At 63.0% G+C, this 89765-nt stretch carries 86 protein-coding genes, 1 other RNA gene and 1 pseudogene (1 of these 88 only partly in view); 48 read left to right on the top strand and 40 right to left on the bottom strand.

The genetic code is table 11. The annotated features are described in order from the left end of the window. Nucleotides 1-198, bottom strand: a pseudogene (locus tag DQ397_RS18275) (aldehyde dehydrogenase); the annotation flags it as partial. Nucleotides 199-465: 267 nt separating this feature from the next. On the opposite strand from DQ397_RS18275, the gene DQ397_RS18270 reads away from it, so the two are divergent. The 4 genes from DQ397_RS18270 to DQ397_RS18255 all read left to right on the top strand — a co-directional run bounded on the left by DQ397_RS18270 (nucleotide 466) and on the right by DQ397_RS18255 (nucleotide 4762). Next, complete coding sequence (locus DQ397_RS18270) at nucleotides 466-2436, top strand: sigma-54-dependent Fis family transcriptional regulator (protein ID WP_043211140.1); 1971 nt, start codon at nucleotides 466-468, stop codon at nucleotides 2434-2436. A 66-nt stretch (nucleotides 2437-2502) separates the two neighbouring features. After that, nucleotides 2503-3852, top strand: coding sequence for a UDP-N-acetylmuramate:L-alanyl-gamma-D-glutamyl-meso-diaminopimelate ligase (mpl, locus tag DQ397_RS18265; protein WP_043211142.1), 1350 nt, complete (start codon nucleotides 2503-2505; stop codon nucleotides 3850-3852). Next, nucleotides 3849-4478 carry a flavin prenyltransferase UbiX gene (gene ubiX / locus DQ397_RS18260; RefSeq protein WP_043211143.1) on the top strand — a complete coding sequence of 210 codons (630 nt, stop codon included), beginning with the start codon at nucleotides 3849-3851 and terminating at the stop codon, nucleotides 4476-4478. The genes mpl and ubiX overlap by 4 nt, the downstream gene beginning before the upstream one ends. Beyond that, a complete protein-coding gene (locus DQ397_RS18255; protein ID WP_043211146.1) occupies nucleotides 4475-4762 on the top strand; it encodes a YceK/YidQ family lipoprotein in 288 nt (95 codons plus the stop codon). The genes ubiX and DQ397_RS18255 overlap by 4 nt, the downstream gene beginning before the upstream one ends. 74 nt (nucleotides 4763-4836) lie before the next feature. Here DQ397_RS18255 and DQ397_RS18250 read toward each other — a convergent pair whose 3' ends face one another. From DQ397_RS18250 to DQ397_RS18240, 3 genes are all read right to left on the bottom strand, one after another. Continuing rightward, nucleotides 4837-5481, bottom strand: a complete 645-nt coding sequence (locus DQ397_RS18250; RefSeq protein ID WP_043211149.1) for an oxidoreductase — start codon at nucleotides 5479-5481, stop codon at nucleotides 4837-4839. A 28-nt stretch (nucleotides 5482-5509) separates the two neighbouring features. Beyond that, complete coding sequence (locus DQ397_RS18245; protein ID WP_043211151.1) at nucleotides 5510-7243, bottom strand: C13 family peptidase; 1734 nt, start codon at nucleotides 7241-7243, stop codon at nucleotides 5510-5512. Nucleotides 7244-7436: 193 nt separating this feature from the next. Beyond that, nucleotides 7437-7892, bottom strand: coding sequence for a MaoC family dehydratase (locus DQ397_RS18240; RefSeq protein WP_043211153.1), 456 nt, complete (start codon nucleotides 7890-7892; stop codon nucleotides 7437-7439). A gap of 160 nt (nucleotides 7893-8052) precedes the next feature. Here DQ397_RS18240 and DQ397_RS18235 point away from each other — a divergent pair, with 160 nt between their 5' ends. Genes DQ397_RS18235 through DQ397_RS18225 form a run of 3 tightly spaced genes read left to right on the top strand, consistent with a single transcriptional unit; the run spans nucleotide 8053 to nucleotide 9728 of the window. Then, nucleotides 8053-8415 carry a CidA/LrgA family protein gene (locus DQ397_RS18235; protein ID WP_043211155.1) on the top strand — a complete coding sequence of 121 codons (363 nt, stop codon included), beginning with the start codon at nucleotides 8053-8055 and terminating at the stop codon, nucleotides 8413-8415. Further along, nucleotides 8412-9128 (top strand): LrgB family protein, encoded by a 717-nt coding sequence (locus DQ397_RS18230; RefSeq protein ID WP_043211158.1) that lies wholly within the window; start codon nucleotides 8412-8414, stop codon nucleotides 9126-9128. Before DQ397_RS18235 ends, DQ397_RS18230 begins: the two co-directional genes overlap by 4 nt. A 9-nt stretch (nucleotides 9129-9137) precedes the next feature. Further along, nucleotides 9138-9728 (top strand): LON peptidase substrate-binding domain-containing protein, encoded by a 591-nt coding sequence (locus tag DQ397_RS18225; protein WP_043211231.1) that lies wholly within the window; start codon nucleotides 9138-9140, stop codon nucleotides 9726-9728. 144 nt (nucleotides 9729-9872) lie between these two features. Here DQ397_RS18225 and DQ397_RS18220 read toward each other — a convergent pair whose 3' ends face one another. Further along, entirely contained in the window at nucleotides 9873-11189 is a 1317-nt protein-coding gene (locus tag DQ397_RS18220; RefSeq protein ID WP_043211160.1) for a bifunctional DedA family/phosphatase PAP2 family protein, read from the bottom strand. 4 nt (nucleotides 11190-11193) lie between these two features. Next, entirely contained in the window at nucleotides 11194-11886 is a 693-nt protein-coding gene (locus DQ397_RS18215; protein ID WP_043211162.1) for a DNA-3-methyladenine glycosylase, read from the bottom strand. Between the two features lie 295 nt (nucleotides 11887-12181). Here DQ397_RS18215 and DQ397_RS18210 point away from each other — a divergent pair, with 295 nt between their 5' ends. The 13 genes from DQ397_RS18210 to DQ397_RS18150 all read left to right on the top strand — a co-directional run bounded on the left by DQ397_RS18210 (nucleotide 12182) and on the right by DQ397_RS18150 (nucleotide 24579). Continuing rightward, nucleotides 12182-13453 carry a glutamate-5-semialdehyde dehydrogenase gene (locus DQ397_RS18210; RefSeq protein ID WP_043211164.1) on the top strand — a complete coding sequence of 424 codons (1272 nt, stop codon included), beginning with the start codon at nucleotides 12182-12184 and terminating at the stop codon, nucleotides 13451-13453. Between the two features lies 1 nt (nucleotide 13454). Next, nucleotides 13455-14114, top strand: a complete 660-nt coding sequence (gene nadD, locus DQ397_RS18205) for a nicotinate-nucleotide adenylyltransferase (protein WP_043211166.1) — start codon at nucleotides 13455-13457, stop codon at nucleotides 14112-14114. A 43-nt stretch (nucleotides 14115-14157) separates the two neighbouring features. Then, entirely contained in the window at nucleotides 14158-14577 is a 420-nt protein-coding gene (gene rsfS / locus DQ397_RS18200; RefSeq protein WP_043211169.1) for a ribosome silencing factor, read from the top strand. A gap of 9 nt (nucleotides 14578-14586) precedes the next feature. Next, the gene (gene rlmH, locus DQ397_RS18195) at nucleotides 14587-15054 is read left to right on the top strand and encodes a 23S rRNA (pseudouridine(1915)-N(3))-methyltransferase RlmH (RefSeq protein ID WP_043211172.1); all 468 of its coding nucleotides are present in this window, start codon (nucleotides 14587-14589) and stop codon (nucleotides 15052-15054) included. Nucleotides 15055-15071: 17 nt separating this feature from the next. Beyond that, nucleotides 15072-16961, top strand: a complete 1890-nt coding sequence (gene mrdA, locus DQ397_RS18190) for a penicillin-binding protein 2 (RefSeq protein WP_043211174.1) — start codon at nucleotides 15072-15074, stop codon at nucleotides 16959-16961. 38 nt (nucleotides 16962-16999) lie between these two features. Further along, nucleotides 17000-18103 carry a rod shape-determining protein RodA gene (rodA, locus tag DQ397_RS18185; protein ID WP_052352461.1) on the top strand — a complete coding sequence of 368 codons (1104 nt, stop codon included), beginning with the start codon at nucleotides 17000-17002 and terminating at the stop codon, nucleotides 18101-18103. Between the two features lie 17 nt (nucleotides 18104-18120). Beyond that, complete coding sequence (mltB, locus tag DQ397_RS18180) at nucleotides 18121-19131, top strand: lytic murein transglycosylase B (protein ID WP_043211232.1); 1011 nt, start codon at nucleotides 18121-18123, stop codon at nucleotides 19129-19131. Then, entirely contained in the window at nucleotides 19131-20129 is a 999-nt protein-coding gene (locus DQ397_RS18175) for a septal ring lytic transglycosylase RlpA family protein (RefSeq protein WP_043211179.1), read from the top strand. Before mltB ends, DQ397_RS18175 begins: the two co-directional genes overlap by 1 nt. Nucleotides 20130-20367: 238 nt before the next feature. Continuing rightward, nucleotides 20368-21528, top strand: a complete 1161-nt coding sequence (locus DQ397_RS18170) for a D-alanyl-D-alanine carboxypeptidase family protein (protein WP_043211181.1) — start codon at nucleotides 20368-20370, stop codon at nucleotides 21526-21528. Nucleotides 21529-21601: 73 nt separating this feature from the next. Next, nucleotides 21602-21877 carry a DUF493 domain-containing protein gene (locus DQ397_RS18165; protein WP_043211184.1) on the top strand — a complete coding sequence of 92 codons (276 nt, stop codon included), beginning with the start codon at nucleotides 21602-21604 and terminating at the stop codon, nucleotides 21875-21877. Beyond that, a complete protein-coding gene (gene lipB / locus DQ397_RS18160; RefSeq protein ID WP_043211186.1) occupies nucleotides 21877-22524 on the top strand; it encodes a lipoyl(octanoyl) transferase LipB in 648 nt (215 codons plus the stop codon). The genes DQ397_RS18165 and lipB overlap by 1 nt, the downstream gene beginning before the upstream one ends. Nucleotides 22525-22526: 2 nt before the next feature. Then, the gene (gene lipA, locus DQ397_RS18155) at nucleotides 22527-23546 is read left to right on the top strand and encodes a lipoyl synthase (RefSeq protein WP_043211188.1); all 1020 of its coding nucleotides are present in this window, start codon (nucleotides 22527-22529) and stop codon (nucleotides 23544-23546) included. A 94-nt stretch (nucleotides 23547-23640) separates the two neighbouring features. Then, on the top strand, nucleotides 23641-24579 hold the full coding sequence (locus DQ397_RS18150) for an LD-carboxypeptidase (protein ID WP_043211190.1): 939 nt from the start codon (nucleotides 23641-23643) through the stop codon (nucleotides 24577-24579). Between the two features lie 84 nt (nucleotides 24580-24663). Here DQ397_RS18150 and DQ397_RS18145 read toward each other — a convergent pair whose 3' ends face one another. The 5 genes from DQ397_RS18145 to leuS all read right to left on the bottom strand — a co-directional run bounded on the left by DQ397_RS18145 (nucleotide 24664) and on the right by leuS (nucleotide 30715). Beyond that, a complete protein-coding gene (locus tag DQ397_RS18145; RefSeq protein WP_043211191.1) occupies nucleotides 24664-25980 on the bottom strand; it encodes a lytic murein transglycosylase in 1317 nt (438 codons plus the stop codon). Nucleotides 25981-26040: 60 nt separating this feature from the next. Then, nucleotides 26041-26205: an alternative ribosome rescue factor ArfA gene (arfA, locus tag DQ397_RS18140; protein ID WP_043211193.1), complete on the bottom strand. Its 165-nt coding sequence runs from the start codon at nucleotides 26203-26205 to the stop codon at nucleotides 26041-26043. Between the two features lie 156 nt (nucleotides 26206-26361). After that, a complete protein-coding gene (gene holA / locus DQ397_RS18135) occupies nucleotides 26362-27399 on the bottom strand; it encodes a DNA polymerase III subunit delta (RefSeq protein ID WP_043211196.1) in 1038 nt (345 codons plus the stop codon). A 42-nt stretch (nucleotides 27400-27441) separates the two neighbouring features. After that, complete coding sequence (gene lptE, locus DQ397_RS18130) at nucleotides 27442-28047, bottom strand: LPS assembly lipoprotein LptE (RefSeq protein WP_043211198.1); 606 nt, start codon at nucleotides 28045-28047, stop codon at nucleotides 27442-27444. Nucleotides 28048-28108: 61 nt separating this feature from the next. After that, on the bottom strand, nucleotides 28109-30715 hold the full coding sequence (leuS, locus tag DQ397_RS18125) for a leucine--tRNA ligase (RefSeq protein WP_043211200.1): 2607 nt from the start codon (nucleotides 30713-30715) through the stop codon (nucleotides 28109-28111). Between the two features lie 231 nt (nucleotides 30716-30946). On the opposite strand from leuS, the gene DQ397_RS18120 reads away from it, so the two are divergent. Beyond that, nucleotides 30947-31258, top strand: a complete 312-nt coding sequence (locus tag DQ397_RS18120) for a hypothetical protein (RefSeq protein WP_043211202.1) — start codon at nucleotides 30947-30949, stop codon at nucleotides 31256-31258. A 132-nt stretch (nucleotides 31259-31390) separates the two neighbouring features. Beyond that, complete coding sequence (locus DQ397_RS18115; RefSeq protein ID WP_043211204.1) at nucleotides 31391-32152, top strand: YdcF family protein; 762 nt, start codon at nucleotides 31391-31393, stop codon at nucleotides 32150-32152. Nucleotides 32153-32184: 32 nt separating this feature from the next. Here DQ397_RS18115 and lnt read toward each other — a convergent pair whose 3' ends face one another. The 5 genes from lnt to miaB form a co-directional block, all read right to left on the bottom strand. Continuing rightward, entirely contained in the window at nucleotides 32185-33702 is a 1518-nt protein-coding gene (gene lnt, locus DQ397_RS18110; protein ID WP_043211206.1) for an apolipoprotein N-acyltransferase, read from the bottom strand. A gap of 8 nt (nucleotides 33703-33710) precedes the next feature. Continuing rightward, complete coding sequence (locus DQ397_RS18105; RefSeq protein WP_043211207.1) at nucleotides 33711-34550, bottom strand: HlyC/CorC family transporter; 840 nt, start codon at nucleotides 34548-34550, stop codon at nucleotides 33711-33713. Between the two features lie 21 nt (nucleotides 34551-34571). Next, entirely contained in the window at nucleotides 34572-35045 is a 474-nt protein-coding gene (ybeY, locus tag DQ397_RS18100) for an rRNA maturation RNase YbeY (RefSeq protein ID WP_043211208.1), read from the bottom strand. After that, a complete protein-coding gene (locus tag DQ397_RS18095; RefSeq protein WP_043211210.1) occupies nucleotides 35038-36036 on the bottom strand; it encodes a PhoH family protein in 999 nt (332 codons plus the stop codon). The genes ybeY and DQ397_RS18095 overlap by 8 nt, the downstream gene beginning before the upstream one ends. Before the next feature lie 189 nt (nucleotides 36037-36225). Further along, nucleotides 36226-37554: a tRNA (N6-isopentenyl adenosine(37)-C2)-methylthiotransferase MiaB gene (gene miaB / locus DQ397_RS18090; RefSeq protein WP_043211212.1), complete on the bottom strand. Its 1329-nt coding sequence runs from the start codon at nucleotides 37552-37554 to the stop codon at nucleotides 36226-36228. Nucleotides 37555-37679: 125 nt separating this feature from the next. Here miaB and DQ397_RS18085 point away from each other — a divergent pair, with 125 nt between their 5' ends. Then, nucleotides 37680-38006, top strand: coding sequence for a DUF1820 family protein (locus DQ397_RS18085; RefSeq protein WP_043211213.1), 327 nt, complete (start codon nucleotides 37680-37682; stop codon nucleotides 38004-38006). A 9-nt stretch (nucleotides 38007-38015) separates the two neighbouring features. Here DQ397_RS18085 and DQ397_RS18080 read toward each other — a convergent pair whose 3' ends face one another. From DQ397_RS18080 to DQ397_RS18065, 4 genes are all read right to left on the bottom strand, one after another. Beyond that, the gene (locus DQ397_RS18080) at nucleotides 38016-38567 is read right to left on the bottom strand and encodes a tetratricopeptide repeat protein (RefSeq protein ID WP_043211215.1); all 552 of its coding nucleotides are present in this window, start codon (nucleotides 38565-38567) and stop codon (nucleotides 38016-38018) included. Between the two features lie 234 nt (nucleotides 38568-38801). After that, nucleotides 38802-40085: a glutamate-1-semialdehyde 2,1-aminomutase gene (gene hemL / locus DQ397_RS18075; RefSeq protein ID WP_043211216.1), complete on the bottom strand. Its 1284-nt coding sequence runs from the start codon at nucleotides 40083-40085 to the stop codon at nucleotides 38802-38804. 15 nt (nucleotides 40086-40100) lie between these two features. Continuing rightward, nucleotides 40101-40724, bottom strand: coding sequence for a thiamine phosphate synthase (gene thiE / locus DQ397_RS18070; protein WP_043211218.1), 624 nt, complete (start codon nucleotides 40722-40724; stop codon nucleotides 40101-40103). Nucleotides 40725-40741: 17 nt separating this feature from the next. Beyond that, complete coding sequence (locus DQ397_RS18065; protein ID WP_043211219.1) at nucleotides 40742-41542, bottom strand: hydroxymethylpyrimidine/phosphomethylpyrimidine kinase; 801 nt, start codon at nucleotides 41540-41542, stop codon at nucleotides 40742-40744. A 265-nt stretch (nucleotides 41543-41807) separates the two neighbouring features. On the opposite strand from DQ397_RS18065, the gene DQ397_RS18060 reads away from it, so the two are divergent. The 4 genes from DQ397_RS18060 (at nucleotide 41808) to DQ397_RS18045 (ending at nucleotide 47814) form a co-directional block, all read left to right on the top strand. Beyond that, a complete protein-coding gene (locus DQ397_RS18060; RefSeq protein WP_043211220.1) occupies nucleotides 41808-43799 on the top strand; it encodes a hybrid sensor histidine kinase/response regulator in 1992 nt (663 codons plus the stop codon). 94 nt (nucleotides 43800-43893) lie between these two features. Further along, on the top strand, nucleotides 43894-45546 hold the full coding sequence (locus DQ397_RS18055; protein ID WP_043211221.1) for an acyl-CoA dehydrogenase family protein: 1653 nt from the start codon (nucleotides 43894-43896) through the stop codon (nucleotides 45544-45546). A 138-nt stretch (nucleotides 45547-45684) separates the two neighbouring features. Next, entirely contained in the window at nucleotides 45685-47172 is a 1488-nt protein-coding gene (gene amn / locus DQ397_RS18050) for an AMP nucleosidase (protein WP_167358127.1), read from the top strand. A 6-nt stretch (nucleotides 47173-47178) separates the two neighbouring features. Beyond that, entirely contained in the window at nucleotides 47179-47814 is a 636-nt protein-coding gene (locus DQ397_RS18045) for a pseudouridine synthase (RefSeq protein ID WP_043211222.1), read from the top strand. Nucleotides 47815-47867: 53 nt separating this feature from the next. Here the strand turns inward: DQ397_RS18045 and DQ397_RS18040 are convergent, their stop codons facing one another. Further along, nucleotides 47868-48071 carry a DUF2788 domain-containing protein gene (locus DQ397_RS18040; protein ID WP_023378567.1) on the bottom strand — a complete coding sequence of 68 codons (204 nt, stop codon included), beginning with the start codon at nucleotides 48069-48071 and terminating at the stop codon, nucleotides 47868-47870. Between the two features lie 54 nt (nucleotides 48072-48125). Beyond that, nucleotides 48126-48602 (bottom strand): Lrp/AsnC family transcriptional regulator, encoded by a 477-nt coding sequence (locus DQ397_RS18035; protein WP_003249795.1) that lies wholly within the window; start codon nucleotides 48600-48602, stop codon nucleotides 48126-48128. A gap of 395 nt (nucleotides 48603-48997) precedes the next feature. Here DQ397_RS18035 and DQ397_RS18030 point away from each other — a divergent pair, with 395 nt between their 5' ends. Continuing rightward, on the top strand, nucleotides 48998-49819 hold the full coding sequence (locus tag DQ397_RS18030) for a DUF6515 family protein (RefSeq protein ID WP_043211223.1): 822 nt from the start codon (nucleotides 48998-49000) through the stop codon (nucleotides 49817-49819). Nucleotides 49820-49842: 23 nt separating this feature from the next. Here the strand turns inward: DQ397_RS18030 and DQ397_RS18025 are convergent, their stop codons facing one another. Both DQ397_RS18025 and DQ397_RS18020 read right to left on the bottom strand, forming a co-directional pair. Further along, complete coding sequence (locus tag DQ397_RS18025) at nucleotides 49843-50712, bottom strand: cation diffusion facilitator family transporter (RefSeq protein WP_043211224.1); 870 nt, start codon at nucleotides 50710-50712, stop codon at nucleotides 49843-49845. 21 nt (nucleotides 50713-50733) lie between these two features. Next, nucleotides 50734-51153 (bottom strand): hypothetical protein, encoded by a 420-nt coding sequence (locus DQ397_RS18020; protein WP_043211235.1) that lies wholly within the window; start codon nucleotides 51151-51153, stop codon nucleotides 50734-50736. Between the two features lie 118 nt (nucleotides 51154-51271). Here DQ397_RS18020 and hrpB point away from each other — a divergent pair, with 118 nt between their 5' ends. After that, a complete protein-coding gene (hrpB, locus tag DQ397_RS18015; protein ID WP_043211225.1) occupies nucleotides 51272-53800 on the top strand; it encodes an ATP-dependent helicase HrpB in 2529 nt (842 codons plus the stop codon). Nucleotides 53801-53839: 39 nt separating this feature from the next. On the opposite strand, the gene DQ397_RS18010 is transcribed toward hrpB, so the two are convergent. The 4 genes from DQ397_RS18010 to DQ397_RS17995 all read right to left on the bottom strand — a co-directional run bounded on the left by DQ397_RS18010 (nucleotide 53840) and on the right by DQ397_RS17995 (nucleotide 56927). Next, the gene (locus tag DQ397_RS18010) at nucleotides 53840-54373 is read right to left on the bottom strand and encodes a hypothetical protein (RefSeq protein WP_052352459.1); all 534 of its coding nucleotides are present in this window, start codon (nucleotides 54371-54373) and stop codon (nucleotides 53840-53842) included. A 134-nt stretch (nucleotides 54374-54507) separates the two neighbouring features. After that, nucleotides 54508-55590: an endonuclease/exonuclease/phosphatase family protein gene (locus DQ397_RS18005; RefSeq protein ID WP_043211226.1), complete on the bottom strand. Its 1083-nt coding sequence runs from the start codon at nucleotides 55588-55590 to the stop codon at nucleotides 54508-54510. Nucleotides 55591-55651: 61 nt separating this feature from the next. Beyond that, a complete protein-coding gene (locus tag DQ397_RS18000) occupies nucleotides 55652-56146 on the bottom strand; it encodes a hypothetical protein (protein WP_052352460.1) in 495 nt (164 codons plus the stop codon). Between the two features lie 124 nt (nucleotides 56147-56270). Then, complete coding sequence (locus DQ397_RS17995) at nucleotides 56271-56927, bottom strand: YciC family protein (protein ID WP_043211227.1); 657 nt, start codon at nucleotides 56925-56927, stop codon at nucleotides 56271-56273. Between the two features lie 156 nt (nucleotides 56928-57083). Here DQ397_RS17995 and DQ397_RS17990 point away from each other — a divergent pair, with 156 nt between their 5' ends. Beyond that, nucleotides 57084-57812, top strand: a complete 729-nt coding sequence (locus tag DQ397_RS17990; protein WP_043211228.1) for a DUF2076 domain-containing protein — start codon at nucleotides 57084-57086, stop codon at nucleotides 57810-57812. 108 nt (nucleotides 57813-57920) lie between these two features. After that, entirely contained in the window at nucleotides 57921-58403 is a 483-nt protein-coding gene (locus DQ397_RS17985) for an NYN domain-containing protein (RefSeq protein ID WP_177343708.1), read from the top strand. A gap of 20 nt (nucleotides 58404-58423) precedes the next feature. Here DQ397_RS17985 and DQ397_RS17980 read toward each other — a convergent pair whose 3' ends face one another. After that, on the bottom strand, nucleotides 58424-58882 hold the full coding sequence (locus tag DQ397_RS17980) for an Lrp/AsnC family transcriptional regulator (protein ID WP_043211229.1): 459 nt from the start codon (nucleotides 58880-58882) through the stop codon (nucleotides 58424-58426). A 155-nt stretch (nucleotides 58883-59037) separates the two neighbouring features. Here DQ397_RS17980 and yedA point away from each other — a divergent pair, with 155 nt between their 5' ends. Both yedA and DQ397_RS17970 read left to right on the top strand, forming a co-directional pair. Continuing rightward, nucleotides 59038-59958, top strand: coding sequence for a drug/metabolite exporter YedA (gene yedA / locus DQ397_RS17975; protein ID WP_043211230.1), 921 nt, complete (start codon nucleotides 59038-59040; stop codon nucleotides 59956-59958). 93 nt (nucleotides 59959-60051) lie between these two features. Next, the gene (locus DQ397_RS17970; protein WP_102082023.1) at nucleotides 60052-61383 is read left to right on the top strand and encodes a DEAD/DEAH box helicase; all 1332 of its coding nucleotides are present in this window, start codon (nucleotides 60052-60054) and stop codon (nucleotides 61381-61383) included. A gap of 35 nt (nucleotides 61384-61418) precedes the next feature. Here DQ397_RS17970 and DQ397_RS17965 read toward each other — a convergent pair whose 3' ends face one another. The 3 genes from DQ397_RS17965 to DQ397_RS17955 all read right to left on the bottom strand — a co-directional run bounded on the left by DQ397_RS17965 (nucleotide 61419) and on the right by DQ397_RS17955 (nucleotide 64561). Further along, nucleotides 61419-62660 (bottom strand): TIGR03862 family flavoprotein, encoded by a 1242-nt coding sequence (locus DQ397_RS17965; protein ID WP_043210168.1) that lies wholly within the window; start codon nucleotides 62658-62660, stop codon nucleotides 61419-61421. 149 nt (nucleotides 62661-62809) lie between these two features. Next, nucleotides 62810-63724 (bottom strand): histone deacetylase, encoded by a 915-nt coding sequence (locus DQ397_RS17960; protein ID WP_043210167.1) that lies wholly within the window; start codon nucleotides 63722-63724, stop codon nucleotides 62810-62812. Nucleotides 63725-63871: 147 nt separating this feature from the next. After that, the gene (locus DQ397_RS17955; RefSeq protein WP_043210156.1) at nucleotides 63872-64561 is read right to left on the bottom strand and encodes a histidine phosphatase family protein; all 690 of its coding nucleotides are present in this window, start codon (nucleotides 64559-64561) and stop codon (nucleotides 63872-63874) included. A gap of 168 nt (nucleotides 64562-64729) precedes the next feature. On the opposite strand from DQ397_RS17955, the gene DQ397_RS17950 reads away from it, so the two are divergent. The 5 genes from DQ397_RS17950 to gabP all read left to right on the top strand — a co-directional run bounded on the left by DQ397_RS17950 (nucleotide 64730) and on the right by gabP (nucleotide 69715). Continuing rightward, on the top strand, nucleotides 64730-65299 hold the full coding sequence (locus tag DQ397_RS17950; protein ID WP_043210154.1) for a GNAT family N-acetyltransferase: 570 nt from the start codon (nucleotides 64730-64732) through the stop codon (nucleotides 65297-65299). Between the two features lie 95 nt (nucleotides 65300-65394). Continuing rightward, nucleotides 65395-66264 (top strand): acyl-CoA thioesterase II, encoded by an 870-nt coding sequence (gene tesB, locus DQ397_RS17945; RefSeq protein WP_043210152.1) that lies wholly within the window; start codon nucleotides 65395-65397, stop codon nucleotides 66262-66264. Continuing rightward, a complete protein-coding gene (locus tag DQ397_RS17940) occupies nucleotides 66261-66851 on the top strand; it encodes an HAD family hydrolase (protein WP_043210149.1) in 591 nt (196 codons plus the stop codon). Before tesB ends, DQ397_RS17940 begins: the two co-directional genes overlap by 4 nt. Before the next feature lie 65 nt (nucleotides 66852-66916). Next, nucleotides 66917-67927: an NAD(P)-dependent alcohol dehydrogenase gene (locus tag DQ397_RS17935; protein WP_043210147.1), complete on the top strand. Its 1011-nt coding sequence runs from the start codon at nucleotides 66917-66919 to the stop codon at nucleotides 67925-67927. Between the two features lie 393 nt (nucleotides 67928-68320). Beyond that, nucleotides 68321-69715 (top strand): GABA permease, encoded by a 1395-nt coding sequence (gabP, locus tag DQ397_RS17930; RefSeq protein WP_043210144.1) that lies wholly within the window; start codon nucleotides 68321-68323, stop codon nucleotides 69713-69715. Nucleotides 69716-69912: 197 nt separating this feature from the next. On the opposite strand, the gene ssrA is transcribed toward gabP, so the two are convergent. The 5 genes from ssrA to DQ397_RS17905 form a co-directional block, all read right to left on the bottom strand. Beyond that, nucleotides 69913-70304, bottom strand: a transfer-messenger RNA (tmRNA) gene (gene ssrA, locus DQ397_RS17925). Nucleotides 70305-70393: 89 nt separating this feature from the next. Then, nucleotides 70394-70687, bottom strand: a complete 294-nt coding sequence (locus DQ397_RS17920; RefSeq protein ID WP_043210142.1) for a hypothetical protein — start codon at nucleotides 70685-70687, stop codon at nucleotides 70394-70396. A 180-nt stretch (nucleotides 70688-70867) separates the two neighbouring features. Then, nucleotides 70868-73678 (bottom strand): FAD-binding and (Fe-S)-binding domain-containing protein, encoded by a 2811-nt coding sequence (locus DQ397_RS17915; protein ID WP_043210140.1) that lies wholly within the window; start codon nucleotides 73676-73678, stop codon nucleotides 70868-70870. Between the two features lie 72 nt (nucleotides 73679-73750). After that, a complete protein-coding gene (lldD, locus tag DQ397_RS17910; protein WP_043210138.1) occupies nucleotides 73751-74896 on the bottom strand; it encodes an FMN-dependent L-lactate dehydrogenase LldD in 1146 nt (381 codons plus the stop codon). Nucleotides 74897-74959: 63 nt separating this feature from the next. Beyond that, nucleotides 74960-76630, bottom strand: coding sequence for a lactate permease LctP family transporter (locus tag DQ397_RS17905; RefSeq protein ID WP_043210136.1), 1671 nt, complete (start codon nucleotides 76628-76630; stop codon nucleotides 74960-74962). A gap of 254 nt (nucleotides 76631-76884) precedes the next feature. Between DQ397_RS17905 and DQ397_RS17900 the strand changes: the two genes are divergently transcribed. Then, nucleotides 76885-77652: an FCD domain-containing protein gene (locus DQ397_RS17900; protein WP_043210135.1), complete on the top strand. Its 768-nt coding sequence runs from the start codon at nucleotides 76885-76887 to the stop codon at nucleotides 77650-77652. Between the two features lie 114 nt (nucleotides 77653-77766). On the opposite strand, the gene smpB is transcribed toward DQ397_RS17900, so the two are convergent. Further along, entirely contained in the window at nucleotides 77767-78249 is a 483-nt protein-coding gene (gene smpB, locus DQ397_RS17895; RefSeq protein WP_043210132.1) for an SsrA-binding protein SmpB, read from the bottom strand. A gap of 163 nt (nucleotides 78250-78412) precedes the next feature. Here smpB and DQ397_RS17890 point away from each other — a divergent pair, with 163 nt between their 5' ends. Both DQ397_RS17890 and DQ397_RS17885 read left to right on the top strand, forming a co-directional pair. After that, nucleotides 78413-78847: a type II toxin-antitoxin system RatA family toxin gene (locus DQ397_RS17890; protein ID WP_043210130.1), complete on the top strand. Its 435-nt coding sequence runs from the start codon at nucleotides 78413-78415 to the stop codon at nucleotides 78845-78847. Continuing rightward, nucleotides 78840-79148, top strand: coding sequence for an RnfH family protein (locus tag DQ397_RS17885; RefSeq protein WP_043210129.1), 309 nt, complete (start codon nucleotides 78840-78842; stop codon nucleotides 79146-79148). Before DQ397_RS17890 ends, DQ397_RS17885 begins: the two co-directional genes overlap by 8 nt. A 90-nt stretch (nucleotides 79149-79238) precedes the next feature. Here DQ397_RS17885 and DQ397_RS17880 read toward each other — a convergent pair whose 3' ends face one another. Then, a complete protein-coding gene (locus DQ397_RS17880) occupies nucleotides 79239-79769 on the bottom strand; it encodes an outer membrane protein assembly factor BamE (protein ID WP_043210127.1) in 531 nt (176 codons plus the stop codon). Nucleotides 79770-79866: 97 nt separating this feature from the next. On the opposite strand from DQ397_RS17880, the gene fur reads away from it, so the two are divergent. Then, nucleotides 79867-80271 (top strand): ferric iron uptake transcriptional regulator, encoded by a 405-nt coding sequence (fur, locus tag DQ397_RS17875; RefSeq protein WP_043210124.1) that lies wholly within the window; start codon nucleotides 79867-79869, stop codon nucleotides 80269-80271. 131 nt (nucleotides 80272-80402) lie between these two features. On the opposite strand, the gene recN is transcribed toward fur, so the two are convergent. Continuing rightward, nucleotides 80403-82076, bottom strand: a complete 1674-nt coding sequence (gene recN, locus DQ397_RS17870; RefSeq protein ID WP_043210122.1) for a DNA repair protein RecN — start codon at nucleotides 82074-82076, stop codon at nucleotides 80403-80405. Nucleotides 82077-82270: 194 nt separating this feature from the next. Here recN and grpE point away from each other — a divergent pair, with 194 nt between their 5' ends. The 6 genes from grpE to carB form a co-directional block, all read left to right on the top strand. Continuing rightward, a complete protein-coding gene (grpE, locus tag DQ397_RS17865) occupies nucleotides 82271-82825 on the top strand; it encodes a nucleotide exchange factor GrpE (RefSeq protein WP_043210121.1) in 555 nt (184 codons plus the stop codon). A 101-nt stretch (nucleotides 82826-82926) separates the two neighbouring features. Further along, entirely contained in the window at nucleotides 82927-84852 is a 1926-nt protein-coding gene (dnaK, locus tag DQ397_RS17860) for a molecular chaperone DnaK (protein WP_043210119.1), read from the top strand. 207 nt (nucleotides 84853-85059) lie between these two features. Continuing rightward, complete coding sequence (dnaJ, locus tag DQ397_RS17855) at nucleotides 85060-86184, top strand: molecular chaperone DnaJ (protein ID WP_043210117.1); 1125 nt, start codon at nucleotides 85060-85062, stop codon at nucleotides 86182-86184. Nucleotides 86185-86197: 13 nt separating this feature from the next. Beyond that, the gene (gene dapB / locus DQ397_RS17850; protein ID WP_043210115.1) at nucleotides 86198-87004 is read left to right on the top strand and encodes a 4-hydroxy-tetrahydrodipicolinate reductase; all 807 of its coding nucleotides are present in this window, start codon (nucleotides 86198-86200) and stop codon (nucleotides 87002-87004) included. Between the two features lie 320 nt (nucleotides 87005-87324). Beyond that, complete coding sequence (gene carA, locus DQ397_RS17845; RefSeq protein WP_043210113.1) at nucleotides 87325-88461, top strand: glutamine-hydrolyzing carbamoyl-phosphate synthase small subunit; 1137 nt, start codon at nucleotides 87325-87327, stop codon at nucleotides 88459-88461. A gap of 106 nt (nucleotides 88462-88567) precedes the next feature. Then, nucleotides 88568-89765 carry the 5' portion of a carbamoyl-phosphate synthase large subunit gene (gene carB, locus DQ397_RS17840; RefSeq protein WP_043210112.1) on the top strand. The gene runs 2024 nt beyond the window's last position, so only the first 1198 of its 3222 coding nucleotides appear in the window; the start codon lies at nucleotides 88568-88570; its stop codon lies off the right edge, out of view.

The raw sequence follows: 89765 nt of genomic DNA, 5'->3' as shown, positions 1-89765 counted from the left end.
GTGGGCGGCATCCAGGGCTTTGTCGATGTCTTCGGCAGTGGAGCGTGGGAATTCGGCGATCGGCTGGCCGTTCACCGGGGAGGTGTTGGTGAAGTATTCACCCTTGACCGGAGGAACGAACTCACCGCCGATGTAGTTGCCGTAGCGGCTCTTGAAGGAAATTTTCGCGCCTTCGGTACCCGGATGTGCGTAACGCATGGTGTGTCTCCTGGCTATTGTGTTTGTTGCGGAGTTGAAAAGCGTAGAGCAAAGGTCGGGCCAGTGCCGTGCGCCCCTTGTAGATCAAGGGCTTTGCCTGATGCGGTGAGAAAGTGGGGGGCGCGGCTGTGGCAACAGTGGCACGCCTGTCGTGACATTTTGTACCGCTCCCGGTACAGCATATGACTCAGTGGTCAGCGTGTCGTTGCAATGCGCTGACAGGTGGAGGATGCTGGCGCAACGCTCTATCTGCGGAGAAGAACAACAATGCAGAGCAACTCGTTCAGCCGCCATGCCCACCAGGTGCTCACGGTCGCCAGTGGCCAGGCCAGTGGGCCAGGCAGCGACCCTTCGATCGCGCGCTCCTGGCTGCGTTGCCTGGAGGACTATCATCTCGACCCGGCCCAGGCCCAGGCGCCTGTGGTGCTGGAGCATGGTCGCCTGCTGGAAAGCCGCGAACGCCTGCAGCAGGTGCTGCAGATCGCCGACACTGAGATGAACAGCCTGCACCAGCAGCTTTCCGGCGCTGGCCATGCCGTGCTGCTGACCGATGCTCGCGGCGTGATCCTCAACTGCGTGACCGCCCCCACCGAGCGGCGCATCTTCGAGCGTGCCGGGCTGTGGCTGGGCGCCGACTGGAGCGAGGCTCGCGAAGGCACCAATGGCATCGGCACCTGCCTGGTCGAGCGCCAGGCCTTGACCATTCATCAAGGCGAGCACTTCCGCGGCCGGCATACCGGCCTGACCTGCTCGGCGAGCCCGGTGTTCGATCCACACGGAGAACTGCTGGCGGTACTCGATGTGTCTTCGGCCCGCCCGGAGGTCTCGCGACAGAGCCAGTTCCACACCATGGCGCTGGTCAACCTGTCGGCAAAAATGATCGAGAGCTGCTACTTCCTGCGTCATTTCGAGCATCAGTGGCTGCTACGCTTCCACCTGCAGGCCGAGTCGGTCGGGCTGTTCAGTGAAGGGCTGGTGGCATTCGACGGTGACGGCCGGATCTGCGCGGTCAACCAGAGCGCGCTGAACCTGCTGGGCACCATCCGCGGCGGTATGCTCGGCAAGCCGGTGGGAATGTTCTTCGCCTGTAGTCATGACGAACTGTTCAGTCGTGCCACACCCCAAGGCAGTACGGCCTGGCCGCTGCATACCCGCGATGGCCGCCAAGTGTTCGCCACCCTGCGTGGCCAGGCGCGGGCATCCGCCTGGTCGGTGCCGGCGAGCCTGCCCGAGATCCGGCGTGACATCCCTACGGGTATTTGCGTGGTCGACCCTGCACTGGAGCAGGACTTGCGCCGTGCCGTGCGAGTGTTCGAACGTGACGTGCCGCTGCTGCTGTGCGGCGAGACCGGCTGCGGCAAGGAGGCGTTCGCCCAGGCCGTGCACCAGGCCAGTCAGCGTCGCGACAAGCCATTCGTGGCCATCAATTGCGCGTCGATCCCCGAGAGCCTGATCGAGAGTGAGCTGTTCGGCTATCGCGGTGGCAGTTTCACCGGGGCACGTAAGGAGGGCATGCGCGGCAAGCTGCTGCAGGCCGATGGTGGCACCTTGCTGCTCGACGAGATCGGCGACATGCCGCTGGCCCTGCAGACTCGCCTGCTGCGGGTGCTGGAGGAGCGCCAGGTGGTGCCGATTGGGGGGGAGCCCCAGGCGGTGGATGTACGGATCATCAGCGCCACCCACCGTGACCTGTTGGAACGGGTGAGCGAGGGCAGCTTCCGCGAGGACTTGTATTACCGGCTCAACGGCCTGGAAGTGGCGCTGCCGGCGTTGCGCGAGCGTAGCGACAAGGCGCAGTTGCTCGACTTCCTGTTGCGCCAGGAGGCCTCTGGCGAGGCCATCGACCTCGCACCGTCCGCTCGCCAGGCGTTGCTGAAGTTTGCTTGGCCGGGCAACGTGCGGCAGATGCGTAATGTGCTGCGCACGCTGGTCGCTCTGTGTGAAGACAATCGCATCGAGTTTTCCGACTTGCCAGCCATCGTGAAAGCGGGCGCCGACTCGATGGGAGCGGGTTTGGCCCACGAACGTGTCAAGGATGTCGACCCTGCTGGCGCCACTGCGGGGCAGGCCCGATCCCACAGAGATCCCGCCACGCTCGAGCATGCCGAGCGGGACGCGCTGCTGACCGTGCTAGAGGCAAAACACTGGCACGTGACACATGTCGCCGAGCATCTGGGCATCAGTCGCAACACCTTGTATCGAAAACTGCGCAAACACGGCATCGCCAGGGCGGGTTGAGCGAAACAGCGAGTGCGATTTCCCTCGCCCTGGGCTAACCTGCCCCGAAGTTTTGCGAGGTCGACCATGCACATTCACATTCTCGGTATTTGCGGCACTTTCATGGGTTCGCTGGCGGTGCTGGCCAAGGAGCTGGGCCATCGGGTCACCGGCTCCGACGCCAACGTCTACCCTCCCATGAGCACTCAGTTGGAGGCCCAGGGCATCCAGTTGACCCAAGGGTACGATCCGGCCCAGCTGGAGCCAGCGCCTGACCTGGTGGTGATCGGCAACGCCATGTCCCGGGGCAACCCGGCCGTGGAGTACGTGCTGAACAAGGGGCTGCCCTATGTCTCCGGCCCTCAGTGGTTGGCCGATCACGTGCTGCAGGGCCGTTGGGTGCTGGCAGTGGCCGGGACCCACGGCAAGACCACCACCAGCAGCATGCTGGCCTGGGTGCTGGAACATGCAGGCATGAGCCCGGGCTTCTTGATCGGCGGCGTGCCGCAGAACTTCTCGGTATCGGCACGCCTGGGCGGCACGCCGTTCTTCGTCGTCGAAGCCGACGAGTACGACAGCGCCTTCTTCGACAAGCGTTCGAAGTTCGTCCATTACCACCCCCGTACGGCGATCCTCAATAATCTTGAGTTCGATCATGCGGATATCTTCCCAGATCTGGCGTCCATAGAGCGGCAGTTCCACCATTTGGTGCGAACCATCCCTAGCGAAGGCCTGGTCATCCACCCGACCACAGAACAGGCCTTGGAGCGCGTCATCGGCATGGGTTGCTGGACGCCGGTGCAAACCACAGGCGAGGGCGGCCAATGGCAGGCGCGCCTGCTGAGCGCCGATGGCTCGCACTTCGAGGTGTTGTTCGAAGGCGTGGTCCAAGGAGCAGTCCAGTGGGAGTTGACCGGCCAGCACAACGTCGCCAACGCCCTGGCCACCTTGGCAGCAGCTCGCCATGTGGGGGTGGCGCCGGACATGGCCATTGAAGGCCTGAGCGCCTTCAAGAGCGTCAAGCGGCGGATGGAAAAGGTCGCCGAGGTTCAAGGCGTGACCATCTATGACGACTTCGCCCATCACCCGACCGCCATCGCCACCACCCTCGACGGGCTGCGCAAGCGCGTCGGCGAGGCGCCGGTGATCGCGGTGATCGAGCCGCGTTCCAACTCCATGAAATTGGGTGCCCACCGTGACGGCCTGCCGGACAGCGTCGAGCACGCCGACCAAGTGATCTGGTACGCCCCCCCCAACCTGGGCTGGGACCTGGCGGCCACCGCAGCGCAGTGCAAGGTACCCTCGGTAGTGGCCGACAGCCTCGAGGCGATCATTGAGCGGGTCAAAGGCCAGGCGCGCCCAGGCACCCACGTGGTCATCATGAGCAACGGCGGCTTTGGCGGGCTGCACGGCAAACTGGCCGAGGCCCTCAAGTGAGCGGTCCGGAGCGCATCACCCTGGCCATGACCGGCGCCTCCGGCGCGCAATATGGCCTACGCCTGCTCGATTGCCTGGTGCGCGAGGACCGGGAGGTGCACTTTCTGATCTCCAAGGCCGCGCAATTGGTGATGTCCACTGAGACCGACGTGGTACTGCCGGCCAAACCTCAAGCGATGCAGACCTTCCTCACCGAGTACACAGGCGCTGCCGACGGGCAGATCCGCGTGTACGGCAAGGAAGACTGGATGGCGCCGGTGGCCTCCGGCTCCGGCGCGCCGGCGGCGATGGTGGTGGTGCCGTGCTCCACCGGAACGTTGTCGGCCATCGCCACGGGAGCCTGCAACAACCTGATCGAGCGTGCCGCGGACGTCACCCTCAAGGAGCGCCGCCAGTTGATCCTCGTGCCCCGCGAGGCGCCGTTCTCGACCATCCATCTGGAGAACATGCTCAAGCTGTCGCAGATGGGCGCGGTGATCTTGCCGGCGGCCCCAGGCTTCTATCACCAGCCCCAGACCATCGACGATCTTGTCGACTTCGTCGTGGCGCGCATCCTCAATCTGCTGAACATCCCCCAGGACATGCTGCCGCGCTGGGGTGAGCATCATTTCGGGGCTGACGATTGAGCCGACTGCTGGTGGGAATGCTGGCGGTGGTGCTGCTCAGCGGCTGCGCGACCGTGCGCACCTTGGATGCCAACAAACCCGGGGCACCGGTCGTGTATGCAGGAACGCGGCTGGACCTGTATGTGATGAACGGCGGCTGCTGCCCCGAGGATCGCTTTGGCGCCCAGGCGCCGGCTTACCCGGGGCTGGACCTGCCGGGTAGCGCATTGCTGGACACATTGTTATTGCCACTGTCGTTGCTGACCGCGGCAGGGGTGGGGTTCAACGCCACGGGCGGTCTGTGAGGGCGTTTATCGGGTGAACCTGCTCCCAACGGGCCTTGCGCAGGTCAGGTGGGAGCGGGTTTGCCAGCGCTAGGCTATTTCTTGCCCAGCTTGCGCAACTCGTCGGACTCGACGATCCGAATTCCGTCCTCTTCCTCCAAAGCCAGGCGCCACAGTGCTCGGGCCAGGGTGCAGGCTTCAATGCCCCGGTACTTGCCAGGGATCAGGCGGGCGAAGGGGGCGGCAATGCGTTCGCTTGCCCGGGGTTCGACACGGTCTCCCAGCAGCAGCGAAGGTCGGACGATGGTCAATTGTGGCCAGTCCTGGGCCTTGAGTGCTTCTTCCATCTCGCCCTTGACCCGGTTGTAGAAGATCGACGATTTGGGGTCGGCGCCCAGGGCGCTGACCACCAGCAGGTGACGGGCGCCCATTTCCCGGGCTCGTTTGCTGAAGGCGACGACCATGTCCAGGTCTACGGCGCGGAAGGCGGTTTCCGAGCCTGCCTGCTTGAGCGTGGTGCCCAGGCAGCAGAAAGCGATATCGACGCGACCGGCCAGTTGCGGGAGAAACACGGCCGGATCACCCACGGGGTTTTCCAAGTGTGGATGTTCGGCCAGCGGGCGGCGGGTCGGCGCCAGCACCCGGCTGATGGTGGGCTCGTTGAGCAGGCGGTCGAGCAGGTGTTCACCCGTAAGACCCGTGGCTCCGGCAAGCAGGACATGCTGAGGCGTCAAGTACATGATGTCTCTCCCTTTGTTACTACCAAGCTTAGTGGGCCTCAGGTGTTTTTGCCTGGTCCCCACGCACTGGTTGGGCTTCATTGCGCAAGGCTTCCTCGGCCTGTTGCCGGCGCAGGCTCTGCCAGTGTGCAAGCACTGCAGGCGGCGCCCAGAGCTGCGGCTCGGAGGCTTCGAAACCTTCCCTTCTTTCACGTTCGGCAACACTGGCGCGCGCCAGTTCGAAGGCCTGCTTGAGATCGTCGGTCTGATTCAGCGCTTCGGCGAACAGGGCGTCGCCGAAATAGGTGAAATCAGCCTCTTCCGAACAGCCGAAGGACACCCGGTCGGGGCGCGCCGCAGTCATGATCAGCGTGCGGTCGTCCTTGAGCGGGGCGATATAGCCACCTGAATAGCAGGCCGAGATCACAATGACCTTGTCGCGCTCCTTGAGCGGAGCCAAGGCGCTGGCTAATTCGTCGGCGGACAGGTCCGCCAGTTGCAGGCGGGGCTGGTCGAATACCAGTTGGTGGTCAGGGCTGCCATGGCTGGTGAGGTAGATGAAAATCAGGTCTTCAGGGCCGCTGCGCTCGGCCAGGGTGCGCGCGGCACGGGTAAGGTTCTCGCGAGTGGCCATGGGACGGTCGGCCATATGGTCGCGGTGGTTGACCAAGGTGATCTGGCCATGGGCGCCGAAGCGGATCTTGAGCATATTGCTCACGTAGTCGGCCTCACGCAGAAACACGCTCTGCTGGCCGTCGCCAGCCACAACCAGGCTATACAGCTGGATCGGCGGTTGGGAAGGCGGCACGCTGGCCAGCGACCGCTCGAGCAGTTGGCCTTGGTTGAGCAGGGCCAGATCCAGCGGGTCGGGGAGCAGTTTGTTCTTCTCGTCGCGTACCCGTACGCCCTTGACCCAATACCCGCCTTCGACCTTGCCGTTGGCCTGGATCAGCCGGCCATGGCCCTGGTAGGTGTCGTTCTCGAAACTGCCCACATACTGGCTACCGTCGGCGAGTTGCAGGTGGCCTTTGCCGCTGAACTGCCAGTCGCGAAAGCCGCCCTTGTAGCGGCTGCCATCGCTGCCGAGCATCTCGCCCTGGCCGTCGAGGGTGCCGTCTTTGAAGTCACCGATCCATACATCGCCCTCGGCGTTCTCGTAACGTCCGCGGCCTTCGAGGCGGTTGTCCTTGAACTCGCCGATGTATTGCTCGCCTTCGACGCTGTCGTAGGTGCCGGCTCCCTGGAGCAAGCCGTCGACGAAGTGGCCACTGAACTGATTGCCGCTGGCATCGCTGCGGACGCCGGCGCCGTTGGGTTTGCCTTTGGCGAACAAGCCCTGGTAGCGGCTGCCGTCGGCCAGCTCCAGTTCGCCGGCGCCTTCGTACTGGTCGTTGGCGAACTGGCCGCGGTAGGTCTGGTCGTTTTGCTTGAGGGTGCCTTCGCCGTCGCGCCGGCCATGCTTGAAGGTGCCCGCGTAGTGGCTACCGGGTGTGGTCAGATCGCCCAAGCCATGGAACAGGCCTTCGGCGAACTGACCTCGGTAGATCTCGCCATTACTGCCGTGCCACTCGCCCTGGCCATGCCATTGGCCGTTGAGGAAAGTGCCGGCGTACCAACTCCCATTGGGGTAGTCGATGCGCCCTTCGCCCTGCAGCAGGCCGTCGACCACCTGCCCTCGGTAGCGGCCCCCATCGGGCAGGCGAGCATCCGGTGGCGACAAGGGTTCGCCTTCGCCACATGCGGCGAGCAGCAGGATCAAGGTGAAGGGCAGCAGTGCGCGCATGGCGGATTCCGGGCAAACGATGCGTCGAGTATGCCGCAGAATGCGCCGGCGAAGGTACTGGGCGCCGCACGCCTATGGCCTGTGCGGCCCCTTCGCGGGTAAAGCCGCTCCCACAGGTTTTGCGGTGCTTTTGATGGAAGCGCCGCGCCTGTGGGAGCGGTTCACTCGTGAAGGGCTGGCGGGTGGTCCCGAGTCAGACGAAGCACAACGAGAGTGGCTCGGCAATATAGGCCGGTTTTTCCTCGCCTTCGATTTCCAGGGTGGCGGTGATCTTGAGCAGCCATTGCCCGGGCTTTTTCTCGGTGGCGTCGGCCAGCTCGACTCTCAGGCGCACCCGGCTGTCCACCTTTACCGGCTGGATGAATCGCACGCTGTCCAGCCCGTAGTTGAGCGCCATCTTCAGACCTTCGGGCAGGACGAGAATGTCCTCCATCAACTTGGGAATCAGCGAGAGGGTCAAGAAACCGTGGGCGATGGTGCCGCCGAATGGCGTCTTGGCGGCCTTGTTCGGGTCGACATGGATGAACTGGAAGTCCCCCGTGGCCTCGGCAAACAGGTTGATGCGCTGCTGATCGATCTTCAACCACTCGGAACGTCCCAGTTCCTTGCCGACATACTGCGATAACGCGCTAACAGGTACATAGGGCATCGCGACTCTCCAGGTTGTCTTGCTGCTCGATTTGGTACGGCAGTGCAAGATCATCACGGCCGTCCGTTACAGTCAAGTTGTCATCTTTTCGCCGCAAATCGGCTTACTAGGGCTGCCGGGCGCATGCTTATAATGGCCGCACTGCCTGGAGGAGATCCTTATGCTGTTGCGTGGTTTGACCTGGCTGGTGTTGTTTCAATTGCTGGGGACGGCGATCAATCATCTGTTCGTACCCATCTTGCCGGGACCGATCATTGGCCTGCTGCTGTTGCTGGTATCGCTGATGGTGCGAGGGGAAGTGGGCAAGCCTTTGAGTGAGGCGTCCGGTAGCCTGCTGCGCTACCTTCCGTTGCTGCTGGTGCCGCCGGCGGTGGGTGTGATGGTCTATGCCAAGGACATCGCCGCGGACTTCTGGGCCATCGCCGGCGCCTTGGTGATTTCCTGCCTGGTGACCCTAGTGTTCGTCGGTGTGCTGATGCAAAAGCTCATTAACCGCCAAAGCAAGCACAAGGAGCAGCCATGATGTTCGACTGGCAAGGCGCGCTCGACGCGGTCATCCACCATCCTCTGTTCGGTATTGGCATCACCCTGGGGGCCTACCAGGTGGTGTTGGCAGCCTACGAGAAAACCCGCTGGATCTTCCTGCAACCGGTATTGATGTCGATGGTGCTGGTCATCGGCGTACTGCTGGCGTGTGGCATCGATTACACCGAGTATCGCAAGAGTACCGAGATCCTCTACATCCTCCTGGGCCCGGCCACCGTGGCCTTGGCTGTGCCGCTCTACCTGAACCTGCGGCGGATCCGCCAGCTGTTCTGGCCGACATTTACTACGCTGGTAATCGGAGGCCTGTTCGCCACCGTGGCGTGCCTGGCGCTGGGGTGGTGGTTTGGGGCCGAGCACATGATCCTGATGACCATGGCGCCAAAGTCGGTGACATCACCCATTGCCATGCTGGTGGCCGAGCAGATTGGTGGCGTTGCGGCTCTGGCAGCGGTGTTCGTGCTGATCACCGGGGTGATCGGGGCAATCTTCGGCCCGGCTTTGCTGACCCGCTTTGGCGTGCTCAGCCCCGAGGCGCGCGGCATGTCTCTGGGCATCACCGCTCATGCGGTAGGCACCTCGGTTGCCTTGCAGGAAAGTGACGAATGCGGCGCCTTCGCCGCGCTGGCGATGAGCCTGATGGGCGTGGCCACGGCGGTGTTCCTGCCGTTGGCGGTCAGCCTGCTGGTGTGAGGAATGAAGATGACGCTACCGCTGTTTCCCCTCGATACCGTGCTGTTTCCCGGCTGCCTGCTCGATCTGCAGATTTTCGAGGCGCGCTACCTGGACATGATCAGCCGTTGCATGAAGCAGGGCGGTGGGTTCGGCGTGGTGTGCATCCTCGAGGGCGAGCAGGTCGGCAAGGCGCCGCCGGTGGTGGCCTCGGTCGGCTGCGAGGCGCTGATCCGCGACTTCGTGCAGCAGGAAAACGGCTTGCTGGGCATCCGTGTGGAAGGCGTGCGGCGTTTCCGCCTGGAGCAGACCGAGGTGCAGAAAGATCAGTTGATGGTTGGCGATGTGCACTGGCTGCCGGAGCTTGCGGACAGCGCGTTGTCCGAGCGGGATGACGATCTGCTGGCGCTGCTGCAAGCGCTGGGTGAACACCCGATGGTGGCGGCGCTGGATATGCCGCGGGCCGTGGATGGATGCCAGTCCCTGGCCAACCAGCTGGGCTACCTGTTGCCGTTCATGGAAGAAGACAAGCTCGACCTGTTGGCCATCGACTCGCCGCAGTTGCGGCTCGAGGCCATCCAGAACCTGCTGGACCGCATCCAGGGCGAGCTGTTTGCTTGAATTGCCCGGTGCAGCGCAGTAGATGCAACGGTCCGTTGCATTGCTTGTCTGGGCCCTTTCGCGGGTAAACCCGCTCCCGCAGAAATAACGCACAAGCGGGTTTACCTGTGAATGCGGCGGCGAGTACACCGAACCGGTCGCGTCTCAATATTGGTAGCGCAACAGCGCCTGGGGCAGGGCGTGCAGGGCGAAGAACGCCAACAGGGCAACGCAGGCCGGTAGTACCAGCCACCACACGCGCAGCGGCAAGGCCTGAAGGGGTTGGCGATGCTGCACCAGGGTCAGGCTCAGCGCGCAGACGCAACACGCCAACAGCGCTCCGGCAAGGATATCGGTCGGCCAATGGGCCCCCAGGTATACCCGCGACAAGGCGATCGCCAGTGCCGGCAGGCAGCCCAGCATCACCCAGGTCAGGCGCATGCGCGGTGGCTGGCCGCGTCCGGCCAGCACTGCCAGCACCAGGAAGAACGCAAACGACGCCGAGCTGTGGCCGCTGGGCATGCTGTAGCTGGTCAGTGGGTCGGTCAGTACTTCGGGGCGTGCGCGAGCGAATAGCCATTTCAACGTGCCGTTGGCGATCGCCGTACCCATCAGCGCGCCACCGGCGAACAGGGCATGACGCCACTGCCGTGCCAGCAACAGAAGCCCGGTGAGCAAGCCACCCAGGAACAGCTGTGTACGAAAATCTCCCAAGCGGGTGATCAGCACCACGGCGCCATCGACTGCCTGGCTACGGTGCTCCTGCACCAGGGTCATGATTCCTTGGTCGAATTCGTGCAGAAATGGCCAGCCCGAGAAGATGCCTGCCAGGGCGAGGAGGCTCAGGCCGGCGATCAGGCGTGTGCCGTAGCGCTGGTCACGCAGGCTGCTGTTGAGGCTAAAGCCGATCAGCACCGCCAACGTGCCGGCGATGACGCCTGCATCCAGCCAGAACCCTTCCGGCAGAGGTAGACGCATAGCCGCCCCGGTGGCCCAGCCCGGCAACAGGTAAGCCACCGACCAGCCGGCGCCGGCCAGCAGGCTGACGGCGATGAAGCGCGGCAGCGGCATGTCGAACATGCCTGCGACCATGGGCAGCATCGGTCGCAGCGGGCCGATGAAGCGTCCTACCAGCAAGCTGGCGATTCCATAACGCTGGAAGTAGGCCTCGGCGCTGCCGATCCATTCCGGATGATGGCGCAATAGCGGCAGGCGGCGGATGTTCTGATGGAACCGCTTGCCCAGTGAGTACGACACCGCGTCCCCCAGCAGCCCGCCGAGAAAGCCCAGCAGCAATGTCTCGCCGAGGCTGAAGGCGCCGCTGCCGGCCAGCACGGCCACGGCGAATAGCAGAACGGTCCCCGGCACGATGATGCCGGCGATGGCCAGGCATTCCACGCAGGCCACCAGGAAAATCGCCAGGCCAAGCCACTGGGGGTTGGCGCTGAGCCAGCCGGTCAGGCTGTCGAGCCATTGGCCCATGGGGTCAGCTTCCTTGTTTCAGGATGGAAAAATCACGCCCTTCGACTTGGCCCCGGCGCAGCGGGTTCCGTGTACAAAAGCGCGCGTATTCGGCATCGACGAAGCGGTAGGGGAGATGTTCGTCGCGGCCATTGGGGATGCCCAGGCGAGTGGTCTGGATCACCTGCGCTACCACTGCACCGCAGTCCTCGACATACAGGCGCTCAGGGTCGAAACGCTTGGCGTCCCAGTCCGGCACTTTCAGGCCCAGGGCTCGACATAGCAGGGTCTGCCCCGCGCACAGGCGCTCGGCCGGACGCAGGTTGCCGCTGGCATCGGGATTGTTCAGTTGCATCTGCGCCAGGCTGTTGGCATCTGAAATCGCGTCCACCCAGGGGTAGGCGGATTTTATCAGCACGGCATTGCCCGGGCCGTGGGCGCTGAAGTTCAGCGAGTCGCCGCCGCGGGCGTAGTACATGTAGATGTGCCCACCATCGAGGAACAGCGCCTTGCGCTTTTCGGTGTAGCCGAGCGAGGCGTGGCTGCCTTTGTCGGTGAGGTAATAGGCCTCGGTCTCGATGATGCGTGCCGCGAGCCAGAGATTGCCCTGGCGGTGGCGGATCACCTTGCCCAAAAGGTCCCGGGCCAAGGTCTGGGCGTCTCGGTCGAAGAAGCTGTCGGGCAGGGCGCGGGCCGGGCAGGGGGCTGTGTCTGGCATGCGGTCGGCTCGTGGTGGTCGGGGCGCAGATGATAGCAATTAATGGCTTAATCGAGGCTGAACCGAGGGGTAGCAGTGCCCCTTTCGCGGATAAAGCCGTTTTCGCATGCGCTGTGTTGTTTTCTGGGGGCAGCAGGTTGCCCCATGATCGGTTTGGCAAAATTTCGATATGGGTAGTTACATCTTTCCTACAGATCCTGTCGCTCATTTTCGACCATCCGCCACCCGCCGCTGGGCGTACCCGAGCGTGCCAGTTATAATCAGCCGATTTCCCCTTCGCCAAGACACCGAGCCCATGACTGAGTCCGTTCTTGACTACATGACCCGCCTGGGTCGCGCCGCCCGTGAGGCCTCGCGCGTGATCGGCCGTGCCAGCACCGCGCAGAAGAACCGCGCCCTGCAGGCCGCCGCAGACGCCCTGGATGCCGCCCGTGCCGAGCTGACAGCAGCCAATGAACAGGACCTGGCCAATGGCCGCGCCAATGGCCTGGAGCCGGCATTGCTGGATCGCCTGGCCCTGACCCCGGCGCGCATCGACGGCATGATCACCGGCCTGCGCCAGGTGGCCAGCCTGCCGGATCCGGTCGGTGCCATCCGAGACATGAGCTACCGCCCGTCGGGCATCCAGGTCGGCAAGATGCGCGTGCCGCTGGGCGTTATTGGGATCATCTACGAGTCGCGCCCGAACGTGACGATCGACGCCGCCAGCCTGTGCCTGAAGTCCGGCAACGCCACCATCTTGCGTGGCGGCTCCGAAGCCATTCATTCCAACCGCGCAATCGCCGCCTGCATCCAGCGGGGCCTGGCCGAGGCCGGCTTGCCGGCGGCCGTGGTCCAAGTGGTCGAGACTACCGACCGCGCGGCCGTGGGCGCGCTGATCAGCATGCCTGAGTTCGTCGATGTGATCGTGCCGCGTGGCGGTCGTGGCCTGATCGAACGCATCAGTCGCGATGCCCGGGTACCGGTGATCAAGCACCTGGACGGCATCTGCCACGTCTATATCGACCAACATGCTGACCTGGACAAGGCCTGGCGCGTCGCGTTCAACGCCAAGACCTATCGCTACGGCATCTGCGGCGCCATGGAAACCCTGCTGGTGGATGCCACTGTCGCCGAGGCGTTCCTCCCGGAGATGGCCCGCCGCTTCCAGGAGAAGGGCGTCGAACTGCGCGGCTGCGAACGCACCCGAGCGATCATCGCCGCCAATCCGGCCAGCGAAGACGACTGGCACACCGAATACCTCGACGCGATCTTGTCGATCCGTGTCGTCGAAGGCCTGGACGCGGCGATCGAGCACATCAACCACTATGGCTCGCACCACACCGATTCGATCATCACCGAGCATCAGGGCCAGGCCCGGCGTTTCATGGCCGAGGTCGACTCGGCCTCGGTGATGCTCAACGCCCCGACCTGCTTCGCCGATGGTTTCGAGTATGGCCTGGGCGCGGAGATCGGCATCTCCACCGACAAGCTGCATGCCCGCGGACCGGTCGGCCTGGAAGGGCTGACCTGCGAGAAGTACGTGGTGATCGGTGACGGCCAGCTGCGCGGTCAGGAGTCCTGCTGAGTTGAGCAAGGCCCAGGCAGTCCGGCGCATCGGCATTCTCGGCGGCACTTTCGACCCCGTGCACATCGGTCACCTGCGCAGCGCGCTGGAAGTGGCCGAGTTCATGGCGTTGGATGAGCTGCGCCTGCTGCCCAACGCCCGGCCACCGCACCGCGACACCCCGCAGGTGGCACCCCAGGACCGCCTGGCCATGGTGCGTTGCGCCGTGGCCGGGGTCGAGCGGCTGAGTGTGGATGCGCGGGAGCTTTCGCGGGACAAACCGTCTTACACCATCGATACATTGGAGTCGATCCGCGCCGAACTCGGCGCTGACGACCAGCTGTTCCTGGTGCTGGGTTGGGACGCATTCTGCGGACTGCCCAGCTGGCATCGCTGGGAAGAGTTGCTGCAACACTGTCACATCCTGGTGCTGCAACGCCCGGATGCCGATGTCGAACCCCCTGACGAGCTGCGCAACCTGCTGGCTGCGCGCTCGGAGAGCGATCCCACCGCCATGTCCGGCCCGGCGGGGCACATTTCGTTCGTCTGGCAGACGCCGCTCGCGGTGTCCGCCACGCAGATCCGACAGCTGCTGGCCAGCGGCAAGTCGGTACGGTTCCTGGTGCCGGACGCAGTACTGGCCTATATCGAGGCGCACGACCTTTACCGTGCGTCGCACTGACGGCGCCACCAGGCGCCTCATTCATGAATTGAACGAGTTTCTTATGAGCAAGCAGAAAATCAACGGCGAAGAGCTGGTCAACCTGGCCAAATCGGCTTTGGAAGACGTCAAAGCCCAGGACATCCAGGTCATCGACGTGCGTGAAAAGCACAGCCTGACCGACTACATGATCATCGCCACCGGTACTTCCAACCGGCAGATCAACGCGATGGCCGAAAAGGTCCGCGAAATCGTCAAGCTCCAGGGTGTGCAACCGCTGGGCGAAGAAGGCAAGGGCGACAGCGACTGGGTCCTGTTGGACCTCAACGACGTCATCGTGCACATGATGACTGCCGCTGCGCGTCAGTTCTACGACCTCGAGCGCCTGTGGCTGGGTGCCGAGCAGAGCCGCTCCGCCGATGGCAAGCACCACAGCCCGGAAAACGCTCACAGCTATTCCGAAAACCTCAAGGACCGGGGCTGAGGAAACGCTGTGCGCCTGCGCCTGATCGCGGTCGGCTCGCGCATGCCCCGCTGGGTCGAGGAAGGCTGGCATGAATATGCCAAGCGCCTGCCCCCGGAGCTGTCGCTGGAGCTGGTGGAGATTCCGCTGAATACCCGTGGCAAGAATGCCGACGTCGCCCGCCTGATTCGCCAGGAGGGGGAGGCCATGCTGGCCAAGGTTCAGCCCGGGGAACGCATCGTCACCCTCGAGGTCCATGGCAAGCCCTGGAGTACCGAGCAACTGGCGGGCGAGCTGGATCGTTGGCGCCTGGATGCGCGTACGGTCAATCTCATGGTGGGAGGCCCGGAAGGCCTGGCGCCGGAGGTCTGCGCACGCGCCGAACAGCGTTGGTCGCTGTCGCCACTGACCCTGCCGCACCCGTTGGTAAGGATACTGATCGGCGAGCAGATCTATCGCGCCTGGACCGTACTGTCCGGGCACCCCTACCACAAATGAGCCTGTAAGCCCGTCCGATGTCGCAGCCGATTCGTCTGAAGGACCATGAGAAAGACGCCCGCCTGGTGCGCAGCCGCGTCGTGGTCGGCGCGGTGGCGGTCGTGCTGCTGGTGTGCGTCCTGATCGCCCGGCTCTACTACCTGCAGGTCATCCAGTACGACTACCACTCCACGCTTTCGGAAAACAACCGGGTGCACGTGCAGCCGATCCCGCCGACCCGCGGGCTGATTTTCGACCGCAACGGGGTGATCGTCGCTGACAACCGTCCCAGCTTCAGTCTCACCATGACCCGTGAGCGCTCAGGTGACTGGCGCCAGGTGCTCGACACCATCGTCGAGGTGCTGGAGCTGACGCCCGATGACCGGGCCCTGTTCGAAAAGCGCATGAAGCAGGGGCGCAGGCCATTCGAGCCGGTGCCTATCCTGTTCGAGCTCAACGAAGAGCAGATCGCCCGCATTGCGGTGAACCAGTTCCGTCTGCCGGGTGTGGACGTGGCGGCGCAGCTGGTGCGCCATTACCCACAGGGCGCGCATTTCGCCCATTCGGTGGGCTATGTCGGGCGCATCAACGAGAAGGAGCTCAAGAGCCTCGACCCGGTCAACTACAGCGGCACCCACCATATCGGCAAGACCGGCATCGAGCGTTTCTACGAGGCCGAGCTGCACGGCCAGGTGGGCTACGAGGAGGTCGAGACCAACGCCCGAGGCCGGGTTCTGCGGGTGCTCAAGCGCACCGACCCGGAGCCTGGCAAGGACATCGTACTGAGCCTTGACATCAAGCTGCAGGAGGCTGCCGAGGCTGCCTTGGGCGGACGTCGCGGCGCGCTGGTGGCCTTGGATCCGCGCACCGGCGAGGTGCTGGCGATGGTCAGCCAGCCGAGTTTCGATCCCAACTTGTTCGTCACCGGCATCAGCTTCAAGGCCTATGCCGAGCTGCGTGACTCGATCGATCGGCCGCTGTTCAACCGTGTCTTGCGCGGGCTCTATCCGCCCGGCTCGACCATCAAGCCGGCAGTGGCCATCGCCGGGCTGGACAGCGGTGTGGTGACCGCGAGCAGCCGGGTGTTCGACCCCGGCTACTACCAATTGCCCAACTACGACCACAAGTACCGCAACTGGAACCGGACCGGTGACGGCTGGGTCGATCTGGACACCGCAATCATGCGCTCCAACGACACTTACTTCTACGATCTTGCCCACAAGATGGGTATCGATCGCCTGTCCAGCTACATGAACAAGTTCGGCATCGGCCAGAAGGTTTCCCTCGACATGTTCGAGGAGTCTCCCGGGCTGATGCCATCGCGCGAATGGAAGCGCGCCACCCGTCGCCAGGCCTGGTTCCCTGGCGAGACTCTGATCCTCGGTATCGGCCAGGGCTACATGCAGGCTACGCCCTTGCAGCTGGCCCAGGCCACCGCATTGATCGCTAACAAGGGCAAGTGGAACCGTCCCCACCTGGCCAAGACCATCGAAGGCAAGCCGCCGGTGGACGAGAACCCGATGGAGGACATTGTCCTGCGTGACAAGTCCGACTGGGCCAAGGTCACCCATGGCATGGAGCAGGTGATGCATGGCGCCCGGGGTACCGCCCGCAAGGCCGCGCTCGGCTCCCAGTACCGCATCGCCGGCAAGAGCGGCACCGCTCAGGTGGTGGCGATCAAGCAAGGCGAGAAATACGACCGCAACAAACTCCAGGAGCGCCACCGTGACCACGCCTTGTTCGTTGCCTTTGCCCCTGCCGAAGATCCGAAGATCGTGGTCTCGGTGATGGTCGAGAACGGCGAATCCGGCTCCGGCGTCGCAGCGCCTGTCGTGCGCCAGGTGATGGACGCCTGGCTGCTCGACGAGAACGGCCGGCTCAAACCTGAATTCGCGCCTGCCACCGTTGTCCAGGAATCGGCCCAGTGAAGAACAATTTCGATCGCATGCTCTCCAGCGAGGACGTGATGCGTCGGCGTGCGAGCTTTCTGCAGCGCATCCATGTCGATGGCCCTTTGCTGGTCATCCTGCTGACCCTGGCGGCCGGCAGCCTGTTCGTCCTTTATTCGGCCAGTGGCAAGAACTGGGACTTGCTGCTCAAGCAGGCCACCTCGTTCGGCATCGGCCTGGTGTCGATGTTCGTCATCGCCCAGCTCGAGCCGCGCTTCATGGCGCGCTGGGTGCCCTTGGCCTATGTGGTCGGGGTGCTGCTGCTGGTAGTAGTGGACGTCATGGGGCACAACGCCATGGGGGCCACGCGCTGGATCAACATCCCGGGGGTGATCCGCTTCCAGCCCTCGGAATTCATGAAGATCATCATGCCGGCGACCATTGCCTGGTACCTGTCCAAGCGCACTTTGCCGCCGCACCTCAAGCATGTGGCGATCAGCCTGGTGCTGATCGGCGTGCCGTTCATTCTCATCGTGCGCCAGCCGGACCTCGGGACTGCGCTGCTGATCCTGGCCTCGGGCGCCTTCGTGCTGTTCATGGGGGGGCTTCGCTGGCGCTGGATCATCAGCGTGATCGCTGCAGCGGTGCCGGTGGCGGTGGCGATGTGGTTCTTCGTCATGCACGACTACCAGAAGCAGCGAGTCCTGACTTTCCTCGACCCCGAGAGCGATCCATTGGGCACGGGCTGGAACATCATCCAGTCCAAGGCGGCGATCGGCTCGGGCGGTGTGTTCGGCAAAGGCTGGCTGCTGGGCACCCAGTCGCACCTGGATTTCCTCCCGGAAAGCCACACCGACTTCATCATCGCCGTGCTCGGCGAGGAGTTCGGCCTGGTCGGCATCTGCCTGTTGCTGTTGATTTACCTGTTGCTGATCGGTCGTGGGCTGGTGATCACCGCCCAGGCCCAGACATTGTTCGGCAAGTTGCTCGCAGGCAGCTTGACCATGACGTTCTTTGTATATGTATTCGTCAATATCGGTATGGTCAGTGGCCTTCTGCCCGTGGTTGGCGTGCCGCTGCCCTTCATTAGCTATGGCGGAACTTCGTTGGTGACGCTGCTGTCAGCGTTTGGCGTTCTGATGTCGATCCATACGCACCGCAAATGGATTGCACAGGTTTGAATAAGGTGAAGAATTTCATGCAAGTAGTGCGTGGCTGGGCTGCCCGTTGTGCGCCGTGGATTGGCGCGATGGGTTTGTTCGGCGCAGTCCAGCAGGCCAATGCCGGTGATTATGATGGCTCGCCCCAGGTGGCAGAGTTCGTCGGCGAAATGACCCGCGACTACGGCTTCGCCGGTGAGCAATTGATGGGCGTGTTCCGTGAGGTGCAGCGCAAGCAGTCGATTCTCGATGCGATCTCGCGTCCGGCCGAGCGGGTCAAGCCGTGGAAGGAGTATCGCCCGATGTTCATCACCGACGCGCGCATTGCCCGTGGCGTGGACTTCTGGCGCCAGCACGAGGAGGCGTTGGCCCGCGCCGAGCAAGAATACGGTGTGCCGGCTCAGGTGATCGTCGCGATCATTGGCGTCGAAACCTTTTTCGGTCGCAATACCGGCAACTACCGGGTGATCGATGCCTTGTCGACCTTGGGCTTCGATTACCCGCCCCGGTCTGAGTTCTTCCGCAAGGAACTGCGAGAGTTCTTCCTGCTGGCCCGTGAAGAGCAACTCGACCCGCTGACCCTGAAGGGTTCCTACGCCGGGGCCATGGGCCTGCCGCAGTTCATGCCCAGCAGCTTCCGCAGCTATGCCGTGGATTTCGACGGCGACGGCCACATCAATATCTGGAACAACCCCACCGATGCCATCGGCAGCGTCGCCAGTTACTTCAAGCGTCACGGTTGGGTGGCCGGTAAGCCGGTGGTCAGTCGCGCCCTGGTACTCGGCGAGCGCGCCGACGAGGGGCTGACCACGGGTATCGAGCCGGTCAAGACCGTCGGGGAGTTGCGAGCGCTGGGTTGGTCGAGTCATGATGCGCTGCGCGATGATCTGCCTGTGACCGCCTTCCGCCTGGAGGGCGACAATGGCCCTGAATACTGGATGGGCCTGAAGAATTTCTACGCGATCACGCGTTACAACCGCAGCGTGATGTACGCCATGGCGGTGCATCAGCTTTCGGAACAGCTGGTTCAAGCACGGGGCGTCAAGTAATGCGCGCAAAGATCTCTGCCAACACTCTCAAACTGCTGACCTGCATGACTGTCGCCGTGCTGCTGGTCAGCTGTTCGTCCAACCGACCGACTCAGCAGAGCGGCAATGTCGTTCGCTCCAAGCCAGGGTTGGACATCAATCGTGCCCACAAGGATGGTGCGCCCTGGTGGGACGTGGACGTCAACAAGATTCCCGATGCCACGCCGACCGTACATACCGGTCCTTACAAAGCCAACCCCTACACCGTGCTGGGCAAGACCTACTACCCGATGCAGGACTCGCGCAACTACCGCGCCGAGGGGACGGCGTCGTGGTATGGCACCAAGTTCCATGGCCAGAACACCGCCAATGGCGAGCTCTACGACCTCTATGGCATGAGCGCGGCGCACAAGACCTTGCCGCTGCCTGCCTACGTGCGGGTGACCAACCTGGCCAACGGTCGCAGCGTGATCCTGCGCGTCAACGACCGTGGCCCGTTCTATTCCGACCGTATCATCGACCTTTCCTACGCCGCGGCGAAGAAGCTCGGCTACGCCGAGATCGGCACGGCGCACGTGCGCGTCGAAGGCATCGACCCGCAGCAGTGGTGGGCCCAGCGGGGCCAGCAGCCACCGATGGTGCTCAAGGAGCCCCAGGTCGCCCAGACCCAGGCGATTCCGGCCAACACCGGCCGGGTCGAGCAATGGACTCCGCCGCCGCAGCAACACGCGGCACCCGTCGTGCCGGTCCAGGTGGGCGGCAACAATGTGCCTGCCGGCAACGGTGGCAGCTTCCTGCAGGTGGGCGCCTTCGCCAACCCCGATGCCGCCGAGTTGCTGCGCGCCAAGCTGAGCACCATGGTCAGTGCGCCGGTGTTCATCAGCTCCATCGTGCGCAACCAGCAGACTCTGCACCGTGTGCGCCTTGGACCAATCAACAGCCAGGGCGAGATCCAGCAGGCCCAGGACAGCATTCGCCTGGCCAACCTGGGGCAGGCCAAGCTGGTCACTGCCGACTGAGCTATCCGAGCGGCTAGCGACCAGCGGCAAGCGCCAAGCTGAGAGGGGCTTGCCACTCAAGCTGTCGGTTTTGTCATGAATTGCCGGGCGCTCCCATGTACAATGTTGGCTTTTGCCCGCCGCGACACAAAGCCGCATTTCGCGGGCCAGGCCCATGGCCGCAAAACCAGCCTGACTGGCGCTGGGCACATGACGTGTCCCAGGGAACATCAGACCATTAGCGATTTTCGAGAGACGGATGAACATCACCAACCTTGCCAAACGACTTTGCCTGCCCGTTCTGCTGATGATCATGCCTGCTGCCTTCGCAGCAGAGCAGATGATGCCAGCGCCACCGCAACTGGCCGCCAAGTCCTATGTACTGATGGATGCGTCCAGCGGCAACGTGCTGGTCGAGAACAACGGTGACGAACGCCTGCCGCCGGCCAGCCTGACCAAGCTGATGACCGCCTACATCGCCACCCTGGATATCCGTCGTGGCCAGATCGGCGAGAACGACCCGGTCACCGTCAGCGAGAATGCCTGGCGCACCGGCGGCTCGCGCATGTTCATCAAGGTCGGCAGCCAGGTCAGCGTCAGCGACCTGCTGCACGGCATCATCATCCAGTCGGGCAACGACGCCTCCGTCGCCCTGGCCGAGCACATCGCCGGCAGCGAAGATGCCTTCGCCGACATGATGAACAAGACCGCCGCCGACCTGGGCATGAGCAACAGCCACTTCATGAACCCCACCGGCCTGCCGAACCCGGAGCACTATTCCTCGGCCCACGACATGGCCCTGCTGGCGCGCGCGATCATCGACGAAGATCCGGCCCACTATGCGATCTACTCGCAGAAGGAGTTCTACTGGAACAACATCAAGCAGCCGAACCGCAACCTGTTGCTGTGGCGTGACAAAACCGTCGACGGCCTGAAGACCGGCCACACCGACGAAGCCGGCTACTGCATGGTGGCTTCGGCCGTCCGCGACGGCCAGCGTCTGATCGCCGTGGTGTTCGGCACCAACAGCGAACAGTCCCGCGCCGCCGAGACCCAGAAGCTGCTGACCTACGGCTTCCGCTTCTTCGAAACCCAGACCTTCTACCAGAAGGGCACCGAGCTGACCCAGTCCCCGGTCTGGAAAGGCGCCACCAGCCAGGTGAAGGCCGGCCTCGCCAACGACCTGACCCTGACTATGCCTAAAGGCCAATTGAAGCGCCTGCAGGCTTCGATGACCATGAACCCGCAACTGACCGCCCCGATCGCCAAAGGTGACGTGATCGGTAAAGTTGAAGTCAAACTGGACGAGAAAGTGGTTCACAGCGCCGACCTCATCGCCCTCGACGGCGTCGAGGAAGGTGGTTTCTTCCGCCGTATGTGGGATAGCATCCGTCTGTTCTTCTACGGGTTGTTCAACTGATACGTGACCTGCACGCCCCTGCGTATCCTGCAGGGGCGTTGTTGTTGCCACGGCTTACGAGGCCGTTTCCGCCATGAGCGAACCTGACGTCAAGTCGCACAAGATCGAATTCCCCTGCGACGATTACCCGATCAAGGTAATCGGCGATACCGTGGTCGGTTTCAAGGACACCGTGATCGAGATCCTGAGCAAGTATGCCAAGGTCGATCTGTCCACCCTGGCCGAGCGCCAGAGCAAGGAAGGCAAGTACACCACGGTGCAGTTGCACATCGTTGCCGAAAGCGAGAACCAGTTGCACGATATCAACAGCGCCCTGCGCGCGACCGGCATCGTTAAAATGGTGCTCTGATGTCTTCCTGCCTCGGTTTTCGCGATCTTGGCCTGCAGCCCTATGAACCGGTGCTGGAGGCCATGCGGCGCTTTACCGAGCAGCGCAGCCCGGACAGCCAGGACGAAATCTGGCTGGTCGAGCACCCCTCGGTCTTTACCCAGGGCCAGGCTGGCAAGGCCGAGCACCTGTTGGTCCCCGGCGACATCCCGGTGGTGCAGACCGACCGTGGCGGCCAGGTGACCTATCATGGCCCCGGCCAACTGGTGGCCTACCTGTTGCTGGATGTTCGTCGCCTGGGGTTTGGTGTACGCGAGCTGGTCACCCGGATCGAGCACAGCCTGATCGACCTGCTGGCCAGTTATGACGTCCAGGCCGTGGCCAAGCCCGATGCGCCTGGCGTCTATGTCGACGGGGCGAAGATCGCCTCCCTCGGCCTTCGAATCCTCAATGGCCGTTCGTTCCACGGCCTTGCCCTGAACGTGGACATGGACCTTGCGCCATTCCGCCGAATCAACCCCTGTGGGTATGCGGGGCTGGCGATGACCCAGTTGCGTGACCTGGCAGGTCCGATCGAACTCTCCGAGGTCAGGACAAGGCTGCGCGGACAGCTGGTCAAGCACCTCGACTATGCTGAGCAGACGACCCTCACGGGCGGAATCGACTGAATATGACAACAACTGTGCAAGAAGCCGTGCCGAACCCGGTACCCACCCAGGACGCCGCCGCGCGTCCCGCGCCAAAGAAAGTCGAAGCAGGCGTGAAGCTGCGCGGTGCTGAAAAGGTCGCGCGTATCCCGGTCAAGATCATCCCTACCGAAGAGCTGCCGAAGAAGCCGGACTGGATTCGCGTGCGCATTCCGGTTTCCCCGGAGGTCGACCGCATCAAGCAACTGCTGCGCAAGCACAAGCTGCACAGCGTGTGCGAAGAAGCCTCCTGCCCGAACCTGGGCGAGTGCTTCTCCGGCGGCACCGCGACCTTCATGATCATGGGTGACATCTGCACCCGTCGCTGCCCATTCTGTGACGTCGGCCACGGCCGGCCGAAGCCGTTGGACCTCGACGAGCCTAAGAACCTGGCCGTGGCCATCGCCGACCTGCGCCTGAAGTACGTGGTCATCACCTCGGTGGACCGCGATGACCTGCGTGACGGCGGTGCCCAGCACTTCGCCGACTGCATCCGCGAAATCCGCGCCCTGTCGCCTGGCATCCAGCTGGAGACCCTGGTGCCGGACTACCGTGGGCGCATGGACGTTGCCCTGGAAATCACCGCCCAGGAGCCGCCGGATGTGTTCAACCACAACCTTGAGACCGTACCGCGCCTGTACAAGGCTGCGCGTCCGGGTTCGGACTACGACTGGTCGTTGGACCTGCTGCAGAAGTTCAAGCAGATGGTCCCGCATGTACCGACCAAGTCTGGCCTGATGCTCGGCCTTGGCGAGACCGACGAAGAAGTCATCGAAGTAATGCACCGCATGCGTGAGCATGACATCGACATGCTGACCCTGGGCCAGTACCTGCAGCCTTCGCGCAGCCACTTGCCGGTGCAACGTTTCGTGCACCCGGATACCTTCGCCTGGTTCGCCGAGGAAGGGTACAAGATGGGCTTCAAGAACGTTGCCTCCGGCCCGCTGGTGCGCTCTTCCTACCATGCCGACCAACAGGCCCACGAAGCCAAGATCAAGCTCTGAGCCTGGTTGATTGATCGATGCCGATGCACGCCGGAAGGCGGCATCGGCATTTTTGTTTCCGAGAGCTGCCCCTGTACGTGCAAGGAGTTGTTCGATGAACTGCGTTGAAATCCTGGATGCATCTCTGCCTGCAGCGCTGCCCGGCAATGCCTGTTTTGCCATCGTCGCCCCGGCCGGCCCGGCCCGGCTGGACGGGCGCAAGGCAAGCCAGTGGTTTGCCGACCGAGGCTACCAGTGCCGCCTGTTTCCGGGCGTCGGTCAGGCCGAAGGCTATTTGGCCGGATCAGACCAGCAGCGTCTGGATGACTTGCATGGGGCGTTTGCCGATCCTGCAATCGACGCCATCCTGTGCATGCGCGGTGGCTATGGCAGCATGCGGCTGTTGGATCGGCTCGATTTCGACCTGATCCGCCAACACCCCAAGCCGCTGGTCGGCTATAGCGATATCACTGCCCTGCACACGGCGCTCCAGCGCCACGCTGGGCTCATCACTTTCCATGGCGGCATGCTCAATGCCGATCTGCTCGGCGCGAAGCAGGAGCCGACCGTCAGTTCGTTGTTCGATCAACTGCACGGCAAGGTCCACCAGGGCGATGTACTGGCCCATCCCGATGCCTATCCACTGACCTGCGTGGCCCCTGGCATGGCCAGCGGGCGTTTGCTGGGCGGCAATCTATCGGTGCTGTGTGCGACCTTGGGGACGGTGGGCGAGATCGACAGCCAGGGCTGTATCCTGTTCATCGAGGATGTCAACGAGCCGCTGTACCGCGTAGACCGGCTACTCACCCAATTGCGTCTTGCCGGCAAACTGGACGGGATTCGCGGTGTGCTGGTGGGCGATTTTGCCGGAATCACCGTGCCGGCGATGACGCCGCTGCTGAAGGATATCTTCGGGCCGTTGGGTATCCCGGTATTGGCGGGGTGGCGCAGTGGGCATTGTGATCCCAACCTGTGTCTGCCGCTGGGGGCCAGGGTAAGGCTGGACAGTCAGGCCATGCGGCTGTCATTGGAGCAGTCGTTGTTTGAGCGCTAAGGCCTGGGCGCTGGCCTTGAGGCTTGCATAAGCCTGTGGGAGCGGGTCTACCCGCGCTCCCACAGGGCTGCGCTCGTTGCCAGGTTAGCGACGACGCAGGCTGTCGAGCAGCTTGTGGGTCGGGTACCCATCTGCCGGCCAACCCAGCGCCTGCTGGGCATTGCGGATGGCCTTGCGGGTATTGGCGCCGATGATGCCGTCGGCATTGCCGGCCTCGTGGCCGCTGGCGTTGAGCAGATCCTGTAGTTCGATGCGCTCGCTACGGCTCAGCGGCAGATCGTCCTTGGGCCAGCTACCGGCGATGAAGCCCCAGCCATAGAAGCGATCACCCAGCAGACTGACCGCCAGGGCGTAGGACGAGGAATTGTTGTACTTCAGGATCGCCCGGAAGTTGTCCAGCACCAGGAACGCCGGGCCACGAGCCCCTGCCGGCAGCAGCAGGGCGGCGGACAGCTGGCTGCTGCCTGCAGGCAGCTGGGTGCCGGCTGGCAGTTTCACGCCCAGTTGCAGCCATTCACTGACGCTCTTGCGCTGCACGCCATCGGCCAGCCAATAGTCGAAGCCTGCGGGCACTTGGACTTCGAAGCCCCACGGCTGCCCACGTTTCCAGCCCGAGCTTTGCAGGTAGTGGGCGGTGGATGCCAGGGCATCGGCTGTGCTGTTCCAGATATCGCGACGGCCATCGCCGTCGAAGTCCACCGCGTGGGTGTTATAGGTGGTCGGAATGAACTGGGTCTGGCCCATGGCGCCGGCCCAGGAGCCGCGCATGGCCTCGGGCTGGATGTCGCCGTTCTGCAGGATCTGCAGGGCGGCGATCAGTTGGTCCTGGGCGAAGGTCGGACGACGGCCTTCGTAGGCCAGGGTGGCCAGGGAGCGGATCACTGATTTGTTGCCCTGGAACTGGCCGAAGTTGCTTTCCATGCCCCAGACCGATACCAGCACCTGGCGGTCGACGCCATAGCGCTGCTCGATGCGCGACAACAACTCGGCATGTTGCTCGAGCAGCTTCTTGCCGTTGCGCACACGCAGCGGCGACAGGGCGCCGTCGAGGTATTCCCACACCGGGCGGGCGAATTCGGGTTGGCTGCGGTCGGCCTTGATCACGTCCATGTCGGGTGTGACGCCTAGGAAGGCGCGATCGAAGGTGTTGGCACTGATGCCGGCTTGCAAGGCCTGCTGGCGGAAGCCTGCCTGCCATTGGGCGAAGGTTTGCAGGGGCTGGATGTCGTTGCTGGTGTCAGGCGTGGTGCCCGGCAGGGACACGTTCGGCGCAGGCTGCGCGGGGGCCAGCGGCAAGGCGTCGGCGGCGGTGGGCTTTTCCGCACAGGCGACGAGCAGGATGAAGCTGGAGGCTGCGATCAGCTGGCGAGACGGCCAGCGCAGGGACAGACGAAAGGGCATGCACAGATCCAGAATTGCGGTTCAGGTGCCGACCATATCATGACTGGGGGTTTCCTGCCTTCATGCGGCCAAAAAGCAAGAAGCCTCCCAATCTCTCGATTGGAAGGCTTCGCGGCGGTAGCTGCCTTTGCCCTTGTTCGGTCGTTCCTGGCGGCAGCGGAACAGTGGCTGGGCGATGATGGACTTGGCCTTGTTCGGCCCGTGCTTCTTCGGCTTCTTGCTCATGGCGATACCCCGGTTGGGTGGATGTTGGGGCGCACTGTAAGACCAGGGTAGGGCAGGAGCCAATTGATTGTATTTATGGGCAGATAGGGGCTGTCTTGCAGACTTTTTCAGCCCATTGCTGGCTTCGCCAGCCCCTACAGGAATAGTGCAGATAGCTTACTCGCCAGGCAAAGCCAGGCGTTGCCCGGCCATCAGCAGCGCCAGTCGCGCCAGCCCCGTCCAGGGGGAACCTTCGGCCTGACCCTTGATCTGGGCGTCGATGCGCTGAGCATCCTGCAGCAACTGCGCCCAACGCTGCGCGGACAGGCGCTGGAGAGCTTTGCTGACCAGTGGTCGGCGTTTATCCCACACAGGTGGTCGTGCCTGGCTGAAGGCCTTGTCCAGCGGCACGCCTTGGCTGAATTGCTGGGCAAGCCCAGCCAGCAGGCGCAACTCGCGCGCCAGGGCCCAAAGGATGACTGGTGGCTCGACCCCTTCGCCGCGCAAGCCTTCCAGCATGCGCAGGGCGTGGGCCGCCTCGCCGTTGAGGATGGCATCGACCAGCCCGAACACGTCGAAGCGAGCGCTGTCGGCTACGGCAGCCTGCACGGTTTCCACCGTGATCTGGTTGCCTTCGGCTAACAACTTGAGTTTTTCGATCTCTTGGGCGGCTGCCAGTAGGTTGCCTTCGACCCGCGCGGCGATCAGGTCGACCGCGTCACGTTGGGCGGACAGTCCGGCCTGGGACAGGCGCTGATTGATCCACTGTGGCAGTTGCTGCGCGTCGACTGGCCAGATCTGGATGAATTGGCAGTGCTGGCCTTCGATCAGCGCCTTGCCCCATTTGGTCTTCTGCGCGCTGCCGTCGAGTTTGGGCAGGCTGACCAGCAGTAATGTGTCTTCGGCCGGGTTGGCGCAGTACTCCATTAACGCGGCAGCGCCCTTGTCGCCGGGCTTGCCCGATGGCAGGCGCAGCTCCAGCAGGCGCCTTTGGGCGAACAAGGAAAGGCTGGCGCCGGCCTGGAGCAGGGTGCCCCAGTCGAAATTGGCGTCGGCACTGAACACCTGGCGTTCGTCGAAGCCCTGCTGGCGAGCCGCGGTACGGATGGCGTCGGCGGCTTCCTGACAAAGCAGCGGATCGTCGCCGCTGACCACGTAGACCGGGGCCAGGGCACCTTGCAGGTGTTTGTTGAGTTGGGCGGGGGAGAGCTTCATGGTGGATGCGGGGGCACCCGAAGGTGCCCCGTTCGGCCTCGGTCAGTTGGCCGGAACTTCCATTGGGGATTGCTGCGGCGTTTCGTCCTGCTGGCGGCGGGCCGCCTCCTGGGCCTGGGCTTCGGCCTTGGCGCGTTCTTCTGCTTCGCGCTGCAGCTCGTCCAGGTGGCCCGGGGTCAGCATTTGCAGGCGAACGAGCATGGCCTGGACCAGATCGCGGCGCATTTCTTCGCGGGCTTGGGTGGCTTCCTGGTCGGAGCCTGTGATGTTGTCGCCGTCATGCACGTAGATCTTGCGCACTTCGATCTTGTCGCTCAGCAGCGGGATGTCGTTCAGGCCCAGCATGCTGTAATTGAGCACGGTGGTGAGTTCGTATTCGACCGACCGGTTGCCGCCGCTATAGGTGGCGGCGCGCTGGGTTTGCTGCTCGTCGGTCAGCACCAGGCGGTAGGGGGCGCCTGAGTGGACATTGACGCCGTTGCGCTTGAGGGATTCGCGCAGCTCGGTCACGGTCTCGCCATAAGCATTGCGCGCGCGCAGGTCCATTTCCTTGATGCTCAGCTCGGTGGTGCCGGTGCCGCGCAGCTGGAAACCGCAGGCGCTGAGCACGACGGCCAGGCCCATTACCAGCAGATTGCGTTTGATCATGTTGTAGCTCCCTTGTGGGCCAATTCCGCCCGCCCGCAACATGCGCGGGCGGGCGTTGCCATCAGTTGGCGACGATGTTGACCAGCTTGCCCGGCACCACGATGACCTTGCGGATGGTCAGGCCATCGATGAAGCGCAGGACGTTCTCGTTGCTGCGGGCGGCGGCTTCGATCTCTTCACGGCTGGCGCTGGCGGGCATTTCGACCTGGCCACGCAGCTTGCCGTTAACCTGGACCACCAGAGTGATGCTGTCCTGGACCAAGGCGCTTTCGTCTACGCTTGGCCAAGTGGCATCGATCACGGCCTGGTCGTGACCCAGGTGCTTCCACAGCTCATGGCTGATGTGCGGCGTGATCGGGGCCAGCAGCAAGGTCACGGCTTCCAAGCCTTCGTGCAGCAGGGCGCGGTCCTGCTCGGTGGCTTGCGGGGCTTTTTCCAGCACGTTCATCACGGTCATCACCTGGGCGATGGCGGTGTTGAATTTGTGGAACTGGCCCACGTCGGTGCTGGCCTGCTTGATGGCGGCATGGATGGCGCGGCGGATGGTTTTCTGCGCATCGTCCAGTACGGCGACGTCCAGCTTGCCCGGCAGGCCCTGGCTCACGTGGGCCTGGGCCAGGCGCCATACGCGGCGCAGGAAGCGGCTGGCACCCTCGACGCCGGAGTCGGACCACTCCAGGCTCATGTCGGGCGGCGAGGCGAACATCATGAACAGACGGCAGGTGTCGGCGCCGTAGGCGTCGATCATGGCCTGTGGATCCACGCCGTTGTTCTTGGACTTGGACATCTTCTCGGTACCGCCGATTTCCACCGGCAGGCCATCGGTCTTCAGGCGGGCACCGATGATCTTGGCCTTGGCGTCACGCTCGACCTCGACGTCCGCCGGGTTGAACCAATCCTTGCCGCCGTTGCTGGCGGTACGGTAGTAGGTCTCGGCGACCACCATGCCCTGGGTCAGCAGGTTCTTGAACGGCTCGTTGGAAGTGACCAGGCCTTCGTCGCGCATCAGCTTGTGGAAGAAGCGCGCATACAGCAGGTGAAGGATGGCGTGCTCGATACCGCCAATGTACTGATCGACCGGCAGCCAGTGGTTGGCCGCTTTCGGGTCGACCATGCCGCCTTCGTAGTTTGGCGAGGCGTAGCGGGCGAAGTACCAGGACGACTCGACGAAAGTGTCCATGGTGTCGGTTTCGCGCTTGGCCGCGGCGCCGCATTTCGGGCAGCTGCATTCGTAGAATTCAGGCATGCGCGCCAGTGGCGAGCCAGCGCCGTCCGGCACCACGTTTTCGGGCAGGGTGACCGGCAATTGGTCTTCCGGTACCGGCACATCGCCGCAGGTCGGGCAGTGGATGATCGGGATCGGGCAGCCCCAGTAGCGCTGGCGGCTGATGCCCCAGTCGCGCAGGCGGAACTGGGTACGCGATTTGCCCAGCTGCTTGCGGATCAGGGCGGCTTCGATGGCGTCGAAGGCGCCTTCGAAATCCAGGCCGTCGAACTCGCCGGAGTTGATCAGCTGGCCGTGCTCGCCGTAGGCGGCCAGCCACTCGCTGCCCACGTCGTCGCCGGCGCTGGTGCGGACCACAGCCTTGAGCGGCAGGTTGTACTTGTGGGCGAACTCGAAGTCACGCTCATCGTGGGCCGGAACAGCCATCACGGCGCCATCGCCATAGTGCATCAGCACGTAGTTGGCGACCCAGACCGGGAGCTTCTCGCCGGTCAGCGGGTGCTGGACGAACAGGGAAGTGGGCATGCCCTTCTTCTCCTGAGTGGCCATGTCGGCCTCGGCGACGCTACCGCTCTTGCATTCATCGATGAACGCCTGCAGTGCCGGGTTGCCCTGGGCGGCCTGGGTGGCCAACGGGTGCTCGGCGGCGACTGCGACGTAGGTCGCGCCCATCAGGGTGTCCGGACGGGTGGTGAAGACCTTGAGGGTGCCTTCGTGGCCGACGCTCGCCTGGTCGTAGGGGAACTGCACCTCCATGCCGCGGGATTTGCCGATCCAGTTGCGCTGCATGGTCTTGACCTGCTCAGGCCAGCCCGGCAGCTCGTCGAGGCTTTCAAGCAGCTCGTCGGCGTAGTCGGTGATGCGGAAGTAGTACATCGGGATTTCGCGCTTCTCGATCAGCGCGCCCGAACGCCAGCCGCGGCCGTCGATGACTTGCTCGTTGGCCAGTACGGTCTGGTCGACCGGGTCCCAGTTGACGGTGCCGTTCTTACGGTAGATGACGCCTTTTTCGAACAGGCGGGTGAACAGCCACTGTTCCCAGCGGTAGTAGTCCGGCTTGCAGGTGGTGACTTCACGCGACCAGTCGATCGCCAGGCCCAGGCTCTTGAGCTGGGACTTCATGTAGTCGATGTTTTCGTACGTCCACTTGGCCGGGGCGACGTTGTTCTTCATCGCGGCGTTTTCGGCCGGCATGCCGAACGCATCCCAACCCATTGGCTGCAGGACGTTCTTGCCCTGCATGCGCTGGTAACGGGCGATCACGTCACCAATGGTGTAGTTGCGCACGTGGCCCATGTGTAGCTTGCCGCTCGGGTACGGGAACATCGACAGGCAATAGTAGGTGTCCTTGCCTGGCTGTTCGGTGACAGCGAACGATTGTTGCTCGTCCCAGAAGGTCTGGGCGGCGGCTTCTATATCACGGGGCGTGTATTGTTCGTGCATGGCTACTTTGTGCTGAGAGAGATAAGGACCCTGTTTCCAGGCAGCGCAACCTCGCTGCGTCCGGCACTGCGGTGTCGTTGGAGTGAACGCCGTAGCATACATGAGCGCCGCGCATCGTGGGAAACCTTGAATGCGGCTCCGGGGCCGTTGGTCGCGGCACCGGGCTGCTTTTCAGAGTGACGCTAAGCTCATCTTTGGGGGAGATATTCTTATCTTCAATGAGGTGAACGGATGGGAGAGTCACAGCTACCCGCAATCAAACCGGAGCTATACGAACGCTTGATCGACCGCCTGGGCTTGGCACTCGAAGTGGCCAGGACCTCCGTACGATTACGCGACGAGATGCCAGCTGAACTGGAACTGCGTGGCCTGAGCCACGCCGAGTTCGAAGTGATCAAGGCCTACCTGGAAACCCTCCCGGAAGGTCGTTTCGCCAGCGCCGGTGCTTACCAGCAACCGGAGCCGACGTCGGCGAAGATCGTCTGGCTCAAGGACAAGAAACGCCCCGCCACCACGGCGAGATCCCGGACGCTGTCCCGCTAGCCGTTCTGGATTCCAGGCGCAGACCGTCGTGCGCCGGTACTCAACTTAAACTGCTCATGATCGGCGCCGGACGCGCACTTGTTGCCCGGCGCCGATCCTCTTAGGCTGCACTCCTTTCCAGGAGGACCGTGCATGCCGCTTCGCTATTTCATCAAACAATGGTTGCTGCCTCCCGGCGTGCTGTTTTTGCTCTTGCTGGCAGCTTGGTGGCTGCGCACGCGACGCCCGCGCCTGGCGGCCTTGTGCTTTGCCCTTGGCCTGGGTGGTTTGTGGCTGATGAGCTTGCCGCTGGTGGTGGAACGGGCGGCCCGGCAGTTGGAGACCGAGGCGCCATTGCCGATGGCGCAATGGGCGACCCTGGCAGGGCGAGCCGACGCGATCGTGGTGCTGGGCGCCGGGCGTGAGCGTGGCGACCCGGCCTGGGGAGCAGAGGACCAGCCGACCGGCACCGCTCTTGAGCGCATGCGCTATGCCGCGCAGCTGGCCAAGGCCTCGGGGCTGCCGGTATTGACCACCGGTGGGCTTCACTACGGCACGCCGCCGAGCGAGGCCCAGTTGATGGCCGATCGCATGAAGGCGGACTTCGGCGTTGACGTGCGCTGGAAGGAAGAGGCCAGCCGCACTACTTGGGAGAACGCCCAGTTCAGCGCGCGGCTGGTGCAACCCCAAGGCGTGCGCCGCGTGGTGCTGGTGACCCAAGCCTGGCACATGCAGCGCTCGCGCTGGAGTTTCGAGCAGGCGGGGTTCGAGGTGGTGCCGGCACCGGTCGGATTCCTGGGCAAGGACCATGCGCAGCCGTTCGCCGGCTTGCTGCCCGATAGCCGGGCGGTGTGGCGCAGCGGACAGTTGCTCAACGAGGCGGTGGGGTTGGTGGGGTATCGGTTGTTTTACTGACCACCGCGGGGCCGCAATGCGGCCCCTGGGGGTCACACGGTCTTGGCGATCCGGCTCGCCAGGAGCGCCCATCCCAGCAGTAGCGCACAGAGAATCGCCAGCGGCCAGGAGCGCCATTGCAGGTAGGGCGTCAGTTGCTGCATTGGCACCACATCCCCGTAGAGGACGGCTTGCTGGAACTGCGGGATCTGCGCAGTGATCTTGCCGAAGGGGTCGATCAACGCGGTGACGCCATTGTTGGTGGCGCGGATCATCCAGCGCCCGGCCTCCAGGGCACGCATCTGGGCCATCTGCAAGTGTTGCAGGGGGCCGATGGAGGTGCCGAACCAGGTGTCGTTGCTGATGGTCAGCAGCAAGTCGCTGCGTGCGGCCAGGCCCGCTGCGAACTCGGGATAGACCACCTCGTAGCAGATGAACGGCGCAACCTGATAGCCCTTGGCCTGCAGCAAGGGCTGGTCCGCTGGGCCGCGGGCGAAGTCCGACATCGGCAGGTTGAAGAACTCGATCAGCCCACGGAGCATGTCCTGCAGCGGTACGTATTCGCCAAAGGGCACCAGCTTCTGCTTGAGGTAGGTGCCGTCGCCCTCTCCGGTCACGGTGATGCCGTTGTAGTAGCGGCGCTGGTGGTGCACCACTTCACGCACCGGCACCCCGGTGATCAGCGCCGAATGCCGATCGGCGGCAAAACGCCCCATTACGTCGATGTAGCCTTGGGCTTGGTCCTTGAGTACGGGGACGGCGGTTTCCGGCCAGACCAGCAAGTCCACTGGCTTGGAGCTGAAGCTCATGTCGCGGTAAAGCGCCAGTTGCGCATCGATGTGCGCCGGGTCCCATTTCAGGTCCTGCTCGACATTGCCCTGCAACGCTGCGACCTTCAGTGGATCACCGGAGGGTTGTGTCCAGGCATGCCCCTTGAGCGCCATGCCGATCACCCAGGGCGCCAACAGCACTATCACGCCCACGGCCAGAAACGAGGGACGCTCACGCAGGCGGTGCAGGTTGCACAGCAGCGCAGCGCTCAGTGCCAGGACAAAGGAAATCAGCCACACGCCACCCAGCGGTGCCAGACCGGCCAGGGGGCCATCGAGCTGGCTGTAGCCTGCGTACAACCACGGGAAACCGGTCAGGAACCAGCCGCGGAAGGCTTCCTGCAGCAGCCACAGAGCGGCGAAGCACAGGGCATCGGCCAGGGGAGCCTCATTGCGACGCAGCCAGCGCGCCCATAGCCAGGTGGGCAGGGCGAAGAACCAGGCCAGGGCGGCGAAGAACGCCACCAGCAGCGCGATCGCCAGCGCCGGGGAGGCGCCGCCGTAGGTGTTCATGCTGACGTAGATCCACCAGGTGCCGGCACCGTACAGGCCGAAACCGAACCACCAGCCACGCCACATCGCCTGGCGCGGGCTGAGCTCGCGCAGGCCAAGGTAGAGCAGGGCGATGGACAGCAGCGCCAGAGGCCAGATGTCGAACGGCGCCAGGGCCAGGAGGGTCGATGCGCCGGCCGCCAGGGCCAGCAGGTTACCGGGCCAGCCGGGGCGGGTGATCCAACGCATGTTTGTCCTTAACGGGTGATCGGAGTCAGGCGCAGCAAGTGTATCCGCCGGCTGTCGGCGTTGAGAATACGGAACTTGTAGGCCCCGATCTCGGTGGTCTCGTTGCGCTTGGGCAGGTGGCCGAAGGCACTCATCACCAGGCCGCCCACAGTATCGAACTCGTCGTCGGAGAACTCCGAGTCGAAGAACTCGTTGAAGTTCTCGATCGGGGTCAAGGCCTTGATCAGGAAGTCGCCACTGGGCAGTGGCTTGATGTAGCTGTCTTCCTCGACATCGTGCTCGTCCTCGATGTCGCCGACGATCTGCTCGAGCACGTCCTCGATGGTCACCAGGCCCGCCACGCCGCCATATTCATCGATGACGATGGCCATGTGGTTGTGGTTGGCGCGGAATTCGCGCAGCAGCACGTTCAGGCGCTTGGACTCCGGCACGAAGGTGGCCGGGCGCAGCAGGTCCTTGATGTTGAAGCTGTCGCCGTTCTCCTTGAGGATCAGCGGCAGCAGGTCCTTGGCCAGGAGGATCCCGAGCACATCGTCATGGCCTTCACCGATCACCGGGTAGCGCGAGTGCGCGGCATCGATCACCGCTGGCAGGAATTCGCGTGGAGACTGGCTGGCCTTGATGCTGATCATCTGCGAGCGCGGCACCATGATGTCACGCACCTGCAGGTCGGCGACCTGGATGGCGCCTTCGACGATGGTCAGCGCTTCGCTGTCGAGCAGCTTGTTCTGATGGGCTTCGCGCAGCAGCTCGAGAAGCTCCTGGCGGTTTTTCGGCTCATGGGCAAAAGCCTGGGTCAGTTTACCCAGCCAGGACTTCTGCCCATTGCTCGATCGGTCTTCGCTCATGGCGGTTACTCGTGATCCTTTTCAGTTGTCAGGTTGTGTGATTTCGTCGTCGGCGTAAGGGTCCGGGTGACCCAATTCCGCCAGCAAGGTTCGTTCCAGGGCTTCCATCTCCTCGGCTTCGTCGTCCTCGATATGATCGTAGCCAAGCAGGTGCAGGCAGCCATGGATGACCAGGTGCGCCCAGTGGGCTTCGAGCGACTTGCCTTGCTCGGTGGCTTCCCGCTCGACCACTGGCACGCAAATGACCAAGTCGCCCAGCAGGGGGATGTCGAGCAGGTCATCGGGAACGTCGGCGGGGAAGGACAGCACGTTGGTGGCGTAGTCCTTGTGCCGGTAGGTGTGGTTCAGCTCACGGCCTTCGGGTTCATCGACCAGGCGAATGGTCATTTCCGAGTCGGCGGTGCGCTGGCGCAGCGCCAGTTCGCACCAGCGACGGAAGGCAGCGTCATCCGGGGCGGCAGCATCCGTGGCCCGTTGCAGGTCGAGTTCAAGCATCTTTGCCGGGGACCTCGGGCTTTGCCTGGCGCGCGTCGAAGCGGTCGTAGGCTTCGACGATACGCTGCACCAACGGGTGGCGGACCACATCCTTGGGCTGGAAGTGGGTAAAGCTGATGCCCGGCACGTCCTTGAGCACTTCGATCACATGGGCCAAGCCCGACTTGGTGCCGCGCGGCAGGTCGACCTGGGTGATATCGCCGGTGATCACCGCCGTCGAGCCGAAGCCGATGCGGGTGAGGAACATCTTCATCTGCTCAAGGGTGGTGTTCTGGCTTTCGTCGAGGATGATGAAGCTGTTGTTCAGGGTACGACCGCGCATGTAGGCCAGCGGGGCAATTTCGATGACTTGGCGCTCGATCAGCTTGGCCACGTGTTCGAAGCCGAGCATCTCGTAGAGCGCGTCGTACAGCGGGCGCAGGTACGGGTCGATCTTCTGGGCCAGGTCGCCAGGCAGGAAGCCGAGCTTCTCGCCGGCTTCCACTGCCGGGCGCACCAGCAGGATGCGGCGCACCTGTTCGCGCTCCAAGGCATCCACGGCGCAGGCTACAGCCAGATAGGTCTTGCCTGTACCGGCCGGACCGATGCCGAAGTTGATATCGTTGGCCAGGATTTCCTTGACGTAGCGCTGCTGGTTGACCCCGCGCGGGCGGATGTTGCCCTTGCGCGTGCGTAGCGACACGCTGACCTCGTTGACCGCTGGGTTGTCTAGGTTCTCGACGGTCGATTCCTGCAGGTACAGGTGGACGGTTTCCGGCGACAGCTCGGAAGCCTTGGCTTCGCGATAGAGGCGACGCAGCAGTTGCTCGGCGGCAGAGGTGGTCTTGGGTTCGCCAATCAGTTCGAACTGGTTGCCGCGGTTGCGGATTTCGATGGCCAGGCGTTGTTCGATCAGGCGCAGGTGCTCGTCGAACTGGCCGCACAAGTTGGCGAAGCGGTGGGCCTCGAAGGGTTCGAGGATGAAACGATGAGGTTGTATGGGTGCGTTCAAGGTCGTTTTTAGCCGCTCGACGGCAATGGAGGTGAACTCAAGAATAACCCCTGAAGGGCAGTGGCGAAAGCACTGAAACGATCAAGGGACAGGTATCTGTGGTGGCGCATTGGCGGGTAGACCCGCTCCCACGAGGTTTACCGCCATTCGGTGGGAGCGGGTTCCCCGGCGAACAGACCACCACCATCATCATTCAATCAATGAGCCGACCAGCGAATGGGGCTTGGCCTCTTCGATGCGTACATCCACCAGTTGGCCGATCAGCGCTGGATTGTCGCAGTGGAAGTTGACGATTCGATTATTCTCGGTACGGCCTTGCAGCTTGCCTGGGTCACGCTTGGAGAAGTCGGTGACCAAGATGCGCTGGACACTGCCGACCATGCGTCGGCTGATTTCGAAACCCTGCTGGTCGATGCGGTGCTGCAGCAGTTGCAGACGCTGTTTCTTGACCTCTTCGGGCGTATCGTCCACAAGCTCCGCGGCCGGGGTGCCGGGACGTGCGCTGTAGACGAAGGAGAAGGAAAAGTCGAAACCGACCTCGGCCACCAGCTTCATGGTTTGCTCGAAGTCCTTCTCGGTCTCGCCGGGGAAGCCGACGATGAAGTCCGAGCTGATGCAGATGTCCGGCACCGCAGCCTTGAGCTTGCGCAGCTTGGACTTGTACTCGAGGATCGTGTGGTTGCGCTTCATGGCCGCCAGCACGCGGTCGGAGCCTGCCTGTACCGGCAGGTGCAGGTGCTTGACCAGCTGTGGCACCTCGGCGTGGGCCTGGATCAGGCTGTCGGAGAATTCCAGTGGGTGCGAGGTGGTGTAGCGGATCCGTTCGATTCCGTCGACTGCCGCCACCACACGGATCAGCTCGGCGAGGTCTGCCAGACGGCCATCGTGGGTCAGGCCGCGATAGCCGTTGACGTTCTGGCCCAGCAGGGTGATTTCGCGCACGCCATTCTCGGCCAGGTGGATGACCTCGGCCAGTACGTCGTCGAAGGGGCGGCTGACCTCGGTGCCACGGGTATAGGGCACCACGCAGAAGGTGCAGTACTTGCTGCAGCCCTCCATGACCGAGACGAATGCCGTCGGGCCGTCGATGCGGGGCTCGGGAAGGTGGTCGAACTTTTCGATTTCAGGGAACGACACATCGACTTGCGGTACCCGAGTGATGCGCGCGGCGTCGATCATTTCTGGCAGACGGTGCAGGGTCTGCGGACCGAACACCACATCGACGTAAGGCGCGCGCTTGCGCAGGGCCTCGCCTTCCTGGCTGGCCACGCAACCGCCGACGGCGATGACCATGTCTGGGTTGCGGTCCTTCAGGGCGCGCCAGCGGCCGAGCTTGGAGTACACCTGATCCTGTGCTTTTTCGCGGATCGAACAGGTGTTGAGCAGGATGACATCGGCGTCGTCGGGGCGCTCGGTGACTTCCAGGGCCTGGTGTTCGCCCAACAGGTCGATCATGCGCGAGCTGTCGTACTCGTTCATCTGGCAACCGTGGGTTTCAATGTAAAGCTTCTTGGCCATGGCAAATCATCTGCTGCGGGTGCTGAAAGGCCGCACATTATAGAGGTGGCACCGGGTGCTTAACAGGGCAAGCGGTCTGCTATGATGCCGGCCATTTTCCTAACACGGTGTCGTCTTCTTCGATCATGAGCAAACGCGAACCCGCCATCTATAAAGTGATCTTTCTCAACCAGGGCCAGGTCTTCGAGATGTATGCCAAGCAGATCTACCAGAGCGACCTGTGGGGCTTTCTTGAAATCGAGGAGTTCGTTTTCGGCGAGCGCACCCAGGTCGTAGTCGACCCCAGCGAAGAGAAGCTCAAGGCGCAGTTCGAAGGTGTGGTGCGCAGTTTCGTGCCGATGCATTCGATCGTGCGTATCGACGAGGTGGAGCGATTGGGGACGGCGAAGATCAGCGAGGCCAAGGGTGGCGGTAACGTGATGCCGTTCCCGATGCCAATGCCGGAGAAGTAGGTCGGCCCGTCAGGGCAGGGGGGAGAAGGGTGTGCGCCCTTCGGCGTTTTGCAGCTCCAGCAGGTATTTGCGGAAAATCTGGCCGAGCACCTGGGTGGCGTGTTCGAGTTCGTCGCGGGGCATCTGCTCGGTGACTTCGTCGGCCAGGTCCAGGGCGTCTTCGTCGCCATTGACCGCTGCCATTTTCAGCAGAATGTAAGCCTGAACGTTGTTGGCCGGAACGCCTTCGCCATGGAAGAACATCGAGCCGAGACGGTATTGCGCCTGGGCCTGGCCTTGCAATGAGGCCTTCTCGAACCAGTTGACGGCCTTTTTCAGGTCTTTGGGTGCCTGGTTGCCACTGTAGTAGAACTCACCCAGCTCGTATTGCGCCTGGGCATCGCCCGACTCCGCCGTCCGTTCGCAAGCCTTCAGGGCGTTCTGCAGGTCCTCTGGCTGTGTGTCGAAGGTGCAGCGTCCCGTCGCTGGAATCAGCAACGAGTTGCCACCCTCTGCCAAGGCCAGCAGGGGCTGAAGAAGCAGCAGGCAGCCCAGGGTAAGGGCGCGGCCGGTGCGGTTCATGGGGATCGACTTACCTCTGCAAAGCTGCGGCCAATGTCTCTGGTGGCACATTATGGGATAAGCAGCGCCTACCTTACAAAGTTTTACTCGAAATTCTGTATTGAGAGGCCTTTGTCGATTGCACAGCATTTATCGCCTGCCTCGGCTTCTTCGCGGCTGTACCCGCTCCTACAAGTCATGCGTTGAACCTGTGGAGCGGGTATGCGTGCGCAGAAGCCGATGCAAGGCGGGCAATCACTTCAGTGCAGCGAAGGCTTTTTCGGCGGCGTCCAAAGTGATCTGCAGCTCCTTGTCGCCGTGGGCAATGGAGGTGAAACCCGCCTCGAAGGCGCTTGGTGCCAGGTACACGCCGCCCTCGAGCATCAGGTGGAAGAAGCGCTTGAAGCGTTCCACGTCGCTGCCCATCACGTCATCGAAGGTGACGATGTCGTCGGCACCGCTGAAGTACAGGCCGAACATGGCACCGGCCTGGGTGGTGACGAACGGTACGCCAGCGGCATCGGCACGCTGTTGCAAACCATCCAGCATGCGGGAGGTGAAGGCGGTCAGTTCGTCGTGGAAGCCTGGGCGGCTGATCAGCTTGAGCGTGGTCAGGCCTGCCGCCATGGCCAACGGGTTACCCGACAGGGTACCGGCCTGGTAAACCGGGCCGAGCGGGGCGATGCATTCCATGATCTCGCGCTTGCCGCCGAAGCAGCCAACCGGCATGCCGCCGCCGACGATCTTGCCGAAGGTCGACAGGTCCGGCTTGATGCCGTAGTAGCCCTGGGCGCCGCCGAGGGAGACACGGAAACCGGTCATCACTTCGTCGAAGATCAGCACCACGCCGTGTTTGTCGCACTGCTCGCGCAGGCCTTCGAGGAAGCCCGGAGCCGGCGGTACGCAGTTCATGTTGCCAGCGACGGGTTCGACAATGATGCAGGCGACGGTCTGGCCGACTTCGCTCAGGGTCTTCTCGACGGCGGCGATGTCGTTGAACGGTAGGGTCAGGGTGTGCTTGGCGAAGTCCGCCGGCACACCGGCCGAGCTCGGCACGCCCTGGGTCAGCAGGCCGGAGCCGGCCTTGACCAGCAGGCTGTCGGAGTGGCCGTGGTAGCAGCCTTCGAACTTGATGATCGCATCGCGGCCGGTGTAGCCACGGGCCAGGCGGATGGCGCTCATGGTCGCCTCGGTACCTGAGCTGACCATGCGCACCATCTCCATGGACGGCACGATCGAGCAGACCAGGTCGGCCATCTCGGTTTCCATGGCGGTCGGGGCGCCGTAGGACAGGCCGTGTTCGAGTTGCTTGCGTACCGAGGCCAGGACGTCCGGATGGCCGTGACCCAGAATCATCGGGCCCCAGGAGCCTACGTAATCAACGTAGCGCTTGTCGTCTTCGTCGACGACATAGGCGCCTTCGGCATGTTTGAAGAACAGCGGGGTGCCGCCGACGCTGCGGAAGGCGCGGACCGGCGAGTTCACACCACCAGGGATGTGCTTCTGGGCTTGGGCGAACAGGGATTCGGAACGGGACATGGGATTTCTCTCGAATCAGGAAGCGAACAGGGCATTGAAGGCGCGGGCGCGGCGGGTGACTTCCTGCGCGCTGTCGACACCGAACAAGCCATGGATCACCGCCAACAGGTCGGCGCCATGGGCGACCAGGGGGGCGGCGTTGTCGAGGGTGATGCCGCCGATCACGGCGATCGGCAGTTGCACGCGGGCACGGGCCTGGGCGAGCAGGGCGATGTCGGCCGCTGGCGCGCCGGGCTTGGTGACCGAATTGAAGAAGCGACCGAAGGCCACATAGCTGGCGCCCTCGGTGGCGGCCTGCTCGGCCAGCTCGAGCTGAGCATGGCAGGTGGAGCCGATGATCGCATCGCGGCCGAGCAGGGTACGGGCCGGGGTCAGGGGGCCGTCGGTCTGGCCCAGGTGCACGCCGACGCCCAAGTGCGCGGCCAGTGGGGCGTCGTCGTTGATGATCAGTTGCGTGCCGTAGCGCTCGCAGAGCTTGAGCAGGCCTTCGGCTTCGTGCAGTCGGCGTGCTGCGTCGTCGCTCTTGTCACGATACTGCAGCAGGCAAACACCGCCTTCGAGGGCTGCCTCGACGTGGGAGAACAAGCGACCGGCGAGCAGTTGGCTGTCGGTGATCGCGTACAGACCGCGTAACTTCATCTGTCAGGCCTCATGGATCAGGAGCAGAAGTCCAGGGGCAGCCGGCGAGGGACGAACTGCCCCTTGCCCAGTTGCTCGGCGTCGCGCAGGGTGCGCCAGGTGTAGTCCAGGGCGCTGCGCACTGCACTTTGCAATTGCTCACCCAGCGCCAGTCGGCCCGCCAGGGCGCTGGCCAGGGTGCAACCGGAGCCATGGTAGCTCCCCGGCAGGCGTTCGCAGGTCCAGGTGTGCTGTTGACCGTCGCGGCTATAAAGGCGGTTATGGATTTGTGCCTCGTCACCGTGACCGCCGGTAATCAGAAGATGTCTACAGAACGGCAAAAGTTTCTCGGCGCATTCGTCCGCGGTGCCTTCGGGCAGTTCAGCCAGGATCCGGGCTTCGGGCAGGTTCGGCGTGGCGATGGTGGCCAGCGGCAGCAGGCGTTCGCGCAGCGCATAGCCGACTTCGTCCTTGCCCAGCCGGCCACCGCCACCGGCGCGCAGAACCGGATCGCAGACCAGTGGCAGGTGCGGATGGGCGGCCAGCAGTTCGGCGACGGTATCGACCATTTCGATCGAGCCGAGCATGCCGAGCTTGACCGCTGCTACGGTGGAGTCGGCCAGCACGGCGTTGGCCTGTGCCAGAACCCACTCGCGGTCCAGCACGCGGAAGTCGGAAACGTTGACGGTATCCTGCACGGTCAGGGCGGTCACGGCAGGTGCGGCGTGACAGCCTTGGGCGATCAGGGCTTCGATATCTGCCTGCAGGCCGGCGCCGCCACTGGGGTCGTGGCCGGAAAGACAGAGGACAACGGGGCGGGAGCTGTAGGTCATGTTCATGGTCGGCGAGCTTACCACCAAACCTGTGGGGGCGAATCGCCCTGCTGTTGGCTTTTGTTGATCAAGTGGTCAGATTTTTGTGTTTTGTATATCTGTAAGCATTGAGATAGAGCCTTTCCTTTAAAATTTGAAGTGGCTGATTGCCCTGTCCGAAGGCTATGCTAGAGTGCTCGGATAACTCGACAAATAGGCGCTGCCGGAATTCGTCGTCTCAAAGGGAAGGGAGGCCACCACGACGCGACTGGACAGGCCATGCTGGGGCTGTATGCGCTACTTGCTGATCATGCTTTTGGGCTGTGTGCCCCTGTTCGCCGGAGCGGTCGATTTCGACAGCGCCACCCGGTACCTTCCATTGGGTCAAGTCATGCAGGTCTTCGAAGACCGCGATGGCAGCGCCAGCATCACCCAGGTCAGTTCGCCGGCGTTCGCCAGCCGTTTCCGGCAGCATCGTGAGGATGTCCTGAACGCGGGCTATTCCACTTCGGTGTTCTGGCTGAAGATCGACCTGCGCAACATCAGCCCACCTACCGCACCTTCCCGTCAGTGGCTGCTGGAGTTGGCCTATCCACCGCTGGATCACCTGGATCTCTATCTGCCTGATGGCCATGGCAGTTATCGTCTGGTTCAGCGCACAGGCGATGCCTTACCCTATGCCAGCCGGCAGATCCGCCAGAACAACTATCTATTCGAGCTGCCTTTGAACCCAGGTCAGGCGACCACGGCCTACCTGCGTTTGCAAAGCCAGGGATCGATCCAGGCACCGGTGGCGTTATGGTCAACCGAGGCTTACATGGAAGAGCAGCCAACTCGCCTCTATGTACTGGGCATGATCTACGGCGTATTGCTGGTGATGCTGGTTTACAACCTCTTCATTTACCTCAGCGTCCGCGACGTCAGCTACCTGTATTACATCCTCTATATCGCCTCATTCGGGCTCTACCAAGTCTCGGTCAACGGCGCGGGTGTCGCTTATTTTTGGCCGGACAGCCCTTGGTGGGCCAATGCCGCCACGCCGTTGTTCATTGGTGCAGCGGGGCTGTTCGGCTGCCAGTTCGCCCGGCATTTCCTGCAATTAGGCAGCCTCAGCCGTGGCTTCGACCGGCTGTTGCTGGGATTGATGGCCGGTGGAGGGCTGGTCATGGTGCTGGCAGTCACCATGCCCTACGGCCTGGCTTTGCGCATGGCGACGCTGTTGGCGCTGCTGTTCACTGTAAGCATCTTCACCGCCGGGCTTTATGCCTGGTGGCATGGAGTACGGGTGGCGCGCTGGTTCATCATCGCCTGGACCGCGTTCCTCCTGGGCGGGCTGGTCAATACCTTGATGGTGCTCGGTTACCTGCCGAACGTATTCCTGACCATGTATGCCAGCCAACTGGGCTCGGCCTTGGAAGTGGCGTTGCTGTCCCTGGCTCTGGCCGATCGTATCAACAGCCTGCGCGAACAGCAGGCCCAGGCCTTGCGCGACACTGGCCGCACCCTGGAGCAGCTCAACCAGCAACTGGCCCGAAGCAACCGTCTGAAGGACGAGTTCCTGGCCACGGTCACCCATGAGCTGCGTACACCGATGAACGGCGTGATCGGCTCGCTGGAGCTGATGCACACCCTGCCGATGACGGCCGAGCACGCCCAGTATCACCGCACCGCCACAGGTTCCGCCCAGGACATGATGGCTATGGTCGACGACATCCTCGTGCTCACTGAGCTGCAGGCGGGGCGTCTGCGGCCCCATGCCGCGCCCTTCAGCCTGCGCCGGCAGTTGCAGGAGCTGCGGGCAGGCTTCGCCGGGCGTGCCCTGGGCAAAGGCCTGTACCTGAGCCTGGATATCCCAGCGGAGCTGCCCGACGAGCTGCTTGGCGATGCGCAGAAACTGCTGCGCTGCCTGGCCTGTCTGGTGGACAACGGCCTGAAATTCACTCACCAGGGCGGCGTGGTGATTCAGGTGCGGGGGCGCAGGCTCGGGCCAGACAACCTGGCGTTGACCTTCACCGTCAGCGACAGCGGCATTGGCTTCGACGACTTGGACCAGGCCATCCTCTACCAGCGCTTCTTCCAGGTCGATGGCTCGATGACCCGCCGTTATGGGGGGCTGGGCATCGGGTTGTCGATCTGCCGTCAGCTGGGCGAGCTGATCGGCGCCCGCTTGGCCCATGAGTCGACCCGCGGGCTGGGCAGCCGCTTCGAGCTGTCCTTGAACCTGTCCGTAGCCCAGGCGCAATGGCCGTCCGGCCGGTTGGCCTCGGGGGCAATGGGCGGTTAAGGACGGGCGAGTTAGTCGTTTTTGACACTTTGACTGACCTTCAAGGAGTGCTTCACTGGGGCTTTCAGGCATGACCGGATCCAGGGAGCCCCCGATGAACCTGCACCAGTTCGCTGAAACCCACGAAGTCACTAACCAGCCGCCGTCGCTCGACGGCGCCAACCTGTACCGCCTCGACCAGCCATTGCAGGAGTGGTCCCGGCGCTTCGGTGCCGGCTGGGCCGAGTCGCGGATCGACGCCTACGGTGCCTTGGCCGGCGGCCCACTGATGGCTGCGGGTTTTCTGGCCAATGCCCACAAACCGGAGTTCAGCAGTCATGACCGTTATGGTCACCGCATCGACCTGGTGACATTCCATCCGGCCTATCACGAGCTGATGCGCACGGCGGTCGAGCATGGATTGCCTTCTTTGCCCTGGGCCGAACCTCGTCCCGGCGCCCATGTCGCGCGCGCTTCGATGACCTACCTGCACAGCCAGGCAGAAGCAGGCACTGGCTGCCCCCTGACCATGACCTTCGCTGCGGTGCCGGCCTTGAGACTGCAGCCGGAGCTGGCCGAATACTGGTTGCCCAAAGTACTGGCGCGCGAGTACGACCCGCGAAACGTGGGCGACCGGCACAAAGCCGGGGTGACCCTCGGCATGGCCATGACCGAGAAGCAGGGCGGCACCGATGTGCGGGCCAACACCACCCGGGCCTATCCGGTCGGAGCCCCGGGCCCGGGCCAGGCGTACGAGCTGGTCGGCCACAAGTGGTTCTGCTCGGCACCAATGTGCGATGCCTTCCTGACGCTGGCCCAGACCGACAAGGGCTTGAGCTGCTTCCTGCTGCCACGCCACCGCCCCGACGACACGCACAATCAGTTCTATATCCAGCGTCTGAAGAACAAGCTCGGCAACTGCTCCAATGCTTCCAGCGAAGTGGAGTTTCGCGGCGCCCTGGCGTGGATGATCGGTGAAGAGGGGCGTGGAGTGCCGACCATCATCGAAATGGTGGCCATGACTCGTTTCGATTGCATGGTCGGCTCCAGCGCTTTGATGCGACAGGCGCTGACCCAGGCCGCGCACCATTGCGCCCATCGCAAGGTCGGTGGGCGCATGTTGAGCGAACAGCCATTGATGCAGAACGTGCTGGCCGACCTGGCATTGGAAAGCGAGGCGGCACTGGCGTTGAGCCTGCGCATGGGACAGGCGCTGGACCAACTGGACGATCCACAGCAGGCGCATTTTGCACGCCTGGTGACCGCCGTAGGTAAGTACTGGATCTGCAAACGTGCTCCGGGAATGATCAACGAAGCTGCCGAATGCCTGGGCGGTGCGGGCTACGTGGAGGACAGCATCCTGCCGCGCCTTTACCGCGAGGCACCGGTCAACTCCACGTGGGAGGGCTCGGGCAATGTGCAATGCCTGGATGTGCTGCGCGCTTTGTCCAAAGAGCCGGGCGTGCTCGACGCATTGTTCGCCGAACTTGGCGATGGCCACGGCGACCCGCGCCTGGCGGCGCATATCGGCAACCTGAAGGGCGCATTCGCCGATACCGGTGATATCCAGTACCGCGCCCGGCAACTGACTGAAGACATCGCCGTGGCCTTGCAGGCCAAGTTGTTGCTCGAAGCGGGCAATACGACGGTCAGTGACGCCTTCATCGCCAGCCGGTTGGGCGCGGGTGGGCGGGTCTATGGGGCATTGCCAAGGGGTGTCGATGCGCAGGCGTTGGTGGCGCGGGCGACGCCGGTCTGGTCGGCCTGAGGCGCCCTGTTCGCCGGCAGGCCCGCGCCCACAGGGACCCCGTGCGGACCAGGTAGGAGCAGGTGTGTCAGCGGTGAGGGCGAATACGATTGTCAAGGATGTAATTGCAACAGAAGGCAGGCAAGATGGAAGCCATGCATGTCAGAAGACAGGAAGACCAGCGTGAGCCAAGCGTTTGTAGTCGTTGATACACCTGAACAGGCCGTCGATCGTCTGGCGGCCTTGCATGAACAGGCCACCGGCGCCCTCAGCCAGGCCCTCAAGCGCTACCTCAAGGACCGCACCGAGCCGGACGACGACCAGCGGGCGCTGTTTCGTTATCCCGCCCTGCGCCTGACCTACTATAGCCATGGTGAAGTGGCCGCCACCACCCGGGCCTATGCCAAGGTGCAGGTGGCAGGTACCTACAGCGTCACCATCACTCAGCCGGCGGCGTTTCGCGGTTACCTGCTCGAGCAACTGCGACCGCTGATGCACGATTACACCGTGACCCTGGAAGTGGGCGTCAGCGAACAGAACATTCCTTACCCTTATGTGGTCGACCAAGGCGATGAGCTGGCCGGCAGTGGCATCACTGCCGCCGAGCTTGCGCGGGTCTTCCCAAGCACCGACCTGTCGGCGGCCACCGACAACATCGCCGACGGGTTGTGCGACTGGGGCAGCGCCGAAACCCTGCCACTGGCACTGTTCGATGCCGCCCGCGTGGACTTCTCCCTGCGACGCCTGGTGCATTACACCGGCAGCGACTGGCGGCATGTCCAACCGTGGATCCTGCTGACCAACTACCATCGCTACGTCGACCAATTCATCGGTCATGGCCTGGAGCAACTGCGTCAGGATTCGCGCTTCGTGCGTATGGTCCTGCCGGGCAATGTCATCATCGAAAAGGGCATGGACGACGACGAGACCCAGGCCTTGGTGGCCAGTGTGGTCTGGCACCGTTACCAGATGCCGGCTTATCACCTCATCGCTGCCGATGGCGATGGCATCACTTTGGTCAATATCGGCGTCGGCCCGTCCAATGCCAAGAACATCACCGATCACCTGGCCGTGCTACGCCCGCATTGCTGGCTGATGATCGGCCACTGCGGAGGCCTGCGCCAATCGCAGACCATCGGCGACTATGTGCTCGCCCACGCCTACATGCGTCGCGATGGCATTCTCGATCGGGTGGTGCCGCCGAATATCCCGATCCCGGCCCTGGCCGAAGTGCAGTTGGCACTGCAGGAGGCCGCGGCGCAGGTGACCGGCGAGCGTGGCGAGCAATTGAAAAAGCGCCTGCGCACCGGCACCGTGCTGACCTACGATGACCGCAACTGGGAGCTGCGCTGGGCCCAGGAGCGACCGCTGATCAACCTGTCCCGCGCCGTGGCGGTGGACATGGAGAGCGGCACGATCGCTGCCCAGGGGTATCGCCTGCGGGTGCCTTACGGCACCTTGCTGTGCGTTTCGGACAAACCGCTGCACAGCGAGATCAAGCTGCCGGGCTCGGCCAATGCCTTCTATAATCGTGCGGTCAGTCAACATCTTAAGATCGGCATCGCGGCCCTGGATTTGCTGCGTACCGAGCTCAATTCGCTGCACTCGCGTAAACTGCGCAGCTTCGATGAGCCGCCGTTCCGCTGAGGATCCATGTCCCTGCCACCCCGTTCCAAGCCGCGCCGTCCCCAGGCGCGGCCCACAGGTCCGCGCCGCCAGCCCAAGGCGCCGCCGGCCGAACCCCGCCTTATCCTGTTCAACAAACCCTTCGACGTGCTGACCCAGTTCAGCGATGGCGAGGGGCGCGCGACGCTCAAGGACTACATCGACATTCCTGGCATCTATCCGGCCGGGCGCCTGGACCGTGACAGCGAAGGCCTGCTGTTGTTGACCAATGACGGTCGGCTGCAAGCGCGCATCGCCGATCCCAAGCACAAGTTGCCCAAGACCTATTGGGTGCAGGTGGAAGGTGAGCCGAGCGAGGCGCAACTGCAGCAGTTGCGCGAGGGGGTCGAGCTCAACGATGGGCCGACACTGCCCGCCGAGGCCCGGTTGCTTGAGGAGCCAGTGCTTTGGCCGCGCAATCCACCGGTGCGGTTTCGCAAGAGCGTACCGACTCATTGGCTTGAGCTGGTGATTCGGGAAGGGCGCAACCGCCAGGTGCGACGCATGACGGCGGCAGTGGGGCTGCCCACGCTACGGTTGGTGCGGGTGAGGATCGGCGATTGGGCGCTGGATGGGCTGGAGCAAGGGTGCTGGCGGGAGGTTGCGCCGAAGCTACTTCGTTAGGCGGCTACTGCGCAGCCCATCACAGTCTCTGGCCAGCGCTCCTCCCCGTGCGGCTAGACCCCTTCGAGGAACCCTACCACCACGCTCTTGATGATGAAGGCCAGCACACCCAAGCCCAGGACGAAAAACAGAATCAAGGTGCCGAAGCGGCCTGCCTTGGACTTCTTTGCCAGGTCCCAGACGATGAATCCCATGAAACCGATCAGCACGGTCACCAGAACGATCATCATCCATTCTTCGAATACGGCGGGATCCATCAGTGTTCTCCAGGCAGGCTGAGCGCCGATTATAAGCGGGGCGGCAGGGGACGGTCAGCGCAGATGCGTCAACGGCAGTTCAGTGCTGGCCAGCACTTGGTTGAGCACGAAGCTCGAGCGCACGCTGGTGACGCCTTCGATGCGAGTCAGGCTGCCGAGCAGCAGTTTCTGGTAATGGTCCATATCCGGGACCACGACTTTCAGTTGATAGTCGGCATCCATCCCGGTGACCAGGCTGCATTCGAGCACCTGGGGCAAGTTGCGAATGGCGGCCTCGAAAGTCTCGAAGCGCTCGGGGGTGTGGCGGTCCATGCCGATCAGCACATAGGCGGTCAGGCTAAGGCCGAGCTTCTTGCGGTCCAGCAAGGCTACTTGGCGGGAGATGTAGCCGTCGTCTTCCAGTTGCTTGACCCGCCGTGAGCAAGGGGAGGGGGACAAGCCGATACGTTCGGCCAACTCCTGATTGGAGATGCGGGCGTCGCGCTGTAATTCGGCAAGGATGCTCAGGTCATAGCGGTCGAGCTTGCTCATGGAAATGGCCTTTTCTGTTCGGATTGCTGCGAATTATCAATCCAGGGTTAAAAATTGCGCAAGTGCTATTTATCTGAGCAATATTCGCAATCCTCTGCTCCGCCGCCTCCCGTATCGTTACCAACAGAATCACTGCCCGGACAACAGTCCACGGCGACCGGCCTCAGGAAGGCCGTCGCGGCCAGCCATCCAACAGGATCCGCCAGGCCCCCGGGCTACGCACCGTCCAGAAGACGATGTGAGGTGAGCCGACGCCACAAGCGCCGAGCACGGACGACAATTCCCAAAGGGAGGCCATGGCCTCCCTTTTTTCATGCCCGGAATCATCTGCATCTGCCCTCGCCGCGATAGACTGCATGCAGTTCCAATGCAGTTCTTACCATCGAGAGGGCAACATGAGGTCGCGCATCCGGCAATGGGCAGGTGTTGGTTTGCTGGGCCTGGGCATCAGCCTGGGCGCATGGGCCCAAGGGGCAGGCGAGGGGCAGGGCGCGCAGGACCCTAACGGCGCGACCATGGGCCGCTCGCCACTCAATTCGCGTGACGAGGTGCGCCAGACCCAGCCGCCGCGCCAGGGGTATTACCAGGACATCCCCCGGCGCAATGGCGGCTATCACTGGGAAGCGGGTGGGCCTGGGCAGCGTCCAGGTGGAGACTGGCCCGGGCGTCCCGACGGCCATGGCGATGGCTGGGGGCCTGGCCCGCAGTACCATCCCGGACACAGGATCGACCACTTCCCGGACCGTTATTGGAAGGTGCCCCATCAGGGGCAGGACTACTACTATTCCAGCGGCTACTGGTATCGCCCGCAAGGCGGCGCGTATGTGCTGGTAAGGCCACCCTATGGCGTGCGGGTCGGCTACCTGCCGGTCTACGCCCAGGAGGTCTGGTTCGATGGCACGTTGTTCTTCCAGGTCTCGAACACCTATTACCAATATCTGAGCGACAGCCAGGAATATGTGGTGGTCAATCCCCCCAACATCCTGCCCGCGCCGGGGCCGCAGTTGAGTACTGGATATGACGTGATCGCCCATCCGTTGTCCGGGCAAACGCCTCGGCAGCAGAACCAGGACCGTTATGAGTGTCATCGCCAGGCCGTGCAGCAGTCCGGTTTCGATCCGGCCGCGGCGGCCGTCGCGCCACCGGCCCATGTGGCCGATGCCTACCATCGGGTACTGGCCGATTGCCTCAGTGCCCGGGACTACAGCGTGAATTGAAGGCTGCGGACCTGATCGACGGGTTACACCGGATCGGCATGCACCATCACGTCCGCTCGCGGGTAACGCTGGCGGATGGCAGCTGATGCCTGCATGCACAATTCGTGGGCGTCATGCAGTTTCAGCTCGCCGGGAAGCTCCAAGTGAAGTTGGACGAACCAGCGGTTGCCCGATACTCGGGTGCGCAGGTCGTGGGCGCCTTTGACGCCGGGGATGGCGCAGACCAGTTCGAGCATGCGCTCGCCGATATCGGCCGGCAGTTCCTGGTCCATCAGGATCGCCGTGCTCTCGCGGGCGATCTGCACGGCGCTCCAGAGGATATACAGGGCGATCCCCAGACCGAACAAGGCATCCAGTTGTGGCCAGCCAAAGCGCGCCAGCATCAGAGCGAGCAGGATGCTGCCATTGAGCAGCAGATCGGAGCGGTAGTGCAGCGAGTCGGCGCGCACCGCGGTGGAGCCGGTGGCGCGGATGACCTTGCGCTGGAACGTGAGCAAGGCCAGGGTCAGGACAAGCGACAGCAGCATCACTGCGATGCCGGCAGCGGTATCGCCCAGCGGTTGCGGCGATTGCAGGCGATCGACTGCCTGCACGCCGATCAGCACCGCACTGACGCCTATGAACAGCGCCTGGGCCATGCCGGCCAGCGCCTCGGCCTTGCCATGGCCGAAGCGGTGATCGTCGTCGGCCGGGCGCAGGGCGTAGTGCACGGCCAGTAAGTTGAGGAAGGAGGCGACGGCGTCGAGGGCCGAGTCGGTCAGGCCGGCCAGCAGACTGACTGAATCACTCAGCCACCAGGCGACCGCCTTGCTCACGACGAGGATCGTGGCCACGGCCAGGGACGCGCGCGTGGCCAGGCGTAGCAGGCGTTGGTGTTCGGCGCTCGAAGTCATGCCGCAGGTGCGTTCCCTGGATCAGGCGGCCGGTACCAGGCCATAGGCGGCCAACTGCTCGACGCTGCCCCGGTGCTGGATCAGCCGAGGGTCGTTCAGCGGCAGGCGTTGGCCCAGTTCGCTTTCGAGGATAGCTTGCAGCTTGGCCTTGTCGACCTGGCCATCGGCATTGATGGCTGGTTTGAGCTTGACCGGGTCGATGTGGGCGGTGACGCCGGGCGGGTAATAGATGGCCCCGCTGGCGAAGTCGACGCCGAAGGCGATCAGGCCGGGGATGACATAGAACAGAAGACCCACAGCGTCGAGCGCGGCGATCACGGGGTCGATCTTACCTTCGATCTGGCCGCGCCGGTCGGGGTAGAACAGCGTGCCGCAAGCGGTCAGTTGGGTGAGCAGGGTGACGATGAGCGCGCCACCGATGACGCGGGTAGGGATGCGCATTGGGATCTCCGCAAAGTGACCAACGAGGACCAGGCCGGTCGCCTGGTCCTGATGTTTAAGACCATGATAAGGCAGGCTCGGTTCGCCGTTATACTCGGACGACTGTTCGAGGACCACCATGATTTCATTACCAATCGATGCCGTACTGCCCGCTCTGCGTCAAGCCCTGAGCGAGCGCGATGAGGCCGTACTCGAAGCCCCGCCCGGCGCCGGCAAGACCACCCGGGTACCCTTGGCCCTGCTCGATGAGCCCTGGCTGGCCGGGCAGACCATCCTGATGCTCGAACCCCGCCGTCTGGCGGCCCGGGCGGCGGCCGAGCGCCTGGCCAGCGAGCTGGGCGAAAAGGTCGGGGAGACTGTCGGCTACCGCATCCGCCTGGACAGCAAGATCGGGCCCGATACCCGCATCGAGGTCGTCACTGAAGGCATTCTTACCCGTCGCCTGCAGGCCGACCCTGCGCTGGAAGGGGTGGGTCTGCTGATCTTCGACGAGTTCCACGAGCGCAGCCTGGACGCCGACCTGGCCTTGGCGTTGAGCCTCAATGGCCGGGAACTGCTGCGCGACGAGCCGCCGCTGAAGATTCTACTGATGTCCGCCACCCTGGAAGGCGAGCGGCTGTCGCGCTTGCTCGACGATGCCCCGGTAGTGAGCAGCGAGGGGCGCATGCACCCTGTGGATGTTCGTTGGAGCAGGCCGTATCAGCCAGGCGAGTTCGTCGAGCCGCGGGTGGTCGATTGCGTGCTCCAGGCGCTGGCCGAACAGCCCGGCAGCCTGCTGGTGTTTCTGCCGGGGCAGGCCGAGATTCGGCGGGTCCATCAGTCGCTGCAAGAGGCATTGGGCGAACGCTCGGATGTGCTGCTGTGCCCATTGCATGGCGAACTCGAGCTCAATGCTCAGCGCGCCGCCATCGAGCCTGCGCCCAAGGGCCTGCGCAAGGTGGTGCTGGCCACCAACATCGCCGAGACCAGTCTCACCATCGACGGTGTACGCGTGGTCATCGACGCCGGTTTGGCGCGTGTTCCTCGGTTCGACCCCGGCAGCGGCATGACGCGTCTGGAGACCCAGCGCATTTCTCGCGCCAGCGCTACCCAGCGCGCCGGTCGAGCAGGGCGTCTGGAGCCTGGGGTGTGCTACCGGCTGTGGTCCGAGGCTCAGCACGATCAGTTGCCGGCCCACGGTAGCGCCGAGATCCTCCAGGCCGATCTGGCCGGTCTGGCCCTGCAACTGGCGCGCTGGGGTGTCTGGCCCGATCAGTTGCGTTGGCTGGATCCACCTCCGAGCGCTGCCCACGCCCAGGCCTGCGACCTGCTCGCCCGGTTGGGGGCGTTCAAGCCGGGCAGTCGCGAGAGCCTGAGCGAACACGGCCAGGCCATGGCTGAACTACCTGCGCACCCGCGCATTGCCCATCTGTTATTGCGTGGCCAGGCACTGGGCCTGGCCGACATGGCCTGCGATGTGGCCGCGCTGCTCGGTGAGCGCGACATCCTGCGCGGAGCAGGCGCCGACCTGCACAGCCGGTTGGCCCTGCTCAGCGGCGAGACTAAAGCGACCCGTGGTGGTCAGGGGGGCGTGCAGCGCGCCCGGCAATTGGCGCGCCAGTACCGGGGCCTGCTGCGCGGCATGCGGGGCGCTGCTGTCGTCGATGTCGATCACCCCCGCTGGTTGGGGGCATTGCTGGCGCTGGCCTATCCCGACCGGGTGGCCCAGCAGCGGCGCGAGGGTAGCGCCGAGTACCGATTGGCCAATGGACGCGCGGCGCTGTTCGCCGAGGTGGATGCGCTGATGAAGTGTCCCTGGCTGGTCATCGCGGACCTGGGCAGCCGTCAAGGGCAGCGCGAGGAGCGCATCTACCTGGCAGCTGAGTTCGATCCGGGCCTGTTCGAGGGGATGCTGGCCGAGCAGGTGGAGACACTCGATGTCCTGGACTGGGACGAACGCGAGCAGGTGCTGCGCGCCGAGCGCCAACGCAAGGTCGGCGAGCTTGTGCTCAGTCGCGAACCCTTGCCAGGGTTGGATGACGAGGCCCGCGCCAAGGCATTGCTGGGCCTGGTGCGACGCAAGGGTTTGAACCTGCTGAGCTGGACACCTGAACTGCGTCAATGGCAGGCGCGGGTCGCGCTGTTGCGTCAGTTGGACATCAACAAGGACGGCCACAGCGAGTGGCCCGATTTGAGTGACGAAGCCCTGCTTGCCAGCCTGGAAAGCTGGCTGCAGCCGTATTTGGGCAAGGTGTCTCGCCTCAGCCACTTCGCCCAGCTGGACCTGCCGTCGATCCTGCGCAACCTTTTGCCCTGGCCGCTTCCGCAGCGCCTGGAGGAGCTGGCCCCTGCGCACCTGACCGTGCCATCCGGCTCGAGCATTCGCCTGGACTACAGCGAGAACCCGCCGATTCTGGCCGTGCGCCTGCAGGAGTTGTTCGGCCTGGCCGATACGCCGCGCATCGCCCAAGGCCGTCAGCAGGTCAAACTGCACCTGCTGTCCCCGGCGCGCCGCCCGGTCCAGGTGACCCAGGATTTGGCCAACTTCTGGCGTACCACCTATGCCGAGGTGAAGAAGGACCTCAAAGGTCGCTATCCCAAGCATTATTGGCCCGACGACCCGCTCGTCGCCGAAGCCACGGCGAGGGCCAAGCCCAGAGGGACCTGATGCTTTCTTCGGTGGCCAGATGAGCCATTCATCCGGCTGTCACTGTTGCCGGGTGATGAGGAAAGTAGTGTCGTCTCCGTTCTGCGCGTTCAGGTAGATTTGATCACTGTGTACGAGTTTCACGGTGTGTCCCAGGTGATCACGGATTCGGCAACGTAGTGTGTCCGGAGTCCATTTCAGCGGCTCAAGTTTCAAAAGGTCCACCTTTGCATCGCCTCGGTAAAGGCCGAGATAGCCATTGCGGCTGATCTCAACTTGTCTGTTGCTGGTGCTGCCACTGCCCTTTATGCGTACGTAGAGGCGATTGGGAGTTTGAGAGTCGAATATGATCTTGAACGTTGTGGGCGTCCCCCCTCCACCAGCGATGAGCCAGCCTTCGCCGAGACTGGAACCTTCGCTCAGGTGTACGGGAGAGTATGGAGGACGATCTTGGATATCCGGTAGACCCTCAAAAGGGAATACCTTTTTCCAACGTTTGCTCCAACTGTCCCAGAATTTCGGAATCACATAACAGTGTATATGGGCATTGAAAGATCCAGCTGTTGCGATCCAGTTTGTGAGGTTGTCGGTCATGGAAAACTCCGCAGTTCTGTTGAGTAAGGGGCTTATGGCTCACGAACAGAACACTAACCAGGCGTCGAGCCTGGGCGAAGTTGGAGGCTTTTCCGTGCTTTAACGCTCAGAAGCCTGAGGCAACCCAGGATGGTTTACTGATCGACAGGCGGCACTTTCAGGATGGCCATGAGCGGCAGATGGTTTGAGATCTGCAGCGTGTCCTGTCGCAGTACCTGGGCCTGGATGCGCTGAAGGCGAGGGCTGTGAAGTACATAGTCGAGGGTGCGGTCAGGACCGTTGACTGCCGGGTCGTTGGGGTAGTGGGTGAGCCAGGCGGCGCGCTCGGCACCGCTGGCTTCGGCGTTGCTGGGAATCATCGGGTACTTGTCCCACAACAGGTGCAGGTCGCTGTCGGCCGGGTAGTTGCCGCGCTGTGCCGGCGGCAGGCGACGGTACTGCCCCAGGGGCAGTAGGTTGAGGTCGCCGCCGATCAGCCAGGGCGTGCCTTGGCTTTCCAGGCGATCAAGCACCTTGGCCAGATGCTCTACCTGTCGGCGTTGCAAGTCGCTGCCGGGCTGGTAGGGCGAGAGCCGGGTGTTGAGCACCGCCAGGCGTCCCCCGTCAGCCAGCGGCAGGTAGCTGACCAGCAGTGCCGGCTGGGGGCGTTGCAGGCGGGTCAGGGCATTGCTCGCCGCGTTGGGCAACTGCAGGCGCTCGGCCTTTTCGATCGGGTAACGGCTGAGGGTGGCCAGGGTGCGGCCAACACTGCCGAAGATATGCCGGTCAGGCACGAAATCGGCTTTCCACTCGTAGGTCTGGACGGTGCAGGGGTAGAGGTCGGCCAAGCGTTCACGCAGCAGCGCCAACTGGTCCTGGTAGCCGGTGGCCTTGGCGTTGTTGTCCAGCTCCTGCAACAGGATGACATCCGGCGTTTCGGCACGGATCACGCGGGTGACTTCGTCGAGATTGAAGGCGAGGTCTTCTGCGCTGGGGCGGGTGTCGCTGCCCTGCCCTTGGTCGTACCAGAACACGTAGCGCTTGCCGGCCAGGTATTGCACGTTCCAGGTCATGACCTTCAGGGGCTGGCCAGGTTGCAGCGACCGGGGGCTGCCTTGGCAGGCGATCGGCAGCGGTTCGCGGGGGGAAGGTTGCCAGCCCAGGTAGTCGGCGAGCAGCCAGAGCAGGGGCAACAGCAAGAGCAGGGAGAGCAAGACGTTGCGCAGTAGTCGGATCATCGGCTCGGCTTGTCGGTGCAGGTCGCGCCAGCATAACCGAGCCGTTCGTCGGTCGGCCAGCTTACGACGTTCGTACGACCAAGAACTCGAGGATGTTCCCTTTGTTGACCGTCAGGTGGTGAGGCGAGCTTGCCAGCACTTTCACTTGCTGGCCCTGATGGTCACGAATGCGACAGTGAAGGGTGTTTTCGCTCCAGGCCAGAGGTTCGACCTTCCAGAAGTCGTCGATGTTCGAATACGTGTAGAGGCCCAGGTAACCGTTGCGGCTGATACCCAGTTTTCGGTTCCGGTCGCTGTCGAGCGAAAGCATGAAATTCAACCGGTTCAGGGTCTGGGAGTGATAGTGGAAACGCAGCGTCATGGCTGTCTGCGCGGGGTTCAACCTGAGCCAGCCGTCGTCTGTCGTCCCCTGTTGAAGGGCGCCGGTGCTGCCTAGCGGGGCATAGAACCGGGAGAGATGGCTGACGGGGATCTTCTGGGCGCCATTGAGCGCGAAGAGATGGGCCGAGAAGGAGCGTTCGTCCGCCCAGCTCGGTATAGCAGTGTTGTCGCTCATGCGTTCATCCTCTGAGTGTGGATTGCCAACCCCTGTCCATCGACAGGGGCTGGGTCACTCTAGAGGTCCGCTGATTGAGCAGCAGATCGAAGTCGTTCCCTGAGAGGACTCACTCGTTGAGGCCTCAGGCGAGCGCGTCATTCTCCAGCAGCATGAACAGGCGGTACAGCACCACGCTGCTGAACAGTTGCAGGAAACCGCTGAGGCTATCCAGTGCCAGTTGCACGCCCGGCTGCGGCTCGGGGAAGGCCATCAGCAGCAAGCCGTCGAGCAGCCACAGCGGTGCCAGAACTGCAACGACACAGACCAAGATGTGCATGAAATGCCCGGTGGTCATCCTGGCGCTTTCGCGCATGGCCTGAACCACTGGCAGGCCACGCAAGACCAGCAGGTACTCGGCGAACACCAGATTGATCATGATCCACACGCCCGGGAAGATGAACAGCGCAAGGCCCGCCATGATCAGCAGCGAGCTGATCAGGATCAGCAGCGCCAGCGATGGCCACAGCTGCACGGCGCGGGCGAACAGGTTGCGCTTGGCGATGTCCTGGCCGTTGCTGCGGGTATCCATGTAGAGGATCAATGCGGCGCTGTACAGCGGGTAGAACAGCAGGCTGACCAGCATGCCGTAGCCCGCCGAGGCCTGGTCGCCCAACTGGCGATACAGCAGTTGGGTACACAAGGCCTCGAGGATCACCAGCGGCAGGCACAGTTGAAGAATGCTCACCAGGTGGCGGCGGAAGAAATACAAGGAGTCGCGCAGAACGCTCAGCGGATTCATCGGGTCAACATCGCATGGCAGAAAAAGCAGGGCGTAACTTTAGCCCAGTCCACCCCTGGCTGAAAAAAGTTTCACTGTTTTGTCGATTGAATCCCCGGCCGGCGAGCCCCATCTTTGACGCTATCCGATGTATTGCCCAGCGCACGAGGTAGCTCCATGAACACTGAAGAACAAACCCTGATCGACGGCCTGTTCAGTCGCATCAAGCAAGCCGAGGACGCAGGCCAGGCCCGTGATCCCCAGGCCCAGGCGCGTATCGAGGAGCACCTGCGACAGCAGCCGGCAGCGGCCTATTACATGGCCCAGGCGATCCTGGTCCAGGAGGCGGCGATCAAGCGCCTGGATGAGCAGAACAAACAGCTCGAGGCCGAACTCAAGCAAGCCAAGGCGCAAGCCGAGGCCAGCCGAAGCGGCAGTACGGGCGGCGGCTTTCTCTCGAGCTTGTTTGGCTCCGGCTCCCGTGAACCTGTACCCGCGCCGCAGCCACAGCGTCAGGCCGCACCGGCGGCTCCTGCCGGCGGTTGGCGTGAACCCTCGGCCCAGGGCTTCGCCCAGCCACAAGCGCAGCCGGGTTTCAATGCCGCACCAGCCCGCAGTGGGGCCAGCAGTTTCCTTGGCGGCGCCATGCAGACCGCCGCGGGCGTGGCCGGTGGCGTGTTGCTGGCGCAAGGTATCAGCAGCCTGTTCAACCATCATTCCCAGCCTGAGGAGGTGGTCGAGGTGATCAAGGAGGAGCCAGCCCCGGCCAGCGACAGCAGCGGCTGGAACGACCAGCATAGCCAGCAGCAGGTGGCCGACAATGGCTACGATCAGGGCGGCTTCATGGACAGCGACTACGGTAGCGATGGCGGTGGCTTCTTCTCCGACGACGACACCTTCATCTGAGGCCTCTGGCATACTGGCTGCACTTGGGGGCGCACACGGCGCCCCTTTCGCGAAACGAGGCCGATCCCATGGGCAGTCTTCGTTACCCGCGCAACTGCCAGAGAGGTCATGGTGAAGAAGATCGCGCTGTTCGCCGATGTGCAGAACCTCTACTACACCGTGCGCCAGGTGCATGGCTGTCATTTCAACTACGCCGCGCTGTGGGCTGATGTCAGCAGCCAGGGGCAAATCGTCGAGGCGGTGGCCTATGCCATAGACCGCGGCGACAGCAAGCAGCAACAGTTCCAGCAGATCCTGCGCAATCTCGGCTTCGAGGTACGCCTCAAGCCCTTCATCCAGCGCAGCGACGGTTCGGCAAAGGGCGACTGGGACGTGGGCATCACACTCGATGTGATCGATGCCGCCAGCCGTGTCGACCAGGTGGTGCTGGCCTCCGGCGATGGCGACTTCGATCTGCTGATGGAACGGGCCAGCCAACGTCATGGTGTCGAGACGGTGGTCTATGGGGTGCCTGGGCTTACCGCGTTGTCGCTGATCCGGGCGGCCAGCCGATATGTACCGATCGAGGGGCGCCTGCTGTTGCGCCATTGAGGCAGACAGGCTGGAACGCCTCAGGGCTTCCTGCCGTTGCCCTCCAGATGGTCGAGCGGCACTCGCCGCTCGACTGCACTGGACAGGATGATCGATGTCTTGGTGAACCCCAGCTGCGATACCTGGTTGATTAGCGCCTCCAGCTCGTTCATCGACGCTACCGCCGCTTGCATGATCACGCAGGGGTCACCGGTGACGCGATGGCATTCGGTGAGCTGCGGGATGCGGGTCAGCGCATCGTATGCCTGTTGGGTGCCGTGGCTGGCCAAGCGCAGTTCGATCACGCATTGGATCGGCAGGCCGATTTTCTCCAGATCCACCTTGGCGGCATAGCCGGTGATCACCCCACTGGCTTCCAGCTTGGCGACTCGCTCGGCTACGGCGGGTGCTGAAAGGTTCACTTGGCGCGCCAGTTGCGCGTAGGTGGCCCGGCCGTTTTCCAGCAAGGCAGCAAGGAGCATGCGGTCGTACTTGTCCATGAATGATTCCAGTGTGCTTTGCAATCGATGGTAAATCCCCTGCATAACCATGCATTGCAAAGTGTTTCGGTCATTTAAAGCCGTTTTGTAACTTAAATTTGCGGTGGCGCCTTCCTAAACTAAGTCACCCGTAAACGGATTTCGAGTATTTTCCCATGCCTGCCTCCCGTCGCTTCCCGTTGTTGCTCATTGGTGCCTTTTTGGCCTTGTACTTGGTCTGGGGCTCGACCTACCTGTTCATCCGTATCGGTGTGGAGTCCTGGCCGCCGATGCTCATGGCTGGGGTACGTTTCGTCATTGCGGGCAGCCTGCTGTACGGGTTCTTGCGTTGGCGGGGTGTGCCGGCGCCGACCTGGCCACAATGGCGGGCGGCCGGGGCGATCGGTTTTTTGCTGCTCAGTTGCGGCAATGGTGGCGTGACGTTGGCCGAGCATGCCGGTGTGGCATCGGGCGTCGCCGCCCTGGCGGTGGCCACTGTGCCGCTGTTCACCCTGGTGTTTGGCCTGTTGTTCGGTCATCGCAATTCGCGGCTTGAATGGGCGGGCATTGCCCTGGGCCTGGTGGGCATCGGCATGCTCAACATGGGCTCGAACCTGCAGGCCAGCCCCATGGGCGCGGCGCTGATTCTGTTCGCGGCCGCGGCCTGGGCCTTTGGTTCGGTGTGGAGCAAGACCCTGCCCTTGCCCCAGGGTGCGATGGCCAGTGCCGCTGAGATGCTCGTTGGCGGTGCCGCCTTGTTGATCGGCAGCGCGCTCAGTGGCGAGCGCCTGACCCAGATGCCGACCGCAGCCGGTTGGGGCGCGCTGGCGTACCTGGTGTTCTTTGGCTCGATCCTGGCCTTCAGTTCCTACATGTACCTGCTCAAGCACGTGCGCCCGGCCGCAGCCACCAGCTATGCCTACGTCAACCCGGCGGTGGCGGTGCTGCTGGGGATCATCTTTGCAGGCGAGCGCATCGGCGCCGAGGAGTGCGTGGCCATGGCGGTGATCATCGGCGCGGTGGTGCTGATTGGCTTGCCGCAATGGCGCAAGGCGCCCGAGCCGCCGGCGCCGCTCAAAGAGCAGGTGTGCAAGTAACCTCGCGGTATCGTGAGCGCGGCAATGCGACCACAGGGGCAGCGTTGGTTGCGGTAAACTGCCGCCTTCGCTGACCCCCCTGACGGTATTGCCATGAATTTCGCCAAACTCGGCCTGATCGAACCCTTGCTGCGCACTTTGCAGCACCTGGACTACACCACCCCAACCCCCGTCCAGGCCCAGGCCATCCCTGCCGTGCTGGCCGGCCGCGACCTGATGGCCGCCGCCCAGACCGGCACCGGCAAGACGGCCGGCTTTGCCTTGCCGGTGCTGCAACGCCTGGCCCTGGAAGGCGCCAAGGTCGCCAGCAACTCGATCCGTGCCTTGGTGCTGGTGCCGACGCGTGAGCTGGCCGAGCAGGTCCATGCCAATATCCGTGAATACGCCGAAAACCTGCCGGTGAGCACCTATGCGGTGTACGGCGGCGTCAGTCTCAATCCGCAGATGATGCGCCTGCGCCGTGGCGTCGACCTACTGGTGGCCACTCCGGGGCGCTTGCTCGATCTGTTCCGCCAGAACGCTGTCAAGTTCGGCCAGGTGCAGACCCTGGTGCTCGACGAGGCTGATCGCATGCTGGACCTGGGCTTTGCCGAGGAACTGCAAGCTGTCTATGCCGCCTTGCCACGCAAACGCCAGACGTTGCTGTTCTCCGCTACCTTCTCCGACCAGATCCGCATGCTGGCCGGGCTTGCCTTGAATGATCCGCTGAGCATCGAAGTCAGCCCGCGCAATACCACGGCCAGTACCGTGAAGCAGTGGTTGGTGCCGGTGGACAAGAAGCGCAAGGCCGACCTGTTCTGTCACCTGCTGCGCAAGCAGCGCTGGAAGCAGGTGCTGGTGTTTGCCAAGACGCGCAATGGTGTCGACCAGTTGGTGGAGCGGTTGCTCGCCGAGGGCGTCAATGCCGACGGTATCCATGGTGACCGTCCGCAGGCCACCCGCCAGCGGGCACTGGACACCTTCAAGGCCCGTGAGATCCAAGTGCTGGTGGCAACCGATGTCGCTGCCCGTGGCCTGGATATCGACGACTTGCCGTTGGTGGTCAATCTCGATCTGCCGATCGTGGCCGAAGACTATGTGCACCGCATCGGGCGCACCGGACGTGCAGGAAACAAGGGCGAGGCGATTTCGCTGGTGTGCGCCGATGAAGTGCAATTGCTGGCGGCCATCGAGGTGTTGATTCGCCAGACCTTGCCGCGACACGAAGAACCGGACTTCATCCCCGATCACCGCGTGCCGATGACCGACGCCAATGGCCAGGTCGTGAAGAAGCCGAAAAAGCCCAAGAAACCGAAGGAGAACAGCGCCAAGCGTGGCTTGGGGCGCTGGATGGACAGTGCCGAGTCGAGTTTCTCGGAGCCTTCGGTCAAACCGGTGCGCAAGGTGCCGAGTTTCAACAGCGGGCCGCGCAAGCGCAAGCCTTGAGGCCTGGGGGGCCGTAAAGCGGCCCCCTCAACGTTTCAACGACACCGAGCCAGCCAATCCACCACCGCCTTGCCTGCCCGCAATCCGCTGGCAAAACAGGCCGTCAGCAGATATCCGCCGGTAGGCGCCTCCCAATCGAGCATCTCCCCTGCGCAGAAAACCCCCGGCAGTTGCTTGAGCATCAAACTGCTGTCCAGCGCTTCGAAGCGCACGCCACCGGCGCTGCTGATCGCCTCATCCAATGGCCTTGGCCGCACCAATTCGATCGGCAAGGCCTTGATCGCCCGCGCCAGCGCTCGGGGATCAGCGAAGGTCGCTTGATCGGTCAGCTCCCGCAGCAATGCTGCCTTGACCCCCTCGATGCCCAGTTGGCCTTGCAGGTGCTTGGCCATCGAGCGAGAGCCACGGGGTTTGGCCAGGGCCTGGACGATTTTATCCACAGGGCGGTCCGGCAGCAGGTCGAGCAGCAGCCTGCCCCGGCCATCTCGGTTGATGGCCTCGCGCACCGCCGCTGACCAGGCATATACCAGGCTGCCTTCGACGCCTTGGGCGGTGAGGATGAACTCGCCCTTGCGCGGGGCGCTGCCGGGTACGCTCAGGGCAATATTCTTCAGCGGTGCGCCGGCGAACTTGTCCTTGAGCAGTTGGCTCCAGCCCTGAACCTCGAAACCACAGTTGCTCGGTTGCAGCGGTGAGATATCCACACCCCGCTCAGCCAGCAACGATTGCCACGTACCGTCGGAGCCCAGGCGCGCCCAACTGCCGCCACCCAGGGCCAGCACCACGGCATCGGCTTGCACCTGCAGCTCGCCCTGTGGATAAGCGATCCGCAAGGTGCCGTCACTGTTCCAGCCTAACCAGCGGTGGCGGGTGTGGATAACCACGCCGCGCTCGCGCAGGCGCTTGAGCCAGGCGCGCAGCAGCGGTGCAGCTTTCATGTCCCGGGGGAACACCCGACCTGAGGTGCCGACAAAGGTGTCGATGCCCAAGCCGTGAATCCACTGGCGCAGGGCGTCGGCATCGAAGTCGTGTAGCAGCGCGTCGATTTTGTCCTGACGCTCGGCATAGCGGGAGATGAATGCGGGATAAGGCTCGGAGTGGGTGATGTTCATGCCGCCAACGCCGGCCAGCAGGAACTTGCGGCCCACCGATGGCATGGCATCGAAGACCTGCACCGCCAGGCCGGCATTGGCCAATGCCTCGGCCGCCATCAGGCCGGCGGGGCCGCCACCGATGACGGCGACGAGGGGAGGGGAGGCGTGATGTTGATCGGGCATGGTGGGCGGCAGGCTGTGGAAAAGAGCCGGCATTCTACCCCAGCGAGGCCTGTCCAAGCACTGATCAGAAAATGATCAGGTCCTTGTGGGTCAGACGGTTAAAGGCCTGCAGAGGCTTTCCCGCAGGTTATCCACAGGCGGTTCCACAGTCATTGTGCACAACCCAGCACCCGCGCCGCGCTGTGATGAAGAATGCCATGGCGCCTGGCTAGGGCTTCGCGGTCTTTGCTGTAGCCACCGCCGATCACGCCGACCACTGGAATGTCCCGGCCCAGGCAATGACGCATCACGCGTTCATCCCGGGCGGCCAGCCCTTCGTCGGTCAGTTGCAGGTATCCCAGGGCATCGTCCTTGTGAACATCCACACCGGCGTCATACAGCACCAGATCGGGCTGGTACAGCGGCAGCAAGTAGTTGAGCGCGTCATCCACGACCTTCAGGTACGCCGTGTCGCCCATCCCGCGGGGCAGGGGGATATCCCAGTCGCTCTGGGCTTTGCGCGCTGGGAAGTTCTGCTCGCAGTGCAGCGACACGGTGATCGCCTCTGGGGTGTCGTGGAGGATGCGTGCGGTGCCATCGCCCTGGTGCACGTCGCAGTCGAAGATCAGCACCCGATGCACCCGCCCGGCCTCGAGCAGGTAACGGCTGATCACCGCCAGGTCGTTGAAGATGCAAAACCCTGCCGGGTGGTCGTAGTGGGCATGATGGGTGCCACCCGCCAGGTGGCAGGCGATGCCATCGCGCAAGGCCATTTCGGCGGTCAGCAGCGAGCCGCCCACGGCCCGTACCGTACGCCGGGCCAGCGCCTCGCTCCAGGGCAGGCCCAGGCGTCGCTGGTCTTCTCGGGACAGCTCGCCCTGCATGTAGCGCTCGATGTAGCTGCGGTCATGGGCTAAGGCGAGGATGTCGTTGGGGCAGATGTCCGGGCGCAGCAATTGCTCGTCCGTGACCAGGCCGCTGTCGACCAGGTGATCGCGCAGCAGGCGGAACTTATCCATGGGGAAGCGATGCTCGGGTGGGAAGTCCGGGCTGTAGTCGTCGTGGTAGATCAGCGGCAACGGCATGGAAGGAATCGCGGTGAGGGCCAAGAATTGATCTTGCCAGCAGTCGCAGTGGGACGCCATCGCGGGCAGACGGTGCGTAGCCAGACACCGCCGGCTCAGTGTCCAGGCGATGTATCCAGTCGCTGGCGATCGTAAGGTCGCCGCGCACTACTTGCCGGCGCTGGCCAGCACCCGCTGCCAGTCGGGCTCGTTCATGCGTCCAAGGATCCGCGCCTTGCCGTTGCTGTCCACCGAGACGAACAGGGCGCTGGCATAGCCGCTTTCGCGTTCTCCCCCGAGTACATGCAATTGACGCTGGAAGTGATCGATGCAGCCGTTGTGGGTGACCAGCACCAAGTTATGACCAGGGCGCTTGCGGGCGAGGGCTTCGGCAGGAAACTGGCTGTCGCAGTTTTCCAGCCAGTCTTCACTGGGCACGGCCTGGCCGAGAATGAAGTGTGCGGTCTGGCGGGTTCGCAGCTTGGGGCTGCTGTACTGATCGGCGGTACCCAGGCCCAGTTGCTGCAGGCCTTGACCGACGCGCATCGCAGCCTGGCTACCGGCGACGGTGATCCCGGTCGGGTCGTCCAGGCACGGGCCGGGCGCGCTGTCGCAGCGCTCGGCGTGGCGAATCATCACGATCACCGTTCCCTGCGCCCAATCCTGCAGCAGCCCGCTGTCGCTCAGCTGTTGCTTGTTGCCAAGGTCCACGATGTGCGTCCTCGTCGAAAGCCAGGTGGTCAGGCCGGCCAGCGTCAACAGCAGGCCTGCGGCTGCGGCAATTGCCTTGCGTAAGTAACGGCGTCGTTTGGGGGGCGTGTGTACGGCGGGGTTTTGCAAGGTGTTGCTCGGGTGCATGCTTGACTCCAATGACAGGACGCAGCCGTGGGCCGCGGCGTATGGCGGCATTGTGCAAAGCGGGCTGTTGGAGGCCGGTGAAGTGCGTGTGAAAATTGCATTCACAGTGCCAACGGCGCGCTGGCGCCTACGCTTTACAATGCATGACCGCGAATTCGGAGCACCCTGATGACCCCTATCCTCGAACTGGAAAGCGCACGGCTTGTGTTGCGCCAATGGCAGGACGACGATCTGCGTGAGTTCGCCGCGCTGTGCGCCGACCCGCAGGTGATGCGCTATTTTCCGGCACCGATGACGCGCCTTGAGTCCGCGGCGCTGATCGGGCGGATACGTGGGCATTTCAATGAATACGGTTTTGGCCTATGGGCCTTGGAGCGTAAGGACAGCGGCGCCTTCATCGGCATGACGGGGCTGCTCAATGTCAATTTCGACGCCCCTTTCGGCCCTGCCGTGGAGATCGGCTGGCGCCTGGCGCGGCGTCATTGGGGCCTGGGCTTTGCCAGCGAGGCGGCGTGGACCTGCCTGCGTTGTGCTTTCGCCCAATTGCACCTGGATGAAGTGGTGTCGTTCACTGCCGAGGGCAACCTGCCGTCGCAGAAGGTCATGCAGGCCATCGGCATGGTCCAGGACCTTGCCGGCAGTTTCGAGCATCCCCGCCTGGCCGCCGGCCACCCCCTGCGCCCTCATGTGCTGTACCGCATCGATCGCGCGCGGTGGCAACAGACCTTGCGTGGCTGAATGGCACGCCATGCAGGGTGCGAATGACAAACCCTGTATCATTTGCCCGCATGAGAGCGCCGTAGAGCCGTGATGCCTTGCTAGGAGAATCCCCCATGAGCCATGTATTGGACGACTTGGTCGACCTGCTGAGCCTCGAGTCCATCGAAGAAAACCTGTTCCGAGGTCGCAGCCAGGACCTTGGCTTCCGTCAGTTGTACGGTGGACAGGTGCTTGGCCAGTCACTGTCGGCGGCCAGCCAGACCGTCGAAGAGGCGCGCCATGTGCATTCATTGCACGGCTACTTCCTGCGTCCGGGCGATGCCAGCATGCCGGTCGTGTATTCGGTCGATCGCGTGCGCGACGGCGGTAGCTTCAGCACCCGGCGGGTGACGGCGATCCAGAAAGGGCACCCGATCTTCACGTGCAGCGCTTCGTTCCAGTACGACGAAGGTGGTTTCGAGCACCAGGCGCCAATGCCCGATGTGGTCGGGCCGGAAAACCTGCCCAGCGAAGTCGAGCTGGCGAGCGCCATGGCCGAACATCTGCCCGAGCGCATTCGCGACAAGGTGCTGTGCGCCAAGCCCATCGAGATTCGCCCGGTCACCGAACGCGATCCGTTCAACCCCAAGCCGGGCGATCCGATCAAATACGCCTGGTTCCGTGCCGACGGCAAGCTGCCGGATATGCCGGCCCTGCACAAATATCTGTTGGCCTACGCCTCGGACTTTGGCCTGCTGACCACCTCGCTGCTGCCCCATGGCAAATCGGTGTGGCAGAAGGACATGCAGATTGCCAGCCTCGATCACTCGCTGTGGTTCCACGGCAACCTGCGCGCCGATGAGTGGCTGCTGTACGCCACTGATAGCCCCTGGGCGGGCAACGCCCGTGGCTTCAACCGCGGCAGCATCTTCAACCGCGCCGGCCAGTTGGTGGCGTCGTCGGCCCAAGAGGGCTTGATCCGCCATCGTGAGGACTGGGCATGAGCCTGGGCAGCATTCGCCACTGGGTGTTCGACATGGACGGCACGCTCACGGTGGCGGTGCACGATTTCGCGGCGATTCGCGAGGCGCTGGGCATACCGCCTGAGCACGACATCCTTACCCACCTGGCGGCCTTGCCGGCCGAGGAGGCCGCGGCCAAGCATGCCTGGCTGCTTGAGCACGAGCGCGACCTGGCGATTGCCTCCAAGCCGGCTGAAGGGGCGGTGGAGTTGGTGCGCGAACTGGCCGGACGGGGTTGCCAACTGGCCATCCTGACCCGCAATGCACGGGAGCTGGCGCACGTCACTCTGGAGGCCATCGGCCTGGCCGACTGCTTTGCTGTCGAACACATCCTCGGGCGTGACGAAGCCGCGCCCAAGCCTAGCCCCGACGGCTTGCTGAAGATCGCCCAAGCCTGGGACGTTTCTCCGGCTTCGCTGGTGATGGTTGGCGACTATCGTTTCGACCTGGATTGCGGCCGCGCCGCAGGGGCGCGCACGGTCCTGGTCAATCTGCCGGACAACCCCTGGCCGGAACTGGCGGACTGGCATGCCGCCGATTGCCGCGCCCTGAGGTCGTTGCTCGGCTGACCCTGCCTGTCCAGACCGGTCTAATCTGCAGTGTTGGTTTTTCGATCCCTCAAGGAGACTTTGTGATGAGCAACAAGGCCATCTATGTGCAACCCGGTGGCGGTTACGACAACGTCCAGGTAGGGACCAGCGAGGCGCGCGCGCCGCAGGCTGGCGAAATCACCGTGCGCCTGCACGCCAGCTCGCTCAATTACCATGATTTCGCCGTGGTCAGCGGCATGTGGGGGCCGAGCGAACGACGCATCCCAATGGCCGACGGCGCGGGCGAAGTGGTCGCGGTCGGGCCGGGTGTCAGCGAGTTCCAGGTGGGGGACTCGGTGGTGAGCACGTTCTTCCCCGACTGGCTCGATGGTCAGGCGAACGTGGAAGGCTTCGCCACGGTGCCCGGCGATGGTATCGATGGCTACGCCCGTGAGCAGGTGACGGCCCGCGCCACCGCCTTCACCTTGGCGCCCAAAGGCTACAGCCACGCCGAGGCGGCCACCCTGACCACCGCCGGTCTTACCGCCTGGCGCGCGCTGATGAGCGATGACCACCTCAAGCCGGGCGACACCGTACTGGTACAGGGCACCGGTGGTGTGTCGATCTTCGCTTTGCAGTTCGCCAAGCTGGCCGGAGCCACGGTGATCGCCACCTCCTCCAGCGATGCCAAGCTCGAGCGCCTAAAAGCCTTGGGCGCCGATCATCTGATCAACTACCGCAGTACCCCTGCATGGGGCCAGAAGGTACGTGAGCTCACGGATAACCGCGGTGTCGATCATGTGATCGAAGTCGGCGGGCCGGCCACCCTCGAACAGTCGATGATCGCTGCGCGTATCGGCGGACACGTTTCGTTGATCGGTATCCTCACCGGCGTTGCCGGTCAGTTGCCGCTGGTCCAGGCGCTGGTGCGCCAGATCCGCCTGCAAGGTGTGCTGGTGGGCAGTCGTGCCCAACAACAGGCGATGATCCGGGCGATCGACGGCAACGGCCTGCGTCCTGTGGTGGACAAGCACTTCGAGCTCGAGCAGATCGTCGAGGCCTTCCGCTACCAGGAAAGCAACCGCCATTTCGGCAAGATCTGCCTGACCTATTGAGCGGGTCGGGGGCCGCTGGTGCGGCCCTTCGCGGGTAGACCCGCTCCCACAGCTTCCGCGCCGTTTTCAAGACCTACGATGGCGCTACCCTGTTGCGCTGGAACGACCGTTCCAGAGCGATTCTGTGCAAACATAGGTGGCAATCTACTGGCCATGGCATGGATGGAAACACCATGTCGTGATCGAGCAGTTGCGGGGCGTTTTCGAGCATTTTTTGGTCGACCACCCCCGCTTAAAGTGGTCCCTGCATTTTGTGGGTGCATCGCCCTGGATACGTGAAAACCTCAACAACACACGTAAGCGATGCGCCGTGTCACTGTTCTTTCAAAGGAGAAGTTGTTCGCCTACCTCTGCCCGTCCTTTCCTTGTGTCAGCAAAAAGAGAACAAGATCAATGAACACCGTGGGATCTGATGGCAACCTTGCACAAGGTTTCAAGCCACGTCATGTAACGATGCTGTCCATCGCAGGCATCATCGGTGCCGGACTTTTCGTAGGCTCAGGGCATGCCATCGCGGCAGCCGGGCCGGCAACCATTCTTTCTTATTTCGTGGCCGGGACCTTGGTGGTTCTGGTCATGCGCATGCTCGGTGAAATGGCGGTCGCCCATCCTGACACCGGTTCCTTTTCCACTTACGCCGAACAGGCCATCGGCCGCTGGGCCGGCTACACCATCGGTTGGCTGTACTGGTGGTTCTGGGTCTTGGTGATCCCGATCGAAGCCCTGGCCGCCGGGCACGTGCTCAATGCCTGGTTCCCCCAAGTGGACAGCTGGATCTTCGCCTTGCTTTCGGTCGTGCTGTTGGCCGGCACCAACCTGTTCAGCGTGGCCAAGTACGGTGAGTTCGAGTTCTGGTTCGCGATTCTCAAAGTCACGGCCATTCTCGGTTTCATCGGTCTTGGATTCGCCGCTCTACTGGGCTGGTTGCCCAATCGCGAAGTCAGCGGCTTGAGCACGCTGATGGCCGAGCACGGTGGTTTCACGCCCAAGGGCTGGTCCGCCGTAGTCGGCGCCTTCATCACTGTGATGTTCAGCTTCATCGGCACCGAGGCGGTGACCATTGCCGCTGCCGAATCCAGCGACCCATCGCGCAACATCGCCAAGGCCACCCGCTCGGTGATCTGGCGGATCAGTACCTTCTACATCCTGTCGATCTTCGTGATCATCTCCGTCGTGCCGTGGAACGATCCGCAACTGGCCGTGGTGGGCTCCTATCAGCGTGCCCTGGAAATCATGAACATCCCCAATGCAGCCTTCATGGTCGACCTGGTGGTGTTGGTGGCTGTGACCAGCTGCATGAACTCCTCGATCTACATCGCCTCGCGGATGATGTACTCCCTGGCCAAGCGCGGTGATGCCCCGGCGATCCTGAACAAGACCAACAGCGTCGGCGTACCTCGTGCCGCAGTGTTCGGCAGTACCTTGATCGGTGCGGCCATTGCCATCCTCAACTATTTCGCGCCAAAGGGCGTGTTCGAGTTCCTGCTCGCCAGCTCCGGTGCCATCGCATTGCTGGTGTACATGGTCATCGCCATTTCCCAGCTGCGCATGCGCCGCCGTCTGGAACGCGAGAGCACCGAGCTCAAGTTCCGCATGTGGCTGTTCCCGTACCTGACCTGGGCAGTGATCATCTTCATCGCCTGTGCCTTGGGCGTGATGATGTTCACCGAAGAACACCGTGCCGAGGTGACGGCAACCCTTAGCCTGGCGTTGGTGATTTCCTTCCTGGGGATCGTCACAACCCGTGGACAGGCCCGCAAGGAAGTGGGCGTGCGCTCGATGGGTTGATCCAAAGTCCGAGCGGGAGCTTCGATGGCATCGCCGCCGCTGCTCCCGCTTTGGCAGCCGCAAGACACGCAGGATGCGATGTCCGACAACGACGAAGCGATCGTGGATGATCTGAAGGATCAGGCCGAAGGCTGACCGGTAGCCGTCGTGCAGGCATAAAAAAAGGCACCTGGGTGATCAGGTGCCTTTTGTGTGTCTGGTGGAGCCGGGGGGATTTGAACCCCCGTCCGCCAGTCCTCCGCTGTCGGTACTACATGCTTAGCCGTGTCTATTGAGTTAATCCGCAGCCGCCCGACGGGCAGGGTGCTTTGGACGAGTTGTGTAAGTTTTAGCCGCTTCGTCCACAACGTACTACGCGGCGATCCTGTTCTGTATGACAATCACTTCGGGTTTACAGGCATCCCCTGGTGATTGCTGGAGCCGAAGCTACCAGGAGAGCGGGCTCAGCTGCTTACGCAGCGAGAGCGTAGCCCTCGTAGTTTTCGTCATTGGCAACTATAGAAAGTTGCAACAGTGGATTTACGAGTTCTGTTACCAACTCGGCATGCACCTAGAGTTTCGATACCGGCGTCGAATCCTAATCGGCCCCACACTCAGCTCTAGCTGACGTGCCTTTCGACACGTGGGTGCAGTATACGCGTTTGCACGCCCGGCGTCGACAGCTGCGCCGATTGCGCGTCAGGAGCCGCTGCCGCTGCTGGAGCCACTGCCTTTCTCGGTTTTTTCCATGCGTTCGAGTACCTGGCTGGTGATGGCGATGCATTCCTTGGTGTCGCCGGAAGCCTGGGCGGCCTTGGCCTTGTCGACGCGCTCGGTGATGGCTTTGTCCAAGCCTTCGGAGGTCGTGCCGAGGGTGGCCATGTTGTCGTCGATTTTTTGCAGGTTGATGGCGCAGAGGTCTTCGTCGGCGAACACCGGCGAGGCCAGCAGGGTTGCGGCCGCGAACAGGGCGGAAAGCGCAGTACCTTTCATGGGGTGTCTCCTCGTGATGGCCTCTGGAAGGTGGGCCTGTAACGGTGGACTGCGCAGGTTTTGCCTGGGTTCCATTTGATGGGTAGTACTGTTGCTGCCGGGTGTTTTCGTCACGGGTAAACCCGCTCCCACAGGGGGGCGGGTTTACCCGTGAGAGGCAGTCAGGCCGCCCTGGCGGCCTTAAAGGCTGCGCGCTCGCGTGACGCGGTCCACTAGATAGACCAGCCCGTGATAGTCGATGCCGCTGTGGCTGGACAGACCGATCTCGCAGGTGCGGCTGGTGGAGATGCCTTCGCTGCAGTACTGCACGGCATCTTTCAGGCTGCGCAGCGAGTGGGCGTTCAGTTCCGGTGTGGTGAAGCCTTTGTCGCCGGCGAAACCGCAGCAATGGATGCCCTCGGGGATCACCACCTGCTTGCTGCACAGACGCACCAGGTCGATCAGCGCCTGGCTTTCGCCCAGATGTTGGGTGCTGCAGGTGACATGCACAGCGACGGGCTCGTCCTGCGCAGTGAACGTCAGGCGCTCGACCAGGTGAGTGCGAATGAAGCGCACCGGGTCGTACAGGTCCAGGCGGGTATCGGCCAAATCCTGGACCAGGCGCAGGGTACAGGGGCTGGTGTCGCAGTAGATCGGGTCGAGGCCGCCACGGCTGGCGTGCAATAGCGCGTTGATCAGTTCCTGGCGCTTGTGCTCGGCCTGTTCGGCATAGCCTTTAGAGGCGAAGGGCTGGCCGCAGCACAGGCTGTCGGCGTTCTCGGGGAACACCACCTGATAGCCGGCTTTTTCCAGCAGTGCGCGGGTTTTATCCAGCAGCGAGCTTTGCTCTCGATCCCCGGCTGACGGCCCCATCACCCGTGAAACGCACGCAGCGAGATAGACCACCCGTGGACGAGCATCATGGCTTGCCGGCGCAATATCGACGGCGCGAACCGCTTGGGGCATGGCGGGGGTCCATTGGGGCAGGCGCCCATTGCTGGCTTTGCGCAGGGAGGCGCTCAAGCGGCTCAGGCGTGGGGCGCCGAGCAGCTTGCGCGCACCGTTGGCGGCGGCCAGGGTCAGTCGAGCGCCGCGCAGAGCGGTAGTGAAGTGTTCTGCGAGCCAGTTGGCGGCCTGGCCATGTGCGGCAGCCTGGCCTCGCAGTTTCTTCACCAGTTCACCGGTATTGATGCCCACCGGGCAACGCTGGGCGCACAAGCCGGTGGCAGCACAGGTATCAACGCCCTGGTACTGATAGGTTTTCAGTAGCTCCCGAGTATCGAGGCCAGCACGGGTCCTGGCTTGGATATCACGCCACATGACAATGCGCTGGCGCGGGCTCAGGGTCAGCCCTTTGGAGGGGCACACCGGTTCGCAGAAGCCGCACTCGATGCATTTGTCGACGATCTCGTCGGCTGCAGGGAGGGGCTTTAGGTGCTTGAGATGGATATCTGGATCTTCGCTGAGCACCACGTCGGGGTTGAGGATGCCGTTGGGGTCCAGCAGGCGTTTGAGCTGCCACATCAACTGATAGGCGTCCTGGCCCCATTCGAGCTCCACGAAGGGCGCCATGTTGCGTCCGGTGCCGTGTTCGGCCTTGAGCGAGCCGCCGAACTCCACGGCCACCAGTTGTGCTACGTCATCCATGAAGGCCTGGTAGCGCGCCACTTCCTCAGGGCTGTTGAAGCCCTGGGTGAAGACGAAGTGCAGGTTGCCTTCCAGGGCGTGGCCGAAAATGATCGCCTCGTCGTAGCAGTGTTTGTCGAACAGCTGGATCAGGCGATTGACACCCTCGGCCAGTTGCTCGATGGGGAAGGTCACGTCCTCGATGATGACCGTCGTGCCGGTCTGGCGCACCGCGCCGACGGCGGGGAAGGTGTCCTTGCGGATCTTCCACAGCTGGTTGTACACCGCCGGGTCTTCGCTGAAATCCACGCGTTGCTCCAGGGGGAACTCGGCAATGGCCGCCATGATCTGGCTGAGCTGCTCGTGGAGCAGGCTCTGGCTGGCGGCGCGGGACTCGATCAGCAAGGCGCAGGCATTGGTCGACAGCCCCTTCACCCAGGCAGGCATGCCGGGCATGTCCTGCACCGAACGCAGGCTACGCCGGTCAAGCAGCTCCACGGCGGACACCGGCTGTGGCTTGAGCACGGTCACGGCGCGGCAGCAGCTTTCCACCGAGGGGAAGACCAGTAGGGCGCTGGCCTTGTGCGGGTGATCGGGCACGGTGTCGTAGGTGACCGCGCTGATGAAGCCCAGGGTGCCTTCGGAGCCGACCAGTAGGTGCTGGAGGATATCCAGCGGTTGGTCGTAGTCCACCAGAGCGTTGAGTGACAGCCCGGTGGTGTTCTTCAGCCGGTACTTGTGCCGGATGCGCTCGGCCAGCGCCGTGTTGGCCCGGGTCTCGCGGCCCAGGCGGGCGAGTTCGTCCAGCAACGGCGCGTGGCTTTGGCTGAAGGCAGCGACACTGGCCGGGTCCTCGCTGTCCAGACAGGTGCCGTCGGCCAGCACCATGCGCATACCGGCCAAGGTGTGGTAGGTGTTCTGAGCGGTGCCGCAGCACATGCCGCTGGCGTTGTTGGCGACGATGCCGCCGATTTTGCAGGCGTTGATCGAGGCCGGATCCGGGCCGATCTTACGTCCATAAGGCGCGAGCCAGGCGTTGGCCTGGGCACCGATGACGCCGGGTTGCAGCCGGATCTGCTCCCCCTGGCCACGGATCTGACGACCGTTCCAGTTATCGCCTAGAACGATCAGCACCGAATCGCTGATGGCCTGGCCGGACAGGCTGGTGCCTGCAGCCCGGAAAGTGACCGGCACACGGTCGCGCTGGGCCAGGTGCAGTAGGCCCACCACCTCGTCCTCGGATTCGACGCGCACCACCAGCTTTGGGATGAGCCGGTAGAAGCTGGCGTCGGTGCCGAACGCCAGGGTCGAGGTCGGGTCATCGAAGCGGCGCTCGGCGGGAATCAGGCGCTGGGCATCTCGCAGGAACGCGGCGGGCAAAGTCATGCAATCTCCTCTCGGGGCCACAGCGTCTGTCGCGCTGCGTGCCCCGGTCAATCAGGCAATTTCGTGCAGGCGTCAGGCGCCCAGTTCGCGGACCAGCGAATCGCGGGTGATTTCGCTGATGGATTTGGCACCGGTAAGCACCATGGCCACGCGCATTTCTTTCTCGAACAGATCGAGCAAATTCTTCACCCCGGCCTCGCCATGGGTGGCCAGCGCATAGAGGAAGGCGCGACCGATCAGCACAGTGTCAGCGCCCAGAGCGATCATGCGCACCACGTCCAGGCCATTGCGGATACCGGAGTCGGCGAGGATCTTGATGTCGCCTTTGACCGCGTCGGCAATCGCCGGCAGGGCGCGGGCACTGGACAGTACCCCGTCGAGTTGGCGGCCGCCGTGGTTGGAGACGACGATGCCGTCGGCACCGAACTTCACTGCGTCCTTGGCATCCTCGGGATCAAGGATGCCCTTGATGATCATCGGGCCATCCCAGAACTCTCGGATCCACTCCAGATCCTTCCAGGAAATGGACGGGTCAAAGTTGGCACCCAGCCAGCCGATGTAGTCCGCCAGGCCTGTGGGGTTGCCGCGGTACTTCGAAATATTGCCCAGATCGTGTGGGCGGCCCAGCAGGCCTACATCCAACGCCCACTGCGGGTGAGTCATCGCTTGCCAGATGCGACGCAGCGGCGCGTTCGGGCCGCTCATGCCGGAGTGGGCATCACGGTAGCGGGCGCCGGGCACCGGCATGTCGACGGTGAACACCAGCGTCTTGACCCCAGCGGCCTTGGCCCGCTCCAGGGCGTTGCGCATGAAGCCGCGATCCTTGAGGACATAAAGCTGGAACCACATGGGCCGGTCGATCGCCGGGGCAACTTCTTCGATGGGGCACACCGAGACCGTCGACATAGTAAAGGGAATGCCCTTGGCCGCCGCCGCCCGTGCGGCCTGGACCTCGCCACGGCGCGCGTACATACCGGTCAAACCAACCGGTGCCAGGGCCACGGGCATGCTCAGGGTTTCGTCGAACAGCCGGGTTTCCAGGCTCAACTCGGACATATTCTTCAATACGCGCTGGCGCAGGGCGATGCTGGCCAGATCCTCGACGTTGTGGCGCAAGGTGTATTCGGCGTAAGCACCGCCGTCGGCGTAGTGGAAGAGGAACGGAGGCAGCTTGCGTTGGGCCGCGGCGCGATAGTCGGTGGAGGCGGAAATGATCATGGATTCTCGCAGCGTGGGTGGGGATCGTTGCCGGGCGCGCCAAGGCGCCCGGCACCTTTCACTTTAGTGATGAACCAGCATGCCGGTGAGCCAGTAGGCCTGGACTAGGGTGATCAGGCCGACGATGGTGGCGAAGAACAGGCTGTGCTTGACGGTAAAGCGGAACAGGTCGGACTCCTTGCCCACCAACCCGGTGGCGGCGCAGGCCACGGCGATGGACTGCGGGGAGATCATCTTGCCGGTCACGCCGCCGCTGGTGTTGGCGGCCACCAGCAGGGTGTCGTTGACCCCAATCTGGTGCGCGGTGGTGGCCTGCAGTGAGCTGAACAGGGCGTTGGACGACGTGTCGGAGCCCGTCAGGAACACACCCAGCCAGCCCAGGAACGGCGAGAAGAACGGGAATGCAGCACCCGTACCGGCCAGCACCAGGGCCATGGTCGAGGACATGCCCGAGTAGTTGGTGACGAAGGCGAAGGCCAGGACCATGCCAATCGACAGGATCGGCCAGCGCAGCTCCCAGAACGTCTCCTTCAAAGTGGTCAGACCAGTTTTTACGTTGATCTTGAGGACCCACATCGAAGTCAGTGCCGAGAGGAAGATCGCTGTGCCGGTGGCGGAGATCGGGTCGAGCTTGAAGATCGCCGGCATGGCGGTCGGCGCGGTGACGATCGGCGCGGTCTTGATCACCAACTGGTCGAGGTGCGGGATGGCGAAGTTGAACACGAAGTTGTACATCGCGCCGCCCGGGGCGAAGGCTGCCTTGAACGGTTTGAGGGTCCAAATGGTGACCAGCACGGTCAGGATCAGGAACGGTGACCAGGCCTTGAAGATCTCGCCGAAGCTGTATGGCGAAGGTTGGCTACCGCCACTGCTGACCACGGCCGCGCCGACACTGCCTTTGGCTTCGGCGAAGGCGCGCTTGGGCTGCCAGACTTTCAGGAACAGGGTCAGGGCGATCAGGCTGGCCAGTGCCGAGGTGATGTCCGGCAGCTCAGGGCCGATGAAGTTCGAGGTGAAGTACTGGGTGATGGCGAAGCTCAGGCCGGCCACCAGGGCGGCTGGCCAGGTTTCCTTCACGCCGCGCAGGCCATCCATCATGAATACCAGCCAGAAGGGCACGAACAGCGACAGCAGTGGCAGCTGGCGGCCCGTCATGGCGCCGATGTGGAAGGCGTCGATTCCGGTGACCTGACCGGCGACGATGATTGGAATGCCCAGGGCGCCGAACGCCACCGGGGCGGTGTTGGCGATTAGGCACAGGCCGGCAGCATACAACGGGTTGAAGCCCAAGCCCACCAGCAGCGCGGCAGTGATGGCCACCGGGGCACCGAAGCCGGCCGCGCCTTCGAGGAAGGCGCCGAAGCAGAAGCCGATCAGCAACACCTGCAGGCGCTGGTCATCGGTGATCGACAGCACGGAGCTTCGGATCACTTCGAACTGGCCGCTCTTGACCGTGAGTTTGTAGAGGAACACCGCGGCAACGATGATCCAGGCAATCGGCCACAGGCCGTAGAGGAAGCCGTAGCCTGCAGCGGCCAGGGCCATGTCGACAGGCATCTGGAAGGCGAAGATCGCAACCAGAATCGACAGGGCCAGCGTGATGCTGCCGGCGACATGACCTTTGAGGCGGAACACCGCCAAGGCCAGGAAGAAGAACACGATGGGAATGACCGCCGCCAGCGCGGACAGGCCAAGACTACCAAGCGGGCTATAGAGTTGTTGCCAGGTTTGCATATGGGGTGGCCCCTAATTGTTGTTGGTCAGGCACTGGCATTGGATAATTGGTAATACCAATTTACAATGACTGGTCGCTAGGTTAAAAGCGCTATCGAGGCTGTGTCAATTTGTCCTGGGCAAAACTTTGGTCGGATGCCGATGAATGGCCGGCTGATGGGCAGGGGAAATCGTCAACTGATGGGTGTCGATACGCTGTGGATCGGCGAGAATGGACGCCCCCCTAAGTGCGTGGGGATTGTGGAGAGCATGTGATGGTTTTTGATCAGGTCCGCCAACGGCGCCTGTCCGACGACATCGTCGATCGGTTGGAAGGGATGATTCTCGAAGGTACGCTGACCTCAGGGCAGCGCCTGCCGGCCGAGCGCGTGTTGGCGGAGCAGTTTGGCGTATCCCGGCCTTCGTTGCGCGAGGCGATCCAGAAGCTGGTGGCTAAAGGGTTGTTGGTCAGTCGCCAGGGCGGTGGCAATTATGTGGCCGAGGCGCTGGGGTCAACGTTCAGCGATCCGTTGCTGCAGCTGCTCGAGCGCAACCCCGAGGCTCAGCGCGACCTGTTGGAGTTTCGCCATACGCTGGAGGCTTCCTGTGCCTACTATGCGGCCCAGCGGGCCACGGAGCCTGACCGTGAGCGGCTCAAGGCTGCCTTCGATGCGCTGCAGGACTGCTATGCCCGTGTCGACGAGGTCAGTCGGGCGGAGGAGGGGGCGGCCGATGCGCGTTTTCACCTAGCGATCGCCGAGGCCAGTCACAATGCAGTGCTGCTCCATACCATCCGCGGCTTGTTCGACCTGCTCAAGCGCAACGTGGTGACCAATATCGGCGGTATGTACCAACAGCGCAGCGAGACCCGCGACATGCTGATCAGTCAGCATCGCGAGTTGTATCGGGCAATCATCGAGGGTAGGGCAGACGATGCGCGGGAGGTCTCGAGCCGGCACATTCTGTACGTGCAGGAAGTGCTCGAAGAAGCGCAGCAGGAGGCCCAGCGTGTAGCACGCGCAGAGCGACGCAGCGGGCGTTGAGATGGGTTGCTTTGTGTAGGCGTTTAGCGGGTAAACCCGCTTCTACAGGGTCGCCGTCGCTGTCCCTGTAGGAACGGGTTTACCCGCGAATAGACCTGCACAGGCAGGGAGGGCTTACTCGCCCTTGCCCTTGTTGCGCATCGTGCGCTGGATCTCGCGATTGGAGTCGCGCTCGCGCAGGGTGTCGCGCTTGTCGAACTCCTTCTTGCCCTTGCCCAGTGCAATTTCGCACTTGATCAGGTGCTTGCTCCAGTACAGCGAGAGGGCTACGCAGGTGTAGCCCTTCTGTGCCACGGCAGCCTCCACGCGTTCGAGCTCGCGCTTGTTCAGCAGCAGCTTGCGGGTGCGGGTGGGGTCGGCGATGACGTGGGTGCTGGCGGTGGTCAGCGGGGTGATGTGGCTGCCGAACAGCCAGGCTTCGCCGTCCTTGAGCAGCACGTAGCTGTCGGTCAGGTGCGCCTTGCCGGCCCGCAGGCTCTTTACTTCCCAACCGGACAGGACCAGTCCGGCCTCGAACTTGTGTTCGATGAAGTAATCGTGTCGCGCTTTTTTGTTTTGCGCGATGGTCCCGGTCGGATGTTTCTTTTGCTTAGCCATAGGGGCCGCATTATAGGCAGTCGCTGCGTCGGCGGCTACGGGGTTTAGGTGTGCTTGAGCCTGTAGGATGAATCCCGGACAATGCAGGGCCTGTTCCCTCGAAGGGAATTGTTTTCGATGTGCTTAGAAAGCGCTGCCGCCCTGCCTTGGAAGTGACGCCTGGATGACTACCCATATTCAACGCTCTGCCCTGCTGCCGTACCCTGCCCAGGCGCTCTACGATCTGGTGAATGACGTGGCCAGCTACCCGAAATTCCTGCCGTGGTGCTCGGCCTCGACCGTGATCGAAGCCAGCGACACGCACATGCGGGCGAAGCTGGAAGTGGCCAAGGGCGGCATGAGCCAGCAGTTCGTCACACGTAATGTGCTGGTACCTGGGCAGTCGATCGAAATGAATCTGGAGGAAGGGCCGTTCACCCAGTTGCATGGCCTGTGGGTGTTCAAGGCATTGGGCGATAAGGCCTGCAAGATCAGCCTGGACCTGTCCTTCGATTATGCCGGCCCTCTGGTGCGCGCTACCCTCGGCCCTCTGTTCAACCAGGCGGCCAACACGCTGGTCGATGCATTCTGCCAGCGGGCCAAGCAACTCAATGGCTGAGGCAAACCTGAACATCGAGGTCGTATACGCCACTGCCGAGCGTCAGTGGCTGCTGACGTGCGTGGTGCCCGCAGGCACAACCGTACATCAGGCGTTGCTCCACTCTCGGCTCGCCGAGCAAGTGCCGGGCTTGGACGTCGAGGCTTGCCCGGTGGGGATCTTCGGCAAGGTGGTGAATGATCCGTTTGCGCATCAGGTCGAGGAGGGGGATCGTCTGGAGGTCTACCGGCCGTTGTTGGCTGATCCGAAGGAAGTGCGCAAGCTGCGTGCCGCCAAGGCGAGAGCTGCGCGGCAGGGATAGGCCTGATACTTATTGGGCACACAGTGGTCCTTAAGTCGATCAGGCAATAAAAAGCCCGGGCATTGCCCGGGCTTTTTTGTCTCGCCGCGCTTATTGCGGGGAGGTTTCCAGCGGTGCTGGTGTCGGGACCGGCGTGGTCTCGATAGTGTCGATTTCTTTCTGGATCGATTCTTCCAACGAGCCTGGCTTGGCCGGTTTTTCTTCCGGTTGGCTTGGCTGGGCCGGTTGAGTGGCTGGGCTGACGGTGGTGTCGCCGCTGCCGCCGAGGATTTCCTGGTCGCGGCTCACGCCTGGCATGAAGTCGCCGGACAGGCTGACCAATTGATCGCTGTCGTTGAAGAAAATGCTCATGCGCTCTTGCTGACGCTGGCCGCCGCCAGGCTGCAGGCTGTAGAGGTAATCCCAGCGATTGGTATTGAACGTGTCCTGGATCAGTGGGTTACCCATGATAAACCTTACTTGGCGGCGGGTCATTCCGGGGCGCAATTGGTCTATCATGTCCTGCGTAACGACATTGCCCTGCTGGATGTCGATTTTGTAAACCCCGGGAAACGAGCAACCGGCGAGTGCGAGCAGTCCCACTAGGGTGAGGCTGGTTAGCAAGAGCTTGGTGTTTTGCATCGGTGGGCGACTTCCACTATCTTGGCTGGACAACGTAAACCCCGATCATACCCGTATTAAGAGAAGCTGCGAAGCAGCATCGGCGAGAAAGCTGACCATGGTTGAAAATAGCGAATTGCGCAAAGCCGGTCTCAAGGTGACCCTGCCTCGAGTCAAGATTCTACAGATGCTCGACTCCACGGAGCAGCGCCACATGAGCGCCGAAGACGTCTATAAGGCACTGATGGAAGCCGGTGAAGACGTCGGTCTGGCAACCGTGTATCGCGTACTGACCCAGTTCGAAGCGGCGGGTCTGGTGGTTCGCCACAACTTCGACGGCGGTCATGCGGTCTTCGAGCTGGCTGACGGCGGCCACCACGACCATATGGTCAACGTGGACTCTGGTGAAGTCATCGAGTTCGTGGATACAGAGATCGAAAAGCGCCAGAAAGAGATCGTTGCCCAGCACGGCTACGAGCTGGTTGACCATAACCTGGTCCTCTATGTGCGCAAGAAAAAGTAACGATTTATATCGTTAACAAAACAAAGGCGGCCCTCGGGTCGCCTTTTGTTTTTAGGTTGCGGGGGATCTCGTTGTTATTCATACATAGGCCCGATCCCGTCAGCGCTGCGCCTTAATTGAAGCCGAACAACTCAGGCCTTACCTGTGACCACCATCTTGCGCGCATGGGCCAGCGATTCCTTGGTGAGGTCGATGCCGCCCAACATCCGCGCCACCTCCTCGACCCGCTCGCGCTTGCCCAGGTTGGCCACTGCTGTATGAGTGGTATCGCTGTTGCGTACCTTGTGCACGAACAGATGATGGTGCCCCTGGGCTGCGACCTGGGGCAGGTGGGTCACGGTCAGGACTTGGCCGCGCTCGCCCAGCCGACGTAACAGCTGGCCGACAATTTCTGCGGTAGGGCCGCCGATTCCAACGTCCACTTCATCGAACACCAAGGTGGGGATGCGCGAGGTTTGCGCAGTGATCACCTGGATCGCCAGACTGATCCGCGACAGCTCGCCGCCTGACGCCACTTTTGCCAAGCCCTTGAGTGGCTGGCCCGGGTTGGCGCTCACCAGCAGCTCGACCACCTCCAGACCATGGGGCGAAAGCTCGCTGCCTTCATAGGGCGTGAGTTCGATACAGAAACGCCCGCCGGGCATGCCCAGGCGCTGGATCTCCTGTTCAACGGCCGTGGCGAGCTGCTTGGCCGCCTGCTGGCGCAACGCACTGAGCTCGAGGGCTTTGGTCTGGTAATGCTGGGCATAGGCGGCCAGTTCCTCGCCCAGGCGCTCGATCGATTCGTCGCTGGCGTTGAGCCCTTCCAGCTCGTCCATCAAGCGCTGTTGCAGGTGAGGAAGCTCGGTCGGGTGCACGCGGTGCTTGCGTGCCAGGGTGTAGATAGTGTCGAGGCGTTCCTCCAGGGCTTGCAGGCGCATGGGGTCGGCATCGAAGTGATCGAGGAAGCGGTTGAGTTCGCCCACGGCTTCCTCGACCTGGATCTGTGCGCTGGCGATTAGATTGGCGGCCTCGCCCAGCGCTTTGGGCGCGTTGGCGACGGCGGTCAGGCGATTGAGGCTGGTGGTCAGTGCACTGAGCACATTGCCGGAATCGCTTTCGCTGCAATGGTCGATCACCTGGCGGCAGATACCGAACAGGGCCTCGGCGTTGGTCAGGCTTTTATGTTCCTGTTCCAGTTGCTCCAGTTCATTTTCGCCCAGGCCAAGGTTGTCCAGCTCTTCGAGTTGATAGCTGAGCAATTGGTGACGGGCGCGTTGCTCGTCGCCGGAGTTGGACAGGCGCTCCAGCTCCTGGCGGGTCTGGCGCCAGCGCTGGGCAGCCAGTTGTACCTGACGGGCCAGGTCGATGGCGCCCGCGTACTCGTCCACAAGGCGACGATGGGTGTCGGTTTTCAACAGAGACTGGTGTTCGTGCTGGCTATGAATATCGATGAGCAGTTCGCCCAGGGCCTTTAGATCGCCCAAGGGGGAAGGGGTGCCATTGATATAGCCGCGGCTGCGTCCTTCGGCAGTGATGACCCGGCGCAGGATGCAGGGACCGGTGTTGTCCAGGTCGCGCTCGGCCAGCCAGGCACGGGCTTCAGGAATCTCGTCCAGGTCGAATGTGGCGAGGATGTCTGCCTTGTCTGCCCCAGGGCGTACCACGCCGCTGTCGGCGCGATCGCCCAAGGCCAGGCCCAGGGCGTCGAGCATGATCGACTTGCCGGCGCCGGTTTCGCCGGTGATCACGCTCATGCCGCGGGCAAGTTCGAGGTCGAGGTGCTCGACGATGGCGTAGTTGTGAATGGACAGGTGCACCAGCATGAGGGCGGCTCCCGAAGGGTCATGTCTGTTTATTTATACAGTGCTTTTCGTCGGACTGACAATGCCCGCCGGGCGATCAATATCGTCATGGGAAAACAGCGTTGGCCCTTGAACCTTGTTTTTCCGGCCCCATATAGCCGGCAAGACAAGACGAGCCTGGGCTCGCATATCAGAAATTGCGGAGGAGAAACCTAATGGCTGACGAACAGCTGGATGAGAAGAACCTTAACGCCGAAGAGGCTGGTGCAGAGGATCTCGGTGCCCGCGTCCAGGTGCTCGAGGAGCAGCTGGCCGCCGCCAAGGATCAGTCCCTGCGCGCTGCCGCCGAACTGCAGAACATCCGCCGTCGCGCCGAGCAGGATGTCGAGAAGGCCCACAAGTTCGCCCTGGAGAAGTTCGCGGGCGACTTGCTTCCGGTGATCGACAGCCTGGAGCGTGGCCTGGAGCTGTCCAGCGCCGACGACGAGACCATCAAGCCGATGCGCGAAGGCATCGAGCTGACCCTGAAGATGTTCCACGACACCCTCAAGCGCTACAACCTCGAGGCTGTCGACCCGCACGGCGAGCCGTTCAACGCCGAGCACCACCAGGCCATGGCCATGCAGGAAAGCGCCGACGTCGAGCCGAACAGCGTGCTCAAGGTGTTCCAGAAGGGCTACCTGCTCAATGGCCGCCTGCTGCGTCCCGCCATGGTGGTGGTCAGCAAGGCGCCGGCAGCCCCCCAGCCGTCGATTGATGAAAAGGCTTGAAATCCTTCCGGGCATCCCCATCTAGGTGTCAAGCATTCAAGTATTACCGCAGTTGGCCAATGTAGCCGCTGCAACCTAATTCAAGTTTCGGGAGAGTAAACATGGGCAAAATCATCGGTATCGACCTGGGGACCACCAACTCGTGCGTCTCCATTCTGGAAAACGGTAACGTCAAAGTCATCGAGAACGCCGAAGGCGCGCGTACCACCCCTTCGATCGTGGCCTACGCCAACGATGGCGAGATCCTGGTTGGCCAGTCGGCCAAGCGTCAGGCCGTCACCAACCCGCACAACACCCTGTTCGCAGTGAAGCGCCTGATCGGCCGTCGCTTCGAAGAAGATGTCGTGCAGAAAGACATCAAGCTGGTTCCGTACAAGATCGTCAAGGCCAACAACGGTGACGCCTGGGTCGAAGCCAGCGGCAAGGAAATGGCTCCGCCGCAGATCAGCGCCGAAGTCCTGAAGAAAATGAAGAAGACCGCCGAAGACTACCTCGGCGAGCCAGTGACCGAAGCGGTCATCACCGTGCCGGCCTACTTCAACGACAGCCAGCGCCAGGCCACCAAGGACGCCGGTCGCATCGCCGGTCTGGACGTCAAGCGCATCATCAACGAGCCGACCGCCGCTGCACTGGCCTACGGCATGGACAAGGCCAAGGGTGACCACACTGTCATCGTGTATGACCTCGGTGGCGGTACCTTCGACGTTTCGGTCATCGAAATCGCTGAAGTCGACGGTGAGCACCAGTTCGAAGTACTGGCCACCAACGGCGACACCTTCCTGGGCGGCGAAGACTTCGACATGCGCCTGATCGACTACCTCGTCGATGAGTTCAAGAAAGAGTCCGGCATGGACCTGAAGAACGATCCGCTGGCCCTGCAGCGTCTGAAGGAAGCTGCTGAAAAGGCCAAGATCGAGCTGTCCTCCGCTCAGTCGACCGACGTCAACCTGCCGTACATCACTGCAGATGCGACCGGTCCTAAGCACCTGAACGTGAAGATCTCCCGCGCCAAGCTGGAGTCGCTGGTCGAGGACTTGGTCAACCGTACCATCGAGCCTTGCCGCATCGCTTTGAAGGACGCCGGTATCGATGCCAGCAAGATCGACGACGTGATCCTGGTCGGCGGCCAGACCCGTATGCCGCTGGTACAGAAGGCCGTTGCCGACTTCTTCGGCAAGGAAGCGCGCAAGGACGTCAACCCGGACGAAGCCGTCGCCATGGGTGCTGCCATTCAGGGCGCGGTCCTGGCCGGTGACGTCAAGGACGTTCTGCTGCTGGACGTCAGCCCGCTGACCTTGGGTATCGAAACCATGGGTGGCGTGATGACTGCGCTGATCGAGAAGAACACCACCATCCCGACCAAGAAGTCGCAGGTGTTCTCGACGGCTGATGACAACCAGAGCGCCGTGACCATTCACGTGCTGCAAGGTGAGCGCAAGCAGGCTGCGCAGAACAAGTCGCTGGGTAAATTCGACCTGGCCGACATTCCGCCAGCCCCGCGTGGTGTTCCGCAGATCGAAGTGACCTTCGACATCGATGCCAACGGCATCCTGCACGTGAGCGCGAAGGACAAGGCCACTGGCAAGTCCCAGTCGATCGTGATCAAGGCCAACTCGGGTCTGTCCGACGAGGAAATCGAACGCATGGTGCGTGACGCCGAGGCCAACGCCGAGGAAGACCGCAAGTTCGAAGAGCTGGCCGCTGCTCGTAACCAGGGTGATGCGCTGGTTCATTCGACCCGCAAGATGGTCACCGACGCTGGCGACAAGGCCACTGCCGAAGAGAAAGCGGCGATCGAAGCGGCTGTGGTTGCACTGGAAGCTGCCCTGAAGGGTGACGACAAGGCTGCCATCGATGCCAAGGTCGAGGAACTGTCCAAGGTCTCCGCGCCGGTTGCCCAGAAGATGTACGCCGAGCAGCAGGCCGAACAGCCTCAGGGCGGCGCACAGCAGGCCGAGCCGGAAGCCAAGCACGATGACGTGGTCGACGCCGAGTTCGAAGAAGTAAAAGACAACAACAAGCAGTAATCCCTGCATGTTGTCGGCCAGCTCATCGTCTGATGTCGGTGAGCTGGTAGGATGTCGCCGCGCGGGGGCTTGCTCCCGCGTTGGTGTGTCTGGAATTCGAGAATTTTTACAGCATCTGTCAGGGCGCAATCGTGTGGTGGCAGGTGCTGACGGCGTGGCGCAGCAAGCGCATGAACGCGCCGAATGCCCCCAAGAGTGCAATGACCTATGGCAAAGCGTGATTTTTATGAGGTCCTGGGTGTCGAGCGCGGCGCCAGCGAAGGTGACCTCAAGAAGGCCTATCGCCGCCTGGCGATGAAGTACCACCCGGACCGCAACCCGGGCGATAAAGAATCGGAAGACAAATTCAAGGAAGCCAACGAGGCTTACGAGGTTCTGTCCGATGCCAGCAAGCGCGCAGCCTACGACCAGTACGGACATGCCGGCGTCGATCCGAGCATGGGTGGTGGCGGTGCCGGCTTTGGTGGCGCTAACTTCTCGGACATCTTCGGTGATGTCTTCAGTGACTTCTTCGGTGGTGGGCGCGGCGGTTCCCGTGGCGGTGCGCAGCGCGGCAGCGACCTGCGCTACACCCTTGAGCTGAACCTCGAGGAGGCCGTGCGCGGCACTACGGTCAGCATCCGTGTGCCAACCCTGGTCAACTGCAAGCCTTGCGATGGTTCCGGTGCGAAGAAGGGGTCGACCCCGTCGGCCTGCCCAACCTGTGGCGGCATCGGTCAGGTGCGCATGCAGCAGGGCTTCTTCTCGGTGCAGCAAACCTGCCCGCGCTGCCATGGCCAAGGCAAGATCATCACCGATCCTTGCACCGCCTGTCATGGCGAGGGGCGTGTCGAGGAATACAAGACGCTGTCGGTCAAGGTGCCGGCGGGTGTCGATACCGGCGATCGCATTCGTCTTTCTGGCGAAGGCGAGGCGGGGACCCATGGTGGTCCGACCGGTGACCTCTATGTCGTCATCAGTGTGCGTGAGCACGCTATCTTCCAGCGCGACGGCAAGCACCTGTACTGCGAGGTGCCGATCAGCTACACCGATGCGGCCCTGGGTGGTGAGCTGGAAGTGCCCACCCTCGATGGTCGGGTCAAGCTCAAGATTCCGGAAGGCACTCAAACCGGCAAGCAATTCCGTCTGCGTGGCAAGGGCGTAGCCCCTGTGCGCGGTGGCGGGGCTGGCGACCTGCTGTGCCGAGTGGCTGTGGAGACCCCGGTCAACCTCAGTCGACGTCAGCGCGAGCTGCTCGAGGAGCTGCGCGACTCGTTGCAGGGCGACAGCTCCCATTCGCCCAAGGCCAGTGGCTGGTTCGAGGGTGTGAAGCGCTTCTTCGGCGATCTCTGACAAGGAACAGGCTATGCGACGTATTGCGGTAATGGGCGCGGCGGGACGGATGGGCAAGACCCTTGTCGAGGCTGTGCAGCAACAGGCGCCCCAGGCTGGCCTGACGGCGGCCATTGATCGTCCGGACAGCTCTCTGGTCGGTGCCGATGCCGGCGAACTGGCGGCCTTGGGGCGGATCGGTGTGGAAATCTCCAGTGATCTGTCCAAGGTCGCTGACGAATTCGATGTGCTGATCGACTTCACCCACCCCTCGGTGACGCTGAAGAACCTCGCCTTCTGTCGCAAGGCAGGCAAGGCGATGGTGATTGGTACTACCGGTTTCACGCCAGAGGAAAAAGAGCAGTTGGCCGAGGCGGGCAAGGAAATTCCGATTGTCTTTGCCGCCAATTTCAGCGTCGGCGTCAATCTTTGCCTCAAGCTTCTGGATACCGCCGCGCGGGTGTTGGGCGACGAGGTGGATATCGAGATCATCGAGGCGCACCACCGCCACAAGGTCGATGCACCTTCGGGTACTGCCTTGCGTATGGGTGAAGTGGTTGCCCAGGCGTTGGGTCGTGATCTGGGAGAAGTGGCGGTCTATGGGCGTGAGGGGCAGACCGGTGCCCGCGATCGTAAGACCATCGGCTTCGCCACGGTGCGCGCCGGTGATGTAGTGGGGGACCATACCGTGTTGTTCGCTGCTGAAGGCGAACGCGTGGAGATCACTCACAAGGCCTCCAGCCGCATGACCTTCGCCAAGGGGGCGGTGCGTGCCGCGCTATGGCTGGAGGGGCGCGAGCCAGGCCTGTACGACATGCAGGATGTGCTCGAGCTGCGTTAAAGCAAGTTAGAGAGGCGCCTCGCGGGCAAGCCCACTCCTACAGCAATAGCGTCGCTTTGATGTGCGGCGCGGTTCTTGTGGGAGGGCGGGCCACCCGTGAAGGAGTCGCCGATGTCAGCCTGTCGCATTCCTGTGTTTCAGAGACACATACGCGGTAGACCTAAAACGTAATTTTCTGTAAGCTACAGCTTTAGTGTGTCCACTAAAAGCGCGCAGCGAATTGAATTCAGCACATGAAAGCGGGGTGACGTGTCCATACGTCACTCCGCTTTTTTGCAACCTGCGATCGCCCTTTCATGCTTGATTTACGGGAGGTCTTCTTGACAAAGCCAGCCATACTCGCCCTTGCCGACGGCAGTATTTTCCGCGGTGAAGCTATCGGTGCCGACGGCCAGACCGTTGGTGAGGTGGTATTCAACACCGCTATGACCGGCTACCAGGAAATCCTTACAGACCCTTCCTATGCGCAGCAAATCGTTACCCTGACCTACCCGCACATTGGCAATACCGGTACTACACCGGAAGACGCCGAGTCGAACCGTGTCTGGTCCGCTGGCCTGGTTATCCGTGACCTGCCCCTGCTGGCCAGCAACTGGCGCAACACCCAGTCGCTGCCTGACTACCTCAAGGCCAATAATGTCGTCGCCATCGCTGGCATCGACACTCGTCGCCTGACCCGAATCCTGCGCGAAAAGGGCGCCCAGAACGGCTGCATCCTCGCCGGTGACAACATCAGCGAAGAAGCCGCCATCGCCGCTGCTCGCGCCTTTCCAGGCCTCAAGGGTATGGACCTGGCCAAGGAAGTTTCCACCAAGGAACGCTACGAATGGCGCTCCAGTGTGTGGAATCTGGCAACCGACAGCCACCCGACTCTGGAAGCTGCGGACCTGCCCTATCACGTGGTGGCCTATGACTACGGCGTCAAGCTGAACATTCTGCGCATGCTGGTTGCCCGTGGCTGCCGCCTGACCGTCGTGCCGGCCCAGACCCCTGCCAGCGAAGTCCTGGCCCTGAATCCGGATGGCGTGTTCCTGTCCAACGGCCCTGGCGATCCCGAGCCATGCGACTACGCGATCCAGGCGATCAAGGACATCCTCGAGACCGATATTCCGGTCTTTGGTATCTGCCTCGGTCACCAGTTGCTAGCCCTGGCTTCTGGCGCCAAGACTGTCAAGATGGGCCACGGCCATCACGGTGCCAACCACCCGGTCCAGGATCTGGACACCGGCGTGGTCATGATCACCAGCCAGAACCACGGTTTCGCCGTCGACGAAGCCACCCTGCCGGGCAACGTCCGCGCCATCCACAAGTCGCTGTTCGACGGTACCCTGCAGGGCATCGAGCGCACCGACAAGAGCGCGTTCAGCTTCCAGGGCCACCCTGAAGCGAGCCCAGGCCCGACCGACGTCGCGCCACTGTTCGATCGTTTCATCGATGCCATGGCCAAGCGCCGCTGAGCATCCTGCATCAAGGCCCCGGGGCGGCAAGTGCCGCGCCCGGAAGCGCCTGACCCAGATTGTTCAAGACGGCTTGCCGACTGACCCGCGGATTTGAGTGACAACCATGCCAAAACGTACAGACATCAAAAGCATCCTGATTCTCGGCGCTGGCCCGATCGTGATCGGCCAGGCCTGCGAATTCGACTACTCCGGCGCCCAGGCCTGTAAAGCCCTGCGCGAGGAAGGTTTCCGCGTCATCCTGGTGAACTCCAACCCGGCCACCATCATGACCGACCCGGCCATGGCCGATGCCACCTACATCGAGCCGATCAAGTGGCAGTCGGTGGCCAAGATCATCGAGAAAGAGCGCCCTGACGCACTGCTGCCGACCATGGGCGGCCAAACCGCGCTGAACTGCGCCCTGGACCTGGAGCGCCACGGCGTTCTGGAAAAATTCGGCGTCGAGATGATCGGTGCCAATGCCGACACCATCGACAAGGCCGAAGACCGTTCGCGCTTCGACAAGGCGATGAAGGCCATTGGCCTTGAATGCCCGCGCTCCGGTATCGCCCATAGCATGGAAGAAGCCAATGCGGTGCTCGAGCGCCTGGGCTTCCCGTGCATCATCCGTCCGTCCTTCACCATGGGTGGCACGGGTGGCGGCATCGCCTACAACCGTGAAGAATTCGAAGAGATCTGCGCCCGTGGTCTGGACCTTTCGCCGACCAAGGAGCTGCTGATCGACGAATCGCTGATCGGCTGGAAGGAATACGAAATGGAGGTTGTCCGTGACAAGAAGGACAACTGCATCATCGTCTGCTCCATCGAGAACTTCGACCCGATGGGTGTGCATACCGGTGACTCCATCACCGTTGCACCAGCGCAGACCCTGACCGACAAGGAATACCAGATCATGCGCAACGCCTCCTTGGCGGTGCTGCGCGAGATCGGCGTCGAAACCGGCGGTTCCAACGTCCAGTTCGGTATCTGCCCGAACACCGGCCGCATGGTCGTGATCGAGATGAACCCGCGTGTATCGCGCTCCTCGGCGCTGGCCTCCAAAGCCACTGGCTTCCCGATCGCCAAGATCGCCGCCAAGCTGGCGGTGGGGTATACCCTCGACGAACTGCAGAACGACATCACCGGCGGCCGTACCCCGGCGTCCTTTGAGCCGTCGATCGACTATGTCGTCACCAAGCTGCCGCGCTTTGCCTTCGAGAAGTTCCCCAAAGCCGACGCCCGCCTGACCACCCAGATGAAATCCGTGGGTGAAGTCATGGCCATTGGCCGTACCTTCCAGGAGTCCCTGCAGAAAGCCCTGC

Origin of the sequence: Pseudomonas sp. CK-NBRI-02 (assembly GCF_008124495.1) — a bacterium.
Classification (GTDB): domain Bacteria; phylum Pseudomonadota; class Gammaproteobacteria; order Pseudomonadales; family Pseudomonadaceae; genus Aquipseudomonas; species Aquipseudomonas guariconensis.
This window is presented reverse-complemented; position numbering and strand designations above follow the sequence as displayed.

What these genes read in the sequence shown, in the direction of transcription:
- DQ397_RS18270 (WP_043211140.1), top strand. Translation starts at nt 466, where the DNA reads ATGCAGAGCAACTCGTTCAGCCGCCATGCCCACCAGGTGCTCACGGTC.
- mpl (WP_043211142.1), top strand. Translation starts at nt 2,503, where the DNA reads ATGCACATTCACATTCTCGGTATTTGCGGCACTTTCATGGGTTCGCTG.
- DQ397_RS18250 (WP_043211149.1), bottom strand. Translation starts at nt 5,481, where the DNA reads ATGTACTTGACGCCTCAGCATGTCCTGCTTGCCGGAGCCACGGGTCTT.
- DQ397_RS18245 (WP_043211151.1), bottom strand. Translation starts at nt 7,243, where the DNA reads ATGCGCGCACTGCTGCCCTTCACCTTGATCCTGCTGCTCGCCGCATGT.
- DQ397_RS18240 (WP_043211153.1), bottom strand. Translation starts at nt 7,892, where the DNA reads ATGCCCTATGTACCTGTTAGCGCGTTATCGCAGTATGTCGGCAAGGAA.
- DQ397_RS18235 (WP_043211155.1), top strand. Translation starts at nt 8,053, where the DNA reads ATGCTGTTGCGTGGTTTGACCTGGCTGGTGTTGTTTCAATTGCTGGGG.
- DQ397_RS18230 (WP_043211158.1), top strand. Translation starts at nt 8,412, where the DNA reads ATGATGTTCGACTGGCAAGGCGCGCTCGACGCGGTCATCCACCATCCT.
- DQ397_RS18225 (WP_043211231.1), top strand. Translation starts at nt 9,138, where the DNA reads ATGACGCTACCGCTGTTTCCCCTCGATACCGTGCTGTTTCCCGGCTGC.
- DQ397_RS18220 (WP_043211160.1), bottom strand. Translation starts at nt 11,189, where the DNA reads ATGGGCCAATGGCTCGACAGCCTGACCGGCTGGCTCAGCGCCAACCCC.
- DQ397_RS18215 (WP_043211162.1), bottom strand. Translation starts at nt 11,886, where the DNA reads ATGCCAGACACAGCCCCCTGCCCGGCCCGCGCCCTGCCCGACAGCTTC.
- DQ397_RS18210 (WP_043211164.1), top strand. Translation starts at nt 12,182, where the DNA reads ATGACTGAGTCCGTTCTTGACTACATGACCCGCCTGGGTCGCGCCGCC.
- rsfS (WP_043211169.1), top strand. Translation starts at nt 14,158, where the DNA reads ATGAGCAAGCAGAAAATCAACGGCGAAGAGCTGGTCAACCTGGCCAAA.
- mrdA (WP_043211174.1), top strand. Translation starts at nt 15,072, where the DNA reads ATGTCGCAGCCGATTCGTCTGAAGGACCATGAGAAAGACGCCCGCCTG.
- rodA (WP_052352461.1), top strand. Translation starts at nt 17,000, where the DNA reads ATGCGTCGGCGTGCGAGCTTTCTGCAGCGCATCCATGTCGATGGCCCT.
- mltB (WP_043211232.1), top strand. Translation starts at nt 18,121, where the DNA reads ATGCAAGTAGTGCGTGGCTGGGCTGCCCGTTGTGCGCCGTGGATTGGC.
- DQ397_RS18175 (WP_043211179.1), top strand. Translation starts at nt 19,131, where the DNA reads ATGCGCGCAAAGATCTCTGCCAACACTCTCAAACTGCTGACCTGCATG.
- DQ397_RS18170 (WP_043211181.1), top strand. Translation starts at nt 20,368, where the DNA reads ATGAACATCACCAACCTTGCCAAACGACTTTGCCTGCCCGTTCTGCTG.
- DQ397_RS18165 (WP_043211184.1), top strand. Translation starts at nt 21,602, where the DNA reads ATGAGCGAACCTGACGTCAAGTCGCACAAGATCGAATTCCCCTGCGAC.
- lipB (WP_043211186.1), top strand. Translation starts at nt 21,877, where the DNA reads ATGTCTTCCTGCCTCGGTTTTCGCGATCTTGGCCTGCAGCCCTATGAA.
- lipA (WP_043211188.1), top strand. Translation starts at nt 22,527, where the DNA reads ATGACAACAACTGTGCAAGAAGCCGTGCCGAACCCGGTACCCACCCAG.
- DQ397_RS18150 (WP_043211190.1), top strand. Translation starts at nt 23,641, where the DNA reads ATGAACTGCGTTGAAATCCTGGATGCATCTCTGCCTGCAGCGCTGCCC.
- DQ397_RS18145 (WP_043211191.1), bottom strand. Translation starts at nt 25,980, where the DNA reads ATGCCCTTTCGTCTGTCCCTGCGCTGGCCGTCTCGCCAGCTGATCGCA.
- arfA (WP_043211193.1), bottom strand. Translation starts at nt 26,205, where the DNA reads ATGAGCAAGAAGCCGAAGAAGCACGGGCCGAACAAGGCCAAGTCCATC.
- holA (WP_043211196.1), bottom strand. Translation starts at nt 27,399, where the DNA reads ATGAAGCTCTCCCCCGCCCAACTCAACAAACACCTGCAAGGTGCCCTG.
- lptE (WP_043211198.1), bottom strand. Translation starts at nt 28,047, where the DNA reads ATGATCAAACGCAATCTGCTGGTAATGGGCCTGGCCGTCGTGCTCAGC.
- leuS (WP_043211200.1), bottom strand. Translation starts at nt 30,715, where the DNA reads ATGCACGAACAATACACGCCCCGTGATATAGAAGCCGCCGCCCAGACC.
- DQ397_RS18120 (WP_043211202.1), top strand. Translation starts at nt 30,947, where the DNA reads ATGGGAGAGTCACAGCTACCCGCAATCAAACCGGAGCTATACGAACGC.
- DQ397_RS18115 (WP_043211204.1), top strand. Translation starts at nt 31,391, where the DNA reads ATGCCGCTTCGCTATTTCATCAAACAATGGTTGCTGCCTCCCGGCGTG.
- lnt (WP_043211206.1), bottom strand. Translation starts at nt 33,702, where the DNA reads ATGCGTTGGATCACCCGCCCCGGCTGGCCCGGTAACCTGCTGGCCCTG.
- DQ397_RS18105 (WP_043211207.1), bottom strand. Translation starts at nt 34,550, where the DNA reads ATGAGCGAAGACCGATCGAGCAATGGGCAGAAGTCCTGGCTGGGTAAA.
- ybeY (WP_043211208.1), bottom strand. Translation starts at nt 35,045, where the DNA reads ATGCTTGAACTCGACCTGCAACGGGCCACGGATGCTGCCGCCCCGGAT.
- miaB (WP_043211212.1), bottom strand. Translation starts at nt 37,554, where the DNA reads ATGGCCAAGAAGCTTTACATTGAAACCCACGGTTGCCAGATGAACGAG.
- DQ397_RS18085 (WP_043211213.1), top strand. Translation starts at nt 37,680, where the DNA reads ATGAGCAAACGCGAACCCGCCATCTATAAAGTGATCTTTCTCAACCAG.
- DQ397_RS18080 (WP_043211215.1), bottom strand. Translation starts at nt 38,567, where the DNA reads ATGAACCGCACCGGCCGCGCCCTTACCCTGGGCTGCCTGCTGCTTCTT.
- hemL (WP_043211216.1), bottom strand. Translation starts at nt 40,085, where the DNA reads ATGTCCCGTTCCGAATCCCTGTTCGCCCAAGCCCAGAAGCACATCCCT.
- thiE (WP_043211218.1), bottom strand. Translation starts at nt 40,724, where the DNA reads ATGAAGTTACGCGGTCTGTACGCGATCACCGACAGCCAACTGCTCGCC.
- DQ397_RS18065 (WP_043211219.1), bottom strand. Translation starts at nt 41,542, where the DNA reads ATGAACATGACCTACAGCTCCCGCCCCGTTGTCCTCTGTCTTTCCGGC.
- DQ397_RS18060 (WP_043211220.1), top strand. Translation starts at nt 41,808, where the DNA reads ATGCGCTACTTGCTGATCATGCTTTTGGGCTGTGTGCCCCTGTTCGCC.
- DQ397_RS18055 (WP_043211221.1), top strand. Translation starts at nt 43,894, where the DNA reads ATGAACCTGCACCAGTTCGCTGAAACCCACGAAGTCACTAACCAGCCG.
- amn (WP_167358127.1), top strand. Translation starts at nt 45,685, where the DNA reads ATGTCAGAAGACAGGAAGACCAGCGTGAGCCAAGCGTTTGTAGTCGTT.
- DQ397_RS18045 (WP_043211222.1), top strand. Translation starts at nt 47,179, where the DNA reads ATGTCCCTGCCACCCCGTTCCAAGCCGCGCCGTCCCCAGGCGCGGCCC.
- DQ397_RS18040 (WP_023378567.1), bottom strand. Translation starts at nt 48,071, where the DNA reads ATGGATCCCGCCGTATTCGAAGAATGGATGATGATCGTTCTGGTGACC.
- DQ397_RS18035 (WP_003249795.1), bottom strand. Translation starts at nt 48,602, where the DNA reads ATGAGCAAGCTCGACCGCTATGACCTGAGCATCCTTGCCGAATTACAG.
- DQ397_RS18030 (WP_043211223.1), top strand. Translation starts at nt 48,998, where the DNA reads ATGAGGTCGCGCATCCGGCAATGGGCAGGTGTTGGTTTGCTGGGCCTG.
- DQ397_RS18025 (WP_043211224.1), bottom strand. Translation starts at nt 50,712, where the DNA reads ATGACTTCGAGCGCCGAACACCAACGCCTGCTACGCCTGGCCACGCGC.
- DQ397_RS18020 (WP_043211235.1), bottom strand. Translation starts at nt 51,153, where the DNA reads ATGCGCATCCCTACCCGCGTCATCGGTGGCGCGCTCATCGTCACCCTG.
- hrpB (WP_043211225.1), top strand. Translation starts at nt 51,272, where the DNA reads ATGATTTCATTACCAATCGATGCCGTACTGCCCGCTCTGCGTCAAGCC.
- DQ397_RS18010 (WP_052352459.1), bottom strand. Translation starts at nt 54,373, where the DNA reads ATGACCGACAACCTCACAAACTGGATCGCAACAGCTGGATCTTTCAAT.
- DQ397_RS18005 (WP_043211226.1), bottom strand. Translation starts at nt 55,590, where the DNA reads ATGATCCGACTACTGCGCAACGTCTTGCTCTCCCTGCTCTTGCTGTTG.
- DQ397_RS18000 (WP_052352460.1), bottom strand. Translation starts at nt 56,146, where the DNA reads ATGAGCGACAACACTGCTATACCGAGCTGGGCGGACGAACGCTCCTTC.
- DQ397_RS17995 (WP_043211227.1), bottom strand. Translation starts at nt 56,927, where the DNA reads ATGAATCCGCTGAGCGTTCTGCGCGACTCCTTGTATTTCTTCCGCCGC.
- DQ397_RS17990 (WP_043211228.1), top strand. Translation starts at nt 57,084, where the DNA reads ATGAACACTGAAGAACAAACCCTGATCGACGGCCTGTTCAGTCGCATC.
- DQ397_RS17985 (WP_177343708.1), top strand. Translation starts at nt 57,921, where the DNA reads ATGGTGAAGAAGATCGCGCTGTTCGCCGATGTGCAGAACCTCTACTAC.
- DQ397_RS17980 (WP_043211229.1), bottom strand. Translation starts at nt 58,882, where the DNA reads ATGGACAAGTACGACCGCATGCTCCTTGCTGCCTTGCTGGAAAACGGC.
- yedA (WP_043211230.1), top strand. Translation starts at nt 59,038, where the DNA reads ATGCCTGCCTCCCGTCGCTTCCCGTTGTTGCTCATTGGTGCCTTTTTG.
- DQ397_RS17970 (WP_102082023.1), top strand. Translation starts at nt 60,052, where the DNA reads ATGAATTTCGCCAAACTCGGCCTGATCGAACCCTTGCTGCGCACTTTG.
- DQ397_RS17965 (WP_043210168.1), bottom strand. Translation starts at nt 62,660, where the DNA reads ATGCCCGATCAACATCACGCCTCCCCTCCCCTCGTCGCCGTCATCGGT.
- DQ397_RS17960 (WP_043210167.1), bottom strand. Translation starts at nt 63,724, where the DNA reads ATGCCGTTGCCGCTGATCTACCACGACGACTACAGCCCGGACTTCCCA.
- DQ397_RS17955 (WP_043210156.1), bottom strand. Translation starts at nt 64,561, where the DNA reads ATGCACCCGAGCAACACCTTGCAAAACCCCGCCGTACACACGCCCCCC.
- DQ397_RS17950 (WP_043210154.1), top strand. Translation starts at nt 64,730, where the DNA reads ATGACCCCTATCCTCGAACTGGAAAGCGCACGGCTTGTGTTGCGCCAA.
- tesB (WP_043210152.1), top strand. Translation starts at nt 65,395, where the DNA reads ATGAGCCATGTATTGGACGACTTGGTCGACCTGCTGAGCCTCGAGTCC.
- DQ397_RS17940 (WP_043210149.1), top strand. Translation starts at nt 66,261, where the DNA reads ATGAGCCTGGGCAGCATTCGCCACTGGGTGTTCGACATGGACGGCACG.
- DQ397_RS17935 (WP_043210147.1), top strand. Translation starts at nt 66,917, where the DNA reads ATGAGCAACAAGGCCATCTATGTGCAACCCGGTGGCGGTTACGACAAC.
- gabP (WP_043210144.1), top strand. Translation starts at nt 68,321, where the DNA reads ATGAACACCGTGGGATCTGATGGCAACCTTGCACAAGGTTTCAAGCCA.
- DQ397_RS17920 (WP_043210142.1), bottom strand. Translation starts at nt 70,687, where the DNA reads ATGAAAGGTACTGCGCTTTCCGCCCTGTTCGCGGCCGCAACCCTGCTG.
- DQ397_RS17915 (WP_043210140.1), bottom strand. Translation starts at nt 73,678, where the DNA reads ATGACTTTGCCCGCCGCGTTCCTGCGAGATGCCCAGCGCCTGATTCCC.
- lldD (WP_043210138.1), bottom strand. Translation starts at nt 74,896, where the DNA reads ATGATCATTTCCGCCTCCACCGACTATCGCGCCGCGGCCCAACGCAAG.
- DQ397_RS17905 (WP_043210136.1), bottom strand. Translation starts at nt 76,630, where the DNA reads ATGCAAACCTGGCAACAACTCTATAGCCCGCTTGGTAGTCTTGGCCTG.
- DQ397_RS17900 (WP_043210135.1), top strand. Translation starts at nt 76,885, where the DNA reads ATGGTTTTTGATCAGGTCCGCCAACGGCGCCTGTCCGACGACATCGTC.
- smpB (WP_043210132.1), bottom strand. Translation starts at nt 78,249, where the DNA reads ATGGCTAAGCAAAAGAAACATCCGACCGGGACCATCGCGCAAAACAAA.
- DQ397_RS17890 (WP_043210130.1), top strand. Translation starts at nt 78,413, where the DNA reads ATGACTACCCATATTCAACGCTCTGCCCTGCTGCCGTACCCTGCCCAG.
- DQ397_RS17885 (WP_043210129.1), top strand. Translation starts at nt 78,840, where the DNA reads ATGGCTGAGGCAAACCTGAACATCGAGGTCGTATACGCCACTGCCGAG.
- DQ397_RS17880 (WP_043210127.1), bottom strand. Translation starts at nt 79,769, where the DNA reads ATGCAAAACACCAAGCTCTTGCTAACCAGCCTCACCCTAGTGGGACTG.
- fur (WP_043210124.1), top strand. Translation starts at nt 79,867, where the DNA reads ATGGTTGAAAATAGCGAATTGCGCAAAGCCGGTCTCAAGGTGACCCTG.
- recN (WP_043210122.1), bottom strand. Translation starts at nt 82,076, where the DNA reads ATGCTGGTGCACCTGTCCATTCACAACTACGCCATCGTCGAGCACCTC.
- grpE (WP_043210121.1), top strand. Translation starts at nt 82,271, where the DNA reads ATGGCTGACGAACAGCTGGATGAGAAGAACCTTAACGCCGAAGAGGCT.
- dnaK (WP_043210119.1), top strand. Translation starts at nt 82,927, where the DNA reads ATGGGCAAAATCATCGGTATCGACCTGGGGACCACCAACTCGTGCGTC.
- dnaJ (WP_043210117.1), top strand. Translation starts at nt 85,060, where the DNA reads ATGGCAAAGCGTGATTTTTATGAGGTCCTGGGTGTCGAGCGCGGCGCC.
- dapB (WP_043210115.1), top strand. Translation starts at nt 86,198, where the DNA reads ATGCGACGTATTGCGGTAATGGGCGCGGCGGGACGGATGGGCAAGACC.